The organism is Paenibacillus sp. 05T425, from assembly GCF_056396205.1.
The window spans coordinates 115,344-230,686 of record NZ_JBFTLA010000004.1 but is presented as its reverse complement, the minus strand read 5'-3'; the positions used below and the strand labels follow the sequence as shown (position 1 = coordinate 230,686).

The window sequence follows — 115,343 nt, the reverse complement described above, 5'->3', positions numbered from 1 at the left end:
ACCCGATATTTAAAATTTGAAATATAAAAATTCGGTTGCATTTGTAAGATGCAATACGGAATAAACAAAAATGATAACAATAAAAAAGGTGTATATGATATTAGGCTTAAAAGTAGTCATCTTTTCCGAAGTGTTTTTGAATCCTAATACAATAAGGAAGGCTATAACGATCAGACCTAATGCACGGAATTTGTCTTTTAATGGCGTACTTTCAAAATGAACCCCCAATATTTCAAGTGGGTATAATATCTGCGATAACTGATCAGGTAATATAAAGCCATTTAATCCAAGCATAGCTTCGATGAGCATTAAGGCTTGATCTAGTTCACTGATTTTAAAGAAGACGAGCGTGAAATTAAAATAAATAAAAGTAAGCCCCCAAGCTAAAATGAGGGGAAGCTTTATGCTTAATGCTTTCCACAATCGATATACACAAATGCCTAGTCCGACCAGAAAACCCCATATCGCAAAATTCCATCCAGCTCCATGCCAAACGCCACTGAGAAGAAAAAGCAGCATTACATTTATTAAGGTTTTAGCACGCGTCCCTATTTTAATATTTAGAAAAAAACGTTTGGTTAACCAACGGTTCATAGGATTATAAACGTATTCATATAAGAAACGGGTTAGTGTAATATGCCACCGTGAAGCCAATTCCTGAAAATTAGTAGCTTTATATGGAGAGTTAAAGTTAATTGGCAACTTAATGTTAAATAATAACGCCAATCCTATAGCCATATCAGAATATCCGCTAAAATCGAAATACAATTGAAAAGCGTAGGAAAGAATGACTGTCCAAGCATCAAAAAATGTAATCGAATTCAAATAATTCATACCGTCAATGACGGTAGTCGATAAATGATCGGCAAGGATTACTTTTTTAAATAAGCCTATGGAAAAAATGAATATTCCCAGTGCGATATGCTGAAAGTTGATTTTTAAATTCTGAGCACTTTGAAATTGAGGCATCATTACTTTGTGGTGAACAATAGGGCCTGCAATCAGATGAGGGAAAAAAGTAATGAATAATGTGTAATTAATAAAATTGTAGTTGGAGACCTTTCCCTTTTGGCAATCCACCAAATATGATATTTGTTGAAACGTAAAGAAACTAATAGCTAAAGGAAACACGAAATGAAATAACGGTATGTCCTTTGATAATATAAGGTTCAAATTAGATATAAAGAAGTCAGTGTATTTAAAGTATCCTAGTAAAATTAAATTAAACATAATACCTGCACTTAAGAGTAATTTGCTCTTATGAAGGATAAGATACCGACCTAACAAAAAATTGATTGTGATAGATATAAGGACAAGAAGTAAATAACTTGGATTCCAAAAACCATAGAAAAAAAGAGAACTTGCTGCGAGCCATGTTCTTGAAACATAAGCGGGGGCAGTTGAAGTGAGGAAGAAGTAACCCGCAAATACAATAGGCAAGAAAATAAAAATAAATAAATGCGAATTGAACAGCATAAATACACGTCCTATATAAAAAAATATTAATTTGATTGTATTTAGATTCAATGAATATAATGTAATCTTATCACAATGAACTACATTAATTGATTATTATTTTTCAAATAAAAAAACTTCCGATTAATTCTTTCGAAATTTCGTTATTCATAGGCCCACCTGTCGTAGAAAAAAAGGGACTGCCGCCAAAAAAGCTTTATCAGCTTCTTTGGCGCAGTCCCTTTGTCAATACGATTTATTTGCCGCCTGAACGAGCGAGCTCTTTCTTATTCGCTTCGAATGCAGCAAGCAATGCCGCTTCACCCTGCAAGCCCGTATCTTCGGCCTTGCGGATCTGTTCCAACATACGTTTGTAGTCCTTCGGAATGACCTTCACGAACTTAGCAAGCGATCCGTCCCAGTCGCCTAGAACGCGTGCACCGATAGCACTATCCGTGTACTGGACATGCTTCTCGATCATGCCGCGAAGCTCAGCAATGTCAACTTCCTCTTCTACGCGCTCGAGCAGCACCATCTCGATGTTGCAGTGCTTGTAGAAGTCGCCGGTTGCATCATATACATAAGCGACGCCGCCCGACATGCCTGCCGCGAAGTTACGGCCCGTTGCGCCTAGAATGACAACACGTCCGCCTGTCATATACTCACAGCCGTGGTCGCCAACGCCTTCAACGACGACGCTGACACCGGAGTTACGAACCGCGAAGCGTTCGCCCGCGATACCGCGGATATACGCCTGACCGTCCGTACCGCCGTACAATGCCGTGTTGCCGATAATAACGTTCTCTTCGGCAACGAAGGACGCCTTCGGCGATGGAGCGACGATGACCTTGCCGCCGGAAAGACCTTTGCCGACGTAGTCATTGGAGTCGCCTTCGATCGATAGCGTAATGCCCTTCGGCAAGAATGCGCCGAAGCTTTGGCCGGCTGTTCCTACGAAGTGGTACGAGATCGTATCTTCAGGCAAGCCTTTCGCGCCGTAGCGGCGAGTTACCTCGCTGCCCAGAATCGTTCCGACTACGCGATTCGTGTTCAGAATCGGGAACGTTCCGCTTACGCGTTCGCCGCTCTCCAGAGCCGCTTGTGCGCCAGGCACCAGCTTCTGCATATCAAGCGACAGCTCAAGTCCGTGGTTCTGCTCTTGTACACAGTGGCGAGCAGCATCTTTCGAAACTTCGGACTGATACAACAAGCCGGAGAGATCGATGCCTTTCGCTTTGTAGTGCTCAAGCAATTGTTTGGTTTCCAATAGCTCAACGCGTCCAACCATCTCTTGGATGGTGCGGAAGCCAAGCTCAGCCATAATCTCGCGAAGCTCTTCCGCGATGAAGCGCAAGTAGTTAACCACATGGCTAGGATCGCCCATGAACTTCTTGCGAAGCTCAGGATTTTGCGTCGCTACGCCGACTGGGCAAGTATCAAGCTGACATACGCGCATCATGACGCATCCGAGAACGATAAGCGGAGCCGTCGAGAAGCCGTATTCTTCAGCGCCGAGCAATACAGCGATTGCTACGTCGCGGCCCGTCATCATTTTGCCGTCTGTCTCAACCGTTACGCGGTCGCGCAAGTTGTTGAGCATAAGCGTCTGATGCGTCTCCGCAAGACCAAGCTCCCAAGGCAGACCCGCGTGGCGGATCGAACCCATTGGCGATGCGCCTGTACCGCCGTCATAGCCGCTGACCATAATAACGTCTGCGCGGCCTTTGGCAACGCCGGCTGCGATTGTGCCTACGCCAACCTCGGATACGAGCTTCACGTTAATGCGAGCGCGCGGGTTAGCGTTCTTCAGATCGTGGATCAGCTCAGCCAAATCCTCGATCGAATAAATATCGTGATGCGGAGGAGGCGAGATCAGACCTACGCCCGGCGTAGAGCCGCGAACCTCGGCAACCCATGGATATACTTTAAGGCCTGGCAATTGTCCGCCTTCACCCGGCTTAGCGCCTTGGGCCATCTTGATTTGAATCTCATCGGCATTGACCAAGTAGTTGCTCGTCACGCCGAAACGTCCCGATGCGACTTGCTTGATCGCGCTGCGGCGGGAATCGCCGTTCGCGTCCGGAATGAAGCGCGCCGGATCTTCGCCGCCCTCGCCCGTATTCGACTTGCCGCCGAGACGGTTCATCGCGATTGCGAGGCTTTCATGCGCTTCCTTGCTGATCGAGCCGAACGACATCGCGCCCGTCTTGAAACGTTTCACGATCGATTCAACCGATTCAACCTCATCCAGCGCAACCGCTTGGCGGCCGCCCTTGAATTGAAGCAGCGAACGAAGCGTCAGATGTTTCTTGTCTTCGCCTTGAATAAGCGCGGAGAACTTCTTGTACAGCTTGTAGTCGTTCGCACGCGATGCCATCTGCAGCGTGTGGATCGTCTGCGGGCTGAACAAGTGGTCTTCTCCATCCTTACGCCATTGATAGTCGCCGCCGGAATCAAGCTCTCTCTCAGCGCCTTCTTGTTCGGCGTAAGCACGGTTATGATGCTTCAGCGTCTCTTCGGCAATGACATCGAGACCGATGCCGCCGATACGGGACGGAGTCGTCGTGAAGTATTCGTTGATGACTTCTTCCTTCAAGCCGAGCGCTTCGAAGATTTGAGCGCCGCGGTACGATTGAATCGTCGAAATACCCATTTTGGACAATATTTTTACAACGCCCTTAGTCGCTGCTTTAATGAAGTTCTTAACGGCTTTCTCATGCGATACGCCGCGCAGCATGCCTTGGCGGATCATATCGTCAAGCGTTTCGAATGCCAGGTACGGGTTAACTGCGCTTACGCCGTAGCCAAGCAGCAAGGCGAAGTGATGAACTTCGCGCGGCTCGCCGGATTCAAGCAATAGAGCAACCTTCGTACGTGTACCTTGGCGGATCAAGTGGTGATGCAGCGCCGATACGGCAAGCAGTGCCGGAATAGCTGCATTTTCTTTATCTACGCCGCGGTCGGATAGAATAAGCATATTATGACCTTTGTCGATAACGCGGTCAGCCGCTTCGCACATTTGTTTAAGCGCTGCGCGCAGGCCAGCTTCGCCTTCGCTTGCAGGGAAGAAGATCGGAAGCGTGATCGACTTGAAGCCAGGGCGGCGCACATGGCGGAGCTTCGCGAACTGTTCATTGGACAGAATCGGCGTATCCAGCTTAATGTGACGGCAGCTCTCAGGCTCTGGGTTAAGCAAGTTGCGCTCAGGTCCGATTGTCGTACCTGTTGCCGTAATGATCTCTTCGCGAATCGCGTCGATCGGCGGGTTCGTTACTTGCGCGAACAATTGCTTAAAGTAGTTGTACAGACGCTGCGGACGTTCCGACAACACCGCTAGCGGAGCGTCGTAGCCCATCGAGGCGATTGGCTCCATGCCGCTTCCTGCCATCGGCTCAAGCACTTTGCGCACGTCCTCGAATGTGTAACCGAACGCTTGCTGGCGCGTTTGCACCGTTGCGTGATCCGGCTCCGGCAATTCCGGTGCCTCTGGCAGATCTTCCAAATCAACGAGATGCTCGTCGAGCCAGTCGCGGTATGGATGCTCGGCAGCGATCTGAGCCTTCACTTCCTCATCGGAAATGATGCGGCCTTCCTTCGTGTCGACAAGCAGCATGCGTCCTGGACGCAGACGGTCTTTGTATAAAATATCCTCAGCCGGAATTTCAACCGTTCCCGCCTCGGAACCTAGAATAATATGATCATCTTTCGTTACATAGTAACGAGCTGGACGAAGACCGTTACGGTCTAGCACAGCGCCGATTTGGACGCCGTCCGTGAAGCCCATAGCTGCAGGTCCGTCCCACGGCTCCATAAGGGTGCTGTGGTATTCATAGAACGCTTTGCGATCGTCGCTCATGCTTTCATGGTTGGACCAAGGCTCTGGAACCATCATCATCGCAACGTGCGGAAGCGAGCGGCCCGACAGATGCAGGAATTCAAGCGTGTTATCGAACATCGCTGTATCGGAGCCGTCCGGGTTAATGATCGGCTTGATCTTCTCGAGATCGTCACCGAACAATTCGGTAGCGAACAGCGTCTGGCGCGCATGCATCCAGTTGACGTTGCCGCGCAGCGTGTTGATCTCGCCGTTATGAATTAAATAATGGAATGGATGCGCACGCTCCCAGCTTGGGAACGTGTTCGTGCTGAAACGGGAGTGAACAAGTGCCATTGCCGTAACAACCGACTCATCGCCCAGCTCCGTATAGAACGAACGAACCTGCTCCGTCGTAAGCATTCCTTTGTATACGATTTTTCTGGAGGAAAGGCTGGAGAAGTAGAACATATTCCCGCCTTCTTTGCCGGCAAAACGAATAGCAAGCTCCGCGCGTTTGCGGATGACATAAAGCTTGCGTTCGAATGCAAGAACTTCCTTACCTTGAAGCTCCTCGCTCTTGCCGATGAAGATTTGGCGAACGTAAGGCTTAACAGCCAGTGCCGATACGCCAAGCTTCGAGTCGTTCGTAGGAACGGTACGCCATCCGATAAGCGGTTGGCCTTCCTCCGCTACGATCGATTCCAGCTCGCGCTCAATCGCATTGCGCGCAGCTTCGTTCTGAGGCATGAAGATCATGCCTACCGCGTATTGTCCTTCTTCAGGCAGTTCAATCTCTTGCTTCTTCATCTCATTCGAGAAGAAAGCATGCGGGATTTGAAGCAGAATACCTGCTCCGTCACCTGTGTTAGGCTCGCTGCCTTGTCCGCCGCGATGCTCCATGTTCTCGAGCAGCGTCAGCGCTTGGCGAATGATTTTATGCGATTTTTTCCCCTTGATGTTGGCCACAAAGCCCATGCCGCAGGCGTCTTTCTCAAATTGCGGATCATAAAGACCCTGCTTAGGCGGCAATCCCAAAATACGTTCTTTCATTGTGCGCAACCTCTCTATCAGAAGATTTTTGGGTAAGCATGTTCGTTTTTCACTGAGGAAGACAAGCGTAAACGGCTTCACTGTCCTTTGGTGGCGCAAGCAAACGTTTCGCGGATGAAATATAAGCAAAGTATAAAATTATTTATACTTTCTTATATTTTGAAAAAAAAGCTCGAATGAAGACGCGGTTGGCTTCATTTTTGGCTTGTTTTATCATAGAATGGTAGTCAGCGAAGCGCATCGGCTTGCTCCTTGCCATCCTTGTTAAACGGCTTTGCGACTCTCATCCTGGCGCCTCCGTTTAATGTTGACCATATCCCGGGCCGTATACCGCCATTACGCGATTATTATATTATTTTAACATCAGGCCAAAACGGAATCAATTTAATATTTTTATGATTGTGATAAGAGTTGTTTACCACCAGGGGGAGTTGCCTGCTTTCGCGGACAAGCTTCTCCATATCATATTAGCAAAAGGACGTGGATTTTTTGTATAGCAAATTAAGGAATCATTCGCGCAATATGAAGCTGGCTCTGCTCGCAGCAGTGATGTTGGCCGTCATTATTGCTGCTTCTTTACCGGGAACGGCAGTACCCGCACAAGCGGCGGAAGGCAGCTCGTCCTCCTCGGTTAACGAGTATAAAATCGTTGCGGTAGGAGACTCATTAACGGCGGGATATGAGCTCGGATTCACAGAAAAGTCAGTCCCGTACGGATTTGTCGAGCACGTATACGAGCAAGCATTATTTCATGGCTTACGCAGTGAAGTCGCCAATTACGGCGTCATCGGACTCAAAACTAACGGACTCAAGAAATGGCTTGAAGCTGCTGCCGGCGGAGAAGTCAGCGTCAAGGCAAACGACATGCAAGAAGGCTTGCCCGATCCAAGAGCAGACCAGCTCTTCGCAGGTACGAAGCAGCTTCGCGATTCGCTGACGCAGGCCGACCTTGTCATTATGACGATCGGTGGCAACGACTTTCTGACCGTCGTTCGGAAAGAAGGGAAAGACGCGGTATCTGCCGAGCTGAAGATCGTACTGGACAACTATAAAGCCGATCTGCTTGCAACGCTCCGACTCGTCCACAAGCTAAATCCGAATGCGCAAATCGTAATATCCGATCAATACTTGCCTGTACCGACACCGTACAAGATCGGCAATACAACAATCTATTCATTCGATGAAGATATACGTCAGGTTCTTCTAGAAGGCGTTAAGCAAATTAAGGACATATTGGCCGGCACGGCCGAGCTTCTAGCCAAGGAAGGCATGCAAATCAAGATCGCAGGCATAGCGGACGGCTTTGCAGGCAATGAGCTCGGACTTACCGCAATTGCCAAAGGCGACATTCACCCGAACCGTCTTGGCTACTCCGTTATCGGCAAAGCATTCACCAGCACGATCTGGGGCGATTATCGAACAGTGAAGCCTAGAGCAGCCGGTGTACCGCTATCGATCATTGTCAAAGGCACGGAGCTCTCGACATCGAATCCGCCTCTGCTCATTAAAGGACGCACCTACGTTGCCCTGCGAGATATTATCGACGGCTTCGGCGCTAAGCTCGACTGGAACGCCAAGGGGCAGATCGCGACGATCAAGCTTGCGGATCGAACGGTCGACATTCAGATCGGCGCAACGTCGATCAAGGTGAACGGCAAGTCGATTAAGCTTAACGCCGATCCCGCATTTATCTACAAGAATAACGGCACCGGCAAAACTTATGTACCGCTAGCCGCATTGACTGAAGGACTTGGCTTCCAAGTTGTCTATCGCGATTTACTTAAAACAATCTTTATAAATATGTAGCTGTTTTTTACGATATACTGTAGAACGACGTAATGATGCTATCATTCCTACTTCTCATAATCCTGCTTCAATTGTAGCAATTGCTCCAAGCCTTTGGCGGCCCAGCGCTGCAAACGGTCAAGACCCGCGATCTCGGCTTCAGCCGCAGCAAGCAATGATTGCTTGTAATCGGGGACTTGGCCGTTATATTTATTCAGGTCTCGAAGCAATACATTGGTTTTCTCTGTATAACTAAGCGCGCGGCGCTCGTGAAACATCGGCACGTCGGGATTGTACGGGTTATGCAGATCTCCCTGCTCCGGATGCTTCAATACCGCCAGCACCTTCACAAGCGCGCGCGGACCGTTCAGCTCCATCAACTCGCAGGCATATTGACCCGTGCGTACTTCTGCGCGTACAACATCTCCAATCTTGAAGCCTGGCTCATTACGATTTATCGATTCCATCATTATACTCCTCCTTAAGTGTTTGCGGAGCAAACACACTTCGTAAGCATTCGCCTATTAGGCCGATTAGTCAGCTTGACCTTGCTTGCGTATGCCATTAAGGATAGTTTATTGTCCATAATATTAGCAAGCCTGACCGGATAAAACTTGTGTTAACAGCGCTTGCATCGTAATATGGAAATAGAAAAGAAGGTGACATGTATGCGTAAGAAAAGAGTGCTGCTGCTCTCAGAAGGCTTCGGCTCCGGCCATACGCAAGCAGCATACGCGCTTGCAACCGGGTTAAAGCAGCTCAGCCCGGATGTTCAGACACGCGTCATTGAGCTTGGCAAATTTTTGAATCCAGTGATTGGCCCTTTGATTGTCTCCGCCTATCGGAAAACCGTCAGCAAGCAGCCTAAGATGGTCGGCCTTATGTATCGCAGCGGTTATAAGAAGTCACTGAATCGATTAACGCAGCTCGCTCTTCATCGTGTGTTTTATACCCAGACTTCCCAAGTCATATCCCAGCTTAAGCCAGACGTTATCGTATGTACCCATCCCGTTCCCAACTCGGTAGTCGCTCGCCTCAAGCGGCTCGGACTCGACATAAAGCTGCTTACGGTCATTACCGATTACGACGCGCACGGCTCTTGGGTTAATCAGGAAGTAAACAAATACCTTGTATCTACACAGCAAGTAAAGCAGCTGTTGGTTGATAAAGGCATATCCATAGACCAAGTAGAAGTTACGGGCATTCCCGTTCACCCTAACTTTTGGCATACATATGAGAAGGCGGAAGTTCGAAAGCAATTCGACTTGAAGGCGATGCCTACCGTGCTCATTATGGGCGGCGGCTGGGGCATTATGTACGAGGATAACGCGCTTGAATATATGACCAAATGGCGTGAAACGACCCAGCTTATTTTTTGCGTCGGATCTAATGAGAAGATGAAGGAAAAAATGCAGGCGGACCCGCTGTTCCAGCATCCGAACGTCCGCATCATGGGATTCACCCGCGAGGTGAACAAGCTTATGGACGCCTCCGATCTGCTCGTGACGAAGCCGGGCGGGATGACCTGTACGGAAGGCATGAGCAAAGGCATTCCGATGCTGTTCTACGAACCGATTCCAGGCCAGGAAGAAGAGAATTGCGAATACTTTATAAGCAATGGCTTCGGCGAAATGCTTGATTCCAACGATACGGTAGACCGCTGGTTCAAGCTGATCCATGAGCCATACGCGTCAGGACAATTCCGTGACAGCCTGCTAACGAAGCGCAATCAACAATACGATCCGAAGAGCTGTCCGAGAGCCGTACTGCAATTAATGCAGTAACGGCTTTTTTTTATTTCGGCGCGACTTGGTTAGCATAAATACTATTTGGTTAATTGCATAGTATAACTGAAGAAGGGAGCTGTTGCAGGATGAAGTCACAGATGGCAGACGGCAAGACGATTATTTTAAGACTCGAGATTGATACCAATGCGGCTCAATTCGGCCGTGCGGCTACAGCCATAGAACAAGCGAGAGGCGATATTATCGCCATTGACGTCATACATACAGACAAAAATAAGAGCATTCGCGATCTTACGGTGAAGATTGCCGAGCACGGCGCAGCGGAGCGCCTAACAGAAGCGCTGGGATCACTTCCCGGTATAAAGCTTGTTCATATTTCCGACCGGACATTTCTGCTACATCTAGGCGGCAAAATAGCTATTCAACCGAAAACCCCCATTCAGAATCGCGACGACTTGTCGCGCGTTTATACTCCGGAGGTCGCCAGAGTATGCCAAGCGATTTATGAAGAACCTTCCAAAGCTTATACGCTGACCATTAAACGCAACACCGTAGCAGTCGTCTCCGACGGCAGCGCCGTGCTTGGCCTCGGGAATATCGGGCCCTATGCGGCAATGCCGGTCATGGAAGGCAAGGCGATGCTATTCAAGCAATTCGCGGATGTTGACGCCTTTCCGATCTGCTTGGACACGCAGGATACGGAGCAGATTATTGCGGCGGTCAAGCATCTCGCGCCGGGCTTTGGCGGCATTAACCTCGAGGACATATCCGCGCCGCGCTGCTTCGAGATCGAGCGGCGTCTGCGCGAGGAGCTCGACATTCCGGTATTTCATGACGATCAGCACGGCACGGCCGTCGTGCTCTATGCCGGCCTGCTGAACGCTCTAAAGCTTACGGAGCGAACCCTTAGCGAAGCACGGATCGTCATTTGCGGCATCGGCGCTGCGGGCACAGCCTGCACGAAAATGCTGCTCGCCGGCGGAGCGAACCACATCGTAGGCGTGGACCGCGAAGGCATCCTGACGGCCGATCGCAGCTACGACAATCCGATGTGGCAATGGTATGCGGACAACACGAATCAAGAGCGCCGCAGCGGCGGATTGGCGGAGGCGCTCGCAGGCGCCGACGTATTCATTGGCGTATCGGCAGGCGGCATTCTTACGCGAGAGCATATCGAGACGATGGCGCCGCAGCCGATCGTATTCGCCATGGCTAACCCGGAGCCCGAGATTCGTCCTGAGCTTGCGGAAGATATCGTAGCTGTATTCGCTACGGGCCGCTCGGATTATCCGAACCAGATCAACAACGTATTGTGCTTCCCCGGCATCTTCCGCGGCGCGCTCGATAGCCGCGCTACCGTCATTAATGAGGCGATGAAGGTTGCGGCGGCTGAAGCGATTGCTTCTGTCATAAGCGACGATGAGCTTAATAAAATGTACATCGTGCCAAGCGTATTCAACGGCCGCGTCGTAGAGGAGGTTCGCCGCCGCGTCATCCAAGCGGCGCAGCAGAGCGGCGTATCACGCAGGCAGACGAGAGAATAGCGGTAAGTAGCGAATATAACTTTAGGAGCTGAGACCACATGGTCCAGCTCCTATTTTTATGAAACCTGAAGCTCTCTAAGCCGTATTGCTATGACCACCGGCCTCGAATGGCGGGTATTGAACAGCTGTTTACTTTATACCTAGGTTTGTGTGCTATAATGAAACTGTATGCATGACTTATGGCTTATGCCGTTCCTTTTAACTGGCGGAATCGGAAGCTCCGATACAATAAAGTATATGCTGGATATTTACAGTAACTTCCCCTCGAAAACCTTCTAACAGGTGGTTCAAGTCCGAAGTTAATGCATTTATCCAATATAGAATACTATTCGGCCTCTTACTTGTGTTCTATCCTGCAAAAATCCAACATAGCAGTTTCATCAAATACGAAATGTATAATTAATATCAAGCAATGGAATATCCAAGCCAACTCATACTATGATTAAGCATATAAAGTCCTTATTTCAGTCTTAGCCATTTCATTGTTAAGCTAGCTTTATGTGCAGGTCCGCTAACGGTAAAGGAGCCTGTTAATGTTTCAGAACATTGTCGATTTTTTGGCCGACTTCGGTCCTTGGGGATTAGCCGTTCATGCTTTCCTCGATGCAGTCATCTTTCCGATACCCGCTTTTTTCTTGCAAGTAACCCTTAGTCTTATGAATCCCGCCACCGCGCTTTGGCTTGCCACGGTCGGTTATATCGCCTGCCTTATCGGTACGCCTGTCGGATATTATCTGGGCAAAGTAATGGGTAAATCCGTCCTCTATAAATTTCTCAAAAAAGAATGGATCGACGCGGCAACCGACCGTTTTCAAAAAAACGGCGAGGCTGCTATTCTGATCGGTTCGTTCACGCCAATTCCTTTCAAAGTGTTCACCATCCTGTCCGGATGCTTGAACTTCCCGTTATGGAGGCTGATCGGCTATGCTGCAATCGGCCGCGGTCTTAAGTTTTATATTGTCGGCTGTTTGTTCTATTTCTACGGCCGTGCCGCGGAGCATATGGTCAAGGACGTCTCGCTTTATATTTTCCTCGTCGGCGTACCGCTTATCATTATCTTCCTGCTTATTCGCAGACATCGCAGTAAGAAGCGCGCAGCAACCGACAATCAGGAGTCAATCAGCAGCGGCAGCTAATAATAAGAACATATAACAAAATAGAAACGGGATGGCCAGATGCTATATCTGCTCCATCCCGTTTCTATTTTGTTCGACTTTGTCATGCTCAACCCTTTACGCTGCCGAGAACGAGGCCGGTCGTAAAATACTTTTGCAGAAAAGGATAAATCGCCAATATCGGCAGTGCCCCCAGAAACATTTGAGCAGCGCGACCGGTGCGGACGTTCATCATCGCAAGCAGTTGGGTATAGTCGGTGCTGGCTCTCAGCATAATTTGCTCAAAGCTGAGCAGCAGCGTCTGCAAATAGCTTTGCAGCGGATAGTTCGCCGTATCGTTCATATATATAATGCCGTCAAACCACGAATTCCAGTGGCCGACGATGCTGAATAGTCCGACTGTGGCCAGCGCAGGCTTCAAAAGCGGCAACAGGATCATCACCAAAATTTGAACGGGCCCTGCCCCGTCAATCGTTGCCGATTCCTCTATTTCTTCCGGCAGCCCTCTGAGGAAGTTCATTAGAATAATCATGCTGAATACGGGGATCGCGCCCGGTAAAATGAGAGACCAGATAGAATCGATCAACCCGGTTTTAACGACAATCAAATAGGTTGGAATCAGTCCCCCGTTGAAAAGCATCGTGAAGACGAAAAAGCCCATATAATAGCCGCGTCCCATTACTTTCTCCTTCGTCTTCGAAAGAGGATATGCCGCGAGTACCATTAATATAAGGTTAACCAGCGTTCCTAATACGACGCGTTGAACGGAAATTCCCATAGACCGAAAAAATTCATCGCCAGTTAGCGCGAACTCATAGGCTTTTGTATTGAATCCGTTAGGCCAAAATACGACATCGCCTGCAGATACCGCGGCGCTGCTGCTGAAAGAGACGGCCAGCAGGTTAACGAACGGCAGCACGCAGATCAGCGAAACCAAAATCAAAATCGTATAGTTGACGACATGGAACAGCTTTCGCCCCAGGCTTTTATCTTGAACCACGTTCATCCCTCCTTAAATGTTTGCGTATGCAAACATACTTCGAAAGCGTAAACTTAATGTTTGCGTAAGCAAACATACTTCGTAAGCATAGGCTTAATGTTTGCGTAAGCAAACCATCATTTCTCTAGAAGATACGGTATCCTGCGACGCGATAAGCCAGAATGTAGGATAAGATTACTAAAATACAGGAAACGATCGACTTGAAAAACCCGACTGCGGCGGCTACCGAATATTGCGCCTGTTGTATGCCAAGCCGATACACATAGGTATCGATAATATCGCCTGTCTCATAAACAACGGGTGAATAAAGGTTAAATATTTGGTCGAAGCCCGCATTCAAAATATTGCCGAGCGACAGAACGGTCATCAATATGATCGTCGGCATGAGCAGCGGCAGCGTAATGTAAATCGTTTGCTTCCATCGTTTGGCGCCGTCGATCAACGCCGCCTCGTAAAGCCCAGGGTCAATACTGGTCAACGCAGCCAAATAGACGACCGTACCGAAGCCAAAGCCTTTCCAGACATCGGTTACAATCATCGTCCAAGGAAAGATTGATGGGCTGCCGAGAAAGGAAATAGGCTCCGCTCCCAATAGCTTAATGAACGAATTGACGATGCCGTCCGAGCCCAAAATATCGATCATAATGCCCGCCATAATGACCCACGACAGGAAATTCGGAATATAGACGAGCGTCTGGAACGACCTTTTCATCGCCGAGCGCGCTACCTCGTTCAGCAATAAAGCGAACACAACCGGCACGACAATGCCTCCGATCAACTTGAAGAACGACATATACAACGTGTTCCAGATCGTCCGCACAAAATTCGGCTGTCTGAACACATGCTCGAAGTTATCCATCCCGACCCAAGGCGAGCCAAAGCCTAGACCCGGATTATAGTCCTGAAACGCAATAATCATTCCATAAAGCGGAAGGTAGCTAAATATAATAACGAGAATAACGCTCGGAATGAGCATAAGGTGGAATGCCCGTTGCTGCTTTAGCTTAGTTAACATGATCTGCTCCTCCGTTCTCAGGTATAGCGTGAATAGAAAGGAGGCGAGCGTATCTTCGCCTCCCCTTTTTCTGCTTACTGCTGTCCGCCGTACATTGCATTTACGGCTGTGGTCGCTTCTTCTCCGCCGGCAGCATGCCAATTTTTGACGAGCGTATCAAAATAATCGATGCTTTCCGAGCCCATAATGATCTTCGTGAAGCCTTCCGTCAAAATGTCATCGAGCGTTGAGCCGTATTTGGCAAGCTCTTTCGGCGGCGCTCCCCACATTGCGGTCTTAATATATTGATTATTGTCGAGAATGGATTTGGCAAGACCGTAAGCAGGCTTCGGCGAGCCTTGCTGCAAATAGTCGCCCGTTGCCGCCGGAGTGCCGTTCGTCAGAAATTCAACGCTGTTATTGTATTTTTGCCACATGCCGCTTGTCGTGAATTTGCTCGTATCCTTCGATTTCAGCGCTTCGCTCACTTGCGTGAACTGTTCATAATCGGTCATCGGGTTAATGATCTTGAAGGCGCCCGTAACGTGAGCGATGTCTTTGTCCAGCATGGCGGACAGCGTCTCCGGCGTTTCATTGCCTGTGCCTTCGTCGAGAACATAGGCATAGAAGTTAAGAAGCTTAATGGCCGCTTCCGGATGCTTCGACTTCTTGTTCACGACCGTGTAAGCGCCGTTGGCGAAAAATACGGATTGCGTCGCCACTTGACCGTCGACGGTTGGAATCAGATACGGATAGAACACCGCGTCTTTGCCCTGATTCGTTACCGTATCGACGCCAGGGTTATAGCCCCACCATTGGTAGTACGGCTGCAACCCGGACTTGCCGGATACAACGCCGGAGTTCATCGCGCTGAAATCTTTAATCGGGAATTCTGGATCAATAAGACCAAGCTTGAACCATTCGGCCCATGCCGCGAGAGCATCCTTCATTTCCGGCTGCACCGAGCCGTACACCAGCTTCCCGTCTGCGCCCGGAATCCACATGTCCGGATGCGCTCCCCAGCCGATTGCGAGCAGATTCAAGTAATCCAACGTCTGGTCGACCGCAATGCCATATCCGCCCTTCGCTTCCTTGAATTTGAGGGCAATGTTCTTGATATCGTCCATCGTTTTCGGATCCGGAAGGCCTAGCTCTTCTTTCCAGTCGTTGCGAATCCAAATGTAATCGGGCTGGTCGATGAACCCCCAGTGCATTTGCGGAATGCCGTAAAACTTACCGTCCTTCTTGCCCGATTCGTAGCTGGCGCTGTCGGCCTCCATATAGCTCTTCAAGCGGTCGGACGCGTACTTGTCGAACACTTCCGTCAAATCCAAGATCATATCCGCTTCGATAAGCTGCTGCAGCTGCGTAGCGTTGACGTGGAACACGTCGGGCAATTGATTGGACGAAATGGCAAGATTAAGCTTCGTATCGTATTCGTCGGTTACCCAATCCGTCACGACGTCGATATTGAACCGTTCCTTGTAGGCGCGAGTCCAAATATTGCTGGCCATATTGTCGCCTTCCGGGAATTGCGCAGAAGAATATTCAGCCCTTACGGTATGAATTGTAACCGGCTCTTCATAAGCTCCAAAAGCGTAATCGACTTCGCCTGCTTCGTTCACCGACTGCTCGGGAGCTGGCGAATCCTTCGAATCATTTTCCTTATTCGCGGAATTTCCGCTGCATGCCGCCAGAAAGACGAGCGTCAGCACCGTTACGATAGACAATAGCTTTTTACTCATGTTAGCCCCCCATTTGTCATTTGTAGGATACGAGTTAATTGTAAAAAAAACGGACAATCGGATATAGCAACGCAAATGACAAGTTGCTGTTCTTTTCTTTACTCGTTGGAACGAGGGCTCCGCATTCATGGCCCAAAAGTAAAAATAATGGTTGTGCATCCAAAAAAAGTGCAAGACGCAGTAAAGTGAACATCCTTCAATCGAAGTACGACAAAACAAACAATCCTTCTCTAGCGAGAAGGATTGAGGTCAATTGCAAATGCCGATTAAGTTGTCGGTTTCGTTACGCGATCGCCAGCCCGGTCAATTGCAAGCTGAATTTTTGCCAATTCGCCTTCCAGATCGGCCCCTCTCAGATACTCATTCAAACTGTCGATCACCGACACCTGCAGCGACTCCGTCGAAACCGTGTGCGGCCAATATATCAACGCTTCTCTGCCTGTCATGAGATCGGATATGCGTCTTACAACGGGGTCATGGAGCGAAACGCCGCTGACGGAAGGAACGGCCATCACTTTATTCGCCAGCTTTTCTTGAATTTCTATTCCGTTCATATAGGCCAGAAATCGCTTGGCTTCTTCCGGATGCTCGCTGCTCGCGCTAACGACTTTATAGGATCCGATATTCAGGTTCGGTACCGTGCGATCTCCTCCGGGCACCATCATAAAGTCAATTTCCTGTCCGTTTCCGCTAGCATTCAGCTCCGAAAGATCCCATGTGCCGGTAATGATCATGGCAGCCTTGCCGCTTGTAATCATGTCTCTTGACTGTTCATACTTGAGCTGTTCCCAGTCCTTCGGCACAAAGCCGCGATCGATGATTGCCTTTGTCATCTTCATGGCGTTAACGAGTATCGGATTGTCCGCTTTTACGAGGCCCTGTTCCATCTCAGCGGTCCAGGTCTCGTCCGCGCCCGCATTGGACATAAGCGAACCGAAAAAAAATTGCGGAACCCACCATTCGGAATTAAGCGCGATCGGAACGATTCCTTGAGCCTTCAGCTTCTCGCACAGCCGAATTAACTCATCCCACGTTTCAGGAACGGAAAGCCCAAGCTTTTGAAACATCGTCTTGTTATAGAGCAGTCCGTCCGTATGCATCATACCGGGAACGCCGTACACGCGGCCGTCTAAGGTGACCGGCTTCAAAGTCGCAGGCAGAAAATCGTTCAAAAAATCCTCATCGCTTAAATCCAAATAGACGTTGTCATCCAGCCGCCTGAGTTCCTCGAACAGACTGGGCGACCACACGTCGAACACGTCCATTTGCTCGCCCCCAAGCAATCTTGTCTTTAAGCCGGCCATATAATTAATGTTCTGAATATGGTCAACCTCAATGCGTATACTCGGATTCAAAGCTTCAAATTCGGCAATCGCGTCAAAATAATAGCTTGCCGTCTGCGAAGAATCCAGCATGAAGCTTGTATATCTAAGCACGACAGGTTTAGGCGGCGTTTCCGTATCGGAGCGTGATGCCGAATCGTTCGCCGAACAGCCTGCCAACAGAACGGCAGCCGCTGCGCCTATCCACAACAAATGCCTAACACCTCTTGCCACCGAACCGTCCTCCTCGTTTATGCGCCGCGATGCTCCTTTTCGAGCGAGTACTCTTCCACAGGCAAACAAATGCGGAACGTCGTGCCGGCTCCCTGAGCGCTGTCGCAATCGATTCCGTATCTATTCCCGTAATGAAGCTGTATCCGGCGCTGCACGTTATGCAAGCCGATACTCTCCCCATTGTCGGCCTCTCCTGCAAGGGAAGCTTTAATGAGCCGAAACGTTTCCTCGTCCATCCCTTCACCGTTATCGTGAACGTCGATCGCAAAACAATTGTCGCCGCGCGCAATGCGGATTGTTACGACGCCATCCTCTTCCTTTTCCGCAAGTCCATGAAAAATCGCGTTTTCGACAATCGGCTGAAGAATCAGCTTCGGCATTCGCTGATCGAGCAGCGTATCGTCCGCAAACACATCCATGCGAATCCGGTTATAATATCGAACCTGCTGGATGGTCATATAGTTGCGCAAATTATCCAGCTCTTCGCGTACGGACACCATCGCTCCCTCGGCGCGGGCGGCATACCGCAGCATGGCAATTAACGCTTCGGTCATGACCACAATGGTGTCGGCCTGCTGCATAGAGGCGATCCACTTCACCGAACCGAGCGTATTGTACAAGAAATGCGGGTTGATCTGGGATTGCAGCGCGCGAATTTCGGCGGCGGCCTTCTTCATTTCTTCCTGCTGAATTTGAGAGACAAGCCCTTTCAGCTCGCGGGACATCCGGTTGAACCTTGTCGCCAACAATCCGATTTCGTCGCGTGAATGTATGTCTTCGACATGCTCGAACTGCCCTTTTTCCACTAACAAAATGTTGCTCATCAGCTTCTTGATCGGCCTCGTAATGACGCTTGACAAGTAGATTGAAATAATCGCGAGAAACAGGAGCATCAGAACCGCCAGAAGATAAATGTTTTGCCGCAAAAGGTCGCCTTCCGCCGTCAACTCGCTCTTCGGCATATAGAGATAGGTCGTCCATCGCTGCCGATCGAACGGGCTGGCCACGATAATATGGTCGCGCTTATCCGGCTGAATCGTTTCCGTAAACTTTTGTCCGATAAGACCTGTATTGGCATTGAAAATAATGTTGTCCGCCTCGTCCACGATCGTGAACCGCGAACGCAGCGCCTGCTGCAGCCTGCTGTTCACGACCTCGATGACGCTCAGATCGATTCGCACAACCATGATGCCAAGCAATGTGCCGCTGTCCATATCCAATATTTTTCTGGCATGGGAGATGGCAAGCTTCTTGCTTTTTGTCTGGTGGTCCACATGCGTATCCAGCGTCATCATCTTGCTGTTCGACACCTGAAAAAACTTAAACCATTCTTCTTCCTTCGCATTGTAGCTGTAATCGTAGGGGAGATCGGTGCCGACGAACAAGTCTTGTCCCCCGTTTAAGTTATAAATGTAAAAAGAAATTTCCCGATCCTTCATCATAATGTAGTTCATCAGCATGCCGTAAGCCGTATTCTCGTTTTCCTCGTTGTCGTCGCGCAAATATTCCTGTAGCGGATAATTGTCTTCGGCTGCCGCCTTTACGCTGCTGTTCATGCCGAAGCTGGCGACCAGAGATATTTTTTCCACTTCCTTTAGATAATCGTCGATGCTGACGTTCGTCTGATTGGCAATATCCATCAGCAGCTCCGTATACTTTTGCTCAAGCAGCCGCTGGGATGAAGCGTAAGAAATAACCGTCATGACGAAAATCGGCACGATAATGACAGTCAAGCATATAATCAGCATTTTCGATTTGATGCTAATGAATGGAAATCGTTTTCGCATACATCGTCTCGCATTCCAAGGCCGGGACGGACCGGATTATCCGCGATAATCTTCCGGATTGACTCCGACGACCTTCTTGAATATTTTGCTAAAGTACGTGTAATTATGATAGCCGACTTTGTCAGCCACTTCGTACACTTTAAATTTACGGCTTTCCAGAAACGACTTCGCCCGGTCAATCCGGATGCGAGTCAAGCAAGAAATGAAGTTTTCCCCCTTCTCTTGCTTGAAGATTCGGCTTAAGTATGAGGGATTGACGTTAATTTGACCGGCAACGCTCTGAAGAGAGATATCCTCGGCATAATAACGGTGCATCATCTCGACCGCCATATCCGCATAGCTTCTTTGCTCTGTCGAGCTGCTGTCCGCAGCCAAGCAAAGTGTTGCATAATCAAGCACGATGCGGTGAACGTCATCCCAGGTCTCTGCGGAAAGGACCGCTTCATAAGGAAGTTTGTCCGCAACTTGAAGTCGGGGCCTCGTCAAATAGCTCATATGCGCTCCGACCATTTCGGCCAGTCCCACGTACGCCTCGCGGATCATGCGCTCATTCGCCCGTTTGGCCGCTAATTCGCCTCGGAAATCGATCAGAAACTCTGTCAGCTTTGCCTCATTATTGCTATCGAGAACGCGGCGCAACGCAAGATCTTTGGACTCGTTCGCTTCGCTTGGCGCAGGCGCTGTCATCTCCTCGTTCGGACAATCCACCTTGTCTTCAAAGAACAAAATAAGTCCGCACCCTGCAAAAAAACTGCGTAGGAGCGCGTTATCAGCTTCCCGATATGCTGCTTTCATATACCGAAATCCCGGAACGACGGAGCTTACGCCTATTGTGATAGACATATTCATAAAATCCTTCATCGTCCGTTGAATGGCTCCGCAAAGCTTGGCGATGTCCAAGCGCGCATCCCCCAGTGTATTGGCAATCAGCAAATATTCAGAGGAGCTTTCGACCACCAGCTCCTTGCGCCATTTGCCCGGAATAATCTCCTCCAATATATTGAGAATGGAGAATCTTAACAGCTTCTCATCCTTCTCCACGTACTTTTGACGTATACTCGCGAATCTGTCAATGCGAAGTTTGACGACCGTCAAATCCTCCGAACGCAAGCGCGACTGCAATTGCTCTGCCTTCTCGGCCGCTTCCCTCTCATCGAGCAAGCCGCTGATCAGGTCTTTAAACAAGCTTTCCTTCAGATGGGATAAGCTTTGCGAAATGTGTGAAGTCAGCAGCATATTCGGTTTCGTGCTTCCCCCGAGCTCCCACTTCCGCCTGATACCGGCAAGCAATTCGGCCAGAGCCTCCGCTGTTATCTCGCTTTTGATCAAGTAATCAATTGCGCCAAGCTGCAACGCTTCCTTCACATACCGGAATTCATCAAAGTTGCTCAATATTACGTATTTGCAGTCGGCAACCGTTTTTGATGTTTCCCGGATCAGCTGCAAGCCGTCCATGACGGGCATTTTGATATCCGTAATGATCAGATCAGGTCTCACGGTTTGGGCTATTTCGAGCGCTTCCTTGCCGTTCTCTGCCTCGGCGGCGATTCGGAATCCGTGCGCTTCCCAATCGATCATGGAACGGATGCCGATACGCATTAACAATTCATCATCCACTATCATTAGCTTTAACATCGGGATCCCTCATTGTGATAATATGATTTACGCGAATTCCGAACCATAGAAACCGCTTACATAAAAATGGTTTGCGTATCGATTAATGGTAACTTCACTATACACTCTGTTACTCATTCCGTAAATTACGATGCTTAAATTTGCAGCATCGCCCCATAACAAAAAGGATGGAACAGATATAGCATCTGAACCATCCCTATTCTCTTCTATTACTGTCCAAGCGGACTTACCGTATCCTCGAACGGCTCGACATGGACATGAACGCTCATAATATTATGCTTTTTGCCCATCCTCTTCTCGATCTCGTCGCTAATGCGATGGCTTTCGATCAACGATAATCCGGGATCAACCTGTATGATCACGTCTATCAGCACATTGCTCCCGTGTACGCGAGCCTTTATATCCTTGATCGACTTGACCCCTTTCGTCCCGGCAATCATCGAACGAAGCGTAATCAGCTCCTTCGCATCGAAGCCGTCAGTAAGCGCATGCGTCGAGCTGTAGAAAATTTCCCAAGCCGTCTTGCAGATGATGATGCCTACCGCGATTGCCGCTACAGTATCAAGCCATGGCAGACCGAACTGCGCTCCAATAATGCCTATCGCAGCGCCGATACTGACAAGCGCGTCGGATAAATTATCTTTAGCTGCTGCCAGCAACGCCTGATTGTTGATACGCAGCGCGAGTCTGCGATTGTACATGTACACACCGCCCATGCAGGCTGCCGCGAATAACGCCACCCATGCTGTGATCAAGTTCGGAATATGCTTCTCCGCTCCAAACAATGATTTCACCGCATCGATCAGCACCTGTAAGCCTACCGTAGCCATAATGAAGGACGCGATGAGCGCTGCAATCGTCTCCGCTCGAAAATGGCCGTACGGATGATCCTTATCCGGAGGCTTCTGAGAAATCCGAAGTCCGATCAATACGGCTACCGATGCCACAATATCGGTCAAGTTATTGTAACCGTCGGCTACAAGCGCGCCCGATGCGAACCAATAACCTGCTCCGAGCTTGAGCGCGGATAGAACCAGATAAGCACCGATACTGACCCAAGCGCCCTTCTCGCCCTGCTTAATATCATCGTACCCCGTCAAAGCATGCCCTCCCACTGTTTCATCAGCCGTTACCGCCGCCACCAGATCGCACCCTATATTAACATACTGGTATCATACCCGAGCAATTCGATTTGGGTCTAGAGAAACAGTGTTTACCAGGTGCATACATTTATGCATGCCGCCAAGTTTTTTGACCTTATCCAAGCGCAAATGTCATCTAATCCCAACGATTAATCTCTATATTTCTTCAGCAAAATAACAGCGTTATGTCCGCCGAAGCCGAATGAATTGGACATCCCGATGTGTAAATCGGCGTGACGTGCATCGTTCGGCACGAAATCCAAGTCGCATTCCGGATCGGGCTGCTCCTGATTAATCGTCGGCGGTATAATGCCGGTTCGAAGGCTCATCGCCAAGGAGATCGCTTCGGCACCGCCCGCGGCACCCAGCATATGACCGGTCATCGATTTGCCTGCCGTAATCGGCACTTGCTTGGCGTACTCGCCGAACAGCCTCTTAATCGCAACCGTTTCCGACTTATCGCCAATCTCGGTGCTTGTTGCATGGGCATTGATAACATCTACTTCCTCCGGTTTAATACCTGCATCCTGAAGCGCCGCTTTCATGGCAAGATAAGCGCCTCTGCCTTCAGGATGAGTCGCGACCATATGATAAGCGTCGGAGCTTGCGCCATAACCAATGACTTCCGCTACAATAGGTGCATTTCTCCTTAGAGCATGCGATAGAGACTCGAGTACAAGGATGCCTGCGCCCTCTGCCATGACAAAGCCGTCTCTGCCGGCATCGAAAGGTCGGCTTGCTCGTTGCGGTTCCTCGTTCCTCGTCGATAGCGAAGTGGCATTGCCGAAGCTCGCTAGCGATATTTCCGATATAGCCGCCTCTGCGCCTCCAGCGAACATCACGTCTGCATATCCTCCCTTGATGAGCCGAAACGCTTCTCCGATGGCCGTATTGCCTATCGAACATGCCGTTACCGGTGACATCGTCGGACCGAGCGCGCCATACTTAATGCTGATCATTGCGGCAGCCATATTCGAAATCATCATTGGCACAAGCGTCGGACTTACCCGCTCCGGCCCGCGTTCGCGAAGGACGCCGTCCTGCTCAATCAGCGTCTGGATTCCGCCAATACCTGATCCCACATAGACACCCATTCGTTCGAGATCAATCCCTTCCAGCTGAATTCCGGCGTTATGAAGCGCTTGATCTGCCGCAGCAAGGGCATATTGCGTAAACCGGTCCATGCGGCGCGCTTCCTTGCGCCCGAATAGGCTATCCGGATCGAAGTCTCTCACTACTCCTGCTATTCTGGACTTGAACCTTGCCGTATCGAATTGATCGATATGCGTAATACCGGAAGCACCTTTGATCAATTTGCTCCAGTAGCTGTCAACGTCATTGCCAAGCGGCGATACGATACCCATCCCCGTCACTACAACTCTCTCCATCCTAGTTCCTCCTCGAATAACGATTATGGAGGTTATCATGTCATAGAAGTTATCCTATTACAAGTTGTCATTTATTATAGTATAATCAGTACCACGATAATGATAATGAAGGATGACGCCAGCCGTGAATCATTCCGCAAGACTGCAAGTACTGTCCCAATTTCTCAAAACACAGCGGGCGAAGCTGCAGCTGTGGCCTGCCCGCCGGTACTCGACGCAGAACGCCTGGTCTTCGCAGGGAAGAGGTCGCTCAGCTGGCAGGCGTCAGCTCTACCTGGTATACATGGCTGGAACAAGGGCGTGATATCAAAGTATCAAGCTCGGTCTTAGACGCCATTGCAGCTGCTCTGCAGCTAACGGTCGATGAGCGCAAATATTTGTACGCGCTGGCGCTTGATGCTGGACCTGGCGCGACCTCCTTCAAGCAGGACGAACTGCCTCAGCCGGAGCTTAGTGCTCCCTTACAATACATGCTGCGTGAGCTTCGTTATTGTCCTACGATTATTTCGGACAGGCATTGCCAGATCGTCGGCTGGAACGAAGCGGCCTCGCATGTCTTCTTGCACTTCGATCAGATCCCGCCCGATCAGCGCAATATGATACGACTGCTGTTCACCCGCAAGGAGTTCCAGCGGCTGGCGGTCAATTGGGAACAATTCGTTAGCGGCTACCTCGCTATCTTCCGTGCGTACTACGGGCAATATTTTGAGGATGAGTGGTATGAGCAATTCCTTGAAGAGATGAGTGCAATTCATCCGAATTTCAATGCGCTATGGGAGCAAAGCCGAGTTAGCTCCGCACCGGAAGTGCTGCTTCAATTCCGCCATGCCAAAGCCGGCAAGATGCTGTTCCATCTCACCTCGCTCCAAGTGCACGGCAGCGCCGACCTGCGCTGCAGCGTCTACACTCCCGCTCCCGAATCCACGACGGAGAGCAAGCTGAAGCAGCTTATGGACTAAACAATCAAAAAAACAGCCGAAGCTTTGATAGCCCGGCTGTTTCTACGTACTTTTGCATTTATTTCGCAATTTCGTAAATATCGTATAGCTCATCCAGCATCAGGTTAGCTGCAATTACGCCGCCAGCCGTATTCCAGATCGCATCGTTCACTTGAATCGCTTTATTGTTTTTCACAACGTTAAGGCTTTGCCAGAGCGGATCCTTCAACATCTCTTCTTCCATTTGCGTTCCTTTGCCGTCGCCCGTCTCATACGTGAAGTAGAATAGCATATCCGCATCTACCTCTGGAATGCGTTCCTTCGTAATTTCCTCTACGAACGTATCCTTATAGCCCATTTGGCTGTCGGGACGGGTTATGCCGAGCTTGCTGAACGCAAGTCCTGTAAACGTATCTCCCAAATAAATACGGGTTTTGCCTGCCATGAATCGAACAACGGATACTTTTTGATTCAGCTTGTCGCCGGCTTTTCCTTTGAAATCTGCCGTACGAGCGTCGTATTCAGCGATAATTTTGTTGCCTTCCTCCGCCTTGCCAACCGCCTCTGCATAAAGCTTGAAGTTCTCCTGCCAAGCGCCGCGAAGCGTCTCGGAAAATACGGTCGGTGCAATTGCCTTCAGTTGATCATATACTTCCTCTTGACGCAATTTGTTGCCGATAATAAGATCCGGCTTCAGACCTGCAATCAATTCCAGGTTAGGCTGACTCTCTTCGCCGACAACCGTTACGCCTTCCATATCCGCTTTGATATGATCATACCACGGCTCGCCCGTCCATGATTTTACTGCCCCAACCGGCTTAATGCCAAGCGAAAGAAGAGCTTCCGTACCCTCATTCGTAAGGACGACAATACGAAGTGGATTTCCTTTGATTTCCGTTTCACCCATTGCGTGAGTAACTTTCCGTACATCAGCCGACTGGCTCTCACCGGATTGCTCCGAACCTGCTCCGTTTGCATTATTGTTAGCGGACTGACCGCAGCCTGATACGATAACTGCCAATGCTAGTAATGCCGTAACGGCAGTCCATGTAAATTTCCCCTTCAATAACCGTAACATAAAATTCCAACTCCCTTTCGTTTTTGAAAATCATTCTCAAGTTGCACTTCACGAACTATACCAAGGTCGTCCAAGGATGTCAACGATTAATTGATAATGATTTTCAGATTCATTGACAGAGCTATATCGATCCCCTAAAATGACCTAGTATCCTAATTCGCATTGTAAACATCAAGGAAAGAGGAAATTATGGACACGCTATTAACAACACGAACAGGCAAGTTTGCCGGCCTACTGCTGGGCCTTCTCATCTTCGCGGCTTGCTTCATCTGCAGCATCGCTTTCGGAGTGGTAAATATTAGACCCCAAACGATTATTGATTCGTACATATCGTATGATGCAGCGTCGCAGCAGCACCTCATCATACAAACGGCCAGAATGCCGCGAGCGCTAATCGCCGCGACAGTCGGAGCAAGCTTAGCCGTAGCCGGCGCTTTAATGCAAGGCATTACGCGCAACCCGCTTGCTTCGCCGAGCATCTTCGGCATTAATGCAGGAGCAGCCTTCTTCATCGTAACCGGCTCCGCTTTTTTTGGCGTAAGCGGCTTCTCAACATTTGCTTCGCTTGCGTTCATTGGTGCAGCGGTTACTGCCGCGCTCGTATACATTCTAGGCTCGATCGGCAACGACGGTCTGACTCCGCTTAAGATTACGCTCGCGGGCTCGGCTATCACCGCTTTCTTCTCTTCCTTGTCCATGGGCGTATTGCTTACGGGTGGTCAAACATTCGACCAAGTGCTTTATTGGTTCGTCGGCTCGGTTGCGGACCGAAGCATCTCTATCTATCAAGCAGCAGCACCATTCATGGTGCTTGCGCTAATCGGTGCTTTTATTTTAGCCAGACATATGAATGTTCTCGCGCTTGGCGACGATGTGGCCGTCGGACTTGGCCAGAAAACCATTTACATCAAATTAATTGCGGGCATTCTTGTCGTATTGCTGGCAGGCGGTTCCGTCTCAATGGCTGGGCCGATTGCCTTTATCGGAATTATCATCCCGCATTTGGTTCGTTACATGGTCGGCATCGACTATAAATGGATGATCCCCTATAGCGCGGTTTATGGCGGCATTCTGCTGCTGGCAGCCGACATCGGCTCTCGTTATATCGCTTTTCCGAAGGAAGTTCCCGTCGGCGTTATGACCGCCATACTCGGTATCCCTTTCTTTGTGTACATCGCTAGAAGAGGGGGGCGCTCTTAATATGAATCCGTGGTTAACCATTAGGAACCGTGTCATGTCTTACCAAATCAACCGCCGAACAGTCTTCGTCATCGGCATGCTCATCATCGCCAATCTAGCAGCTATCGTCATCTGCACCGGGCTGGGAAGCCTCTTTATCAGTCCGCTGGAAGTCGTGCGGACGATACTTGGTATCGGAGATGATACGAATTCAATGATCATATTATCGCTGCGATTGCCGCGGGTTATTATTGCCGTATTGGTCGGATCTGCGCTCGCGGTAGCCGGAGCTCTGCTTCAGGGCATTGTGCGCAATCCGCTAACCTCGCCGGATGTTATCGGTATTTCCGGAGGCGCATCGCTAGGCACCGTCGTCTTCATCTTATATTTCTCGCATGTGAGCATTCGGTTTATGCCGCTAAGCGCGATGGCAGGCGCGTTCGCGACCGCCTTTCTCATCTATTTATTTGCCTATCGCAAAGGCATTACGCCAATGAGGCTCGTTCTGATCGGCATCGGTATGGCTACCGCGCTTTCGGCGCTTACGTACATGCTTATCCTTACAGCATCATTCACGCCGACCGCGGTTGCCGTTAAGGCGTTCACTTTCATGACTGGCAGCATTTACGGCGTATCTTGGGAGAGAGATGTCATGACGCTTCTTCCTTGGCTCGTCGTTCTGTTCCCTATAGCACTGCTGTATGCAAGGCATCTCAACGTGCAGGAGCTTGGCGATGATGTCGCATCAAGCGTAGGCAGTCGGGTTAATGTCAAACGAACTATATTGCTTATTATTAGTGTTGCGCTTGCCGCTGCGGCAGTAGCTATCGGAGGCGCCATCAACTTCATCGGACTTATGGCGCCCCATATTGCGCGCAAGCTCGTAGGGCCTGCGTATGGCGGAGTCATCCCTGTCTCTGGTCTCATCGGATCACTCGTGTTGCTGTTATCGGACCTTGTCGCACGAACGGCTTTCATTCCGCTCGATATTCCGGCTGGCGTATTCACGGCTGCCGTAGGCGCGCCGTTCTTCATATACTTATTGTACCGACATCGCAACAGAGCTTAATCGACGTTCACATCAAGAAAGGGAAGTGAGTCTTATGACCGCCATACAAGCCAAAAACCTGACGTTAGCCTACGGCCAAAAACCAATATTCAGCGAGCTTGATCTCGTTATTCCTAAGGGCAAAATCACCGTTTTTATCGGCAGCAATGGCTGCGGCAAATCAACGCTGCTCCGTTCGCTCGCAAGGCTGCTCAAACCGCAAGGAGGTGCCATATTGCTGGACGGCAGCGAAATCGCCAAGCTACCCGGCAAGGAGGTTGCCCGCCGACTAGCCATCCTGCCCCAAGGACCGATCGCCCCTGAGGGGCTTACGGTCCATCAGCTTGTGAAGCAAGGCCGTTATCCTTATCAGAGCTGGCTGCAGCAATGGTCCCATGAGGATGAAAAGCTGGTTAAGCAAGCGCTTGATGCAACGCATATGGAAGAGTTCTCATCACGCTCCGTCGACTCGCTCTCTGGCGGCCAGCGGCAGCGAGCATGGATTGCGATGACGCTCGCGCAGAACACGCAAACGCTATTGCTGGACGAGCCGACGACTTACCTCGACATGACGCATCAAATCGAAATATTGGATCTATTGTTTGACCTAAACGAACGGGAACAACGGACGATCGTCATGGTGCTGCACGACATTAACCTCGCCTGTCGCTACGCACATCATATCGTTGCCGTCAAGGACGGCGGCATTCTTGCACAAGGAGAGCCGGAGGCGATTATGAACGAGCAGCTCATTCAAGACGTCTTCGAGCTGAAATGCCAGGTAGCTGCCGATCCGATATTCGGTACGCCGATGTGTATCCCCTATGGCAAAGGACGCCAGCTTGCGTTGAAATAGCAAAAAAAATAGCGCCGCTCGAAGAGGTGAACCTCTCTGAGCGGCGCTTCTTGTTATTTATTGTACCGCGTACATGCGCTCGCGGATCGCTTTGATCTCTGGATTCTCAAGGTATTCGTCGTAAGTCGTCATACGATCGATCACGCCATTAGGCGTAAACTCGATAATACGGTTCGCAATCGTCTGTACGAACTGATGGTCATGCGAGGTAAACAGAACGGTGCAATCCGTATCTGTTAGACCGTTGTTGAGCGCTGTAATGGACTCGAGGTCCAAGTGGTTCGTCGGCTCATCCATAATGAACACGTTGGCGCCTTCCAGCATCATCTTCGACAGCATGCAGCGCACTTTCTCGCCGCCGGACAATACGCTTGCTTTCTTCATCGCGTCATCGCCGGAGAAGAGCATACGGCCAAGGAAGCCGCGGAGGAACGTCTCATCCGGATCCTTGGAATATTGGCGAAGCCATTCCACAAGATTCATGTCTACGCCGTCGAAGTAAGCCGAGTTGTCCTTAGGGAAGTAAGCGCGAGTCGTCGTAACGCCCCACGAGTAGCTGCCCGCATCGGGCTCAAGCTCGCCAGTTAGCAATTGGAAGAAGACCGTTTTCGGCAAGCCGTTCGGACCGACGAATGCAACCTTGTCGCCTTTGTTGATCGCAATCGTCAGATTGTCGATCAGCTTCTCGCCGTCAATCGTCTTCGTCAAGCCGTCAACGAGCAATAGTTGCTTGCCCGCTTCACGTTCGCCTTTGAACAGGATGAACGGATATTTACGGTTCGATGGACGAATGTCGTCGAGCGTAATTTTTTCAAGCAGCTTCTGACGCGACGTCGCTTGCTTCGCCTTCGACTTGTTCGCGCTGAAACGTTGAATAAACGCTTGCAGTTCCTTGATCTTGTCTTCCTTCTTCTTGTTCTCGCCGCGCTGCAATTGAAGCGCCAATTGGCTGGACTCGTACCAGAAGTCGTAGTTGCCGACGTACATCTGGATTTTGCCGAAGTCGATGTCCGCGATATGCGTACATACCGTATTCAGGAAATGCCGGTCATGGCTGACTACGATGACAGTGCCTTTGTAATCGCCCAAGAAGTCTTCCAGCCAACGGATCGATTCGATGTCCAAATGGTTGGTAGGCTCATCGAGGAGCAGAATGTTCGGAGTTCCGAACAACGCTTGGGCCAGCAATACGCGAACCTTCTCGTTGCCGTCAAGCTCGCTCATCATCTTGCTGTGCATATCCGGCGTAATGCCAAGGCCGTTCAACATCTCTGCCGCTTCGGACTCGGCTTCCCAGCCGTTCATGTCAGCGAATTCCGCTTCCAGCTCGCCTGCTCGCATGCCGTCTTCATCCGTGAAATCGGCTTTTGCATACAGAGCGTCTTTCTCTTTCATAACCTCATACAGCTTTTTGTAGCCCATGATAACCGTCTCAAGCACAGCGAACCCATCGTATTCGTAATGGTTCTGCTTCAATACGGCGAGTCTCTCGCCTGGTGTTATATGAACTTCTCCGCTTGACTGCTCAACTTCGCCGGACAATATTTTGAGAAACGTCGATTTACCTGCGCCGTTAGCGCCGATCAAGCCGTAACAGTTGCCTGGCGTGAATTTGATGCTTACATCTTCAAAAAGCGGACGCTTCCCGTAACGAAGCGTAATGCCACTTGTGCTAATCATTTCTTTAATCCCGTCCTTCACTACATGATCACTTTATCTCGAACTATTATAGCACAGTATGGCGCGAAACGAACGCCCAATTGGGCATTGGTGCAAAAAGTCAGTCAAAGCGGCTGCCTTTCGCCTACTCCGGCATCGACAGTCCGCTCTCGCTCCTCTTTGGCTTCGCCGACATGCGATTGCGGCTCCTACCGCTTGCCCGCCATACGACCCAAGCGCTTACCCCATACAGCAGCGCGCTCATATAGAACAAAGCGTTGATCGTCAGCCAGTCAATCAGCAATCCGCCGAGAATAACGGCAAAGCCGGAGGCAACCGACGTCCAGAAGTGATAAGAGCCAATCGTAATTCCTCTTGAACCGGATTCTGTACCCTCGGCGAGCAGCAGCCGCTCGCTCATCCGCTGCATCGCATTGCATGTGCCCATAATAAGCTGCAGCAGCAGTACGAGCACATAAGAGCTTGTCCATGGGAATGCCAGCATGGAAACCATCATACCGAGCGAGCTGGCGACAAGAATGCGCGTGCCATGCTTGTCTAGCCTCGGCCCCAGCCAAGTGGATACGGCAGCCGAGCTGATCGTGAATACGGCGAAAGCTAAGCCATATTTCGAATAGCTGTTACCTAAGTTTTTGAGAAACAACAAATAATAGGGATAGATCATGCCCGCGGCTAACGTAACGACGCTTTGCGACCTAATGAGCCATTTGACGTTCATGTTCAAGGTGCGGCCTCCTCTCTTAACGTTTCAGACCCATAATTTTCGTAAAAATAGTTCATAAACAGCCCGTCCTCGTCATACTTCCGTTTCTGCTCGAAAAAGGTTTTGTAGTTCGGATAGACGCTCTGGAACTGCTCGACCGTCGGGTAAGCAATATAAGGCAAATAATAAGACCCGTCATGCGCAATCACTTCATCGACAATCCGCTGAACGCTCTCTTTCATCTTCCGCTGCCCCTTCTCCGATAACGGAGCGTTGAACAGACAGACGAGTGCGAGCATGTCGTCCTTCGCATAGGAGAGAGAGGCCTCCACATCCTTGCTGACGTATCGAATCGTTACGTTGAGCAAGTTAAGCTTGTCTTCCTTCACAATCTCGCTTAGCCGCTGGGCGAAGCTGTCGAATTGGTTGAGCGGAACAAAATATTCCTGCAGCTGATCGTTAGCGCCAGGCTGACTGTAGTCCATGAATTCATAGGCGGCGCGCATGGCGTTATTGCGGCTCATCATTTTATCCGATTGCTCTACGAAGAAGTACGTTTGCAAGTTCCACTGCAGCTTCTTGCCCCATTCCGTCGATCGGTTCAAGTTAAACAGCAGCTTGCCCGGAGCGACCCACTTCTCATTGCTTTCCAGCTTGTTATACTTGCTAAGCGATAGCGATCGGTCTACTGTATAGTTCTTGGCTAGCGCCTCGGTAAAGTAGCTGTCCTCAGCAACCGAAATACGCCCAATATGCAGCTTGATATCCGGATTCGGAAGCACCTCGTCACGGAAATAGCCGACGTATTCGCTTAAGTCCATCAGCACGGTTGACTCGCGGTAAACCTCGTCCTCCGTCAGATTAAGCGTTACGTCCAGGATGATGCCGAACAGGCCGTAGCCACCAAGCGCTAACGGGAACAGCTCTGCATTTTCCGTGCGGCTCACATTCTTAATTGCAGCGTCCGCGGTCAGGAGCCGGAAGGAATCAACGCTGCTTATAAGCGAGCCGTTGCGGATGTCTCTGCCGTGCGCGTTAATGCTGATCGAGCCGCCAATCGTGAACGGATTGAGCGACTGCATCGTTCGGACGGATAGACCGTATCGATTGATCGCCTTCTGCACATCCTCCCACGTCGCACCGGCTTGCACGGTGATCTGCTTGGCAGCTTGATCCACGTTAATAATCTTGTTATAGCTCGTCATATCGACGACGATGCCGTCCTTGTAATAGGTATGGCCCCCTTGGCTATGGCGCTGGCCGGCAATGGACAGGGTCAGACCTTTGCGCTTCGCTTCCTTAACAAGCGAGATGAGCTGCTCCTCTTCCTTGCCCTCTACCACTCGCTCTACCTTAACGGGATGCAATCTGCTGTAATCGGTCACTGTATAGGGGTCTTGATCGGACGTGCTTGTTCTTATGTACTGAAATACGCATAAGCCTATGAGCAATAGAAGTACGATTGTTTTCTTCATATACGCTCCTTTGCAACAAATAAAGCCGCCTCAAAATAATAACGGAGGTCATTACCTAGAGGCGGCTTGGTGCTATTGATATGCGGTTAGCTGATTACGGCTGCAACAATGGCGCTGACCGATAGTTAATCCCAGTTCAGCTTCACTTCATTGCCCGTACGCGATGATTCATAGATGGCGTCAAGAATGCGGTTAGTCGTGTAGCCGGACAAGCCCGATGTAATCGGCTGCTTGCCTTCGCGAATACATGAAACGAAGTGGCTGCCCATAAGGATTCGGTCTTCTTCACCTTCAAGAGGTGTAATGTCGCTAAGCACAACTTCGCCTTCCTTGTGAGTCACGTAAGTGCCGCTATTGCCGACAACCGACACGCCGCCTTCCGTACCCATGAGATGAATGAACGGATCCTCGGACAAGCCGGCTGCATGAGCCGCCCAGCTCACATCAAGCGACAGCGTCGCTCCGTTGTCGAGCTTAATGAGAGCGGATGCCAGATCCTCGACATCATAGTAGCCTTCCCAATTCGGAGTGCCCCAGTTGCCGATGCCCTCGCGCTTCGGACCGAACTCCGAATACGTCGTTCCGAATACGGATACCGGCTTCGGATTGCCCATCAAATACAGCGACAGGTCGATCATATGAACGCCGATATCGATCAGCGGTCCGCCGCCGGATTGATCCTTGCGCGTGAACCAGGAACCCCAGCCTGGAATGCCCTTTTTGCGAAGCCAACCTGTCTTCGCGTTATAGATGCGGCCTACATCGCCGCTGTCGATGCGCGCTTTTACTGCACGGCTAAGGCCTGTCCAGCGCATTTGATGCGACATCATCAGCACCTTGCCGGATTGCTCTGCAGCTTCTACGATCGTACGCGCGATCTCGGAATTGATCGCCATCGGCTTCTCAAGCAGCACATGTTTGCCTTGCTTGAATGCTTCGATCGCCAGATCAGCGTGGAACTTGTTCGGCACGCCGATAATGACGGCGTCGATCGAGCTGTCTTCCAGCAGGCTCTGCGGCGATTCATGCACGGTCGTTATATTATGCTCCTGAGCGCGCTGCTCGGCGAGCGGCAAATAAACGTCGGTAATAGCCGCTACTTCGGCCCCCTCGACCTTGGCGAAAGTTTGTGCATGAACAGCGCCGATTGCTCCTGCGCCAATAATGCCAATACGAATAACAGACTGACTCATTAGTTGCTAATCTCCTTCAGTATCGTTTTGTTACCTTCAAGTATATACGTTGCAGCATATATCGTCACTGCTCGTATTTGGCGCTATATTATTCTCGTTTGCTATGGATGTTATTTACTTGCCGGCCAGTCGCCATGATTCTCCATGCGGAAGTACGACGAGGCGCGACGAGTCGATGCCTTTCGATTGACGAGCCGATTCTAGGCGGCATAACGCCTCGCTAGGCGTATCGTCTGCCAGCTTGAATGCGCCGTAATGCATCGGAACGAACCACTTCGCGCCTGTATCCTCGAACGCCTGCAACGCCTGCTCCGGCGTTACATGCTGCGGGCCCATGAACCATTCCGGCTCGTATGCGCCTATCGGCATTAAGGCGACATCAATCGGGAAGCGGCTGCCGATTTCCTTGAAGCCTTGAAAGTAGCCGCTGTCGCCGGCGAAATAAATCGTCGGTGAGTCCGAGACGACAGGACGATCCGAAACATCCGATGCGAACGCGTCCTCTGCTCGGAAGCTTGAATGCCTGCTATGATCATGAACGGCTGCAGCTTTGGATATATGAGCTTTGGCTTCATCTCTTCTAGATGTAGGGACATCGCCGCTTTGATAACCCTCTGAAGCTGCCGCTCCCTCATCAGCTGCCCTTCCGTGCGAAGGCTGCAACAGCTGCCTCGTCTTGCCGCCGTCATAACCGACAAGCCGACCGCTTCGCGAGCCAACCGGCTCGATGACCCAGCCTCCCCAATGCGAGCTGTTCGTGTCCCACGGATTGCGGCGCGTCCAATGCTGCGACGGCACGAACGTGAATTTGATGCCATGAACATGGAGCGATTCCCACCAGTGCAGCTCCGTGACGCGCATGAAGCCCTTAAGCTTCAGCTTCTGGCTAAGGCCGGCAGGCACGATAAGCTGCTTCGGTCCGCCTAGCCTGCGCAACGAATTAATGTTCAAGTGGTCGTAATGGGAATGCGAGATGAGAACGATGTCGATAGGCGGCACGTCCTCAATTTGAATGCCGGGCGGCGTCAATCTTTTTTGAAAAGCCATCTGCCCAGCCCAGACCGGGTCCGTAATAATATTGAGCCCTCCGATTTGAATCAGGAAGGTCGAATGTCCAATCCATGTAATAGTAGGCTGCTTTCTATTCGCCTGAAGGAAAGCGATGTCAGGTTGGGCGTTCGGAACGGCAAACGAATAATCTTTCATCTTCAGCTTGCGAATGCGCTCTTGCCGCCACCTCTTGAACTGCTTCAATGAATTATGCTGCTCTACATGATCTAAGTTGGCAAATCGTTTTAACCGCAACCGCTCATCCCTCCTCGCTGTCGTATTCGTCTCCTTAAAGATACCAAGCCCGCAATATGAAATGCAAATGCCATTCTCGCATCCGCGTTCGAAATCAGGTACACTTAAAAATACGATAAAGAGCTCCAATGGGTGAATATTTTTTTCGAGGAGGCTAATGAATGAAACTCATTTCTATAGAACCAACGCCAAGTCCCAATTCCATGAAGCTGAACGTGGACGAGTCGCTACCGCGCGGTCAGCGGTTGACCTATAAGTCGAAGGAAGCCGAAGACGCACCGGAGCAGCTCCGGCAATTGCTCCGCATCGAGGGCGTCAAGAGCGTGTTCCGCACGGCCGACTTCATTGCGCTGGACCGTCTGCCAGGCGCGGATTGGGCGCGTATCCTAGCCGAAGCCGGCCAACTGCTGCAAGCCGGGGACGGCGACAACCGTGCAGGCGGCGGACCAGAGTCCTCCGCCAGCTTCGGCGAAGCGCAGGTGTTCGTTCAAATGTACCGCGGCATCCCGATGCAAGTGCGCGTTCGAATGGCTGGCGGAGAGGTGCGCTCGGCGCTCCCGCCCGCATTCGGCGAAGCCGTTCAGCAAGCGGCTGGCTCGGCAATGATCCGCGAGCGCAAGCTGGAGGAGTTCGGCGTCCGTTATGGCGAACCCGAAGAGATTGCCGCCGAGATCGTCCGCGAGCTTGAGGCGTCTTATACGCAGGAGAGACTAGATACGCTCATCGCCCACGCGAAGGAGCAGGGTAACGACGCTGCGGCAGGCGATGCCGCGGCAGCGCCAGTCAGACCCGCTCCGTTAACAGCGGAGCAGGTGCTCACGCAATTCAAGGAAAGCGACTGGAAGCTGCGTTACGCCGCTTTCGAGCGGTTCACCGCTTCGGTCGAGACGATCGAAGTGCTGTCGGCGGCGCTTCAAGACGACAATGCATCGATCCGTCGCCTAGCCGTCGTCTACTTAGGCGATCTGCGATCGCCAGAAGCGATGCCGCTGCTGTTCGCCGCCTTGCGGGATGCTTCGTCGTCCGTCCGCAGAACGGCCGGCGACACGTTATCCGATCTCGGCGATCCGGCCGCGATCGCTCCAATGATCGAAGCGTTGCGCGACAAGAACAAGCTTGTTCGCTGGCGCGCGGCGCGCTATCTGTACGAGCTCGGAGACGAGACGGCAATCGAAGCGTTGCGCGAAGCGGCTAACGATGCCGAGTTCGAGATCAAGCTGCAAGCGCAGATGGCGCTTGAGCGCATCGAGCGGGGCGAAGAAGCTGCCGGCTCTGTCTGGCAGCAGATGACCGCAGCCCGAAATCGCGAGCAATAAGTACCCGTCCGCTAACAACGAAGAAGGCTGTCCCTCCGAAGCGAGCATATAGAGCTCGTCGCTTCGGCCGGACAGCCTTCTTTTCGTTTATTCATACTCCAGCTTTAAGCGAACGAGCTTCGATCCGTCATTTCGATACGATTCATAGCTTGCCTTATAGCCAACCGCTGTATTTAAGCCTTCGAAAGCTGCCTTCAGCGCTTCAGGAAACGTCTCTCCTTCTACATACCTGAACTCCAAGCTTCCGCTTCGCGAGCTGACGGCCGAATGAATGACGGTGCGCAGCTGATCTGCGCTTGACACTGTATTTTCCGAGTCGAGCCAATGCAATCCAAGCTCAATCTTCAGCTTGTTCGCTTTGGCCGCTTCGGACTGGCTGCCGGATTTTTCAGCTAGCTGCAGGGCCCCGAGGTAGCTGCTGCTTGCAGCGGGGTACGTCTTCGTCCAACGGTGATCCTCTCGAAGCTCCTCATCGGTCTTCAAGTAATAGTTATAACGGATCACGTTGTCTGATGTAGAATCGTCGCCTGCATCTCCGCTCATTACAGGGTCATCCCATGTCAGGTCCAGATGATACCAAATACCGTCAAGCTGAACCATATTCCAAGCATGCTCGCCCGTATCGACCGAGCCGTCGGCAATAAGCACCGGAATTCCCGCTTGCTTCAGCATTTTGTAGCCGAGCAGCGAATATCCCTGACAGACAGCATTGCCGAGTGCAATTGCGTTATAGGCTGTATAGTGTTTCAGCGACTGGTCGTATTCTACATGCGTGACGATCCAGTCGTGTATCGCCTTCGTCTTCTCGTGATCGTTCATGTCAGGCGCTATAATATCGTGCAGCGCTCTTGTCACTGCCGCATCCACAATCGCCGTCTCTTCCACCGACTCCCGATACCTTGCTTCCATCGAGATCGTAGAACGCCCGCCCCAGCTTCGAATGGTGTACACGTAGGAATCAAGTATATAGGCGATATAATCGTCCTGCTTAAGCGCTTCGCGAATCAGATCAGGCAAGCGATCGGACATCTCCTGCTTGTCACCTTCGAAAGTAACAGTGAAGTGCTCGGCACGGCTTTGGAATCGTTCGGCAAGCTGCGCACGAAGCTCGCCCAGCGCATCCCTCTCCGCCGCCGCTGCAGGCTCGCTAGATTCCGAGGAAGGCGGAAATAAATCAAGCTTCAATTCAAGACTGTATGCAGCTGCTATAATTACGACGAGCATCAATAGTTTGCTAGTTGCTTTGCGCATGCATACCTCCCCTGTTTACTCGTTTTATATAATGTCTCAAGATTATCCCATTATATTATAAAGGATACACCACTATAACTGATTCCTAAACATATTGTGCGCAATATATGTAAAGAAGCAGCCGAGAACAAGACATATGAGGATCAATCAGCCGGAAAAAAGAGCCTGAAATCACAAAGTGATTTCAAGCTCTTTGCACCTATATAAAGGAACTCCTGTTATGGTGTTGTGGACAGCATAGAGCTAAAGATTAGCTCTATTCCACACGCCTAAGCGTATTTTGACGAAATAGAGCTAGAAACTAGTTCTATACTCATTGAGTAACACCAAGACTCTCATGGAGTTCTTCGCCCAGCCATGCCTCCTGCTTAATAAGCAGCCGCTGCAGCTCGTCAATCGCTACTTCCCTTGTGGTAAGTCCGCTCAATCCGGCTAAATAGGCTGCCGTTCCCGCAGCTTGGCCCATGGCGAAGCAATTCGGCATGACTCGCAGCGAGCCTTGAACAACCCGATCCGATGAAGCTGCGCGTCCCGCTACCCAAAGATTGTTAATGCCGACCGGCAGCAAGCAACGGTATGGGACGCCATGCGATCGACCCGGCGGCAAGTGATGGATCGCCATCTTATCTCTGCTAGTCGCCATATGAATATCGATAAAATACGCATTCCTCGCGATATCGTCCGGGAAGCTGCGCATCTCCATGAAGTCCTCCTGTGTCAGTACATAATCGCCGACGATTCTTCTCGTCTCCCGAATGCCGATCTGCTCGCCTGTGGAGATCAGATGCGCATTTTCGAAGCCTGGTACGTAAGTCTGCAGAAACCGCAGCTGCTCTTTCACTTTCCTGCGGCCCTCAATCGCTCCGCGAGTCAGATCCTCTGCCTTCGTACCGTCGATAAGGAAGATATGGCCGAAGTTAACGCCTACCAAATAATCGGATATCCATGCGAAGCCGGATACCTCTTTGCGCCCCTCCGGCAGATCGCCATTCGCTTGCGCCTTCTGAACAGCGATTGGAATTTGGCCCGTGTCCCCGCTCTCCGCGAGATACTGATTAAAGCGATCACGATCAACGTTTGTTAACAGGTAACACATCGTTCCCGGCTGCAGCTCCCCCTGTTCTCCGCCTTTGTGAAACGGAACGCCTGCCATGGCCGCGATGTCCGCATCGCCTGTCGCATCGATTACGTAGGAGCATTTCACGAATGATCTGCCCGACTTATTCACGATAACGATACCTTCAATTGCAGTGCCGGATGGGTCCCTGCAGATTTGGCCGACGAAGGTGTGGTAGAGCAGCTCAGCGCCGCTTTCTAGAACGGCGTCGTCATAGACTCGTTTCAATACCTCGGCGTCGATCGGCACCCAATCCAGCAACTCTTCATATAGCTCGCGGTACTCTTCCTTGCAATTCTGTTTCATTCGCTCCATCAATTCCAGACCAATTCCCCGAATGACAGGCTTCACTTTATCTGTAAACGGGCAAAAGGCCGGCACGAGGGCGACCGTTCCCATTCCCCCGAGAAATCCGCGCTGCTCGATCAGCAGCGTTCGCGCTCCATTCCTTGCCGAGGCTATAGCTGCAGCTATGCCTGTCGCCCCTCCTCCAACGATAACGACATCTATTTCCTTGCTGACCGGAATGGCTTCCTCTTGCAGTCGATACGTATTCATAGCCTAACCCGCTCCCCATATTCAATATTGTTTAGTTCCATGTATAATCAGTATAAGCTTCGATTTTACTTAGTTTTAGTTTCATTTTAGTTTCATTTATAAACCCGCCAATAAGGAGCATAATGGATGGCCATTCGCAAAAAAGTGACTTTACAGCACATTGCCGACAAGCTTCATTTAACCGTCCATACGGTATCGAAGGCGCTTAGAGGCTTGCCCGGCATGTCGGAGGAAACCCGGCATGCCGTCAGGCTAGCCGCAAATGAGTTAGGCTACCGTACCAAAGAACAGGAGCGGAGTATGTCACTCGACGGCATTCCGCTTTTCCCATCAAAGTCACGCCGATTTATTATGCTGCTTGCCACCGGACAAGACATTGCATTAACGATCCATCAGCCCTTGCTGGAAGGCATTCAGAGCAGACTTGCCGAGGCTGGCCACAAGATCGAGCTTTGTTTTGTACCCGATGGCCTAAGCAGCGATGAACGCTTCTCGTCGTGGTTATTGCAAAATGAAATCATGTATGCAGACGGAATCTTTATTTCTCCGCTGATCCCAGCAGCGATTGAGCGCCAACTCATAACACTTGCGCTGCCTCGGATTCTGTTGAATTTCCCGCCGTTCGGCGCGAAGATTGACAGCGTAATTTGGGATGTATTCAACGCTATGCAGCAATCTGTCGATTACTTAGTTAAACGAGGACATAACAAAATCATGTACATAGGGGATGTGAAGAGCAGGCGAGGATATAAGCTTAGATGGATGGCGTTTCGGGACAGCATGGACGATCTCGGAATCGAGGTCAACCCGGATGAGCATATGCTTCGCTCTGACGTTTCGTTAGAAAGTTGGACGGAAAGCTGGCTTAATCATGTAAAACGATACGAGCCTACAGCGTTCATCTGCGCAACCGAACTAGCCTTAACTTGGACTTATCTGGCGTGTCACGCGGCTGGCAAGCGGATTCCCAACGAGTACTCGATCGTATGCCTAGAACCTAACGTGCAGGGTGGACTGCCGGATATTGCTAGGCCTGACCTTCCGATCCGTGAAACCGGCTGCCGTGCAGGCGATCGGATGATTTGGCGAATCGCCAATCCATCGCTCCCCTACGAGCATATTCGTCTGCAAGGCGACTTCAATCCAGGCAGCAGCATTCGGGTTTTAAACAAATAAGGAGGAAAACATGACTACCGTTAAAACCTTTATCCATTCATCGCTTTTTATGCTGGTGAAAATGTCGCTCGTTGTAACGGCTATCGACGTCCTGTTGATGATAGGGGATGACGAATTTGAATTTAATGAACTATTGCTTTCGCTATTAGTGAATTGTGTTGGCGTTTTTGTTATTTACGGCATTGCCTTAGTCATACCGCCAATGACGAAAACAAATCCTTTTACCGCCCAAGATGATATCGTATCTTCTATTTATTCCGAAGCCGTCCAAGACCTTTTTCTAGACGAAGAACATAGAGGCGTGTTCCACGCAAAGTCTGGCAGCGAAGAAGGCACTTACAAGGAGTACCTGCCTATCCTAGACGCTGAGGAACTTTTTGTTACATTGAATACTTATCAAAAAGTACTTGTCGGCATACGCACGAATCAATCCAAGACCGTATACGAGAAACTAGACAGCTATAAATCGGAAGCAAAATTCATGATAGACAACCCGGATCACGCGAAAGGTTTTGTCAAAGCCTGAATCATTATGCAGCACAAAAAAAACCATCCCGGCTGTCTGAGGCAGTCATCGGAATGGCTTTTTTTCGCGTCACTATTGAATAGAAAAGCTCATCACCATTCGGCGATGCTGCCGTCTTTGTGGCGCCATACGGGGTTTCTCCAATTATGCCCCACGGCTGCCATTTGCCTAACATGTTCCTCGTTGATCTCGATACCCAAACCCGGTCCCTGAGGAATTTTCACATAACCGTCCTTATAGTCGAACACGGAGGCGTCTGTAATATAGTCGAGAAGATCGCCGGTTTCATTGTAATGGATGCCGAGGCTCTGCTCCTGAATGAACGCATTATGGGCCGTCGCATCCACCTGCAGACAAGCCGCGAGCGCGATCGGGCCAAGCGGACAATGCGGCGCCAATGCGACGTCGTAGGCTTCCGCCATCGCGGCAATTTTTTTGCATTCGGTAATTCCGCCTGCATGAGACAAATCCGGTTGAATAATATCGACAACGCCGTCGGCAAGAAGCGTCTTGAAATCCCAGCGAGAGAACATCCGCTCTCCGGTAGCGATCGGAATGGAAGTGTGCTTAGCCAGTTCCTTCAGCGCCTCGTTATTTTCGGAAAGGACCGGCTCTTCAATGAACATCGGGCGGAACGGCTCCAGTTCCTTCGCCAAAATTTTGGCCATCGGCTTATGCACGCGGCCATGGAAGTCGATGCCGATGCCAATGGAAGTGCCGCAGGCTTCCCGTACCGCTGCAATCCGGGCGACCGCTTCGTCGATTTTGTCATAGGAATCGATATATTGCAGCTCTTCCGTTCCGTTCATCTTAACAGCCGTAAATCCGGCGGATACGACCTTCTTCGCTTCCTCCGCAACCTCGGACGGCCGATCCCCGCCAATCCAGGAGTAAACGCGGATCGAATCCCGGCAAGCGCCTCCCAGCAGCTGATAGACGGGAGCATTATAAAACTTCCCTTTAATATCCCAAAGCGCTTGGTCAATCCCTGCAATAGCGCTCATGAGGATCGGGCCGCCACGGTAAAAGCCGGAGCGATACAGCATCGACCAATGATCTTCGATTCGCATCGGATCTTTGCCGATCATATATTCCATTAGTTCGTGGACGCAGGCTTTCACCGTGTCGGCACGTCCTTCCACGACCGGCTCGCCCCAGCCTGCTATCCCTTCGTCCGTTACTATTTTTAGAAAAAGCCAACGCGGGGGTACTTGGAACAATTCATAGCTTTGTATTTTCATAATGTCCTCCCAGAACGAATTGTATAATTGCAAACGCTTACTCCCATTATAGCAATAGGCAACTTATAAAAAAACCGACCTTTCTTCTCGAAAGGTCGGTTTCCAATTCAATACATTATTTAACGATTTGAGCGAGGCCTTCGCTGATAGGAGTAAGCGGACGGCCGAGCAGCTTCTCGAAATCATCGCTTTCAATCTCGAGCGTGCCTTCACGAATGCCTTGCTGGATGCCTACGAGAATAGGGAGGACGAAGTCGGGAATGCCCGCGCCTTTCATGATTTCCGCATATTTGGCGTCGTCGACCTGCAACACAGGTACGTCCTTACCAAGTACCGTACCTAGCACGGACACGAACTCTTCCTGCGTCAGCAACGGACCCGATAGCTCATAGACGGAATTGTCGTGTCCAGTTCCCGCCAATACGGCTGCGGCTGCTTCCGCGTAATCCTGCTGCAATGCCCAACCCGCCTTGCCATTACCCGCGGATGTGACCCATGGCGCGCCGGCGATTACGCCTTGAATGCTGCCTATTTCATTCTCTAAATACCAGTTGTTTCGCAAGAAAGAATACGGAATGCCCGTTTGGATGATAGCTTCTTCCGTGAAACGGTGTACTTCGGCAAGGAACAGCTTGCTTTCCTTCGCATTTGTTGCGCTCGTATAGGCAATAAACCCGACTTTTGCACGCTCTGCTGCAGCAACTGCATTCGTATGCTGGCGAATTCGAGTTTCGGTATCCCCGTCTGCGGATATAATGAGCAAACGATCGATTCCCGCGAATGCCGTGTCCAACGATTCCGGCTTGTCGAAGTCGCCGTATCGAACGTCTACGCCTTTCACCTTCAAGCCTTCCGCTTTCTCAGGATTGCGGACGCTGACCGCCAGCTCGTTTGCCGGTAAGGTTTTCAACAGCGTATCTACGATTTTTGCTCCCAATTTCCCTGTAGCGCCAGTCACTAATAGTTTCATCTCATATTCCCTCCAAAAATGTATTGTTGTAATTACACTTGTTATAACAAAACTAGTTACAACAAATTCAAAAACAAAAGCTCTTAAAGAGCTTCCATCTAAATAAACCTTGCGATAAGATCGTTCAAGCTCGTTTGAGCGAGCCTTTGTTCCAAAGCAGTCTGTGCTTCAACCAATTCCGATTGGAGCACCGCCTCAATATTCCGTCCAACCTGGCAGCGTATATTCGCATCATTATGAATCCGGAATAATTGATTTTCTTCGGTTACATGAACAGCGTGATAAACATCTAGAAGCGTGATGTCTTCGGGTGCTCTTCGCAATGAAGCTCCTCCAACGCCCGGACGAACGTCGACTAACCCCGCTTTTTTTAGCATGCCCATAATTCTTCGAATCACGACCGGGTTCGTATTTACGCTGCCTGCTATGAAATCCCCCGTCAATTCGCCCGGGCTAACCGCAATCAGGGAAAGACTATGAACAGCCATCGAAAAGCGCGTGCTAATCTGCTTCATGTTTACCACCACCGTTGTAATCATTATAGTTACAACTTTTCGTTTTGTCAAACGGGATGGAACAGATCTGATCTCTGCTCCATCCCGTTGCCTTTTCTTAAAGATTTAGAAGCTTGTAAATGACGGCTGCCGCTTGCGCGCGCGTCGCCGAAGCTTTCGGCTGGAAGCTGCCGTCCTCAAATCCTTGAATGATGCCCGTTGCGAACAATCGATCTACCGCCTCTTGCGCATAAGATGCAATCTTCTCCTCGTCGGAGAAGGTTTGCCCAGAGGAATGGCTCGTATCGATTGCTAACCCGGCATACTGGAATGCGCGGGATAGCATAACCGCCATATCTTCGCGGGAAATCTCTTCTTTCGCTCCGAAGCTTCCATCCGACTTTCCGCTCACGATGCCAAGCCTGGAAGCAGTCGTTACGGCGTCAAAGTACCAATCGTCCTGATCCACATCGGCAAAGCCGCTATCTGCCGAAGCGTTCTCTTTCAACTGCAGCGCATTGAGGAGCAGCTCCACGAATTCGGCTCTCGTGACGGTACGCGATGGCGCGAAGCGATCTTGGCCGACGCCTTGCAGTACTTCCCTTGCCGCTAGCGATTCAATCATCGTGCGAGCCCACGCCGCTTGGTCCAGATCGGTGAACGATACGTCTACATAAGCTGCCGCATAACGTCCGCCCGATTCCGGCTGGAACTTCAAAACGCCTTGCTCGTATTTGATGTTTTTCACAATTTCCAGTTCCCCGTTATCCATGATGCGGTATACGATCAATTGATGCGTTTTCTCCCCTTGCAGCGGAGTATAGTCAATTTCCACCGTAACCGGATGGCTCGGACCGAACGTTTGAACGTCCCTTCCATCTACTTTCATGTCGATATCGAATACGATATCCCCTTTGATTCGTTGCTTGGCCGAGTGCGCTATTTCCGTCTCATTGACAGAATGAATGGCAACTTCAACCGTTTGTGAGTCAGCCCCTATAACGCCTTCGTTAGCATTGGCGGGGAATCGTACCTTTACTCTGCCCCACTTGACAGCCAGCTCCCTATTGCCGGTATTGGCAGCCAACTCTTTCACCGGGATCACGATCGTTGTTCCTTCTGCATCCGTTCCCGACTCCGATTTCACTTCAATCGTAATCGTACCGGATTTCGCCGACTTTATTGCTTCCGCGATTTCCTCGGGGGAAAGGCTCACGACGAGCGTTCCATCCTCATTTGCCTTGCCGGTAGCTGTGATGGCTCCGTCCTTCACTTCGACAGGAGCCTTATCCGGTTCAGGCTCGGGGGTCGTATCGCCCCCGACGCTGCCGTTGCCGCTGTTGCTGGCAATCTGTACGCTAGCTTGAACATTCAGTGTATAGGTTGCCCATTGGTCGCCGGTTTGACCGATCTTTATTTGATCCAGCGTAAAGGCGGCCGTACCTTTTGCCTTGGAGGTAAATTTAACTTTGCCTAATACGAGATCTCCATTGTCGCTTGCAGCATTGCCAAGCTTTGTATATACTGCCCGCAGATGTCCGCCGCTTAACAATTCGGGATTCACTATCTTACTGAAACCGCTCAAATTCGTTGTGAACGAGCTGCCGACCGGCGTCACCAACGCTGGATCGAAGCTGAGATTAAGCTCGTAGGCAACCATGGCCTGAACGTTGCGGGCCCGAATCTCCACCTCGATTTGGTTCCCGACAGTTACTTTCGATTTAGAAACGGCGATATAAAAATCGGGTCCCTGCGCTGCGAAGGATGCTGTCGGCCATAAGGTGCATAGCAATAGCATAACTAGTCCGATTGTCGATATTCTTTTTTTCAATCCACTGCACTTCCCTTCTAATTGCGTTTATCCCAAAATCAATGCTGCCAATGCACGCAAATCTTCAATGTCGATGGCGTTGTCATTGTTCAAGTCCGCTTTCTTGTACGAGTCCCAATCGGCATCGGAATTGTTTTTTCCATAGTAGGACGCTGCCAATAGGGCCAAATCCCCAACCGCAATTACACCGTCGCCGTTCAAATCGCCTGCCAGTTGGGAAATAACGAGTGCTTCAAAGGTTTCAACCGCTTCATTCAATTCAACTAGCGCTTGATCCACTTCGGTTTGTGTCGCCGCGTTATTGTTTTGCACCTCAATCGCATTATCGATTGCCGTCTCCAGAACTGCCCTTGAGCCTGCCGGATATTGCCCTGCCTCGTTCCCCTCAACAGCGGAATCATGCAGGATTTGCGCATTCGCGATTGCTGTTTCCAAAGCTGTTTTCGAAACTGCTTCGATCTCAAAATCGTAAATGATGTCATCCGTTACCGCAGTTTCAAGTCCTGCTCCGTCCGCTAAAATAACATTCGATAGGAACACGCTGCCGGTCGCGGCTTGATCCAGTTGCTTCGCCTTAAACCTCACCTTCAAAATATCGATAGGACTGCTCTGTTCTTGTTCCTCCAATAGATCAACCGCGGTAAATCTGATTTCTCCCGGCGTATCCGTATCCGCATCCAGGATGGAGAAACCTGCTTTCAACGGTTCGTAAGAAACAAACTCGATCTGCTCCGGATCATAATTAAAAGTGAAATCTTGCGCATATACGCTTTCGGTTACCGTATTTTGTCTCAGTGCAACGTCGAACTCTTGATTGAAAACAACGTTTCGCGGTCCTGATAAAAATACGGGAGTTGTCGCCGGAAGACTAAGCTCCAAAGCGTCCACCGCTGCTTGCAAAGCGTCCAAAGCTTCGCTAACCTGCTGCTCCGTCGCTGCTGTGTTATCACGAACAATAATGGCTAGAATCAACGCTTGCTCGAGATCGCTCCAACTAGCGGCCGTATAATCTTCCTCGTAAAGCTCTTCAGCCGTCTCGATAGCCGGCCAAGGCTGTTCGCTCCACCGTAATGCTATACGCTTTCTCCAGCACTTCGCTGCTTTCGCCGTCTACGACGGCAATTGCCTTAAGCGTTACTTCCCCGATAGGCAATGCAATCGATTCCGTATAAAGCGTACTGGAAGAGTCAGGCGTGCTTCCGTCCAATGTATAATAGATCTCCGCAGCTTCGATCTCGTGAGTGAGCGTCACTTGCTGCGGATAGAGATACGCGCCCGATTCCAAATCAGCGCTTGGCAAGGTCACATCTAACGGCTCGGCCGACTTGGCGTAGATTTCCACCTCGACGAGCCCGCTTCCCCAGCTGTTGCTAATGGCATTGTTGTTGACGCGTCTTACCTCGTTCACTTTGAGCTTCACGTACCGATAACTGCCGCTTAGCTTATCGGAATTGAATCCTGCCCATGTATTGGCATTGTTGTCGACGAGCTCCGTCCAGTTCGTATGATCGGTGGAGCCGTAGATCTGATACTTATGGTACATTTCCGAACCGTTGTATAGCCTGTAAGCTACGTCGATTCGAGATAAGTCGTAGATATCTCCCAGATCTACCGTGTATTCGTAAGGACCGACTAACCCGCCGAAGAAATGGGTCGAATCGCCGGAAGTCCTTAAATTGTAGGCAATGCCGTCATTGGCGTTTTCGATCCCGCCCACCGAGTCATTGTTCGTGATTGTCGCGCTCTTGCCTTGCGATACGAGCTGTACCTGCGGGAACTGCACGCTTCCGGTCGTCGCATTCAGTTTCCAGCCCGTCGTGTACGTAATCGAAGCTGTTTGCTCCGACTCGTCGAACGAAATCGGCAGCCACACGTAACGCGAGTCGGACAGCTGTCCCGAGCGCCATCTGTCTCCCATGTAGACGTACGAATTTTCACCAGATTCATTGACTAATTTCATTATGTTGGTCGGCTGGCTGTAATACGTGCTGTTGTTGCCGAACGTGTATTTCTCAAGAATCAAACCGTTTTCTTTGACGGGAGTCCAGCCATTCGGATCTTTAAGATCCGCCGTATAGCTGATCGTTCCTTGGTTAGGCAGCCATCCCGATTGACCCGAGGCAGCCATATAGTATCCGTCATCGCCGCGCACGACCGCAGGCGCTTCCCGTCCTACATCGTTGTAGAAGCTGTACGATTCGAATTCGACTGATTTCGTTGCAGGGTCGCTGAAGTCGTAGGTCGTAAAGTCGACGTCCGTATACTCATCGTTGAGTCGGTGAACCCTCATGGAATGTCCTTCCGCCGATACGAGATAAGCCGTGCCGTCATCATCGGCGAATACCGTGAAGTCGCGCGATAAATAACCCATTTGAGTCTCATCGTTCTGCACGCTTGTCGGAACCGATACCTTCACGCCGCTCGTCTTGTAATATTCCGAATCGGAGAAGATGCCGCCGTCGCTGCGCCAGTTGCGCAAAGTGCCTCCCGGACGCCAATGCCCCAGGAACGTGTACGGTCCTGCCGGAGAATCCGCGGTCGCTACCGCGATTTGACTGCTCGCGTAGCTGTTCGCCGTTTCCCAATGGCCATAAAGAACGTATTTACTCGTTTTTTCGTTGTAAAGCAGCTTCGGGCGCTCCCATTTGTTATCCAACAGACCGAATTCCGCGCCTTCTACCGTTTCGTTGAAGGAATCGATAATGTCGCCTTCATAAGTCCAGTTGACCAAGTCGCGCGATGAATATAATGCCACGGCGTGGAAGACGGCGCTGTTATGAATCTTGTTTTCTCCCACCCAGTAATAGATCGGCTTGCCGTCGCCGGCAGTCTGCTGCAGGAAACCGCCGCCATGGGCTTGGATCGGATTTCCTTCGGTATCGTACCACGTTTCCCCTACCGGCACGCCAGCGGAGGAATAATCAACCACATTGCCCGGCTGAACGGTCAGAGCCCATTTGAAAGCTTCTTCGATCTGCAGCACTGCGCGGTCTACGGTCCACTGCGTCGCGGAATTATCCGCCAATACCGCCTCCGCGTTTTCAAGCGCACGCGTAATCTTTTTCCAAGTTGCGTTCACATAATCGGCTTGCACCGTATCTTTTTTGTCGTCGTATTTTGCCTGTAGCGCCGATTTATCGATATGCGGGGTTCCATACACCGACAGTTCGATAATACCGTCGGCCCAAGTCGCGACTTGTCCGTTATGCACGTTAATAATGTTGCTTACGGTTAAGCGGACATACCGGTAATAGCCAGCGTCGGTTATCGGATTCGTAACGAAGCCGACGACATTGTTGGCCGATCCGTCAATGAGCTGCGTCCAGTTCGACTTGTCGGCGCTGCCTTCCAGCTTGTAGCGATAGACGGCGTCCGAACCGAGCACCACGCGGGTCGTCAGATTAATTTCGGACAACAAGGCATTTTGCTCCAAATCAATGACGATATTGTAGCCAAGAGCGCTATGCTGAACGCGCGGCGCTGTCGCCAAGTCAGATCCGTCCGTCACTGCTTTCGCATCAAGTCCTTGCGAATCGGTCGCATTTTTCCCTAGGGAGAGATATTGTCCCGCCTGAACCGGAATCATCCCGTGGACAGGATCCAGATCCAGCTGCTTGAACCAGTCGGCTGTCGCAATCCCGTTATGGAACACCATAGGGGCCAACCTCGCATATGTGCCCATCGGATCCTTATAATTGGTTGCATACTGCGCTCCCCAGTGGAATCCGTTCTGAGCGTAGGCGACTTGTCCGCTCGTCCCCGTCCACTTCCCTACTCCATTGGCTTGGGTAGCGAAGGATGAACCATTCCCGATCGGGCGCAGCGGCGTCCACTCCCCGTCTAAAGAAACAGCTGAAGCGTATTCGCCCTGGCTCGGATACCAGCCGTTGGCCGTAGAGCCGAAGAAATAATAACGTCCTTCGTGCTTAACGACAGTAGGCGATTCTTTATGCTTATCAATGAAAACCGTATTTACGATTTCAACGGGCTGCTCCCAATCCGAGTCCAATTTGAGAATCGCGATATCGCTGTTATTGCGCGTGGCGAACAAAATATACGCCGTTTGGTCATCGTCCACGAAAATCGACATGTCCCTCGAATCGTTGTCAAACGGACGGCCTCTGTAAGTAGAAGCAAAGTCGCCGCCGCCCGGAGTGACCGAACCGATGAAAATGTGCGCCCTCGTATAGCCGCTGCTTGCTTCCTCGTGGGCGGTCAAAATCACTTTGCCCGTATTCGGATTCCATGTATACCCGGCGCCTTCGACCCGCATATCCTCGAAAGAACCAAGCAGGCGATCGTTTCCGTACGTTCGTCCATCGATTCCCGTCATCTCGTAGATGCCGGTCGTTACAATGCCCGTTTCTTGGTTGGTCGATGCTCTATACGCATAGTTGTACCACGTATCGCCGACTTTCACCCCGTAGGTATCGCCTGCGCCCAGACTGTCCGCTCCGGTATAGTTGTTCTTCTTCTTCGTGATTGCCGAAGGATCGTACGAGAACGTATGCACCGTATTGGTATCGGCAAGTCCCACTTGGGCGCCGCCGCTGATCGCCTTGACGGTATAGACGTAATCTTGATCTGCTTCGAGACCATAATCGTCCATCGTATCGCCCGTCGTCCGATTGATCCATTTATTGCCCCGATACACTTCGTAATAGCTTGCTCCCGCAATCTCCGGCCAAGAAACTTTGACGTTATTTACCGTTGTCTGGCCGTCCAATCTGAACGCGTTCGCCGTAGCCGACCACTGGCTGCCGTAATAGTTAACGGTCACGGTTTCGCTGCTGTTTCCGTTCGGAGCTATGGCGGCCGCTTTAACCGTCGCGCCGCTTACCACTTCAAACGGGCCCGTATACGGTGTGCTCTCCAAAGTAGGATCCGTTCCGTCGGTCGTATAATAAATAAACTTGTTGCCTGCCGGATGAGAAATCGTAACGGGACCATAGATTTGTCCCGAAGCAGGCGATATTCGAGGTAAAATATTCGTCACTCTGTACTCGATAAGATCTTCCTGCGTGAGAGCTTTGTTGAAAATTTGGTAGTTATCGATCAAGCCCGCGTAATATTCGCCCGACCCCCAATTGCCTTTCCCGATCTGGAGAATGCCGCCAGTCGCCGTCAAAATATTCGTCAAGCCGTAGCTGCTTGCCACCGTTGATTTAAGCTCGCCATCGATGTAAATTTTACTGTCGGTCGCCGTGAGCACCACATCCACATGCTTCCACTCCGTGCCGCTGCTTCCTTGCGCGCTCGCCGGACGCGTGCCGCTATTAGAGTAACGTTCCACGGTTAAGGAAGACGTCCCGTCAATAATGGCAACGTAACGCTCGTTCTGGTACGTCTGCGCCGTCGTGTTCGGGGCGGCGAAGAACGTCCAGCCGCTGCCTCCGGCCGTCTTGCTGTCATAAGAAATCGTCAGCTCGCTAAGTCCGGCAAGGAGCGGCGATCCATCGGTTTTGGTTGCATTCAGCCAGAAGCCGCTGCTTATATTGGCCGCCTTGCCGTTGCCTTCAAACGAATCGGCATAACTTGCCGTGCCTTGAGCAGTCGCTTTCGCTCCTCCCCCCACAATCCCGTTAGTTGCGTCGTCGAAATTAAAATTGGCAATGATCATATCGCCGGCATCATATGGCGGTACCGTTACGTTGTAGGACTGGCTGTAATCAAACCAATTCATCGTCAACGTTACATCCTTTGGAGTCGTGCCCTTTGCAGGGCGCGTCACCGTGCCTGTGCTTGCGTCGATCACAGCGTTGTCGCTTGAGGTCCAGGTCAGATTGTCATCGCGAACGAGCGATAGATTGCCGCGAACGACCTGACCATCTGTCAGTTGCTTCAAAGCGAGCAAGTCGTTCCATGCGAAGCTCCGAATTTCACTCGCCAAAACAAGCGCGTCATCCCCATCCAGAACATCGTTGAACACGCGAACATCGCGGTAGTGCGAGTCCAGATTGGAGAAGGTACTGATCGTGCGGTTGAGACGGAATTGCCCGTTGCCGATCTCGTCGGCCCCGATTCCGTTCGATGCTACCTCCGCTGCCTTTACCCCGTCAACCCAGACAATCAGCTTGCCTGTGCCGACCGTACCATCCAGTGAAATGGCATAGTTGTGCCACATATCGACTGCCGGCGCCGGGAATGACGCCACTACGGAATCCGTCCCGTTCCGCTTCAGGACGACGGCGGCCGTGCCGGCGCCATAGTAAGGCCGGAGCGTGATATTGGTATCATTGCTAGCGCCATAGGAAAAAAGCGTGTTTTGCGCAGTAGTTGTACGCGTCTGCGTCTTGTTCAGCTTAATGTCCAGCGAAAAAGACAGTTTTCTTCCCGTTACGGGTGTTCCCGGATTGGTCCCCGCTATATGTCCATTATTCGCATTCCCCGGATTCACTAAGGAAACATAATCCGTGCGCCAGACTACTTCGCTTCCGCTCAAGCTCTGGCTCGCATTAAGCTTGTTCGTATATTGATATGTACTATTGAGCGGGTAATGTGCCACCATGCCCGCCAGCTCGTCCGCTTCGGCCGCGCCGACTTCATGCAGCGGCGGCAATGTGCTTAAGAATATGCTCAATATGAACAGCATAAGCATTTGCCTTCTAAGCTTTTTCCCAGCATTTTTCCATCGTCCAGATTTCATAATCATTCTCCTCGTTTTGTTTTTTCCCCGCGAAGGCCGGGATTTTGATTACTGAAGCTTACCTCCAACACTCAACTGAAAGCGCTTGCAAATATAATGCTAGCAAATATGCCATTCGCAAATATAGTGAATATATAGAAATTGAATATACAAATCTTACTTTTCGCGAATGAACAAATGAGGCACGAGTGAACAATGCCGTTGAACTTTTTGTTGACTAATGCTGATTATATAGGATGAAGAGTTGTCATTCGTTAAAATGTTGGTAATAGTCAAACCGGGTCATATGAAAGGATGGATTTGGTGACAGAAAATAAAGATGTTAACGAAGGTCTAGTAAAATCAAGGGTTTTCGGGACATCAAAATCGGCGTCAATTAGATTATAGTTGTTTAATCGAGACGACTTTAAGTTGTGCCGCGGTAGATATCTCGAAAATAAAGTTGTTTAATCAGAGGCATGCAAAATGCCCGAAATGAAAATAAAGTTGTTTAATGAAATTGGCAGTTGGTTCATCATACCGCCCAAAAAGAACAAAATGAAAAAGTCCCAACCTTGCAATGAGAAAAGTTGGGTACTTTCAATTTTATATATTTTAGAACCAAGTACAATATATGCTTAGTTTTTTATAAGATCTACTACTACTGACTCACATGAAGCTTTATCTTATAGATTTTTTCAAAAAAGACGTTGTTGACCACATCGGCTTTAAGCCACAGTCACAATCCTTCGACAGGGTTAAGATTAGGGCTTTACGGTGTCAGAAAGGCCAACTGCAGGCGCAGGTTTTTCCTTGAAAAAGATTAAAGCGCACTAGCATAATGAATACGGCTGTTGTCCAAAATCATAGCTATTTTTCCGCTCGGATAAGCAGAGAGAAGATCCTCTAGAAACCGAAAGAAGGCGACCACACCAGCTTTTTCTTCTTCCCGATGATGTACCTGTCCAGTTTCATAGTTAATGGCTCCGAACAACTTCTCTAGTGTTTACCGTACGTTGGCACTTTGCACCCCGGACAACCACCTAAACTTACAGACGAGCAGCGTAGTCAACTCGCGGCGATGTTTTTGGTTCTCCATCGATTGTTGCCTTCTTCAGCCGATTGTGGGCAAGGAGCTGCTGCCCATCCGTTATGCGTTAAACGATCCCAATCCAAGTCCCCTCAGAAACAATGTCCTCAAAGACCAAGAGTCAACCTAAACCACTTAACGGTTGTCAAACAATTTATCCGCGGTGAGCTGGATGTGCGTTCTAAAGAGCTTGACCGCAAGATCGCTGTTGCGGCTAATAACAGCATCAGCTAATGCCTTATGTTCAGCACGCCCATCGCGAACTTGCTGTTGCAGGGGCGAACAATGCCGATAAAATTCACTCAAATCCCACAAGCGCCTGCAGATATCTAACAGAATCGGATTGGGACATGCGGCGATAAGCTCGTAATGAAATTGACGGTGGATCTCGGACCACTCTTCACTAATGACAAGCTTGTCATTTGCTTCCTTGTACTCGGCTGTCTGCGATAATTTGTGGTGAACGGCAATTACATTGGATTCCCATGTAAGATCGCCACAGGCGATGGATAGGCGTAAGGCTTCGGATTCATTAATCGAACGCGCCCGTACGATGTTATTCAGTTCTTCTTCCGACGCCCTCTTCACTGAGAATCCGTGGTTAGGGTTTTGCAGGACGAGGCCTTGAGTCGCCAACCGGGTCAGTGCTTCTCGAACGACAGCAACCGAGACCTCGAAACCTTTGGCTAATTCCGAAACGGTTAATGGAGAACCTGGTTCATATTGTCCGGCCAGAATATCGGACTGCAATTTCTTCGTGACATTCTCGCTTAAAGTAGACGAACCGTTTCTTTTGGCCATGCAGCCAGCACCATCCTTCATGCACATTAGGATTACACACATTTTATCTAGTTTACACCTAAATTCACAAAAAACAAAGGGAAAATTCAATAATCTAACAACTAAACGATTCGTGTTTACAGAATCGATTATTGTGTATATAATCGAATTTGCATCGACAAAAAGGAGGAATTTTACAATGAATAACAATCCATTAGCCAAATTACCGGAAGTCGCAGCCTTTCAGGTGGTAAGTAACGACATTATCGAGGGCCTTCCCCTACCGCCACAGCAGTACTCAGGTATGTCAGGTGTGGAAGGCGCCAAAGATCTTTCACCCCATTTGAAATGGTCGGGTGCACCCGATGGGTCAAAGAGTTTCGCCGTAACCGCATATGACCCGGACGCCCCAACCGGTTCGGGATTATGGCACTGGGCCGTCATTAACATCCCTGCCAGCGTCACCGAACTTTCGACCGGTGCAGGTGACGAGTACGGCAGCGGCTTACCGAAAGGCGCCCTGCAGCTGCCGAACGATTTGAGGCTCCAACGGTTTATCGGTGCGGCGCCCCCAGCGGGACACGGTCCTCATCGGTATTATTTTGTCGTTCATGCGCTGGATGTCGAGAATATCGGCGTCGACCCTAACGCCACGCCGGCGCTCTTAGGATTCACCATGCTGAGCCATACGCTGGGGAGAGCCGTACTCGTGGTAACAGGAGAGACCAAATAATCCAAGTCATTTGAGGTCATAGGAGACGATGACATGAAAAAAAGTGAGCTTCGACATGTGACACAGAACGACCCGCCCCCTCAAAGCGTATGCCCCATGTGCCAGAAGCCCATGAAAATTTTGAAGCATACGATCATTTGCGGCTGTGGGAGCAAAATCAACAAAATGGGCGTTGAGCACCGTCCTAAAGGAATGAGGCGTACCTATGCAAACCCATACAAGCATTCAAAAGAATAACGGGGAGTTATTACTTGTTTTACTTGTCTTTACACTCATTATCTCTGTCATGAATGCAACTATGTTTAATGTTGTACTTCCAACGATCAGCGATCAGTTTCAACTCTCACCATCGAAAGTGAGCTGGATCATCACGGGATATATGATCGTATATGCAATTGGCTCGGTCACTTACGGAAAATTGACAGACAGATACAGTTTGAAGAATTTGTTGACCTTTGGTCTGATCCTTTTTGCCATTGGATCCGTTGTCGGTTTGGTGGCTGCCCAATATTGGATGGTCATTGCGGGGCGGATTGTACAGGCGGCTGGCGCATCGGTCATCCCGGCGACTGCTATGATCGTGCCAGTTCGTTACTTTTCACCCGAAAGGCGCGGTCGTGCGCTCGGTACCGTCGCAATCGGGTTTGCACTCGGTTCGGCACTCGGTCCGATCATTGCTGGGATGGTGAGCAGTACGTGGAACTGGCGGGTACTATTTGTGATATCGCTATTATCGTTGCTTACGCTGCCCATGTATCGAAAATATTTGGAGGATGAAAAGGGAGCCGCCGGCAAAATGGATTTCATAGGCGGATTGCTTTTGGCGGGCACAGTAGCCATTCTTCTACTGGCTTTAACAAACGTTAATATTTGGTTCGCCTTGGCGGGTGCTATTTCTTTCGCTCTTTTCTTATTACGTATACGCTATGCCGCAGCTCCGTTCATCAACCCGGCTATATTTCGAAACAAACCGTTTTCATTCAGTCTAATGATGACTTTCGTTATGATCGGGATCAGCTTTGCTATTCCATTCATTACACCTCAGCTGCTTTCTTCTGCCAATCATTTATCACCGGTGCTCATCGGGATGGTTATGCTGCCGTCAGCCCTAATGGCTGCACTATTGGGTCGTCGAGGCGGCAAATTAGCGGATGAAAAGGGAATTCCGTTCCTGGTGTATACAGCGTCAGCGCTTCTTATTATCGGCTTCATCTGTTTGTCTTCAGTCGTTGGCATGTCGCCAGTCTTTATTGCGGTCTTTCTTATTTTCGGCGTCCTGGGTCAATCGTTCATGCAAATTGCGATGTCAAATACCGTTTCACGAACGCTATCACAAGAGCATCTGGGAGTAGGAATGGGATTGTTCACCATGATTACTTTTATTTCTTCGGCTGCATCAACAGCTGCGATCGGCAAGATCCTGGATTTCGGCACATCGACCTTTCACATAAATCCAATTCCTCACAATAGCTCCACTTTCGTATACAGCAACATTTTCCTTGCACTTGCCTTTCTGGTCGTTGTGATGGCCACATTGTATTATGTACAATTTAGGTGTGCAGCCAAAATAGCTAAGGACGAAAAACCAGATCGCACATCAGTTACTTCGTGACCTGAACGCCAGGATTAAATACATGTCCATTCTTGCCGAAAAGCTTAACAATATTGTAAGGGAGCATTCTCAAAAGGGTCAATCTCGTAGACGGCTATCTTTTCTGGAACCTCTGCTTTAGCCAAAAACGACCAAGCAGGCTTATGACTGCTTGGTCGCTTTAGTTTTCCATCTCATCTTTACTCTCATAGCGAAACACGAGCTTTTGATCCGCAGTGCACGTCCAAGTATCTGCCTCCGCGTCGTTGTTGGACCAGTTTTTTGGCGTGGCGTTAATGCCATCTTTATTCGCATACATAGTAATCTGACCATCATTCACTTTGATATTATTCGTTTCGATGCCTCCTTCAATAGGAGCAATCAGTTAAAGCCCGCTGATTGTTTCAAATGCTTTAAATAACGGGCACGGATCAGTAGAAAGTACAGGAATTGCGCGGCAATTTGGGTTTTGCTGTGTTTTTTGATCATCGTATACTGAGAACTCACGTCGTCATACCATTAAACAACTTTATTTTCTGCAACCCCTATATCAAGCGACTCAGATTAAACAACTCTATTTTCCGTTAAACAATTTTATTTCGAGTTAAACATCTTTATTTTCGCTCACCAGATACACCTGAACTTGACTGAAAACATTTCGTTTGTAATCAAACTGTAATATTTCTCTCAGGTAGGTTTCATCTTGCGCCTATATACTAATCCCATGACCCCCCTTATTATATATTATCTCTTGTAGCCTGCGGCTTCGTGCCGCAGGCGTCTTTTTTTAATCCGCCTCGTTATCATAGGAATAGGATGTAAAAAACCGCCTAACGTAACCTGTGAAAAGTTACGAAGACGGTTTTTGGTCAGATCTATTTTTACGAATCACTTTGTGTTGGCTTCTAAGAAAGGCAACACAGCGTTCCAGAAATTGGGATCCTGCTCGGATGAGCTATGACCTTTTGACTGCACGAACAATGTCTCGATGGTACCCGTCGGCAGTTCGCGCTGTAGTTGCTTCAAGTCCTCCGAACGGATGAAATCATCGCCCTCCGAATGAATCATCAGTACCGGGGTTTTCGTTTTCATGCCTTTCGTTGTGCCTGCCTTCGCTGAACTGTCCCTCGCATGTTTCTCTAATACGGTTTTAATATCAGCTTCCTTGAACTGCTGCCTCGTAATGCCTGCGCGAATAAGCCATATCGAAGGTATCGCATAAGCGAGCGGGAAGATCGGCATCTTCTTTCTTCTGAGCTCGGCCTTCAGCATCGTATCGAAGCGAACGGGCATTGAATCGGTCACGACGGCGGATACATCCGCGCCATGATCCAATGCGAGCAGCGCGCCGAAACCGCCAAGCGAATGGCCGAGAACAGCTACGCGCCCGGCATCGAGACCGGTCGTTCCCTTCGCTGCGGCGATAGCCGCCAGCATGTCGTCGCGGAACATAAGCGCCGACGGCGCTTTGATCGATTCGCTGTTCCCGTGGCTGCGCGCATCGTACATGAATATAACGAAGCCCGCTTCATATAGCGGTCTCGTATAACGTAGCACGCGCGTCCGGTTCGATCCCCAGCCATGCGCCACAATAACGACCGGCAATCCTGCTTCGCCTGACTTGCTTAGCGTAGTCGGCTGCAGCAGCCAGCCTTCGATGCGTGAGCCGCCGCTTACGAACGATAGCGGCTGCCATTTTGTCGCCACATCAGGCGACTCAACATTCGCCAGCTTGCGCGGCTGCTGGCTCTTCGCGCCAATGCTCCAAATGACGTATGCCGCCGACGCCATAACAATAACGACAACCATGACAATCCATACTTCGGCTCCCATACGTATGGCCTCCGTCTATTGATCCAACTGACGAACGGCTTCCGCGAACAGCTTCGCCCGTTCCGTCACTTGATCGAACTTGCCTTCTCGAACCCATTCCAGGTTAATAAGCTTGCCGCCCATCCCAACCGCATTCGCTCCGGCTTTGAAGTAATCGGCAATGTTGTGCAGATCCACTCCGCCTGTCGCCATGATCGGAACTGAATCCAAAGGACCGCGGATTTCCTTCAAATAGCCGACTCCGAGCGTCCCCATCGGGAACAGCTTGACCGCCTCTGCGCCGGCCTTAACCGCCTTCACGATTTCCGTCGGCGTCATGACGCCGGGCCAGACAGAGATGCCGCGCTCGCGTCCGAACGCGATGACTTCCTCGTCCAGGTTGGGAGAAATGATGAATTGCGCGCCAGCGTCAACGGCTTGCTTCGCAAGCTCCACGTCAAGCACCGTTCCAGCGCCTACAGCCGCCTTGCCATCGAACTTGTTCCGCCACCGCTCGATCATCGCTGCCGCGCCGTCCGTATTCATCGTAATTTCCATCATATGAATGCCGCCGTCGATCAAAGCTTGAGCCGCATTATCCGCGTGTTTATTTTCAATCCCTCTTAATATAGCCACAATTTTGTGCTTAAGCAGCAAATCAAGCATTTCGCTCATCGTTCTTCCTCCGCTCTCTATTCAACTATTCCCAGAATTCACGTAAAATCCGCAAAAACAAGTTCGGAAACGGAAGGGTATCCATATCCTCCGGCCCAATCCATGCATATTCCTTAGGCAGCTCTTGCTCGGCTACAGCAAGTACTGTATTAGCGTAGGCTTGAGAGTCTTCAGAGGTTATACTGCTTCCCGTACCGGCAGCACTATTACCGAACGCTGAAGGCTGGCCCTCTTGATCCATATACCCGCTTGCCGCTTCGGCAGCAATGCCGTAAGCTTCCGCCGTATCGGCCGTTAGGCCTTCCCCGCCCAAGTCAGTCAAGTAAACGCGCATCTTCCAATGTATATGGCTGAATACGTGATCGGCATCCATGAACCAGCGGCGCGGGCGAATGAGCAGCCCGGTCTCATCCAGCAGCATTCCGCCAAGCTCGGCGGCCAGCGCCTCCTGCTCCTTCGGCATATCCTCGTTCAGCAATCCAGACTTGTCCTTGGATAGCAGCAGATGCGGAAGCTCCCACATTTGCGCCAGTAGTCCAGTATCCGGCCGTCTTCTTACGAGCACCTTGCCCGCATTCGACCCGCTTCCGAGCACGATTGCGGCAACGCGCTGCTCTGGCCGCGGAGGCTTGGCCTTCGTCTTAATCGGCAATTCGCCCTCCCGACCTTCCAGCCTGCCCTTGCAATGCTCCATCACCGGACAGGTCAAGCAGCCCGGCGACTTCGGCGTGCAGACGAGCGCGCCTAGCTCCATTAACGCCTGATTAAAGTCGCCGGCAGCTCCTTCGGGAATCAGCGACACCGCCAGCTTCTCAATAGAAACGCGAGTGGCTGGTTTCGCAATGTCATCCTCCAAGCAGAAGTAGCGCGACAGCACCCTCATAACGTTGCCGTCTACCGCCGGCTCGGGGCGGTTGAACGCGATGCTCATGATCGCCCCGCTCGTATACGGACCGACACCTTTCAGTCCGGCTACCGCTGTTTTGTCATCAGGCACAACGCCTCCGTACTTTTGAACGACCTCTCTAGCTCCTGCCTGCAGATTTCGCGCACGCGAATAGTAGCCAAGACCTTCCCAGCACTTCAGCACCTCTTCCTCAGGTGCTGAAGCCAGCGCTTCAGCGGTCGGGAACTTGTCCATGAACCGATTGTAATAGGGAATAACCGTATCCACCCGCGTCTGCTGCAGCATAATTTCGGACACCCATATCCGGTAAGGATTGCGGTTCTGACGCCACGGCAGATCGCGCTTCTGACGACGATACCAGACGAGCAGCTCGCGGCTGAAATATGAACTTGCTTGCTCCATCTCTGTCACTAGCTTAAATCCCCCTTTTCATGATGTGTTGTGCGCTCCTGCTCCGCAGTGGACTTGCCAGATGCGCTTGACTTTGCAATACGGCGATATTGAATAGGCGAAATGCCTGTGTACCGTTTAAAGAGTCGGGACAAATAATGATTTTGCATCCCTACATGACGGGCAACCTCGGCGATCGGCTCTGCCGTCTCCGCAAGCAGCTGCTTCGCAAGCGCCAACCGGCGATTCGTCACATATTGGATCGGCGAGCAGCCCATCATATTTTTGAACGAGGTAATAAAATAGTTTGGATGCAGGAAAGCAACCTTAGCCAGCTCTTCAATCTGAATGTTGCGGTCCAAATGCTCCTCAATGTAAGCCACGACTTCATTCCATTTGATATCGGGGCTCTCGATGCTCTGCTGCTCCTTCTGGCTGTAGCTCTCCTCGAAATATAAGGCGAGAAGCTCCAGCAACACCGCCTTCATCCTAAGCTCGCGAGTCACGCCTTGCGTCGTTTGGAGCTGGATGAGCTTCATGAACAATTGCTGCACATACTCGTCATCCTTAATCTCTATAAAAGCCGGCAATTGCTGCAATTCAATGAACTGCATATCCGCCGGATCCAGACGATAATGGCACCAATAACGTCCGAACGACTCGTCGCCCTTCGTCCCGAACGATTGCACCTTGCCGGCCGGCATCAAAAACAGCTTACCGCGCGTTGCGCTATAGCTGATCGAATCCATCTTTAGCCAACCCTCGCCCTTATCTACATAGCAGAAGCGGTAGAAGTCAGGCTCTCTGTTATTCTCACACCATCCTACGTTGCTCGTTGAATAAGCCGTCATAAGCACGTCGGCATGAATGCGATTTAATTGATTTTGCATAATGGTTGCGATTGTCGGGTTCATTGTTTCTCCTGTTGTCTATACCGCAAATAACCCGGATAGGAAAGAACGGGCAAATGATTTTGGCAGTAAAGTATGTATAAGATGTTTATACTTTGGTATATTTTTAGATATAGCTGAAAGACTACCTATCTATTATACGGATTTACGCAATAAATGCATATGAATGTTAACGAATTGGCAATTGGAAAGTATAGAGAGGGGATATACAGCATGAGTAAACAACTTCAAAGGATCGCTATCCTATGTAAAATAGCTGTTGCAGTGGCCTTGCCGCTTGCACTGGCGGCTTGCGGAGGCGGGGATGATAAAGGAGCCGGCCTTCGAGATGCGCCGCCTAAGGTTGCGGCTGTCTACAAAGCGAACTGCGTCAGCTGCCACGGTACCGAGCTGCAAGGACGCATGGGGCCGGTGACGAACCTGCAGGAGGTTGGCGCTCGAATGGAAGCAGCCGATATTGTAAGCCAAATCGAAGAAGGCGAAGGCTCAATGCCGCCGTTCAAGGAGCGACTAACCGCGGAGGAAATTAACGGGTTGGCCGAGTGGCTGGCGGGGAAGAAATAGTTGATAAGGCTGAATATCAAAAAAAGAGGCTTGGCACTCGTGCCAAGCCTCTTCTTGCCTGTATTTCATACAATCTAATCGGGCCTAATAGCCTGTTAAGCGACTTTTGCATGGAAAGCATACAGTCAAATCCGGCATTCTTGCCCTCAGTAGCCTTTCCCCGTCCATCTGACTGTATAATTTCCAATCAAACTCTGATATCGTCTCGTTACTAGCCTTTTGACTGCACAAAATCCACTCAAAAAGCTAGTATCCGATGTGATGTCCGTTCAGCTTCGGCGATTTGCCGCCATAGTCGAGTACTGACGGACCTGTGTAGGTCCAGCTCGTATCGCCCATCTGCGGGTGCGAAGGAAACAGCTCGCCCTGCATCAACACAAGATCGCCGCCCCAATCGTCGGAATAAAGCCCATCATATTGAACCCATTGTCCGGTCTTGAATCTGCGCTTTGTTTTCTGCTGCCGATCTTCTCTCATCGCCGTCAACTCCCTCTCACCGCATAAGCTTGGTATATTACATTCCAAGTATGGGCAAAAGGTTACACCTATATGCGTTCCACCACCGCGAAAGCCGAAGCAAGCGTCCGCTCATGCGTGATTGTCACGTGAATGCGAATATTTGCTGCCGACAAACCGAGGCGTCTACAAGCCTGTTCCGATAACACGCATACAGGCTTGCCGCAACCGTCTCTACCAATCGTCATATCTGTAAAACCTACCGCCCGGCCTATTCCGCAGCCTAGCGCCTTCACCACCGCTTCTTTGGCCGCGAATCTGCCAGCCGTGAACTGCTCCAGCCGTTCCCCCGAGTAACCCGCCGACAGCTCCCGTTCTTCCTCCGTGAGTACACGCTCTACGAATTTCGCACCGGTTCGTCCGTTCATTATTTGCTTAACTCGACCTATATCCGTTAGATCATGCCCGATGCCAATGATCATCCTCACACCTGCCTTTATATGATGGTGAGATTAGCAGATGCAGGTAGGGAAGTCAAGAACTTGTCTCTCGCTCAAAATGAATAGAATGGCCTAACCCGTCAATTACATCCACCGTAATCACGTTGCTGACCGAAACATCGATTAAAGCTCCGGTTGCCTTATACGTATATTTCACAAAGCCGGGATACGAATCGGCATCCGAATCAGCGGGTTGCGGTTCGAACGGAATGGTTTGAAGCGTTTGTGAATTCGATTCTCCATCCGACTGCGGCGCTGTCGATACGTCAATCTTACTTGGAGGCCCGCTGTCTTCAGGCAGCCATAAATATAGGATCGCCTTCTGACTACTCGAGCTGGAGTCGCTGTCCTCGTCGATTCGCAGCGTCATATGAGCTTGCTCCCCCATCACATGCCAATACAAAGGGATGCCTGCTGATTGCTCTAACGCTGCGGATGGCGGGGAAGTTGTCGAGAGCATTCCTGCCAGCAGGAACAAAACAACCGCTAGCAAAATTTCGATTCGGATGCCGATCAACAGCCCTCTCATAGAAGCCGCCGCTTTGCCGCCCCCCGTTTCCTCCGTCTGCGCAAGCCTCGGCATGAATACGAGGCGGTGCAGCGCTGCAAGAACTAGCACAAGCAGCAGTAAGCCCGATTTGATTAGGATAAGGTTGCCGTAATCTTCAGTAATAAGCTGCTTCCAAGAGTCAAGCTGCTTAACGGACAGCCATACACCGCTCACAATGATAAGCATCATGCTTGGCAAAGCCCAGGCCGCGAATCGCTCTGCAGCAAGCTTCAAGGCGGCCGCCGCCTGCCTCCGATAAGTTAGCGCAGCAAGACCGGCGAGACCGCCAAGCCAGATAGCGGCCGATCCCATATGAACCGCATGCGCAAGGATAGCCGAGCCGGCGTCCGTCAGTTCCGCATAAGCATGGCCCGTCAGCGGGAACGTGACGATGATCGCCGCCGCCGCCGCTGCTTTCACGATATTCGCGAAGCGCTGCTCGCGAACGGGAGCGAATGCAAGCAGCAGCAAGAGCACTGCCGCTAAGGGACGGAGAACAGCAATCTTGCCAACCATCGTTCCGTTAGCAATCTGTCCGATCGGGATGCCGCCGAGATCGTTTGAAAGCATCGTCAGCCTCCACATCCCCGTAGCCAGCCACACGGCAACGGCAATTGCCATCACGATTCGTTCTGCTCGCAGAGTGAAACCGGGAGGAGCATCCTCGGTGTAATTTCTCCATATGCAATAGCGGAAGAAGAGCAGCGCTGCTAGTATAGCGGACATAAGCACATCCGCAATCCGAAGCGTTGACATTAGCTTCTGACCGCCCGCATGGTTATGCTCGCTAATCTCCGTGTCCGTTCCCAGCATCTCTTGCTCGATTTCCGAAGCGTCGGCTTCCGTGGAGTTCGTTGAAGTTAAGGGCGCCGTCGGTTCGCTGCTTGGCGGCAGCGAACTAGTTGGTTCACTGATCGTATCAACACTTGCCTGCGGTTCCTCAGTCGCCAGTGCTGAATCTGTCTCCTGACTGTACACCTCCGCAGAGCTAACGCTCGTATTGTCGTTTTGTTTTGGCGGAGACGTTGCAGAGGGCTTAGCCGAAACGCCCACGTCCTTGTCTATCGTGTCGCTAGGCGTAGGCTTTGGCTTCACAGACGGCAACGGCTTGCTGCTGACTGAAGGCTTCTCTCCGCCGCTCTGCTCATCCTGCCCCGACCCAGCTTGCCCGCCGCCATCAAGCGAAACCGTCTCATCCGGCTTCGTCTGCGTCAGCTTGCCGCCGATCGCGAAACGGAACGACCCGTCCGTAATATGCGTATCGAGCGACAACACTTGCCACACTACCTTATACTCGCCGCTTTCCAGCTTCGGTATCGCATAGACAAGCGTCATTTCTCCGTCCGCGCTCAGCTTTCCTGCTATGCTGCTGCCATCGCTTGCTTTCGTAAGCGTGACGCTGCTAAGCTTCGAATCAATTTTCTCCGTGAACGTAAGCTTAATCGCCTCAGGCGAAGCTTGCAGCTCCGCATCCTGCAGCGGCGTCGAATGCGAAAGATAGGCATGCGCCGAGACGAAGCTCGGCAAGCATGCCCACATGAACCAAATCGTTATCGTTATAAGGCTAAGTCGTTTAATCATCGCTTTTCGAACCATTACTTCGTATAGATCGCAATGGCTGCCCGATTATCGCCGACTGCCGGGAAATATTCAACGATCGCTCCAGCTCCTTCAACCGAGCCGCGCAGCGTAACAAGTCCATTGCCTTTGAATGAAGCGTTCACGTATTGGCGGATGAACGATGCATCGACCATTGTTGTGCCTTTCTTCACCGTTACGGAGGCTGCTGTCCCATCCGTCACTGCATTGCCATTCACATAAAGATGCGGCGCGGCGGACGCCGCTGTTCCTGGCAGCTTCGGTGAACGATTCTGAACAGTGAACGTCATCGTCGCTTCATAGTTCGTGCTCGTATACTCGCCTTCCTTGCCTTCTGTTGTAACAGGCTTAGCGCGAAGCAAGTAATAATCCGCCGCTCCCGTCGTGAACGTCACAATCCCCTTAGCGTCGGTCGTCAATTCCAGCGATTCCGAGTTGCTGCGCCGAATGAGATCAACGGCCGTATCCGCCAGCGGCTTGCCTTTCAGCAGCAATTGCACGGACACCTGCTCCGAAGGGGCAACGGCGGCCGGATTAAATTGCGGAACAAGCTCCGCGCGATCCGGACTAACCTGCTTCGAGAACCCTGTCAACGACTTCACCCGCTCGGCGACCGGAATATCGCCAACCGCTACGAACGACTTGGCGCTTCGCAGCGTACGGCTGGCTACGCCGCCATGGGCGAATACCGTATCACCCTCTGCAGAAACAACATAGGCTCCCGGCACATTCGATTTAAATGAAGTAACAAAATAATTGTTCACTGCCGGCTCTGTCTCCGTTGCCGCTTCCCCTGCATAGAAGCGCGTACCTGTAATATCCGACTTAACGCCAGCTGGTGTCGTTACGAACACCTTTGTCGTATCCGGACTCCACTGGCCGGCAATACGGTAGCTTTTATGATCGTTCGAGTGATTGCCAAGCATAAGCTCGACATAGGATACTTGTCCCGGTGCGACGATTGGCGTGTTCGTCTGCGACCAACCGTCATGCGCGAAGACGGGAACGGCCGCTCCGAGCGTTAATACGGCAACGAGAGCCGCGCCTGCAAGTTTTTTTCTGAATCGCAATGTTTTCTTCATAAAATGAAACAACCTCCGTCGATTTGGATTTGATGTCCAAATTGTATCAACGAAGGTCGATAAGCACATGACTCGATCGGGCTATAAGCTTGTGAACGATGTATGAACAAGAACAAATCTCTAGCTTGCTATGTGCGGGAGTACAGGAAGGACTCAATCTGCTCGGCCGGCAACGGCTGGCTAATATAGAAGCCTTGCATGTAGTGGCATCCTAGCTCCTGGAGCAGCTTATATTGTTCAGCCTGCTCGACTCCTTCAGCGACAATTCGCAGATCAAGGCTATTCGAGATCGAGATGATTGCTTTTACAATATCGATATCTTGCCGCTCGCAGGACAACTCTTGAATAAAAGATTTGTCGATCTTCAAGCTGTTAAGCGGCAGCTTCCTAAGCATTGATAACGATGAATAACCCGTCCCGAAATCGTCCATCGCAATCTGAATGCCGATTCTCTCCAGATCTCTTAACAAAGAGATCGTGTAATCAAGATCGTCGATGACGGTGCTTTCCGTTATTTCGAAGCATAAATAGTTCGGATCCATCCTCGTCTCTTTGACAATGGACTTCACGGACTCGATGAAATCAGCCTGCTTAAGCTGGCGTCCGGATATATTGACCGACAACTTGAGCGGCCGATGCCCGGCTGCCAGCCATCTGGCGTTCTGTGAGCAGGCTTCTCGCAGCACCCACTCGCCAATCGGAACGATAAGACCCGTCTCCTCGGCTAGCGGAATGAACGTCATGGGCGAGATGCATCCAAGCGTCGGCGAGTTCCAACGCAGCAGCGCCTCGAATCCATAAAGCTGACCTGTCGCCATATCGATCTGCGGCTGATAATGCAGCACGAACTCATCGCCAAGCACCGCTTGCTTCAGCTCGCGTTCCAGATTAAGCCTCCACATCCTTTGCTCAATCATCTGCTCCGAGAAAATTTTGAAATGATTTTTGCCCGTTTGCTTCACATGGTACATCGCAATATCCGCTTTCTTGAACAGCGAATCCGCATCCGTCCCGTCGCGAGGGAACAAGCTAATGCCTGCGCTTGCCGAAATGGTCAGATTAACGCCTTCATCGAAGATGAGCGCAGACAAATAGGTCGCAAATGCGCAATTGAACGACTCGATCTCTTCTATATGCCGGAAGCGGTAGAGGACGACGAACTCATCGCCGCCGAATCTAGCAATATAATCCCCCTCCCGCACAAGCTCCTTCAGTCCAGCAGCGACAAGCTGCAGCAGACGGTCACCCATATGATGCCCGAAGCTGTCGTTCATTTTTTTGAAGTGATCCAAATCAAGAACGATAAGCGCGAACGGCTGATCGGGATGCGCCGTTGCTGACGACACTTCCTCGAAGAAACGGCGTCGATTCATCAGTCCCGTCAACGTGTCGTGATAAGCCAAGAAACGCATTTTTTCCTCTGACTGCTTTCGCTCCGTAATATCTCTTACCGAACCTACCATTCGAATCGCAGTGCCACTCGAGTCATGCAAGGCTTCACCCGATATCGCCGTCCATACATATTCTCCTGAATGCTTGCGGAGCCGCACGTCAACGGAGAAGGGAACATGCTCGTTAATATGGGCGCTTAGCGCCCGCTTGTAATATGCCTCGTCATCGCAATGTACAAAATAATCCAGTGTCTGAGCATCAGCGCACTGCAGCAAGTCATAGAAACGCTGGTTCCATGCTACTTCTCCCGTTACCAGATCCAATCCCAAATGCCGTCGTTAGTCGTTCTCGAAACGATCTCAAGCTGCTCGGCAATTTGACGATATTGCATGCCCTGCTCTCTGACCTCGTCAAGCAGAGCCTGCTTGTCGAGCGTATTTCCAATAAGGTCCAGATAATGCACGACTGACATATAATCGTCCATATTCTCTACTGTATCCGAGAGCCGTGTGCCTGCTGCAAGCACACTCCAGTTGTCCGGCTCAGTCCGATAAGGGATGATATAGATCATCTCGCTGTCTTCTTCCTTCTGAATGCTTTCGATAAGCTGAAGCGGCGGGAAGCTCTCAACGGGCATGCTGCCTGCATGCAGCCGCTGCTCATCGCGCTGGAAATGATAGAGCTCGGTTAACGATACATTTCCCCCGGGAGAAGCATCAAAGTTCCATGTCCCCAGACAACCCCATTGGAAATGCGGTGCAAGAGCCCAAGACAAGTTCTTCAACTGCTTAATGTTGTAATTAAGAATAAATTTATTGAATTCATAGTGAACGCCTAGCTGCGTAACTCTTTTTTTATCATCGCGGTGATCTTCAAGAATCTGCTTCGTCGTCGTTTCCCTCTCAAGATGCGTTGAACAGCCGCATGTTCCGCGTGCAATAAGCGTGCACTCAATCCGATGGATGGATGACGGAATGGAATCCGCTGGATTGTTAATTTGGCTCAGCAGCAATTCAACCGCAAGCTGGCCTTTACGCACAATATTCTGATCTATACTGGAAAGTCCGCTTCGCTGCGATCTAGCTGCAATCGTGTTATCGAAGCCGATTATCGCCATATCCTCGGGAATACGAACGCCAAGCTCCTCGAACCGCTTAATCATGCCAATCGCCATCATATCCGTGCAGACAACTACGGCGCGGAAGGGAAATCCCGCTTGGGCAATCCGCTCCGCTGCCCGCCTGCCTCCGTCTACGCTCAAATCGTCCGGATCGATCACGAAATGCGGATCAAAGCGCAGCCCGCATGCTTCAAGCCCCTTCTTATAACCATTCAATCGATACTTCATATCGTCAAGCGCCAGATGGCCTACGAATCCGATGGATCGGTGACCGTGCTCATACAAATGCCGCACTGCGGCCATAATCCCGCCTTCATTGTCGCAGATTACCGTTTGTGCTTTCACATCCAGCGCATCAAGATCCTTCGCTACGCCTACAATCGGTTTGTTCCATTCATTCGACAATTGCTGTATATAGGAGTCTGTAGCGGCATTGTTCAAAATAATCCAGCCATCCACGTAGTCAAGCGCAATCGGACAATCGAATTTTTTTCCCGCTGTTCGAATAGCAACTAATCTTGCGTCATTTTGCAAAGCTGCCCTTTGGATCGAATTCATCATTTCACCAAGGTAATTGCCGCCTAGGAAGGACGTCAATAATCCGATTGTTGGTTTACGTTGCATCGATAACAGCTCCCTTAATGTCGAATAATGTATGTAACCGAATCATATCATTTCGACTATGAAAGCGCTACCCGTAATTTGGGAATGTATGGGTTATAACTGTAATAGTGACATACCTTTCGAAAAATGATAGTTTGAGTTAGCAGCAGTTATTTTGACTCTAGGAGTTGAACAGCGTGACCAGTACTTATACATCCGTTACCGCCTTGTCGTCTGCAGCCAACTTTATGTACAGACCGACCGGCGAGACAACGATTACTTTCCGAACCTATGTGAAGCCGCGCGAGTATGGCGCGCTTCGCTTGAAATTATGGCATAGCAACGCCGTTGATTCCACTTGGTCAGACGGCACTGAATCCAAGGCTTCCGATAAAGGCGGCGCTTGGCGAATCGAGAGCTGTACGATCGGCGATGGCGGCCTGCACTCTGATGGTGCAGCTCAGGCTGGCAGCCTGCACACGATCACCTTCAATGGCGACGCTTCGAAGCAGGTGCTGCCAGGCGAGCGCTTCTGGAGCGATCCGGTAGACTTATTCATTCCCGAGGGGCATTCGCTTGTATTTACATGGGCGATTGCGGCGTACGGTCCGGAGGACGGTATTCCTTACAATACAGAGACACTGCTAGCCTCTGCTTATGAAGCTGCCGGCAATCTTGCGGCGCAACATAGCGCGGAAGGATTCTTGCCCGCCGGCAATCGGCAGGTGTTGCCATCCATGATCGCTTACGAACGGTCCATTGATAAACATCTTGTGTTTCTCGGCGATTCCATTACGCAAGGCGTGCGTACGGAAAAGGATGGCTACTCGTTCTGGTCGGCTCGAATCGCGGAGGGTTTGGCGCCATCCATCGGCGTGTGGAATATCGGCAGCGGTTGGGCCCGCGCCTATGATCTTACCCCGGAAAGCCCATGGCTATATAAAGCAAAGCAAGGTAATGAGGTCGCGATATGTCTTGGCGTCAACGACATTGGAACAGGCAACCGCAGCGCAGAGCAATTGATTGGTGACCTAACCTCGATTATCGAGCAATTGAAGGCAGCTAATCACGAAACCAGCCTTATTCTTTTCACCCTGCCGGCCTTCAACTTCGAAGGCGCTCATGAAGAGGTGTGGCGGACCGTTAACGAATGGATCAGACAGCAAGCGCCGTCGCGCGTGGATCGCGTGTTCGATATCGCGAAGGCGCTCGGGCAGGCTGCGCCTCATGAGAACAAGCTCAAGGACGAATATATGAGTCCGGGCAATGACCCCCATCCGAACGGCAGAGCGGGAGCGGATGTCGCTGAAGCTTTTCTAGCTTGGTATCATAAATAAAGAGAAGGCAGCATGAAACGCTAGAATAGCGTTTTCTGCTGCCTCTCTCTATGTGCTGCAACCAAGTTAGATGCCTGGAATCGGCGATCGTTTGTGCTCGGTTTTCAAATATTGCTTCTCAAGCTTCTCGCGCGCCTCTTCGCTAATTTCTTTGCCTTCGAGGTAGGCGCTATTCTCATCGTACTTAATGCCAAGTTCGTCTTCGTCGGTCTGACCGTCCCATAGTCCCGCGGTCGGCGCCTTGTCAAGGACGCTTTGCGGTACGCCGAGGTGCGATGCCAGCAAACGAACCTGGCGCTTGTTCAGCGAGCTAAGCGGCGTAACGTCTACAGCTCCATCGCCCCACTTCGTATAAAAGCCGGTAATGGCCTCCGAAGCATGGTCGGTGCCAACGACAAGCAAATTTATATCGAAGGCAAGCGCGTATTGCATGACCATACGCGTTCTTGCTTTCACATTGCCTTTGCCGCCGCGGCTAAGATGACGGTGAATGCCCAGCGACTTAAACCCATGTTCGACTTCGAGCGCGATCTCGTCAACCGCTTCGCCGATATTCGTCTCCACTTTATGCGTAAGCCCGAAAGCTTCAGCGACGGCGTAGCTGTCGTGAATATCCGCTTGGTCACTATACGGCTGGAAGACGCCGAGCGTAATGTATTCTTGGCCCGACTCCTCGCTGAGCTCGTCGGTAGCGCGTTTGCACAGTCCTGCCGCTACCGCGCTGTCAATGCCGCCACTGATCGCGATCAGCAAACCCGTTGTTCCCGATTGCTTGACGTATTGCTTCAGGAAGTCGACCCGTTTACGGATTTCCGCTTCCGGCTCAATTTCCGGCTTTACGCCAAGACGTTCAATGATTTCGCGCTGCAAGCTCATAAGTATCGTCTCCGTTTCTTATTTGCAGAACCGGTCGAATGCATCGGTCAAATCTGCTGCGATGTCTGCTGCCGAGCGGTTCTCGATTTGGTGGCGTTCAATGAAATGAACAAGCTCTCCGTCCTTCATCAGGGCGATCGAAGGGGAAGATGGCGGGTACGGCGCGAAATATTCGCGTGCTTTCGCCGTTGCTTCTTTGTCTTGACCTGCGAACACCGTGTACAGGTGGTCAGGCGTTACTTCGTTCTGAAGCGCTTCTGCTACGCCTGGACGGCATTGGCCTGCTGCGCAGCCGCATACGGAGTTGACTACGATAAGCGCTGTTCCTTTGGCGTTCGGAACGGCTGCCTCCACTTCCTCCGGTGTACGAAGCTCTTGAATGCCGATACGGGTAAGATCGTCGCGCATCGGTTGAACCATATCTAACATATATCTTTCGAAGGACATAGACATTGTAGAACACTCCCTTAAATTACATGATTTTAGCTACTATTATACCGTCCCTTACGAAAATAAAGCAACCGGAGCTCATCACTCCGGTTGCTCATTTATCGCCATATCCGCCGATTTATCCGGCTCTCCCGCACCGTAAGCCGCATTTTTGTCAAGATGCATAAAAATGCCTGCCTGCGGAGCGATTTTCCGTTCGAAATAATCTCGGTTCTCTGCCGTTTGGAAGCCGATGTCCTTGAATGGATGCACCCACTGATCTCCCGCCATGATAGCCGGATCCGTCTCCACGCTCCATTGCGACAGCGGAGAATGGTCGGATTCGTAATTGTGATCGCCGATCACGACACCATGTTCATTGACGAAAGGGGCGCGTTCGCCTCTTCCTTCACGGAATTCCGGCAGAAACTCGATCTCATACGGATCTAGCGCGGGATCATCCTTCATCGCGCTCTGTTCGGGATGACGTTGCTGCTCTTCATCAGCCATTCGCAAGCGCCTCCTTGCTAGATCGAAGGCCGATTCGGGCCGTTCAACTTCTTATCGTAGCCTGCTTCTTCAGCAGCCTTGCCGGATTTCGCCGTATTGTTGGCTGCTTGCTGCCGCTGCTCGCGTGAGCTGCCTTTGTCGCCCCTATTGTTTTGCGCCATGCTTGCTCTCCTCCTTCCAGCTTCCGGCTCGAAATCATTCAAGCCAGTCCTGTTGGTTTCGAAGCTAGTATGCGCATTGACCGCTTACCTTATGTCGCTATTCCGACCTCTTGCGTATGTATATTAAAGCTTACAACGAATGTCGTACCTTTGCCTTCTGTGGAATAAGCATCGATTCGGCCGTTATGCCGTTCTGCAATACTAAGGCATAGCGGCAGCCCGAGTCCCGTTCCTCGCGTCTTTGTTGTAAAGAAAGGCTCGAACAGCTTATTCATCTTCTCCTGCGGGATCCCTACGCCAACATCGACGATACGAAGCTCGATAACGTTGTCCTTATATTCCGTAGTAATCGTGAGAATGCCCTTCTCGTCCATGGCCTCCATACCGTTTCGTGCAAGATTAAGCAGCAATTGCTTAATTTCACGATCGTTCACCATAATCGATGGCATATCCTCGCCTAATTCAACCAGCAGCGACTGCCCGCGCAAGTTCGCATCGGCTTCCAGCAACGGCTTCATATCCCTAATGATGTCATTAAGCGAACTCATCTCCATAGCTAGTGCTCTATTCTGCGCAAGCGATAAGAAGTCGCTTATAATGCTGTTGACGCGATCCAACTCCTCCATCACAATACGGAAATAATCATGATGGGTCTGTCCGCTGCGCTCCTGGATGAGTTGAACAAAGCCGCGAATGACAGCCATCGGATTCCGAATTTCATGCGTTATGCTTGCGGCCATCTGGCCGACAAGGCTCAGGCGCTCCATGCGGCCAACCTCGTCGCGCAATTGATTAATTTCGGTAACGTCATGCGCAAGCAGCGCTGCCCCAGCGACCTGTTCGTTAACCGTAGATCGGATCGAGAACGCGGATTTGAGCAATATTTTATCGCCTTCGATGTAGGGCTGGAGCGTTTCTCTATCGCCGTTCAATGCTTTCTGCAACAGCTCCTCGTACGCCGCTGCTAACTCAGGTACGAATATATCGCGGTATGATTCCCCAAGCAATAGCTTCACGTTATTGAACTCCGGCTTCAACCTAAGAAGCTTGATCGCTAGTTCATTAATATGGGTAACAATACCTTCCCTATCGAGCAGCACAACCGCAAACGACGTCTCGTCAATGAATTGCTGAAGCTTCTCCACCTCGTTGCGATAATTGGCCGACACGCGGGTAACTTCATCATACAGAAGCTTCTTCTCCCTGACGCTTTCGATCATATAGATAGACAACCACATTGCAAGCAAAGTTCCAACAATGCTTATTAATAATGAACTTATGATCTCTGCGTTAAATTGAATTTGCTGAACAGAAAAATATAAGATGAAGGTTAAAGAGTAATAGAGGCATATCAAAGACATGATAAATAGCCCGATCCGTTTCTTGCGAAGCGAAGATACGCGATGAAAATGACGTAATGTCGCCGACATCCCCATCATGAAAATAATGATGAATACGCTGAAAATTACGAATTCGGACAAGTTGTCAAGCATCGGTATGCGGAATACTGCATATACGATGGTCAATACGACTAAGGTCGGCAGTCCGCCGTATAGAGAAGCAACCGTATAAGGAATGAGACGAAAATCAAGCTCATAACCGTGCACGCTCTGCGAAGTAATCATGCATAGAGCCATTGCGCCTCCGCCCAGCAGCGACATAATAAGCGATGTGTCTTTGCTGCCGCGATCTTTGTCATACCATAGCTGATAAGCAAACACCGGCAATAAGGATAAGATGAATTGTAGCAGCAGCTCCTTCAACACAGACAATCAGATCCCCCTAGCGTCTAAACTGCTATTCAAATGTCTCAAGCATGTCATTTCCTTCGGACGCAACGTAACATAATCTATCTTACTATCATTCCCAAAAAACATAAACTACCTGTTTTGACATCTGCGATCAATCCAGTCTATCATTTGCACAATTGTATGTTCCCCATCGATATCATTGTGCAGTTCATGATACCCGCCTTCGACCGGAAGCCAATCGCATCGGTCCCCGAGCCTAGCCGCTAGCTCCTTGCTCGCTTGAAAGGACGTTATTCGATCCGCCGTACCGTGGATAATCAGCACAGGAACGTCAAGCTCATCGATATGCTCGATCGCCCATTCCCCGGCCCGCTGTATTTCCAAAAAAGTTCGAACTGTAATTTTCTTATGATACAGCTCGTCATTGACGATGGAGGCTGCATGCGGATTGCCGCTTCGATACAAGTCCTCCGTCTTCAAGCCCGTTGACTGCTGCAGCGCCGGGACAATCGACGCCAGCCTGCGAGCGAGCCACAACTTCACTTCCGGTGGTTGAAACGCCAGTCGCAGCCATGGGCTGGACAGAATAAGTCCTGTAAGCATCGGATGAAGGCGAAGGGCGCAATTCAGCGCAATATTGCCGCCCATGCTATGCCCATATAAGAACAGAGGCAGCCCTGGATGCCGTGAGCTTGCGTCGGCGATCATAAGCCCTGCCTCGCTGACGGTCGCTTCAATCGACAGCATATGGCCCCGCTTGCCTGATGAATGTCCGTGGCCGAACTGATCCATGGCTACAACAGCGAAGCCATGGGACGTCAGCCTCTCGGCAACATGCGAGAAGCGCTCGCCGTGCTCCCCCATGCCGTGCAGCACGCAGACGACACCCTTGACCTCAGTGTCATCGGCTGCATCCGGCAACCACTCCCTCACGTACAATTGTGCTTCCCCTACACCTTTCAGACGCCTTTCCAATCGCAGCATCCGCATCGCCGCCCTTCTTAACTTTTCATTTGGCTTCATTATAACGCATACCTATGCGGTAAAGAATGATACAATGAAGGTGAAACGGCAAAAGCCGTCCTTTGGAGGCGTGGCTCGTTTCATTCCGGAGAAATATAAGCATAAAGATAAGAGTGAAACTGATACTTTCCTATATTTGAAGAAATGATACGATCCGAGGGATCAGACAGAAAGGCAGCGTGCAACATGTACGACATTATTATTATTGGCGGCGGCCCTTCCGGCCTAATGGCAGCAGCAGCAGCAGGCAGCGGGGGAGCAGACGTACTGCTCATCGACAAAGGAGACAAGCTGGGCAGGAAGCTCGGCATATCCGGCGGCGGCAGATGCAACGTGACAAATGCGAAGGAGCTTGACGAGCTCGTTAGACATATACCCGGCAATGGCCGTTTTCTATTCAGCGCCCTGAATACCTTCAGCAACCGCGACATCGTCGCGTTCTTCGAAGATATGGGAATCGCGCTTAAGGAAGAGGATAACGGAAGAATGTTTCCCGTTTCGGACAAGGCGAAGACCGTCGTTGATGCGCTCATACGCAAGGTGAAGGAGCAGCGCGTTACGGTAAGAACGCTATCCCCCGTCAATGAGGTGCTTTATGAGGATGGCGCCGTAAGCGGTGTTAGACTTGCAAGCGGTGAAGCCATTAAAGCGAAGGCGGTCATTATTGCTACTGGAGGCAAATCCGTACCACACACCGGCTCAACAGGCGACGGTTATCCTTGGGCGAAGATGGCTGGGCATACGATTACGGAGCTATATCCCACTGAAGTGCCGCTTACTTCCTCCGAACCTTGGATTCGATCCAAGGAACTGCAAGGGCTGTCGCTTCGCGGCGTCATCCTTACCGTTTGGAGCCATAAAGGAAAACGTCTCGTCTCGCATGAAGGGGATATGATCTTTACTCACTTCGGGTTATCGGGTCCGGCCGCGCTTAGATGCAGTCAGTTCGTCGTGAAGGAATTGAAGCAGACGAAGGCGGCCGACCCGAGCAATGCTGCACGAGCAACCGTTTCCTTAACTATCGACCTTCTTCCGGGGAGCACCGAATCCGAGGTGTATGAGGAAACCCTTCGTATGGCGAAGCTAGAGCCCCGCAAAGCGATCCGCAACGTCCTGCGCGGCTACCTGCAAGAAAGGCTGCTCGAGTTTCTATTGGATCGCTGCGGTATTTCCGGCGACATTACGTACGACAACATACCGAAGGAGCCTTGGCTTGCGCTCGCAGCGCAAATCAAAAGCTTCCCCATAGCGATAAACGGTACGTTATCGCTAGAGGAAGCTTTCGTCACAGGCGGCGGCGTCCATTTGAAGGAGATCGATCCGCGCACAATGGAATCCAAGCTCATGCCTGGATTGTATTTTTGCGGTGAAGTACTCGATATACACGGTTATACAGGGGGCTATAATATTACAGCTGCCTTTACGACCGGCTACAATGCGGGCACGAACGCCGCGCTTAGCGTTGGAACGGCCGACTTAGGCTAGCTAGATCCGCACATCGCCGGAGAAATGATCGTACGTTCCCGCATCCGGCAGAAACTCATCGTCATAATCAGCATCATCGTCACGGTTGCGGAGGAGATCAGCCTCCTCCTGCCCTCCGGCGGCATAGGAATCCACCCAATCCTCGTTAACGACATGCGCTGGAATGGTAACCGCATCAAGCGCGTAAGCGCTGCTGGTTACGGCCCACTCCGCAATATGCGACTGCTCCACCAGCTTCCCTCCATTCGCTTGCGCAATCTCCAAAGCCGAAGTTAAATCACTGCCTTCAATGTGAATATGTATACGATTATTATCATGTAATACGGGTGCATAACCTAGCTCCTCTAACGTATCAGAGGCAAGCGCCGCGCTGCGCGCATCGCTGAATTCGAACAAAATAGCGGATTGATCGATCAAATTCATCTTCCTTTCCTGCGTTTCCATTAGTATGCCTATTTGTACGGCTAATCATGTTTCCATTGTTGTTTTTTGCTAAGGACATCAATATTTCAAATTTAACTATGTCTTTATGTTAGCTTTTGTGACATAATTAGTTATGATTATGTTTGAAACATGTGAACTGATGGGAGGACGTTATCGATGAATCATTTATTTTATTTACTTTCGGATCCGATGCTTATCATTGAAATAAAGGAATCCCGCCTGTATATTCGCGATGTTAATCAAGCATTTACCGAATTCTCGGGCTTTAAGAAATCCGATCTGCTCCATTTGGATCCTTCTTCGGCCATTTCGACCGCCGATACAGGCAACTCCTTCTACGATGTTATTCATAGCCTCTCCGAGGATGAATGGTCATCGCCTTCGATAGAATGCGCTTTGGTTACCAAATCATCTACGCCAGCCCCGATTCGCTTATCCAGCCGCAAGCTTCAAAGCGACGGTCTCACCTTCTACGTGCTTATTTGCAAAGATCTTAGAGAAACGAAGTGGATTGACGATTATATCGTTCAGAACAAAATTATGATATCCACCATCGTCGATGACAAATATAACATCAAGACTTTGAAGCATTATTATGCTCCCGTTCAAGAACCAGCCTCGTCGTATATCGGAACTTCCATCTACGATATGGTTCTAGAGCATGACCGCAGCAAAGCAAAGCGCGTATTCGAATACGCCAAAAACAATCGCACGGCAGAGAAAATCGACTTCCAGCTCAAACTAGGCGACCGCAGCTACTCCACGAGCGCTCTCATTCAGCCTTTCTATAACGGCAACCGAAGCTTCAAGAACTTCGTCGTTATACTTATGAATATGCAGCTTAGCTCGCAAGAGGAGGATCCTTCCTACAAGCTGCGCATGCTGATGCTGAGCAAGAACGTATCCGTCACCTCGCTGGCGCAGTCCACGCTTATCTCGCTGACGACGATTTCCAAAATTCGCAACGGAAAAATCAAAAAGCCCCAGCGGCTCACCGCCGAGCTGATCGCCGGCGAGCTTGGGGTTAGACCTGAGATGATATGGAGCAACTTCAAACGGTAACTACAGCTTGAATTGCTGAACGACCTGCTGCATTTGAACCGAAATATCGGCTAGATCTTGCGCCGCAGAGGATATATCCTCTGCGGATTTGTATTGCTCCTCTGCCGATTCCGCAACGGTACCGGCAATATCCGATGTCCTTCTCGCAATATCAGTCATGTGCATGATCGAGGAGGTAACCTCCTCCGAGCTTGCCGCAAGCTGCTGGGATGCGGCAGCAACCTCTTGAATTTTGCTAAGCACATTCATCGAAGCGTTCGAGATCTGCTCGAACGACTCTCCCGCTTCCTTTATGCTCGCAAGCCCCTCCTTCGTCTCATGCTCGCTCGCCCGCATCGCTTGAACCGTCACGGTTGTATCCTCCATGACCTTGCCAAGAAGCTCCGTTATACGTGTGACCGATTCCGCAGATTGCGTCGACAGCTTGCGTACCTCCTCGGCTACAACCGCAAAGCCTTTCCCATGCTCGCCTGCCCTTGCGGCTTCAATCGCTGCATTCAAAGCGAGCAGATTCGTCTGCTTCGAGATGCTGCCGATCAGATCAGAGACGACTCCGATGCTGCGCGTATGAGACTCGAGCCGATGGACCTGCTCCGCCGCTTGACGAACCGTCTCGTCGATCGACGTCATTTTGAAGACGACATTTCGAACCGTTCGACTGCCTTCCTTCGCTTGTTCCGTGGCAGCTGCCGACATCTCCGATACGTATGAGCTTGATTCCGCAATCCGCGACACGCCGACGGCCATCTCTTCGCTTGCCCGGCTAATTTCCTCGAACCGATGCATCTGCTGCTCTGAGCCTGCGGCAACTTCCTTAAAGCTGTCTGCGGCTGCTTTGGACGAGGAACGGTTACTGCCCGATACGGTCATTAGAGCATCCGATGCGCCTGTAATGTTCAGTGAAGCGTGCTGGACCGCATTCATCGAAGCGCGCAATGCACTCAGCATCGTATCCGCAGCTTGTACCATCTGTCCAACTTCATCACGATTACGAACCGTGGGGACTTTCACTTGCAGATTGCCTTTTGCCACTTCTGCCAGCACCAAGGCCGTCTTTTGAATAGGAGAAGAAATTGCCCTTCTTATGTAGAGAATGAACATGACTATAACGACGCCTGCAATTACAAGACCAATCAAGATCGACATGTTGCTGCTGTCGTACGTCTCTTTGCTAATCTGCTTTGCCGCTTCCGCGCCTTCATTATTTGTGCGAATCAACGTATTCGTATACGTCATCATCGTATTAAACGATTGATCCGATTCGGCCAGCGCCGCTTCAATCTTCACCTCGTTGTCCCACTTGGCTGCTTCAAGCATTACTTTACGGTAAATCGCGATATACGACTTCCATTCGCCGTCGAGCGATCGGAACATGCTCTCGTCCTCGCCCTCCGACTTGTTCGCGCTGTAATCCTTCATCAGCTTATCGATCTCCACTATCGCGGCATCGCCTTCAGCCAGAAGCATTTCTTTCTTAATCGCTATACTAGTCCGCGCCACCTGCATCTGCAGCGTATAAATATGCTCCATCATATAATTGATTTGATGGATCGTGTCGATATTGGCAAGCCAAGTATCGGTGATTTGCGCCGTTTGGCTATTCATCTCCTTCGTCATTTTGAATACAAGGACACCGTTAGCCATCAATATGATAAAAATAGTCAGGAATGAAATCGTCAGCTTCCGGCTCACCGTCATACTTAGATTGAACTTGAAGCTCTTCATATTCATTTTCTTTTTCATATTCAGCACCCCCAAGATGAATGTCGCACCAATTCCACTAACCTTTATGTCAGTATATCTCACATGATGATGAGACCAAAGACGTATACAGGTTATGAAATGGGGACTAGAGGCATAGTTTCCTTGACCTTATAACGATTTCTCAATCCTTATGGATAAAAGTTTAAAACTTTAAACCAAATGACTCTTTCTCAGCATTTGTCGAAAAATAGCACAAAAAGAAGCAGCAGCCGAGACGATCTCGACTGCTGCCCTATCTTCTACCTATTTTGTTATTTCGTACGGTAAGGCGCCAATGCCTCGTTCAAGCTTCGTGTCTGAGCATACACCTGTTGGTACACCTTGAAGATGCCTTCATAGGTTTGGACCGCTTCAGCCTGCGGCTCGTAACGATCCGCGTGCTTCACGAACTTGTCTGCGCATGCCTCCAAGCTTTCGAACCAGCCTGATCCGTATGCAGCGAGCATAGCCGCTCCAAGGCCCGGACCTTGCTCGTTCTCTAGCGCTACGACTGTTGCTCCGAATATATCGGCTTGCATTTGCAGCCATACCGGATTTTGCGCGCCGCCGCCGATCGAGACGATCGTATCCACCGTCTTGCCGGCTTTACGGAACATGTCGACAGACTCGTTAAGCGAGAACGTAATGCCTTCCATAACCGCGCGGGCAAAATGCTTCCGCTCATGCGCGCCGTCAACGCCAACGAAGCTGGCGCGAATGACGGAGTCCGCATGAGGCGTCCGCTCGCCGACGAGGTACGGCGTGAAGAGCAGGCCGCCAGCTCCAGGCTGAACGTCGCCTACGCCTTCAAGGAACTGATCGAACGATTCGTTCGGCGCGAATGTTTTCTTGAACCAGCTCAGGCTGTATCCTGCTGCCAGCGTAACGCCCATTGCGTAGAAGGCGTCTTGCTTGCCGTGGTTGAAGAAATGCACCTTGCCCGCGAAGTCTTTCGATTTGTCGTTTTCATAGGAAAGAATAACGCCGGACGTACCGATACTGCAAAGCGTAAGCCCTTCGGAAAGGATGCCTGATCCGATTGCGCCGCAAGCATTGTCTGCGCCGCCTGCGAATACTTTCGTCGCCTCTGTAAGAGCCGTTGCAGCTGCAACCTGCGGTAGAAGCGTACCTACGAGACCATGCGACTCAATAAGCGCTGGGCAGAAGCTTGCAGGCAGATTGAATGCGTCCAGAACATCAAGACTCCATTCCTTGCCGGCAACATCAAGCAGAAGCGTACCCGCCGCATCGGAATAATCCATATGAAGCTCGCCGGTCAACCGATAGCGCACATAATCCTTCGGCAGCAAGAACAGCTTCGCTTGCTCGAAGGCTTGCGGCTCGTATTGACGAACCCATAGAATCTTCGGCAGCGTGAAGCCTTCAAGCGCCGGGTTGCGCGTAATGCTGAGCAGCTTGTCGCCAAGCGTGCGCTCAATCTCACGGCATTGCTCCGTCGTGCGCGTATCGTTCCACAATATCGCGTTGCGAACCGGATTGCCTTCGCCGTCCAGCAGCACGAGGCCGTGCATTTGTCCGGAGAAGCTGATGCCTTCGATCTGTGTTTCGTCGATGCTGGAGGAGGAGGCGAGCTCGCGCAGCGCCTCGATCGTAGCATCAACCCAGTCATCCGGCTTTTGTTCGCTCCAGCCGGAATGTTCATGGAACAGCGGGTAGCTGCGGGATGCTTCCGCCGCTACCGTCCCGTTCTTATCGACGAGCAGCGCTTTAACTGCGCTCGTCCCTAGATCTATACCGATAACGTAGCTCATTCGTAAGAGAACCTCCCCAGCTTATACGCTGAAAATAACTTCGCTAAGCATGAGGCGGATGCGCTCTTGGCGTCCGGACTCGTTTTTGATCGGGTTGTTTTGAAGCGCGTATTGCTCAAGCGATGCAAGCGTCGCTTTGCCGGATACGATCTCCGCGCCGATACCTTCTTTGAAGCTGCGGTAACGGTTGTCTACGATGTTGTCGAGAATTTTCTCGTCGATTAGTTTCGCAGCAGCCTTCAAGCCCCAAGCGAAGCTGTCCATACCTGCGATGTGCGCCAAGAACAGATCTTCAGCTTCGAACGAACCGCGGCGTACTTTCGCGTCGAAGTTAACGCCGCCACGGCCGATGCCGCCAGCTTTAAGCACTTCGAACATGGTAAGCGTCGTGGAGTACAGGTCTGTCGGGAACTCATCCGTATCCCAGCCAAGCAGCAAGTCGCCTTGGTTCGCGTCAAGCGATCCAAGCATGCCGTTGATTGCAGCTGTGCGGATTTCGTGCTCGAACGTGTGACCTGCAAGCGTTGCATGGTTAGCTTCAAGGTTCAGCTTGAAGTGATCTTTCAAGCCGTATTTTTGCAAGAATGCAATTGTTGTAGCCGCGTCGAAGTCGTATTGGTGCTTCGTTGGCTCTTTTGGTTTAGGCTCGATCAGGAATTGCGCGTCGAAGCCGATTTCTTTCGCATAAGCGATAGCCATGTGGTACAAGCGAGCAAGGTTGTCAAGCTCGAAGCCCATGTCCGTGTTAAGAAGCGTCTCGTAACCTTCGCGACCGCCCCAGAATACATAGTTTTCAGCGCCAAGCTCTTTACCGACTTCAAGACCTTTTTTCAATTGAGCGCCAGCATATGCATATACGTCAGCGTTGCAAGTTGTGCCTGCGCCGTGTACGAAACGCGGGTTCGAGAACATGTTAACCGTGTTCCAAAGCAGTTTTTTGCCGGAAGCTTTCATGCTGTCCTTCAGCAAAGCTACAATTACATCTAGGTTTTTGTTCGTTTCTTGCAGTGTAGCGCCCTCAGGAGCGATGTCTACGTCGTGGAACGCGTAGAAAGGAATGTTCAATTTGTTCATGAATTCGAAGTTAGCTTCTACGCGAGCTTTGGAACGGTCAAGACCGTCGTATTGATCCCAGCCGCGAACCATTGTTGCGTTACCGAATGGATCAGTGCCGTTAGCGTTGAATGTATGCCAGTAAGCAACCGCGAAGCGCAGGTGCTCTTCCATTGTTTTGCCGAGAATGACTTGCTTTGGATCGTAGTGTTTAAATGCTAGCGGATTGTCCGAACCTTTACCTTCAAACTGGATTGTGTCGATGCCTTTGAAATAAGTCATTGAGAACAAAATCCTCCTTCACGAAATTCGATATTTTTTTGAAAACGTTCTATTCACAGAATAACACGCCTTAACTTAGTTTGTCTATTAAACAAACTAAGTTTTTGTGTTAAACTGAATAAAACTTTTCTTACTCTCATTTTCACCCTATTCAGTATGCGATTCGGGCAAGCTGTATATTCGATTTTTGATCACACATGGTACAATAGAAGTTATTGTCAGGCGGACGGAGGCATACTTGATTGAAACAGAAACCAACCGGAGATTTAGCGTTAATCAAAAAAATGAATACATCAATCGTGCTCGAAGCCGTAATCAAGCACGCACCGCTGTCTCGGGCTCAAATATCGGAGCTGACTGGACTTAACAAAGCAACCGTGTCGAGTCTTGTTCAAGACTTGATTGACAGCAATCTGGTGCTCGAGATCGGTCCAGGCGAATCAAGCGGCGGACGCAAGCCGGTCATGCTGCTGTTCAACGGCACAGCCGGCTATGCGGTCGGCATCGACCTTGGCGTCAACTATATTCGAGGCGTTCTCTCCGACTTGGAAGGCAAAGTCGTCTCGGAGCTGCAACGGCGCATGAAGCGCCAAGATCCTGACTTTGCTTTGGAACAGCTCGCGAGCTGTATCGAGGAACTCATGGGGAAAGCGCCGGAGAGCGCCTATGGCATTGTTGGCATCGGCGTAGGCGTACCGGGCATTGTCGACGATCACGGCAGCATTCTGTTTGCGCCGAACTTGAAATGGCGACACGTCGAGCTGCAGCGCTTGCTCGAGGAGCGCTTCGAACTGCCTGTCACGATAGACAATGAAGCGAATGCCGGCGCGCAGGGCGAGCAGAAATACGGTGCGGGTCGGGGTATCCGCAATCAGATTTATGTCAGCGTGGGCATCGGTATCGGTACGGGCATTATTTTGAACAAGGAGCTTTATAAAGGAGCTTCAGGTTTCTCGGGAGAGCTCGGCCACCTATCGATTGAATACAACGGCAAGCCATGCAGCTGCGGCAATCAAGGCTGCTGGGAGCTGTACGCATCGGAGAATGCATTATTGGAACGTGCTGCTTCGCTCGGCTTCGACAACTTAGAGGATCTACTTACCTCCGCGGAGGAAGGGAACGAGCAGGTGCGCGAGCTTATTAGCTCGATCGGAGATTATTTAGGGGCAGGGATTGCGAACATCGTCAATGTCTTTAACCCCGACGTCGTCATTATCGGCAATCGGATGAGCCGTGCGAAGACTTGGCTGGAGCAATCCGTACAAGCTGCCGTAGACCGCAGAACGCTCTCCTACCACCGAGAACGGCTGCTTATTTTGTTCGCGGAGCTGCAGGACCAATCGGCGGTTCGGGGAGCTGCTTATTACGCGATCAGCAAGTTTTTCACGAAAATTAAGAGTTAAATGGCATGCAGATGCTAAGCGACAGAACAGAACAGGACTTGATAGCACAGCAGTCCTATCTCTGGCCTCTTCGATCGTATTCACGTACACCTTTTGTCGTTTGGGTGGAATTTATCCAGTCAAAACAGCGTCTTTAGGGGTCTAAGCTGCTTTTGACTGGAAGACCTCCATCTAATTCCCCACTGTAGACCTTTTTCGCCACTTTCACTACTTTAGGCTGTATGAAATCCAATCAAACAGCTTACTTCGGGTAAATTAGCTTTTTTGGCCGTATGAAATCCATTCAAATTTCTCGCAAACGAGCAATAAGGCCCGCTACGTTGCCGCAGTCAGCCTTATCTCTTACAAATGCTTTTACTGAACTCGATGAACGCCTACAATTTCGATCGTATCTCCTTCAATAATCACAGTAACCGTGACTGATTTGGTAATGCCATTATTATAGAAAGCGGTAAATGTAAAGGTCAGCGGTCCATCGTCAAGATTCGCAAGCTCCTCCTCCCATAGCTCGCCTCCCCAGCTAGTCCCGATTCCATTCAATTTGGACAAAGACACTCTATATGCGCCCATCTTCACTTCAACACGATCCGCTGTCGTAGCCGTTCCGGTCACCGTGGTAGCTGACTCCAGCAGGAACTTCTCATCCGCCCAGAATACGTTATATCCGCGAGGCGACTCTGGATCGCCGCTCTTCTTCTCATTAAACCTGCGGCGATGCTCGTTCCACAGATCCGTATGCTTCACTAAGCCATTTACCGTTAACGAAAGCACGTTTACGGTTTTGACTGTCACGACCGGCGGCGCTTTACCGTCGCTGACTGTCATCGTCACCGTCCACGAACCTGCATCGACCATTCGGATTAATGGCGCAGTTGCGGGATATGGAGAGGTTAACGTATAACTGTAATTTGTTTTCGTCCCTCTAGGACTAACTAACTCGTACGATACTGCCAACGAATCACCGTCTGCATCTGCGACGATCGACTTGAATTGTACCGTATCGCCTTCGTAGACAGGCTTCGGAAGCCAATCGAAATCCGCAGTCGGCGGTCGGTTATTGACGACCTGAACCGTCTTTAAGACCGTCTCTACATTGCCGTTCGGAGTTGTGGAGCGCCATTCGAACGTATACGTACCGCTTGGCATCGTGCCGACTGTAAGGCTTCCCGACCAGCTTTTCTGCCCATATCCAAGAGTGCTCGCAGTGACAGGTGTAAGTGTAATGGTTTTCTGATAGGAAGATCCTTTGAACGCTGTTACCGTTGTAGCTATCGGGTATTTGGTCGTTGTCGCGATAAGCTGATACGAATCCTTAACGACAAGCGTACGGACATCATTCGCAGCTGGTTCACCAGTAGCAGCATCTATGCGCCCGGTTAATTCTATCGGTGTTAACACTCTGACGTTGTACGTATGAGTTGCAGTTGAACCTGCTACAGAACCGTTGGCGCGAATTACGAATGAATAATTACCATCCGGCGTCGTTGCAGGTATCGTGAAGCTTTCATTGGCCCAGCTAATATCATTAACCGACTTCGTACCCGTGTAATAAGCAACATTACGGGAGAGCTGCGTCCCCATCGACATGGCAAGCGATATGGAGTACGGATAACGCGTCCATAGATCATAAGCAACAAGGCCTTCGCTGGCGGGAATGCTCGTTAGCGAGAAGCCGCTGTAAGCGGTTTTCAGCTTGCTTTTGAATTGGACGGGAACCGTGCTTGGCAGCACGAATGTCCTCTGAATCGGATCACTCCATACGTCTTCGATGTCTTGCGCTGCATAATCCAATACATAGGTGCCTGGCTGCAACTCATTAGGTATCTTCGTAAATACTTCTCCTGTTTCTTGATTCGTGAACTTAATAGTGCGATCTTGAATGCCTCGGTCGGAAGCCGCTCTCGTCACGTTATGATCCAGATCATAGCTCATATCGACCCATGTGGTACGATACGTATTCGATGCCGAGAGATAATCGAAGTCCAGCGTCACTTCGGCAATCGGCTTACGGTGGACGTATACCTCGATTGCGCTTTCGTTCGAATGGTAAGCATAACCGGAAAAGTTCGGGTCGGTTGTCGGCAAATCTTTGATTTTACGATAGAAAACGTACTTCCCAGGTTTATGGAACGTCATTTGCGATTGATATAATCTCCAATTGCTCCCAAGCTTCGCCGATATGAGCGGCTGCCCCGCGAATGAATCGTATCCCATCGCATTATCGTAATAATTCGGATCTTGTGTAATTTGCAACAGATCGGTATCGGCAGGCGTCGGATCGTCTTCGTAATCAAATGTCGCCGTCACCGTCTCGATCGGCTCTCCAAGCAGCTTGAGCACCTTCGGTATTTGCGGATTACTCTCGGCAATATACGCAACAACCGCCTCAATAACTTGATCGATCGGCTTGTTATTGAAAATATGCTTATCATGCTGTAATTGAGTCGCTATATCACTGCTCCCAACCAGGATTAACTTCGCATTATGCCTGCTCATGAGATATTGCAGATCCGATAATTCAGACACTTTACCATCCGATATATAGATTACATATTTGATAGGCACGGCCCTCATGAACGAAGCGTCATACGGCTGACGAATATCTTTGTAAACCGTACCTGAGTAAAAACCGGTATAACTATTTTTTGACACCATATTAGGTACCCAAACATTATGTGTCCAATACACCGTACCCGCATAACTTGCTGTCCAAGTGTTGGAGCATGATCCGTTCGGCGTACCTCCAGTGGATGGACAAGAACCGCTAGGCGACTGACCTGTTCGACTTAATGTTCCAGAATATTTACCATCGCTGTAAGACAGGGTCGAAGGGCATGTTGACCTTGATGTTTGGCTAGACATTTTGCCGTCTTCATCATAATAGGTTACTACATCATTACTGCAAGAACCCGTACCCGTCTTATGGTCTGTTACAGATACATATTCACCCTCATCAACGCTATACGGAGAATTGGATACGCTTGTTCGAGTCAGAGTCCCGGAATATCCCCCGCTTGTCGTATAGTTAATCGTTGTTGACGGATAAGCCGCACCTGTCGCTTTTGACGTACTGGCTGGTTGATCGTAGGTATAGGTCTTCATATCCCATATTCCGATATTGCTCATCATATTGCTGAGCGTGAAGGAGTTCGTGATCGCTACCTTTTGGTTTTTTACGTAGTCCGTTGACGCTTGGGTCAAATTCTTATCGAGTAGGAAAAATACGTCCATATCGGGCTTCTCGGTCGGAACATCGATATACAAGTCCGATGCCGGGGCATAATTATCGATGAAAAAGTGTGACCTTGACGTATTGGCTTTATCGTCCGCAGCTGTTATAAACTCCATTAGCCGTTCCTCGTTCGTGCCTTCCTTCGCTTCTACAACGATCTCGTATTGTCCAAGCTTATCGAGCGTAGGAAGCTCTGTAACATCTCCCGTACTTTCAAACACCTTCGTATCAAAAACTCCTTGGTTCTTGGAGTCGAAGAACACCTGCAGCTTTTTCTCTGCGATGTAGTCGCCATCAGTGCTCTCGACTTGATAATTGAGCTGCAATTGCTCCAGTCGACTGATTTGATCGCCATAAGCATGTGCAATAATGGCTGGTTTATGATCTTCGAGTATTTCGTAATCGACGATATATGGATCACTGTAGCGCGTATAGGTTTTGCCATTATGGACAATGACGCGCTTGGCCGCTATGCTGAGCTGGTAATTACCGCTCGATTTGTACATGTACATCTTTTCGCTAAGATTGTTCTCGCAATAACCTGTCCGGCATTTCAGATTAGGGTCTGAGGCTTCTACGTAGCTGAAGGATGTTATGGCAAGCGGCGCTTGCTTCTCCGTCCATTGGTCGTTGCTCTCCTTCGATCGGTCAAAAGCTTTCATCGTTCTGTTTTCTTTGAATAATCCCTCAAGCGCTATGGAAACACGCGGCTTCGTCTCATGCACTACTACATGGCGGCGAAAGATGGATTCCGTTCCATCGGGTGCTGTGAACGTTATGTCCACCTTCACTAGACCAATCTGCTCCTCGCCAAACACATATTCACCTCGAAAAAAAGCTTTAGAATCCACCTCTGCACCCGCGACAAATACCCGTTTGGTGAAGTCGGCATACTTTGCAGCTTCATCGCACGGTTTATGAGGGATATAATCAGGATCTTTCTCTGTTACAGGCATCGGCACAACATCGTACCAGTCAAAGGCAAATTCTACATTCGGCATAATGTACTGAGGCGGATCGGGACCGGTATTGGTCTCAGGCGTCATTGCAAGACATCCAATTATTATTGGGTTTGAGGTAGGCAATTGACTAACATTAATATTTTTCACTGCAAAAGAGCTGTTGTTAACTGCTTGGTCCTTATCGATAATCGTCTGTGTGATTTGAAACGATTGATAGACTGGAGCTTCTTCAACTTGTTCATTCGGAAACTTAGCAGCAATGAAATCGTACAAAAACTTCGTCACGGCAGCTTGATCCAAATAACCCGCATTCGGCGACTTCACTTCCGGTATGGCAGGATTGAATGTCCTTGTCACTTTCGTGCCGTCTTCAATATTCTTAATCTCAAACGTATAGTAATCTACATCCTTACCATAAGACATATCCTTATACATAATTTGAGATTGTAGGAAAGCAGATTTATTAACGAACTGTATTTGCGGATTAACACTAAAATCTGAAAGCATCGGTCCGGTCGTTGGTTTGAACTTCAGATTGAAATGACAACCTTTCTCCGCACTAGACGGATTCGCTGATGTATGATTATTGTAGTAGACCGTAGCTTTGGCGTTAAGATCATTATTGTTATTTGTGCCGTATATCCACTCATCCGGATTTGTCTTAATAAGCTTGTCCGTATCGATGGTCATCGTTACGATCCCGCTGGCCGTGTTATCCTTCGTTACGACTCCGCTATTTTTATTTGAAGAAGCGAGTTTAAGCTCTTGTCCATTCTGATCCATTACGGATAAATGCCAAAATGCGATGTCTTTCCGCGTATAATATATCGTCTCGTATTGGAGATCCCCGATTTTCGTCGAGTCATCAAGCGTCCCGGTGATTTTCACCTGCACCTTGACCGTTCGCTCTTTCCCAAGCGGGATGGGCTCGCCGTTTAGTGACTCTACTTTGCAGGCTGCTGCTGAAGGCAATTTTTCTAGCGGGTCAAGCTTTTCCATCGGAAACGATTGATACCAAACGGAGTCCGTATCCCAGCTAAAGTGAAACAACCTGCCGACCCCCGCCTCTCTAGTTGTTGGGTTTTGTTCGATGGCGAAGTAGTTGCGTGGGTCGTTGTTACTTTCATTCCTAGGCAAGACTTCATATCGATTAGAGTAAGACACACCTTTATTAATCTTGAAGTCGATTGAACGATTTATATTATTTCGGACGCTGTCAAATTTCGCTAGCATGACATTTTCATGAAAACCGGCGTCGTTTTGATATACATAGCCAGGACTTAAAGGTTTATACTTGTAACTTGACGGCAAGTTAGCCCAAGGTTGATAGATCCAATGTTTATCCGCTAGTTTTGTACTCGTTGTATCGTCACGTATGAGCCAATTATTCGAGTAAAGAGATCCATCTTGTGTATATCCTAAGAAGCGGTATTCCCCCCAAGCCATATCCCCTGTATCTGCATCTTCACCGTAAAAATGGCCTTCATTTTTTCTTACGGTGCTGAAACCTCCAGGCTGCCACCCCTTCGTAAAGGACTGTACATTATCTCTTACTATCTTTGGATTCCCGTATACAATAAATTTCATTTGCCCGTTATTACTTATGGGCGTATTGCTACTCGCTGAACTATATACGGCCCATTGTTGATGATAAAACTTTGAATTAAACTTGAAATTATCTTTATTACAAGGTTTAATTTCATCCGGAATAGGTCCATCTACGCTCGGATCGGGATTATATTTACAAGTGTTTTTTTGACCGTTTATATACTCTGGTGCAAAAGTAGTTGAAGATGCCTCAATTCGATTGCGATCGATTATTATTGTACTAGCTATCATACACACAATTAAAATGAAAGAAATTATCCTCTTTCGTTTTTTCAAAAGGACACCTACTCTCAAAAATTAGTATTTCAAATTAAGTAAGTAATAATTATTTTCAGAATAGATTTCAAACTTTCTATTATTAAACGTAAACTCGACTGCTTCAGACCCCAATATTTTTTCAACAGCAGACACCTTTGTGTTAAACTCTTTGCCTTTACCGGACCCAGCAAACAAATCCAACAGAGATTCAAAGTACGTAGCTCCGTATGGCATTTTTTTGTTAACAGGATAAGCAATTCCCATTTCCCTAGTTGTACCCATAGCAACCCCTACAGACAAATCCTTTGGTGCTAACTTATTGAATTCACCCATCCGAATTAGAAAGTCATTTTTATCCGCAGTTTCTTTACTATCGTAAACACCGAACCCTGGTCCACTTTGGTCAACATACCCATTCGTAACGTGCTTCTTAGCAAGTGCAGCCATACTGTTATACATATCGTATTTGAATTTGTCGCTTATGAGGTAGATGTTCCCTTTAACCTCTGCATAATATTGTCCAGTAAGATCTGGTTTGTATGGCGTACGAAGCGTTTCATCACGCAGTCGTTGTACCATCGTAAGCGCTTCTGCGCGAGTAACGTATCTTTGAGGATAGAAGTTACCATTCGGATAACCAGCCATGAGCCCAGCTAACAGTACATGAGCCCGATAGTTTTTGACCGATGTATTCGTAAACGTGTTAAAGTCTTTTAGTCCGCTGTGTGTAGTAACAAAATCTGCGTAATACGGATCGAGCGTATTATCGTATTGTGTATACCATTCACCAAGAAGGTAGGATGCTTGTTCTCGTTTTATTTGTTTTTTATACACCTCGTAGTTTTTCGGGAAAACCTCATCGAAAGTTGGCAAGTAATCTACCTCGTAGAGCAAGTCAATAAACGGCTTCGCCCAATAGCCTGATTTTGCTGGTTTGAAGTCAAAACCATTTCGGACAAGTGAACCAAGTTTCATTGCAATATCCGGTCGCTTGTCAGCCAGCTCCATTATCCACTCCTCATCAAACTCCGATTTCCCATCTGTCGTTTTGGAAAACGCCTTAAGCATCATGACCACAAACTGATCTGTTTTCACCACATCATTCGGTCGGAACGTACCGTCAGGGAAACCGTCGATCAAACCGCTATTATACGCGCTTATAATATTATCCTTGGCCCAATGCTTCTCAATGTCAGAAAAGGGAAGCTTCGCTTCAGCCGCTTCGGCTTTCGGAGCAGAGTCAGTTCCAACGAAGCCTACTCCAACGATTAACGTCAATGCAATAACCCAATTAACAATCTTTCTGACCATATCTATTCCTCCTCGGTTACTTCAAAAATTCGATCAGTCGCGTTAAGATCGCGACTGCCTCTGCTCTGGTTACCGGATTTTCCGGCTTAAACGTTCTATCGGGGTAGCCATTAAAAATACTGTAATTGCTCACAAGTCCGATTGCATTCTGATAATCGACGGAGAGCTGTTTCAAATCCGTAAAGCTTGAAGTCCCTTCTTCCGCTTTGACCATTCTAATCACATTCGCTGCGAGCAGCGCTGCATCTTTCCGCTTAAATGGCAACGCTAAGTCTTGATGTGTCCGATTCGTTATAACGCCAAGAACGTTCGCTGCCATTTTGTATGGATCGGACCAATGCTCCGCTTCGCCGACAGAAGCAAAATTGAATTCCATGAAACTTAACTCCTTGCTAACCTCTTGATCCACAACTCGCCAGCGGAATGTCTTCAGCCATTGGCGTTTGCCGTTCGGCATTTCTTCCGTGAGCGACAGCACCAGCATTTTAACCATTGCTTCGCCCGTTACCGCGTCATTCGGACCAAATCTTCCGTTGCCATAACCCGACGCAATTCCTTTCTCGACGAAAGCATCAATCGCTGCCCGAGCCCAATGGTTCGGAGTATCCGAGAAAAGCGGCAAGTCGATCAAAAGATTGTAATACGACCGCTTCGGCGCATGAATCGTAAATACATAGCTGCCCTTTAAAGCCGACTTTACGGTGTAGGCATTCGTCCAATAAACAGTACCTGTAGAATCCAACTTCTTCGTACTCTTGGCACTGTTTATTACTTTTCCGTTCGGCATCGCCATCGACGAGCTGAAGCTTCCATCGTAACCTTCCAGCTCAAATGAAATATAAGCCGCATTCTCAAGCAGCTCATAGGTTTTCGTAATGACAACCTTTTCCTCCGCAGCAGACAGAACGCCTCTGCTTGGGTGCAGCAATGCCACCGCAATAATAAGACATAAACCCAATCTAGATAAAGGAACTTTATACCATTTCTTCCTCATGCCAACTAACTCCTTCCTTCGCTCTCGCAAAAATCAACATCAAACACAAAAAAGCACGCCTCTCCCTCATGACGAGGGAATAAGCGTGCTTCGCTATTCTTCGTTTAATCGTACTGCTTTATCTAATCCGATATTACTTTAATTGGAATTGTCTGTCAATACATGCAGCGGCTTATGCTTAAATAAAGGAATGAGCAGCAGCATCCCTAGGAACATGAGAGTGCCTGCAACCGAATAGATGCCTATGAGCGGGAGAATCTCCTTCAGCTTGCCGGCTACCAGCGTCATAAGAACCATCATCCCCATGAACATCGGGCTGAGAACGCCGTTAACCCGGCCTACATAAGATTCTTCGGACCACTGCAAGATCATCGTACTGATGCCGATCTGAATGCAAGGGAATCCCAGACCGTTAATGAATTGCAGCGCGAGCGAAAGCGGGACGCTTGTCGATATGCCCATGCCGATCATGCAAACGGAGCTAAGCAGGATGCCGAGCGCCAGGAGCTTCTGCGGCGATATCTTTTTCGCTAATACCATGACGGCGCCGCCGCCGATCAGCATCGCGACTCCGTTCACCATGAGCATGAACTGCAGAAAATCTTTTGGTTGGCCTAATCGCTCGATAACGACGAACAACCCTAACGTCTGCGAAATGCCGACTGCGATGCCTGCCAGCGCGAACGTACCGCCAAGCGATTTCAGAACCGGACTGTTCCACACGTATTTCATGCCGGCCTTCATATCGTTCCACAGCTTGCCGCGAGCCTCGTTCTCCGTCCTTACAATGTCTTGGTCCCGAGGAATGCGGTATAGAACAAGCGCCGACAAGAGGAAGGCGACGCCCATGACGCCGATCGAAACTTCAATGCCGAAGTTTTGGTACGTAACGACGCCGAGAGACGGTCCCAGCACCATGAATATGGCAATCAGCGTCTGGAACATGGCCATTGCTTGCTGCAGCTGCTCGGGCGCGATATGCTGCTTGAAAAGCTTCATCGCCGATGGCTGCGAGAATTGCGACAATATGGCCGATACGAACGTTGCGAAATATACCATATGCCAAGAACCGTAAAACAGCGTAATGAGGACAACAAATACCGATACCGCGGACAAAAAGTCGCACCATATCATCGTAAGCCGAGGCTTCCATTTATCCGCGAAGGTTCCCCCGATAAACGAAAAGACGAAGATCGGCAAAAACTCGACGAACCCCATTAATCCAACCGCGAACGGATCGTTATCCGTCTGGTCCGTCACGTAAAACAAAATCGCAAAATTCCGCACCCAAATGCCGATTTGAAGCAATACGTTGGATAATAAAATCGTTTGGTAAAACTTGTTGCGCAGAAGCCCTCCCGCGGGCGCCGCAACAGCATTAGCTGACATTCTGAACACACTCTCCCCTATATCCCCGGCTATCCACCGTCAATTTTCTTATGATATCCCCGTTCACCGTATGGCTGAAGCTCCCCTATCCACTTCTCCTTTAACTTGTCGATTTCTCGTTTGTAACTGCGGACAACATTGCCTGCATCCGCTCCCTCGGCCAAGAATACGTCTTTATAATCGTAACGAACCTCATGATCGAATTTGATGGTCTCAAGAATAAGGAAAGAGAACTTCTCTGCACCGAACTGCTTCCACTCGCGCTGGAGCTCCTTATTCATATGCGATCCAAGATCGAGGATAAACGTTTCCTTATTCCATAGACCTTCCAAATTCGTCGTTCCTCCGATGAAGAGCTTTCCGTTAACCTCGTTTTTGATCTGGTATATACCCATCTTGCGCTCCCGCTCCTGGTACTCCGATACCAGCTGCTTGCGCTTTTCTTTATTTCGTTCCATGCTTTTTCTTCCCCTTCCTATTTGCGCCTATTCCTTCACCCAATATTCACTGCAATCGTCTTCCCGGTCTAAAAACCCATATTCAATCATATAACGGCGCAGCGTTACATAATCATCCTCCCAGAATACGCGAAGCTGATTATTGATCTCCTTCTCTTTGTACCTGACGCCGCTCTTAAAGAATGAGGCAATGTGCCGCAAAATAACGATTTTCCGCTTCTCCTTACGGGGGAACGAGGCCAACGGTCCGGTTGGTCCATTCGGAAAATATTGCTTCATCCAGCTCGCGTTCTCCGCTTCGGTAATCGCGTATCGTTCATCGACTTGGGTCGCCGTCCGATGAATCGGCACGAACTTTGGCGCATCTACCGCTCCGCTATCCATTAGTTCCATGATGGCAAGCAGCAGCTTCGCTTGCTTCGCCTTCTCCTTCAATACGAAGCGGTGATTGCGAATCGTCGAGGCGCTTCCCGCCCCCGTTTTCTTCACAATCTCGTTATCCGACAGCCCTTCGGCAAAATCGCGCACGAGCTCTTTCTGGAGATCAGTCAGTCCGGTCGCCTTCTTGTCTAGGCCGAGCAAATAGGTCAGCATCGTGCCATGCACCGTCTGAACGTGATGCCCAGCGAACTTGCGCGCCTCAAACCATCGATTCGAATGAGGCACGGCGAACACTTCGCCATCTTCGAAGCTTTCTCCACATACAAGGCAAATATAAGCAGCCGCAGCCTCATCGTATACATAACCTCGCTTCATATCGCTAAGCGTAGCGGACCAGAATCGTTCGTTAAGCTCCATCACCAAACACCCCACAGGTTTATCTAGTTATTTTATAGACATTATATAATTATGTTTGTTATAAATCAAGACACATTCGCCAAACGTCTAGATTTTTTCAGTGCCTCGCATAAATAAAAGGATCATCCTCAGCCAACACGCCAGCCGAAGATGATCCTCACATTTACTCGCTTAATTATCCATCAATAACTTATATCGATTTACGATCCTTCGGTAACATAATTGCAAGCAGACCTAGCATAAGCAGCACGCTGCTTGCCACAATAACATCCTCAAGCGAGTACGCCTCTGCAAAATGTCCCAGTACGACCGAACCGAGCGCCCCCATACCGAAGGCGAGTCCCGTAATGAGACCGGAAGCCGTACCCACTTTGTTCGGCATAAGATCTTGCGCATACACAACGCTGACCGAGAAGCCGGATTGCAGCACGAGCCCAAGCACAGCAATAACAGGATACACCCAGCCAAGCGGCAGATGAGGCAGAATAAGAGCAATCGGAGCCGCGCCTAGCAACGAGATCAGCATCATTTTTTTGCGGCCAATCCGGTCAGCGACCATCCCTCCGAAAAACGTGCCTACGACGCCGGCCGCCATGAACAGGAAGAGAGGCACCTGCGCGCCCTGCGTCGACAGTCCGTATTGCTCTTTCGCATAGAACTGATAAAACGTACCGATGCCCGCTGCATACCATGAACGAGCGAATACAACAATGAACAGAATCGTCAGCGCGAACGCTACCGTTCGCTGACTGATTGGAGCCAAGCTTGCCCCGCTTGCAGCCGCATGGCCTTTCTTCTTAGGCAATTGATTCGCATGCGCGGCAAGCTGGGCCGAATACCAAGGCACAACCTTGAACAGCACGGCGATTGCAGCAGCCGCAAGCAGCATGCCCCACGCGGCGCCGCGTTGCCCTAGCGGCACGAAGATGAAGATCGTCATGAGCGGCGCCAGCGTACTGCCGAAGTTGCCGCCCACCTGATAAATCGATTGCGCGAACGCGCGGCGATTGCCCGCACCAAGATGTACGACTCGCGAGCCTTCCGGATGGAATACCGCCGAGCCTAGACCGACGAACACGACCGACAGCAGCAGCAGCCAGAAATTAGGAGCGAAGGCAAGACCCGCCATCCCGATCATGCTGCATACCATCCCGAGCGGAAGCATCCACGGCATCGGCTTCTTGTCGGAGACGAGTCCGACTACTGGCTGCATGACGGATGAAGTCATATTAAGCGTAAAGGCGATCCAGCCGATCTGCCCGTAGTTCAAATTCAAAGAATCCTCGAATATCGGAAATAAAGCCGAGACGACCGCTTGCATCGAATCATTTAACATGTGTACCGAACTTATAGCGAATAAAATGGAATATACGGTGGCCGATCTAACGGCATCAGACTTAACCCCCGTTTGCGATTGCTGCCCAGACATGATGATAGGACCTGCCTTTCATAGTTACGTACTTCGAGCTACAGCGACTTCCCGAAGCGGATGCATACGGGGCTTGGCACTTCCAGCACCGTTCCGAGAGCAGTCAATTCACCGCTTGCCTCGTCGACGCTGAACGCTGCAATGTTGCCGCTCTTCTGGTTCGCCGCAAGCAAATAAGCACCATCCGGCGTTAACCCGAAGTTTCGCGGAGCTCCCCCGCCGCTTCCGATATGTTGAACGAGAGTCAATTCGCCATAGCTCTGATCAATGGCAAATACCGCAATACTGTCATGCCCGCGGTTCGAACTGTACAAGAACCGGCCGGAAGGCGCGATATGAATATCCGCCGCATCGTTATAGGCGTCAAACCCTTGCGGAAGTGCCGATACAAATTTGATTTCTGTCAGTGTACCTTGCTCTGCATCCACCTTCAGCGTTGTGATCGTCGAATCCAGCTCGTTCATGACATAAGCAAAAGGAAGCTCCTCATGGAATACGAGATGGCGAGGCCCTGCTCCGCGATGAATGGAACAGCTGCTATGCTTCGTTAGTGAGCCGCTCTTTGGATCAACTAAATATACGATGACCTCATCAATGCCTAGATCCGCCACGCTTACGTATGCCGTGCCAGGAATCGGCACGATCGAGTGAGCATGAGGCGCATCCTGCCTAGCCGCGTTCGGTCCAAGCTGCCCATTGTCCTCCGCGACGGCCGCAGTCCCGGTTAACTCGCCTTCAGCATTAAGCGAAAGCAAAGCGACATTGCCTCCCGTATAGTTAGCAACGAAAGCAGATTGTCCCGCTGGATCAACGCTTATGTAACAAGGATGTGCGCCATGGGTCAACGCTCTGCTCGTCTGTCCCAGCAGCCCTCCTGTAACAGGATCCACTTCATAGGCAATGACTGCACCGCCAACTGCGCCGTTTGTCGATTCCGTCTCACTAACCGCATAAAGCTTGTTTCCTTGCGGGTGAAGCGCCAAGTAAGACGCATTCTCGGCGTTCGCGAATGCCTCCGTTACTTGCAAGCTCCCATCGACACCGTTGAAGCGGCAGACTCGCACCGTCGATTCATCGGCACTCCCATACGATCCGATATATACCATTCCTGAAAAAAGCTCTGTTTGCCGTTTGCTCATTACGTTCACTTCCCTTTCATCAGCTTGCCAATAATTTGAACATAGCACAAGGTTTACGTTCAAACAATGACTTTTAGAATATACTTCCCAAACCCATCCAATGTGTGTTACAATGTAAGCGCTAACAATTCAGGTGTTCACATTTCTGAAGGGGGACGATGGAATGATGAATTTAGCACTGAGCGAAAGAAATGTTTATGAGGATTTTGATTTGGAGTCGGATGTGCTTTATTTCAGAATCGGAATGCAAGGACTCGTCAGCTTCCACGGCAGAAACTACAATATAAAGAAGAGAATGACTGCCGAGCTCATCACTCAGCTAATTGGCAAGAGCAGCTTCTATCAGATCAGCTCCAACTGCTACATTAACCTTGGCAAAATCAAATCGATCTCCGGCGGCACCATTTATTTCGGAACGGACTGTTCCGAATCGAAACAGCTAACCGTCAATCGCCGCAAACAATACGTCATTCAGGAATTGTTCAGACAGCGTTCGGCTGACAGCCAATTACGCCAGACGCCATGATGTCTACACAACCGCCTTATTTCCGCGAATAGCGGAATAAGGCGGTTGTTTGTTGTGCCGTGTCCTGCTATTCTTAGGTTGAATATGACGTATCGCTACATAACTCTCACTATTATTCTAGGAGGAACTTATGTCTACTCAAGGACAAGCATTCGAGCAATTATTTCACCAAGAGCCGGCCGTTTGGCTGAAATGGGGCGCTTATGAAGCGGCAGTATTGCCGAAGGTTGGCGCTAACCTGATCGCATTCCGCGATACAACGAATAATTATACCTTCCTGCGCGAGCCCGCGGCAGACGAAATGGAAGGCTTCAAAGCAAACCCTGGCATTCACGGTATTCCGGTCTTATTTCCTCCGAACCGATACGAGGACGGCACCTTCACTTGGAACGGCAGAACGTATCAATTCCCGGTCAACGAAGCGAAGACCGGCAACCATTTGCACGGCTTCTTCCATACGGCTGAATGGTCTGTCGAGGATTTCGGCGTAACGAAGACGGAGAGCTACGTTGCTCTTAACATTTCAATTGATGAGAACCACCCTATCTATACCTACTTGCCGCACAAGTTCTCCATTAAACTTCGCTATTCGCTTAGCGATCTCGGCTTGCAGCAGAATGTGCTTGTTCATAACGAAGGAACAGATGCTATGCCTTGTATGATAGCATTCCATACGGCGATTAATGCGCCTTTCGCACCGAACAGCACAGTGGACGACTGCCGCTTCACGCTGACGACAGGCAAGCGCTGGGAGCTTAACCAGCGCATGCTGCCGACTGGCAACTTCCAACCGCTATCCGCAGAAGAGGAAGCAATGAAGACGACAGGCTTGTCCCCGATCTGGGAGTCGATGGACAATCACTACACAAGCGAGCCGCAGAACGGCCGCAATGCAATGGAGCTTACCGATTCACGAGCAGGCGTTACGCTTGTCTACGATGTCGGTACAGCTTACAAGCAATGGATGATTTGGAACAATGGCGCGACGCCGGGCTTCTTCTGTCCTGAGCCGCAGCTTAACTTAGTTAATGCACCGAACGTCAATCTGCCAGCCGATCAGATCGGTCTCGTATCGCTTGAACCGGGCGGCATCTGGGAAGAGACAAGCCGTCTGTATGTAAGATCCTAATCCGAGTGCAATGAATAGGCTGCTTGAGGCGTCCGCTGCGACGCTTTAAGCAGCCTGTTTTGTCGTTAGACCAAACTTTTGTGGAATATAAATATAACCTCGCTCGCGCTTCGATATTGATCCCTCAGTTGCTGCTGCAACGCCTTGCCGCTCGCATAATCGTCGACAGCTACGCGTGTTATCTCTTCATAATCCGCATCCTTGGCAACCAGCTCGTACGGCACATAACCGTTTTTCAAATAAAACCGCTCCACCTTCAGATCGTCAGCCGAGCCAAGGTCAATTCGAGCATAACCACTGCTCCGGGCACTCTGTTCGAAGGCCGCATTAAGCCTAGACCCAATTCCCGTCCTCGCGTAATTGTTGCTTGTATCTAAGTTCACCGCAATGCCCTGCAACGCCATCGTATTGGCATCTCTGGACGACTGGCAACCGTAGCATACGCCAACCACTTCGTCGCCGTCGAACGCCGCCAAATAATGCCCCGTCGCCTCAGCTAGCTTTCTGTCGAACGCTTCGAGACTCTCCTGATCCAAGTATTCGCACTGAAACGCATGGACACGCGGATATTCCGCTGAATCCGGTCTCCTAATTACGATCTCCGCCATCCGATTCTGCCCTCCCATGTTCCGCCAGCTTTTTTTCGAGCAGCGCCTTAACGCCCTCGTCGCCATACCAATCCTCATCAATGATGCTGTAGACCACATAATCGAGCCCATTATATTTTTTGCGCAAAATACCTTCCCGCACTCCGCCTAATCTCTCGATTGCCCGCTGCGAACGGGAATGACTCGTTGTCGTAATGAGTTCGACGCGCACAGCCCGCCAAACCTCAAAAGCTTGCGACAGGAGCAAATATTTACACTCCGTGTTCACTGAGGTTCTCCATACGTCCGGTGAGTACCACGTCCAACCGATATTCAAATTGCGGTTCGGGCGCGATATTCTCAAATATCGGGTCATGCCAACGAAGCGGCCGAGCAGCTTGTCATAAATCGCATAAGGAAATTGCTCACCACGCTCCCTCTCGTCAATTGCCGTCTGTACGAAGCTCCTCATCTCATCTAAATTCCCAATCTTTACAGGAAGATGCTCCCATATTTCAGGAGAGCGCGAACATTCGAATAACGCTTCCGTATGCTCAGCCTCAAGCGGTATTAACGTAACTCTTTCACCCTCAATACGAGTAAAGTGCATTCTGGCCCCTCCCTGAACCTTCCAAAGTAACTCTTCAATGCTTTCGTTACCGACAGTCGCAATCCCTCTCTGCCCGTTATTCGAATGGCTAGAACTTGAAAGGTGACTACTGTCGAAAAAGACTGTAAAATGGAAACAGCAGCAATCTATTGTCGATCATTCGCGAAAGGAGATCTTATCATGAAACGACTTTATTATACGTCCTCCCTTCTAATCGCACTTACTATTCTACTAACCTTATCGTTGCCGCAGCCTGTCGCCCATGCCGGCATGTTCGACCGTATAAAGGATATATACAACACGCCGGAGAAGCTCGACGAGCTGCAGCAGCAGTACTCCGATGCGCAAGATTTGCTCGAGAGTCAAGCCGAGAAGCTGGAGCAATCTCTGATCGTAACCGAGCAGCTAACGCAGAAGCAAGCTGAATTGACCGAACAGAACGAGCAATATCGCCAGCAAAACGAGGAGCTGCTCGCGCAGAACAGCAGCCTTCAAGCCGAAATGGAGCAGATGAAGCAGCAGCGTCAATCGCTCGTCAGCAAGCTCATCACGGCTGCTGTCGTCGTTGTATCCCTTATCGTGCTTTATTTGGCCTCGGTTCGCATCTGGCGCTTCGCCGTTTGGCGCAAGCAGAGAAGCGCAGCGGCACGCGGAATTAGCGGATGAAAACGACCGTCCCCGCTCCATACGGCCATGTACATGTAACGCTCGAATCGGCGGACAAGCTTCATGTGCTGCATCCGAAAGCGATTATCGCTTATCAAGGACTGCCTCATCTGCGTGAGGACCGGTTCATGGACCTGGCCGGTATGTACCGCAAGCGGAAGTGGATACGCTCGCTTCTCAGTGGACCGTCCGAATTCGTGCTTGGCTTGCCGCCAGGCTGCTCGCTGGAGTCGGTCCAGATTGAGAAGGATAGCGATCTATTATTCGATTTGCGGCATATTATTTTTTTCTCGGACGGCATGCAGCTGAAGCCCAGAATTCAGAAAATGAAAAACGCCTGGATTACGCGCGAATTCGTACGCATGCGATTCACGGGCCCCGGAACGCTTGGCGTCATCACAGCTGGCGACGTGAAGGCGATTCAGCTCCAGAAGGATCGACCGCTTTATGTCGAAGCAGGAGCACTCATCGCTTATCCCGAGCATGCGTCCATTAAGCTGTCCGTATATGGCAACCAATTAGCCAGCCAGCATATGCAGGTGCAGTGGGAAATAATCGGAAGCGGACCGGTACTCATTCAGACGGGTTCCCACGATGCCGAACTCATGCAGCAGTTGCAGAGCAACGGTGGAATTATTAAGCGCGTGCTGCGCGAACTGCTTCCATTCGGAGGCGTTTATATTAAATGACAAAGGCTTGCCGTCCCATATGGATAACGGCAAGCCTTTTGTGTTAAATGCCTCGGAACGAGAAGCGATGCGAGTACGTCCGATTAGCGAACAACGTATACTCCTGCTCCGCCTTCTGTCCCCAGCTGTCATTCCCGCCGACGCCCATTTGCTTGTAGTTGACGCGTACGACTGTTTTGTCGCTTGCAGGCAGCTTATAGAAATGATCATAAGACTCCAGCTCGGAAGGCGTGTAAGGAAGGACATTCAGTTCAAAATGCGGCTGTCCAGTCAACTCGAGGCCTTCGCCCCGCGCATTCGTTATAGCAGCGCTGCGCACATCCGTTTTGTTGCCGCATTCCTGCGGACGGATGTAGGGAACAAGCTGATCCTTCACCGTACCTGAATAACGGCCGAGCTTGCCGCCCGTCTGACGATCCCAATACGTCTCATCAGGCCCGTTGCCGTACCAGCTTAATTGATCGAACTCCGCCGGCAACGAGAACATGATGCCGACCTCCGGAATTTCAGGCAAGCCGTCTCCCGGCGTCAGCTCCTCATACACGTCTACTGCACCGTCTCCACTTACCGTATACACGATGCTTAGATCCGACTCACTTGTCGTCGGTAAGCTAAACTTCGCCCGAACGATAGCAATGCTGCCCGTCGCTTCCCACTCCAGCGCTATCAATGAGCGTTCGGTTCCCGCTTCGCGCCATGTCGCACAGCGTTCATGATGCTTATTACCGCGGTCATTATCCGTGTAAGCGCGCCAGAAGCTCGGCGTCAGCGCCGTCCGCAGACGTTCCTTGCCTCTCCAAGCATAAGCGGCCAAACTGCCTGTCGCTTTGTTGAAGCTTGCCGCGAAAGACTCGCCTGTAATCGTCAACAGCTCGGCTGTCTCCTTTAACGTGACGTTTGGTTTCTCAGCGGCAGGACCGACGCGAACGATTGCTTGCGCCGGCAGCACGAACTGTTCGAACGCGATCTCATGGCCTTCCGTTGCCCAAACCGTATCTTCCTTAAGCAGCAACTGAACGGTCAGTACCGCTTGCTCGGATGCGTTAGCAAGAATGGGCAACTGGTAGCCGATCGTGACCGTCTCTTGCGATTCGGGAGCGACCGCAGCAGACACTGTTCCCTCTTCCACCTTGCGTCCATTGACCGATACGCTCCACACAAACGCATACTGATCAAGCGAGTTAAACAGATGACGGTTCGTTACTTTAATCGTACCCGCAGCCAAGTCGACTGCTTCGAACTTCACATTCTGATACACCTTTTTCACTTCCTGCAGCTTAGGCGAGACCGTCCGATCCGCGAAAATAAGGCCGTTGCCGCAGAAGTTGCCGTCATGCGGCGATTCGCCGAAGTCGCCGCCGTACTGCATCTTTACCGTGCCGTCCGCATCTACAATTCGGATCGACTGATCGATCCAATCCCAGATGAAGCCCCCTTGAAGCACTGGATATCGTTCGAACACTTCCCAATACACATGCAGACCGCCGCAAGAGTTGCCCATCGCGTGGCTGTATTCGCATAGAATGAACGGCTTCTTCGGATTGCTCTGCGCATATCGCTCTACACCTTGAGGCGACGTATACATGTGGCTCTCGATATCTGAAGCGGCGTCAGACGCCCGGTAATGGAAGGCCCCTTCGTAATGAACGATTCGCGTAGGATCAACCTCGCGTAAGAAATCGTGCATCTTAATGAAGTTGTCGCCTCCGAATGACTCGTTGCCCAGTGACCAGATGACGATAGACGGATGGTTCTTATCGCGCTGGAACATCGTGTTGCATCGGTCAAGCACCGCCGCCGTCCATTCGGGGCGGCTGCCCGGTACGGTCTCGAGCAGCTCCTGCTGCCCGTAATACCAAGAGCCATGCGTCTCCAAATTCGTCTCGTCGATCACATACAGTCCGTATTCGTCGCACAGCTTATACCAGAGCGAGTCGTTCGGATAGTGCGATGTACGGACGGCATTAATGTTATGAAGCTTCATTAATTCAATGTCCTTGCGCATATCCGCTTCCGTAATGGAGCGTCCCGTATCGCAGTTGAACTCATGGCGATTAACGCCCTTGAACATAATCCGTTTGCCGTTTATTTGCATAAGGCCGTCCTTAAGCTCGAAGCTCCGGAAGCCAACCTTGCAGCTGACTGCCTCAAGCAGCTCGCCGCTCTTGTTTTTCAAGCTCAGCACAAGCGTATATAAGTTCGGCTGCTCGGCGCTCCATTTGAGCGGATTGGATAGGCTTGCTCCGAGCTGAATTTCCTTAAGCTGCTCACCAATGGTCGAGATACTAACGGTTAACGGCTCTGCCAGAACAGGCTGGCCAGCAACGTCATATAGAACGGCCTCGACGGTCACGTTAGCCGCATCGCGTGCATAATAATCGAGCAGCTTCGCATCAATAACAAGCTCGGCATCGCGATACTGCTCATCGAGCTGTGTCCTTACGAAGAAGTCGTAGATATGTACATCCGGCGTCGTGTACAAATACACATCGCGGAATATCCCGCTCATGCGCCAGAAGTCTTGGTCCTCCAGCCAGCTCGCATCGCTCCAGCGGTATACTTCAACCGCGAGCTTGTTGTCGCCCTCGATCAAATAAGGCGTCAGATCGAACTCCGACGGCGTGAACGTATCTTGGCTGAAGCCGACCAGTTCACCGTTCAACCATACGTAGAACGCTGACTCAACGCCTTGGAAGCTAATGAAGACGGGTTTGCCTTGCCAATTGTCCGGAACGTTGAAAGAGCGTACGTACGAGCCGACAGGATTATAAGCAGTCGGGGCGAACGGCGCCTTCACATCCTCGTTGCCATGCCATGGGTAGGTCACATTCGTATATTGCGGGTAATCGTAGCCCTGCAACTGCCAATGACCGGGTACGGCAATCTCATCCCAATTGCTATGATCGTAATCAGACTCGTAAAAGTTAGCGATACGCGCCTCTGCGTTCTTTGCGAAAGCGAACTTCCATTTACTGTTCAGCAACAAACGATTCGCGGATGACGCATGATCCCCTTCCAGCGCTTCCTCTACCGTGTCGAACGGCATTAACGAAGCATGAGCATCCATTCGATTTAACTGGAAAATATCCGGATTGTTATTCCATTCGGGATAACCGTTCGCCGGAGGGGAATAAATGAATTTTTTACGCATTTATGTCGACTCCTCACTTCGTAGTAGTAGAACTATATTCACATTATAAAACAATTGGTTTTCAGTATTCCTTGTACAATATTCATATATCATATCAAAATTTGAACATTTGCAAACCTGCAATAAAACCTGTACCTTCGCTGCAGCCCAATATTTACCGCTAAATATAAAGCGCTTTCTCTACTAATATGGAATAGAAGATCATTCCACATAAGAGAGGTTGAGACAGCATGAAAGGTAGAATGAAAAGGTTAGCCTGCAGCGCCGCGCTTCTCGCTTTACTAACCGCAGCCCCGGGAATCGGCTCCGCCGCCTCGTACACCGTACAGCCGAATGATTCGCTTTGGCTAATCGGGACGAAATACGGCGTTACCGTGGAGCAATTAAAGGCGTTAAACAGCCTGACAACCGATGAGCTAACGATTGGCCAAACGCTCCAAGTGCCGAACCCGCCGGAATATGCCTCGGTTAAGGTTCAGCAGAACGATACGATGTGGAAGATAGCGCAGCGTTACAATGTCCCGCTCGCTAAACTCATAAATGCAAATCCGCAAATATCGAATCCAAATAACATATGGATGGGACTAGAGATTCGCATACCTAAGAAGCCAGACAACTACTTAACAGGCGTATTTCCGCTTGCAAAAGGAAGCTATACGCCGTTCACCAATACTTATGCGGACTCACGTACATGGTCGCCTGATGTAGCGGCTGCTCGTTCGCACGAAGGCGTCGATATATTCGCGGACAAAGGCACTCCCGTATATAGCGCGCTTGGCGGCACGATCGTCAAAGCCGCATGGAACGAATACGGCGGCTGGCGCGTCACGGTGCGCGTCGATGAATCGACTGAGTTTTATTATGCGCATCTATCCAAGTATGCGACCGGCATCAAGGAAGGCGTTACCGTAACCGCAGGGCAGCTAATCGGCTATGTCGGCAGCACGGGGTACGGTCCCGAAGGAACAGAAGGAAAGTTTCTGCCTCATCTGCACTTTGCCATTTACAAGCGTACGCCAGTATATGCCGCCATCGATCCGTTCCTGTACTTGAAGTGGTGGGAGTAGTGAAGCTGCTCACTCATTAGTGAGGCTAACCTCACAAATTTAAGTGTAATAAACGCCCTACCAACAAATAATGAGGCAAACCTCACTCGCCATGAACCCAGGTTCACGCGCAGTGAGGTTTGCCTCATTCTAATTCCATATATTCCGAAATACACCGTAATAAAGTGAGCTTTGGTTCATTAATTAGTGAGCCTCTTCATAACTTAACTCTCGACGCATATCCCCTACAGCGACAGCTGCCTTAAGCTATAGAACTCGCCTTTGCCTGCCATCAACTCGTCGAATGTGCCGATCTCGGCTACACGCCCGTTCTTCATGACGACGATCCTGTCCGCATCGCGAATCGTGGACAGACGGTGCGCAACAATGAACGTCGTCCGATCTTTAATGAGCTCCTGCATCGCCTTCTGCACATGGAACTCCGACTCGTTGTCGAGAGCCGATGTCGCTTCGTCGAGCACGATTACCTTCGGATCGCGAATTAACGCGCGCGCTATCGCAATCCGCTGACGTTGGCCGCCAGACAGCTTGCCGCCGTGCTCGCCGACCATCGTATCGAGCCCTTTGGGCAGCTTCTGGATGAACTCGGACAAGTTCGCCATCTCTACGACGCGGGCAATGTCCGACTCGTTAATCTCTTTTAATCCATATGTTATATTATCGCGTATCGTACCAGAGAATAGGATATTCGTCTGCGGCACGACGGCCAGATGCTTGCGGTAGCTGCGCAGGTCGATATCGTTCATATCGATGCCGTCGACGCGCACCTTGCCTCCGGTCGCCTGCAGGAAACCAATGACGAGATTAAGCACCGTCGATTTGCCTGCACCGGACGCACCGACGAACGCGATACATTCGCCCGCCTTCACCTCCAACGTGACGTCCTCGAGCACATGATGCTCGCTGCCCGGGTAGGAGAGCTCTACGTTCTCAAAGGAAAATGCGCCTCTCACATCCGCCATTTTCTGCTTGCCGCGATTGTTCTCGATGTCCGTGGACACTAATATTTCTTTGATCGAGCGAATCGACTCGAGACCCTTGGCGATCTGCGGATAAATATTAATTAGACCGGTTACCGAGCCCAATATCATCGAGAAGAAGCCTTGATACATGACGACGTCACCGACCTGGATCTCGCCTTTGTAAGCGAGATAAGCAGTGAACATTAAGCAAAGCACCTGGAAGATTTGGAACGTTACCCAGTTCGATGCGCCGAAATACGCTTCAACGAGGTCAAGGCGATAGCCTTTGCCTTGAATATTGCGCAGCGTCGAATCGATGCGCGCAATCTCCACTTTCTCGAGGCCATGCGCCCGCGTGACCGGAATCATCTCGACCATCTCCGATACACGCGACGACATTTGCTCGATCTCCTTGCGGAACTCGCTGTTCGATCGGCGGATCTTCCTGCGGAACGCCGTTACGATAGAGATTGACATCGGAATCGTAAGAACGAAGAACAGGGATACGACCCAACTGCTCTGAACCGTAATGATGAACGAGACAACGATGTTGACGACTGCCGGAGCGAGAGCGATCATGAACTGCTTCGACATCGCCTCGACCGCTTCGACATCGCGAAGCACCTTCGACTGCAGCTTGCCGGCCGGAAGCTCGCGATGCGAGTTGATCGACAGCTGCTGCAGCTTGCGTACCATTGCGCTGCGAAGTCCCGCCTCTACATGCCGGACAGCACGGCTGAGGAACGATATGTACGCCGCATGAGTCGGTATATTTTGCAAAATGACGATGACCACAACGATAAAATTGATCCACATGCCGCGCATGGAATGTGCCGAAGGATTCGTGGCGATATTGATGATATTCGCCGTAACGATCGGCAGCACATAGATCGGCGCGCTTTTCACAATCAAAAAAACAAACGAAATAAACAAATTGCCAAAGTTCCCTTTGTATAACGATAACAAAAACTTAAACGGGGTCGTTTCTTCTGCAAGCGCCGCGTTCTCGAACGTGCTGCCTAACCCTCTCCGTGCCTTAAGCTCTGCGGCACTCTCCAACATGATAGTCTCCATCCTTCTGCAGCTCATAATCTTTAGGTATCATCATTTCGTGCTGACGCCACTCATCTTAACTCCTAACGGGATGTTATGTAAATGTGTGAATTTGCAAAAAAATATTGATTTTTGCTTCTATCCGCTCAGCGGTGCTTATCCTTATAATCCTTCGGCGTTACGCCGACCATCTTCTTGAACAGCTTGTTGAAATAGACCGGATCGCTATAGCCGACCAGCTGCGAGATTTCATAGTTTTTTAAAGAAGGATGATCGCTCATGAACTGCTTCGCCTTCTCGATCCGAATCCGAATAAGGAAGTCGGTCACCGTCTCCCCCGTCTCCTGCTTGAACAGCCTGCTCAAATAGTTGCCGCTCATGCCAACCGTCTCCGCAATGCTCTCCATCTCGAAGTTTTTGTCATACTGCTGCTCCAGTATCGCCTTCATCCGTTCAATGACGTGATGCTCCTTGTCGGCAGACAGGGATTGCGACGACGCTTCTTCGGCTAGCTGCTCCTGCTCCTTCGCCGTTTGCCTCTCGCTCTTCAGCCTAGTGAGCAGTTCGTACAGCTGCGCTTTATCGATCGGCTTCAGCAGATAGTCCCTTACCCCTTGCCTAAGCGCCTTGCGGGCGTATTCGAATTCGCTGAAACCGCTAAGCACGATCATAGCGATCGACTTGTCGCGTATATGTTCGATGAGACGGAAGCCGTCCATCATCGGCATCTTTATATCGGTAATCAGGACGTCAAGCTCGCCGGGAGCAAGCTTGGCAATATGCGTCCAAGCGTCCATCCCGTTGCTGAACGAGCCGATCACTTGTATGTCGAGGTCCATTTTCAGCAAAATCTTTTGCAAACCGAGCCTAATAAATTCTTCGTCGTCTACGATGATGATGTTCATGCCACTTCAGCTCCTCCCTCGTAGTTTGAGCCAAAATCCGCAAAACTTCAATCTTCCCTTCCTCAGCGCTTGCAAGAAAAACAAGCGGGCGGTTACTTCACCGCGCCGCTTGTCACACCTGCGAAAATATATTTTTGAAGGAACATGTAGAGGATTGCCGTAGGAATCATAATAATCAGGATTGCCGATGAAATCATCTGCCAGTCGCCGCTGTTGACGCCGAAGAAGCGCATAAGCGAGGTCGATACGACGACATGCTCGGGCCGTGGCAAGTACAAGTACGGAATGAACATATCGTTGTAGATGCTGATCGTCTTCAAGATCACGATCGTCGCTGTCGCCGGAGCAAGCAGCGGGAAGATGATCGAACGGAAGATCCTGAACAATGAAGCTCCCTCCAGCATGGCGCTCTCATCGAGCTCATAAGGGATGTTGCGAATGAATTGCAAGAAAATATATATTTGCAAAATATCGGCGCCGACATAGATCAGTACCGGCCCCATCAGATTGTTCGTCAGCTCCAGCGCTTGAATCGTCTTGTAGTTGACAACCTGCGTCGTAATGGACGGAATGATTGTCGCGAAGAGGAACAGTCCGACAAGCGCGCCTTTGAACTTAAAGTTGAATCGTCCGACCGCATAACAGAAAGCCGAGCCGATCAAAATATTAAGCACGAGCGTAACCACGATAATAATAATCGTATTGCCGAAGGCCGTCGTCATGTCCGCGGACTTGAATGCCGCGCCGAAGTTGCTGAAGTTAAGGAAGCTGTCCGGCAAGGAGATGGAAGACTTCGTTTGGAACTCTTCCTTCGTCTTGAAAGCATTGACGATAATAATATATGGCGGGAACAATATCGCAAAGGCGGCTGCGAGGAGCGATAAATATTTGACGCTATCCCAGATTCGGCTAGATCGCTGCATCCTTTATTCCCCCTTTCTATTCAGCAGGAAGCGCTGAATCGATAACACGATGACTACAAATAACAACAAGACTACACTCATTGCCGATGCTAGGCCGTAGTTGTTGAACTGGAATGCGGTCTCGATAATTTTCATAACGAAGGTTTCGCTTGCTCCGGCCGGTCCGCCCTTAGTCAATACGAAAGGTAGATCGAATACTTCCAAAGCTCCCGTAACGGTTAAGAACAAGTTCAACTCGATAATCTTATAGATGTTTGGCAGCGTAATATGCAAAAATTGCTTCCAGCCGTTCGCTCCGTCGATCGATGCGGCCTCGTATAGGTCACTAGGGATCGATTGAAGCGCTGCTAAGTAAATAACCATATTGAAGCCCATGAATCTCCATAGGCCGATAGAAGCCAGCGTATAGTTAACGAATGAACCATTGCCAAGCCAGCTCGTTTCGGACAAAGCTCCGAAGCCCAGCTGTCCCAATAAGTAATTAAGCGAGCCGTTCGTCGTATCGAATACGTATCCGAATAAGTAGGCGACGGCAACGCCGTTAAGAATATAAGGCAAGAATAGCAGCAGTCGGAAGAAGTTGCGTCCCTTCAGCTTGCTGTTAAGTACAACCGCGAAATAAATAGCCAGGATGTTCTGAACGATACCGACGACGAAGTAAGCAAGGTTATGCTTGAACACGCCGAAGATGCCCGGATTGGAGAAAACCTCCTTATAGTTGTCAAAGCCGATCCATGACCGGTCCGGACTTAAGCCGTCCCAGCTCGTGAAGCTGATGCGAAACAGCTCGAGCGCCGGGTAATAAGCAAATGTCAGAAGCAGCAGCAGCGGCACCGACACGAACAGAGTGATGATGAGCTTCTTCTGCGTATTAAAAGAAAGCCTGCTGAACATACGGTATCCCTTCCTTCCCGAAAGACTAGGACGGATGATCCCACAACCCGATCATCCGCCCGCGCCTCGTTATCTAATGAATAACAATTACAGTTACAGACCTAAGTCCTTCTTCGCTTTCGCCCAAGCCGTGTTCACCTTATCGAATACTTTCTGCGGATCCTTCGACAATACGAACTCTTGAACGACAGCTGCTTGGTCAAGCTGCGCTTTGTTCTGGATTTGCGTTGCCGCATCCACTGGTTGCGCCGGCTCGAAGTATTTCGGCGAGTACGTGTTGAATTCCGCAAGCTGTGGCAATTTTGGTTCTTTGCCTTTGAGCGTCGGGATGAAGCCCGCGAAGTCGTCGAAGCCTGATTCTTCAATCATCCATTTCACGAAGGCTTTAGCCGCTTCTACGTTGCCGTTTTTGTTAACCGCGTAGAAGAAGTCCGGGTTAAGAGGTGCTTTCGCTACGCCGCTGTTGTCGGCAGGGAATGGGAAGAAGCCTACGTCCTCGGCAGCAGCGCCGTTCTCGATAACTTGGTTGATAACCCAGTTGCCAAGCAGATACATACCGAAGTTACCCGATGCGACGTCCTTCTTCGATTGCTCCCAGTTCGTCGAGTTAACGTCTTTCTCAAGGAAGCCTTTTTCGTACAGTTCGCGCAGGATGCCCCATGATTTGCCGTATGCGTTGTCAAGCGTGTAAGGCGTATCCGTTTCAGCGCGTTTGTTCTGGTGAGCCGGGTCCTCGCCTACGATCGTAGTCACGTCATATACCCATGCATCAAGCGGCCATTTGTCCTTGAAGTTGGAAGCGAGCGGCACGATGCCTGCATCCTTCAGCTTCTGCGCAGCCGCAAGGAACTCGTCATACGTTTTTGGAATTGCCGTAATGCCGGCTTTCTCGAACGCTTTTTTGTTATAAACGATACCTACAGTAGAACCGCCGGAGGATACGCCGTACATTTTGTTTTCGAACGATTTCAAGTCTTTGAAATAGATCTCGTCGGAAAATTGAATGTCGTCAAGCGGAGCAAAGTAGTTCGACAGCTCGTTGTTCGGAATGGTTGGCGTGAATACGACGTCCGGGAAATCGCCGGAAGCGATACGGATCTTAAGCGTCTTGTCGTAGTCGAGGATCGCTTCGAACTTCAGGTCAACGCCCGGGTATTTCTCTTCGAATCGTTTCTCGTAATCAACATACTCCTTGTCAACCATGTCGGTACGGTTCGTTAGGAACACAACCTCGCCGGTAATGTTGGGAGCAGCCTCCTCGCCCCCGCCGTTGCTCGGTTTGTTCGTTGCCGTGTTCTCGCTTGCCGGTACGTTTGTCGCTTTGTTCGTTTCATTGTCCCCATTGTTTCCGCCACATGCAGCCAACGTTGTTAGCATAACAGCAGACACTAAAGCTAACGATGCAATTTTCTTCATTTCGTATTTCCCCCTGTTCATCGTTTGGTAACGCTTGCAAATTGAGTTTACCTCACTCGTAAGCGTTCGCAAATGGTTTAAAATGCGATTTATAGTCTTCAAATGACATCTTCATAAATTTCATTTCTAACTAACATTTATTTAATGTAATCGCTTTAAGTGCGATTTTAGCTTTCATATCGCATCGTTTATTGAAGAAAAAATAAAATTTACTCGTTTCGCGACTAAGGTATTGCCAAAACACCTGTTTATCATGTTTACTTGTTATATAACAAACTAATTAATTATGATAACAAATCTACCTAACAGCAAAGCGAGGCGATTCTATGTCAACTTTATCCACTTTACCCTCCTACATCGGAGGAATGACCTGGGGTTGGACCGGCGTTCGCGGAACTTGGACTGGCGAGCAAGCCGATAAATCGATGGAGCTTATGGCCAGCCGCCTTAACGTGAACTGGACGGCCATCACGCTCGGGGCATTGCAAGATCATCCTCAAGCAACTGAAATCAAATATAAGGAAGCGCCGACTGTAACCGATGACGAGGTGCGCTCTGCCATTCGCAAGGCGAAGGAGCTTGGGCTTCAAGTTGTAATGAAGCCTGTCGTGAACTGTGCCAACGGCACTTGGCGCGCCCATATTAACTTCTTCGATGTCGACGTGCCCTGTGAACCGAAGTGGTCGGAATGGTTCGCCTCCTATACCGCATTTATCGTTCATTATGCAAGGATCGCCGAGGAGACGGGCTGCGAGATGCTCTGTATCGGCTGCGAGATGGTACAGACGGATCGCCGTGAGCAAGAATGGCGTAAGCTTATCGCCGAGGTTCGAGGCGTTTACTCCGGCATCATTACTTACAACTGCGATAAATATCAGGAAGCCAATGTGAAATGGTGGGATGCCGTCGACGTCATCTCTTCGAGCGGATACTATCCGATTGACAATTGGGAGGAGCAGCTTGATCGCATCGAACGTGTTGTGGCTGCTCATGATAAGCCATTTTTCTTCATGGAAGCGGGCTGTCCGAGCCGCGAGGGCTCGCCTTATATCCCGAACGATTGGGGACTTGCAGGGGCACCGAGCGAAGAAGCGCAGCGCAGCTTCTACGAAGCGATGTTCTCGGCTTGCGACAAGCGTGACTGGGTAGGCGGCTTCATGTTATGGGATTGGCCAGCAAAGCTTTATGAAGAAAGCGAAGCCGGTGCCAACGACGATTACTGCATGTACGGCAAGCAAGCGGAGAGCACGGTTCGTTCCTATTACACAGTCAAAACAAAGCAACCGGCGAAAGGGGCGGCAACTAAATGAGCGACTGGAAACAGCAATGGCTGCCTGCCATTGAGACGGAGCTGAAAGATAATATTCTCGGCTTCTGGATGAAGCATTCCATTGACGAAGAGAAAGGCGGCTTCTACGGCTACATCAGCCGCGAGCTTGAAGCGGATGCCTCGGCAGACAAAAGCTCGGTGCTCAATACTCGCATTTTATGGACATTCGCTTCCGCCTATCGTATTTACAAAGACGAGCAATATTTGCGAATAGCCGAGCGTGCATATGCCTATGTAACCGAGCATTTCATCGATCGCGAATACGGCGGCTTGTACTGGATGGTGGATGCGGAAGGTAGCCCGTCCCAGTCTAAGAAGCAGATTTACGGTCAAGCGTTCGCTATCTATGCGCTGTCCGAATATTATCGCGCCACCGGGCACGAGCCGGCGCTCGCACAAGCCATCGAGCTCTTCTCGGTACTGGAGAAGCACGGCTACGACACTATCCATAAAGGTTATGTCGAAGCGTTGTCCCGCGAATGGGAGCAAACCGATGATCTTTCCTTAAGCAACAAAGATTTGAACGAAAAGAAATCAATGAATACGCATCTGCATGTGCTGGAGGCGTACACGAATCTGTACCGCGTTTGGAAGTCGGATGAGCTTAGCGCGAAGCTGAAGGAGCTAATCGAAGTCACGATCAAGCATATTATCGATGACGACAGCGCGCACTTCCTGCTATTCTTCGACGAGGAATGGAACAGCAAGTCCGAGCACGTCTCTTACGGGCATGACATCGAGGGCAGTTGGCTGCTCGTTGAAGCAGCCGAGGTGCTTGGCAACGAAGCTCTGCTGGCCGAGTCGAAGGCCATCGCGCTGCGCATGGCGGAAGCGACGCTGAATGAAGGCGTCGATAAAGACGGCGGGTTATGGAATGAAGCGGACGCTCACGGACTCATCGACGCAGACAAGGACTGGTGGCCGCAAGCCGAAGCCGTCGTCGGCTTCTATAATGCTTATCAGATGAGCGGGGACGAGAAGTACCGCGACGCTGCGCAGCGCTCTTGGCAATTCATCGAGAATTACATCGTCGACAAACAGTTCGGCGAGTGGCATTGGAGCGTAACCGAAGATGGCAAGCCGAGCGGCAATGTGCAGAAGGTAAGCGCCTGGAAGTGCCCTTACCACAATGGCAGAGCTTGCTTCGAGATGCTCGAGCGACTGCAGCACTAGACGGGTAGCCTTGGTTTCGTGATGAAGGTGAAATAACAGGATTTACTACCGTTAATTTCCTCTCATCGCTCGATCTAATCGAATTAACGGGATTTCCTCCCGTTAATTTCCTCTCATCGCTCGATCTAATCGAATTAACGGGATTTCCTCCCGTTAATTTCCTAATAGGAGCTTCAATTCGGCAAGTAGGCTCGAATTAGCGGGAGTTTTTCCAGTTATTCTTTAAATAGAGTAATATCGTTCGAAAATAGCTCCAGTTTTTCCCGTTAATCAGTACATC

Annotated in this window: 87 protein-coding genes and 1 pseudogene; 25 read left to right on the top strand and 63 right to left on the bottom strand. The window is 50.3% G+C overall.

Translation table 11 applies throughout. The features are described from left to right. Window positions 1-9: 9 nt before the first annotated feature. The gene (locus tag AC1DF0_RS10005; RefSeq protein ID WP_477573843.1) at window positions 10-1,476 is read right to left on the bottom strand and encodes an MBOAT family O-acyltransferase; all 1,467 of its coding nucleotides are present in this window, start codon (window positions 1,474-1,476) and stop codon (window positions 10-12) included. 235 nt (window positions 1,477-1,711) lie between these two features. Next, window positions 1,712-6,322, bottom strand: a complete 4,611-nt coding sequence (gene gltB, locus AC1DF0_RS10000) for a glutamate synthase large subunit (RefSeq protein WP_477573842.1) — start codon at window positions 6,320-6,322, stop codon at window positions 1,712-1,714. Window positions 6,323-6,811: 489 nt separating this feature from the next. Between gltB and AC1DF0_RS09995 the strand changes: the two genes are divergently transcribed. Next, window positions 6,812-8,128: a stalk domain-containing protein gene (locus tag AC1DF0_RS09995; protein WP_477573841.1), complete on the top strand. Its 1,317-nt coding sequence runs from the start codon at window positions 6,812-6,814 to the stop codon at window positions 8,126-8,128. 47 nt (window positions 8,129-8,175) lie between these two features. Here AC1DF0_RS09995 and kapB read toward each other — a convergent pair whose 3' ends face one another. Continuing rightward, entirely contained in the window at window positions 8,176-8,577 is a 402-nt protein-coding gene (gene kapB / locus AC1DF0_RS09990; protein WP_477573840.1) for a sporulation phosphorelay system protein KapB, read from the bottom strand. A 198-nt stretch (window positions 8,578-8,775) separates the two neighbouring features. Between kapB and AC1DF0_RS09985 the strand changes: the two genes are divergently transcribed. The 3 genes from AC1DF0_RS09985 to AC1DF0_RS09975 all read left to right on the top strand — a co-directional run bounded on the left by AC1DF0_RS09985 (window position 8,776) and on the right by AC1DF0_RS09975 (window position 12,532). Further along, on the top strand, window positions 8,776-9,891 hold the full coding sequence (locus tag AC1DF0_RS09985; RefSeq protein WP_442051280.1) for an MGDG synthase family glycosyltransferase: 1,116 nt from the start codon (window positions 8,776-8,778) through the stop codon (window positions 9,889-9,891). A gap of 89 nt (window positions 9,892-9,980) precedes the next feature. Beyond that, a complete protein-coding gene (locus AC1DF0_RS09980) occupies window positions 9,981-11,396 on the top strand; it encodes an NAD-dependent malic enzyme (protein ID WP_477573839.1) in 1,416 nt (471 codons plus the stop codon). Window positions 11,397-11,929: 533 nt separating this feature from the next. After that, window positions 11,930-12,532 carry a YqaA family protein gene (locus AC1DF0_RS09975; protein WP_477573838.1) on the top strand — a complete coding sequence of 201 codons (603 nt, stop codon included), beginning with the start codon at window positions 11,930-11,932 and terminating at the stop codon, window positions 12,530-12,532. Between the two features lie 88 nt (window positions 12,533-12,620). On the opposite strand, the gene AC1DF0_RS09970 is transcribed toward AC1DF0_RS09975, so the two are convergent. The 8 genes from AC1DF0_RS09970 to fabF form a co-directional block, all read right to left on the bottom strand. Then, window positions 12,621-13,511: a carbohydrate ABC transporter permease gene (locus tag AC1DF0_RS09970; protein ID WP_477573837.1), complete on the bottom strand. Its 891-nt coding sequence runs from the start codon at window positions 13,509-13,511 to the stop codon at window positions 12,621-12,623. Between the two features lie 124 nt (window positions 13,512-13,635). After that, complete coding sequence (locus tag AC1DF0_RS09965) at window positions 13,636-14,526, bottom strand: ABC transporter permease (RefSeq protein WP_442051276.1); 891 nt, start codon at window positions 14,524-14,526, stop codon at window positions 13,636-13,638. 74 nt (window positions 14,527-14,600) lie between these two features. Next, complete coding sequence (locus AC1DF0_RS09960) at window positions 14,601-16,250, bottom strand: extracellular solute-binding protein (protein WP_477573836.1); 1,650 nt, start codon at window positions 16,248-16,250, stop codon at window positions 14,601-14,603. Between the two features lie 266 nt (window positions 16,251-16,516). Then, complete coding sequence (locus tag AC1DF0_RS09955; protein ID WP_477573835.1) at window positions 16,517-17,806, bottom strand: ABC transporter substrate-binding protein; 1,290 nt, start codon at window positions 17,804-17,806, stop codon at window positions 16,517-16,519. A 17-nt stretch (window positions 17,807-17,823) separates the two neighbouring features. Then, entirely contained in the window at window positions 17,824-19,593 is a 1,770-nt protein-coding gene (locus AC1DF0_RS09950; RefSeq protein WP_477573834.1) for a cache domain-containing sensor histidine kinase, read from the bottom strand. Window positions 19,594-19,629: 36 nt separating this feature from the next. Further along, complete coding sequence (locus AC1DF0_RS09945; protein ID WP_477573833.1) at window positions 19,630-21,228, bottom strand: response regulator; 1,599 nt, start codon at window positions 21,226-21,228, stop codon at window positions 19,630-19,632. 209 nt (window positions 21,229-21,437) lie between these two features. Next, complete coding sequence (locus AC1DF0_RS09940) at window positions 21,438-22,328, bottom strand: cation diffusion facilitator family transporter (protein WP_477573832.1); 891 nt, start codon at window positions 22,326-22,328, stop codon at window positions 21,438-21,440. A gap of 191 nt (window positions 22,329-22,519) precedes the next feature. After that, complete coding sequence (fabF, locus tag AC1DF0_RS09935; protein WP_477573831.1) at window positions 22,520-23,758, bottom strand: beta-ketoacyl-ACP synthase II; 1,239 nt, start codon at window positions 23,756-23,758, stop codon at window positions 22,520-22,522. Between the two features lie 124 nt (window positions 23,759-23,882). Between fabF and AC1DF0_RS09930 the strand changes: the two are divergent. Continuing rightward, window positions 23,883-24,717, top strand: a pseudogene (locus AC1DF0_RS09930) (helix-turn-helix transcriptional regulator). A gap of 58 nt (window positions 24,718-24,775) precedes the next feature. On the opposite strand, the gene AC1DF0_RS09925 reads toward AC1DF0_RS09930, so the two are convergent. Then, a complete protein-coding gene (locus tag AC1DF0_RS09925; RefSeq protein WP_477573830.1) occupies window positions 24,776-25,774 on the bottom strand; it encodes an ABC transporter substrate-binding protein in 999 nt (332 codons plus the stop codon). Between the two features lie 189 nt (window positions 25,775-25,963). On the opposite strand from AC1DF0_RS09925, the gene AC1DF0_RS09920 reads away from it, so the two are divergent. The 3 genes from AC1DF0_RS09920 to AC1DF0_RS09910 are packed head-to-tail and all read left to right on the top strand — an operon-like array spanning window position 25,964 to window position 28,857. After that, window positions 25,964-26,974, top strand: a complete 1,011-nt coding sequence (locus AC1DF0_RS09920) for a FecCD family ABC transporter permease (RefSeq protein WP_477573829.1) — start codon at window positions 25,964-25,966, stop codon at window positions 26,972-26,974. Window position 26,975: 1 nt separating this feature from the next. Then, a complete protein-coding gene (locus AC1DF0_RS09915; RefSeq protein WP_477573828.1) occupies window positions 26,976-28,022 on the top strand; it encodes a FecCD family ABC transporter permease in 1,047 nt (348 codons plus the stop codon). Between the two features lie 34 nt (window positions 28,023-28,056). Then, window positions 28,057-28,857 (top strand): ABC transporter ATP-binding protein, encoded by an 801-nt coding sequence (locus tag AC1DF0_RS09910; protein WP_477573827.1) that lies wholly within the window; start codon window positions 28,057-28,059, stop codon window positions 28,855-28,857. A gap of 57 nt (window positions 28,858-28,914) precedes the next feature. Here AC1DF0_RS09910 and AC1DF0_RS09905 read toward each other — a convergent pair whose 3' ends face one another. The 5 genes from AC1DF0_RS09905 to AC1DF0_RS09885 form a co-directional block, all read right to left on the bottom strand. Further along, window positions 28,915-30,537 carry an ABC-F family ATP-binding cassette domain-containing protein gene (locus tag AC1DF0_RS09905; protein WP_477573826.1) on the bottom strand — a complete coding sequence of 541 codons (1,623 nt, stop codon included), beginning with the start codon at window positions 30,535-30,537 and terminating at the stop codon, window positions 28,915-28,917. 124 nt (window positions 30,538-30,661) lie between these two features. Beyond that, a complete protein-coding gene (locus tag AC1DF0_RS09900; RefSeq protein WP_477573984.1) occupies window positions 30,662-31,255 on the bottom strand; it encodes an MFS transporter in 594 nt (197 codons plus the stop codon). 2 nt (window positions 31,256-31,257) lie between these two features. Continuing rightward, window positions 31,258-32,715: an FAD-binding oxidoreductase gene (locus AC1DF0_RS09895; protein WP_477573825.1), complete on the bottom strand. Its 1,458-nt coding sequence runs from the start codon at window positions 32,713-32,715 to the stop codon at window positions 31,258-31,260. A gap of 125 nt (window positions 32,716-32,840) precedes the next feature. Further along, entirely contained in the window at window positions 32,841-33,908 is a 1,068-nt protein-coding gene (locus AC1DF0_RS09890; RefSeq protein ID WP_477573824.1) for a Gfo/Idh/MocA family protein, read from the bottom strand. Between the two features lie 114 nt (window positions 33,909-34,022). Further along, window positions 34,023-35,213 carry an MBL fold metallo-hydrolase gene (locus AC1DF0_RS09885; RefSeq protein WP_477573823.1) on the bottom strand — a complete coding sequence of 397 codons (1,191 nt, stop codon included), beginning with the start codon at window positions 35,211-35,213 and terminating at the stop codon, window positions 34,023-34,025. A 161-nt stretch (window positions 35,214-35,374) separates the two neighbouring features. Between AC1DF0_RS09885 and AC1DF0_RS09880 the strand changes: the two genes are divergently transcribed. After that, window positions 35,375-36,529 (top strand): conserved virulence factor C family protein, encoded by a 1,155-nt coding sequence (locus tag AC1DF0_RS09880; RefSeq protein WP_477573822.1) that lies wholly within the window; start codon window positions 35,375-35,377, stop codon window positions 36,527-36,529. 87 nt (window positions 36,530-36,616) lie between these two features. Here the strand turns inward: AC1DF0_RS09880 and AC1DF0_RS09875 are convergent, their stop codons facing one another. Both AC1DF0_RS09875 and AC1DF0_RS09870 read right to left on the bottom strand, forming a co-directional pair. Further along, on the bottom strand, window positions 36,617-37,780 hold the full coding sequence (locus AC1DF0_RS09875) for a transglutaminase domain-containing protein (RefSeq protein WP_477573821.1): 1,164 nt from the start codon (window positions 37,778-37,780) through the stop codon (window positions 36,617-36,619). 313 nt (window positions 37,781-38,093) lie between these two features. Further along, window positions 38,094-39,455 carry an FAD-dependent oxidoreductase gene (locus AC1DF0_RS09870; RefSeq protein WP_477573820.1) on the bottom strand — a complete coding sequence of 454 codons (1,362 nt, stop codon included), beginning with the start codon at window positions 39,453-39,455 and terminating at the stop codon, window positions 38,094-38,096. Window positions 39,456-39,581: 126 nt separating this feature from the next. Here AC1DF0_RS09870 and AC1DF0_RS09865 point away from each other — a divergent pair, with 126 nt between their 5' ends. Together AC1DF0_RS09865 and AC1DF0_RS09860 are read left to right on the top strand one after the other, a co-directional pair. After that, window positions 39,582-40,631: a LacI family DNA-binding transcriptional regulator gene (locus AC1DF0_RS09865; RefSeq protein WP_477573819.1), complete on the top strand. Its 1,050-nt coding sequence runs from the start codon at window positions 39,582-39,584 to the stop codon at window positions 40,629-40,631. 10 nt (window positions 40,632-40,641) lie between these two features. Further along, window positions 40,642-41,157, top strand: a complete 516-nt coding sequence (locus tag AC1DF0_RS09860) for a hypothetical protein (protein WP_477573818.1) — start codon at window positions 40,642-40,644, stop codon at window positions 41,155-41,157. A gap of 92 nt (window positions 41,158-41,249) precedes the next feature. Here the strand turns inward: AC1DF0_RS09860 and dgoD are convergent, their stop codons facing one another. The 8 genes from dgoD to AC1DF0_RS09820 all read right to left on the bottom strand — a co-directional run bounded on the left by dgoD (window position 41,250) and on the right by AC1DF0_RS09820 (window position 54,209). Then, a complete protein-coding gene (gene dgoD / locus AC1DF0_RS09855) occupies window positions 41,250-42,398 on the bottom strand; it encodes a galactonate dehydratase (protein ID WP_477573817.1) in 1,149 nt (382 codons plus the stop codon). A 115-nt stretch (window positions 42,399-42,513) separates the two neighbouring features. Beyond that, window positions 42,514-43,368, bottom strand: coding sequence for an SDR family oxidoreductase (locus AC1DF0_RS09850; protein WP_477573816.1), 855 nt, complete (start codon window positions 43,366-43,368; stop codon window positions 42,514-42,516). 98 nt (window positions 43,369-43,466) lie between these two features. After that, window positions 43,467-43,883, bottom strand: a complete 417-nt coding sequence (locus AC1DF0_RS09845) for an Rrf2 family transcriptional regulator (RefSeq protein WP_477573815.1) — start codon at window positions 43,881-43,883, stop codon at window positions 43,467-43,469. A gap of 97 nt (window positions 43,884-43,980) precedes the next feature. Continuing rightward, window positions 43,981-45,693 (bottom strand): S-layer homology domain-containing protein, encoded by a 1,713-nt coding sequence (locus tag AC1DF0_RS09840; RefSeq protein WP_477573814.1) that lies wholly within the window; start codon window positions 45,691-45,693, stop codon window positions 43,981-43,983. A gap of 27 nt (window positions 45,694-45,720) precedes the next feature. Further along, window positions 45,721-46,665 carry a cohesin domain-containing protein gene (locus AC1DF0_RS09835; protein WP_477573813.1) on the bottom strand — a complete coding sequence of 315 codons (945 nt, stop codon included), beginning with the start codon at window positions 46,663-46,665 and terminating at the stop codon, window positions 45,721-45,723. A gap of 55 nt (window positions 46,666-46,720) precedes the next feature. Further along, window positions 46,721-52,339, bottom strand: a complete 5,619-nt coding sequence (locus AC1DF0_RS09830; RefSeq protein ID WP_477573812.1) for a chitobiase/beta-hexosaminidase C-terminal domain-containing protein — start codon at window positions 52,337-52,339, stop codon at window positions 46,721-46,723. Window positions 52,340-53,141: 802 nt separating this feature from the next. Next, entirely contained in the window at window positions 53,142-53,312 is a 171-nt protein-coding gene (locus tag AC1DF0_RS09825) for a transposase (RefSeq protein WP_477573811.1), read from the bottom strand. A 231-nt stretch (window positions 53,313-53,543) separates the two neighbouring features. Then, on the bottom strand, window positions 53,544-54,209 hold the full coding sequence (locus tag AC1DF0_RS09820) for a GntR family transcriptional regulator (RefSeq protein WP_477573810.1): 666 nt from the start codon (window positions 54,207-54,209) through the stop codon (window positions 53,544-53,546). Window positions 54,210-54,387: 178 nt separating this feature from the next. Here AC1DF0_RS09820 and AC1DF0_RS09815 point away from each other — a divergent pair, with 178 nt between their 5' ends. Together AC1DF0_RS09815 and AC1DF0_RS09810 are read left to right on the top strand one after the other, a co-directional pair. Next, window positions 54,388-54,921 (top strand): YbhB/YbcL family Raf kinase inhibitor-like protein, encoded by a 534-nt coding sequence (locus tag AC1DF0_RS09815; protein ID WP_477573809.1) that lies wholly within the window; start codon window positions 54,388-54,390, stop codon window positions 54,919-54,921. 205 nt (window positions 54,922-55,126) lie between these two features. Continuing rightward, window positions 55,127-56,533, top strand: coding sequence for an MFS transporter (locus AC1DF0_RS09810; protein WP_477573808.1), 1,407 nt, complete (start codon window positions 55,127-55,129; stop codon window positions 56,531-56,533). Between the two features lie 867 nt (window positions 56,534-57,400). On the opposite strand, the gene AC1DF0_RS09805 is transcribed toward AC1DF0_RS09810, so the two are convergent. Genes AC1DF0_RS09805 through AC1DF0_RS09790 form a run of 4 tightly spaced genes read right to left on the bottom strand, consistent with a single transcriptional unit; the run spans window position 57,401 to window position 61,210 of the window. Next, window positions 57,401-58,345: an alpha/beta hydrolase gene (locus AC1DF0_RS09805; RefSeq protein ID WP_477573807.1), complete on the bottom strand. Its 945-nt coding sequence runs from the start codon at window positions 58,343-58,345 to the stop codon at window positions 57,401-57,403. A 15-nt stretch (window positions 58,346-58,360) separates the two neighbouring features. Next, window positions 58,361-58,999: a bifunctional 4-hydroxy-2-oxoglutarate aldolase/2-dehydro-3-deoxy-phosphogluconate aldolase gene (locus AC1DF0_RS09800; RefSeq protein WP_477573806.1), complete on the bottom strand. Its 639-nt coding sequence runs from the start codon at window positions 58,997-58,999 to the stop codon at window positions 58,361-58,363. Window positions 59,000-59,024: 25 nt separating this feature from the next. After that, on the bottom strand, window positions 59,025-60,308 hold the full coding sequence (mutY, locus tag AC1DF0_RS09795; protein WP_477573983.1) for an A/G-specific adenine glycosylase: 1,284 nt from the start codon (window positions 60,306-60,308) through the stop codon (window positions 59,025-59,027). An 8-nt stretch (window positions 60,309-60,316) separates the two neighbouring features. Beyond that, on the bottom strand, window positions 60,317-61,210 hold the full coding sequence (locus tag AC1DF0_RS09790) for an AraC family transcriptional regulator (protein ID WP_477573805.1): 894 nt from the start codon (window positions 61,208-61,210) through the stop codon (window positions 60,317-60,319). Window positions 61,211-61,420: 210 nt separating this feature from the next. Here AC1DF0_RS09790 and AC1DF0_RS09785 point away from each other — a divergent pair, with 210 nt between their 5' ends. Beyond that, window positions 61,421-61,771 carry a c-type cytochrome gene (locus AC1DF0_RS09785; RefSeq protein WP_477573804.1) on the top strand — a complete coding sequence of 117 codons (351 nt, stop codon included), beginning with the start codon at window positions 61,421-61,423 and terminating at the stop codon, window positions 61,769-61,771. A 246-nt stretch (window positions 61,772-62,017) separates the two neighbouring features. Here AC1DF0_RS09785 and AC1DF0_RS09780 read toward each other — a convergent pair whose 3' ends face one another. The 6 genes from AC1DF0_RS09780 to AC1DF0_RS09755 form a co-directional block, all read right to left on the bottom strand. Then, a complete protein-coding gene (locus AC1DF0_RS09780) occupies window positions 62,018-62,248 on the bottom strand; it encodes a hypothetical protein (RefSeq protein ID WP_442048257.1) in 231 nt (76 codons plus the stop codon). Window positions 62,249-62,316: 68 nt separating this feature from the next. Beyond that, window positions 62,317-62,709 carry a holo-ACP synthase gene (gene acpS / locus AC1DF0_RS09775; RefSeq protein WP_477573803.1) on the bottom strand — a complete coding sequence of 131 codons (393 nt, stop codon included), beginning with the start codon at window positions 62,707-62,709 and terminating at the stop codon, window positions 62,317-62,319. A 52-nt stretch (window positions 62,710-62,761) separates the two neighbouring features. Further along, window positions 62,762-64,858, bottom strand: a complete 2,097-nt coding sequence (locus AC1DF0_RS09770; RefSeq protein WP_477573802.1) for a copper resistance CopC/CopD family protein — start codon at window positions 64,856-64,858, stop codon at window positions 62,762-62,764. 14 nt (window positions 64,859-64,872) lie between these two features. After that, window positions 64,873-65,958 (bottom strand): DUF4198 domain-containing protein, encoded by a 1,086-nt coding sequence (locus tag AC1DF0_RS09765; RefSeq protein ID WP_477573801.1) that lies wholly within the window; start codon window positions 65,956-65,958, stop codon window positions 64,873-64,875. Window positions 65,959-66,086: 128 nt separating this feature from the next. Next, window positions 66,087-67,673, bottom strand: coding sequence for a bifunctional diguanylate cyclase/phosphodiesterase (locus tag AC1DF0_RS09760; protein ID WP_477573800.1), 1,587 nt, complete (start codon window positions 67,671-67,673; stop codon window positions 66,087-66,089). Next, window positions 67,661-69,094 (bottom strand): LacI family DNA-binding transcriptional regulator, encoded by a 1,434-nt coding sequence (locus tag AC1DF0_RS09755; protein WP_477573799.1) that lies wholly within the window; start codon window positions 69,092-69,094, stop codon window positions 67,661-67,663. The genes AC1DF0_RS09760 and AC1DF0_RS09755 overlap by 13 nt, the downstream gene beginning before the upstream one ends. 176 nt (window positions 69,095-69,270) lie before the next feature. Here AC1DF0_RS09755 and AC1DF0_RS09750 point away from each other — a divergent pair, with 176 nt between their 5' ends. Then, window positions 69,271-70,410: an SGNH/GDSL hydrolase family protein gene (locus AC1DF0_RS09750; protein ID WP_442048262.1), complete on the top strand. Its 1,140-nt coding sequence runs from the start codon at window positions 69,271-69,273 to the stop codon at window positions 70,408-70,410. A 66-nt stretch (window positions 70,411-70,476) separates the two neighbouring features. On the opposite strand, the gene nadE is transcribed toward AC1DF0_RS09750, so the two are convergent. From nadE to AC1DF0_RS09720, 6 genes are all read right to left on the bottom strand, one after another. After that, a complete protein-coding gene (nadE, locus tag AC1DF0_RS09745; protein ID WP_477573798.1) occupies window positions 70,477-71,286 on the bottom strand; it encodes an ammonia-dependent NAD(+) synthetase in 810 nt (269 codons plus the stop codon). 18 nt (window positions 71,287-71,304) lie between these two features. After that, window positions 71,305-71,739, bottom strand: a complete 435-nt coding sequence (locus tag AC1DF0_RS09740; RefSeq protein WP_337098286.1) for a BrxA/BrxB family bacilliredoxin — start codon at window positions 71,737-71,739, stop codon at window positions 71,305-71,307. A gap of 78 nt (window positions 71,740-71,817) precedes the next feature. Then, window positions 71,818-72,225: a DUF3905 domain-containing protein gene (locus AC1DF0_RS09735; RefSeq protein ID WP_477573797.1), complete on the bottom strand. Its 408-nt coding sequence runs from the start codon at window positions 72,223-72,225 to the stop codon at window positions 71,818-71,820. A gap of 17 nt (window positions 72,226-72,242) precedes the next feature. Further along, window positions 72,243-72,386: a hypothetical protein gene (locus AC1DF0_RS09730; protein WP_442048266.1), complete on the bottom strand. Its 144-nt coding sequence runs from the start codon at window positions 72,384-72,386 to the stop codon at window positions 72,243-72,245. Between the two features lie 89 nt (window positions 72,387-72,475). After that, on the bottom strand, window positions 72,476-74,152 hold the full coding sequence (locus tag AC1DF0_RS09725; RefSeq protein ID WP_477573982.1) for an ATP-binding protein: 1,677 nt from the start codon (window positions 74,150-74,152) through the stop codon (window positions 72,476-72,478). Window positions 74,153-74,266: 114 nt separating this feature from the next. Next, the gene (locus AC1DF0_RS09720; protein ID WP_477573796.1) at window positions 74,267-75,121 is read right to left on the bottom strand and encodes a lysophospholipase; all 855 of its coding nucleotides are present in this window, start codon (window positions 75,119-75,121) and stop codon (window positions 74,267-74,269) included. 225 nt (window positions 75,122-75,346) lie between these two features. Between AC1DF0_RS09720 and AC1DF0_RS09715 the strand changes: the two genes are divergently transcribed. Beyond that, entirely contained in the window at window positions 75,347-76,645 is a 1,299-nt protein-coding gene (locus AC1DF0_RS09715; protein ID WP_477573795.1) for a BaiN/RdsA family NAD(P)/FAD-dependent oxidoreductase, read from the top strand. Here the strand turns inward: AC1DF0_RS09715 and AC1DF0_RS09710 are convergent, their stop codons facing one another. After that, window positions 76,646-77,068, bottom strand: a complete 423-nt coding sequence (locus tag AC1DF0_RS09710; protein ID WP_477573794.1) for a hypothetical protein — start codon at window positions 77,066-77,068, stop codon at window positions 76,646-76,648. 177 nt (window positions 77,069-77,245) lie between these two features. Here AC1DF0_RS09710 and AC1DF0_RS09705 point away from each other — a divergent pair, with 177 nt between their 5' ends. Beyond that, entirely contained in the window at window positions 77,246-78,151 is a 906-nt protein-coding gene (locus AC1DF0_RS09705; RefSeq protein ID WP_442048270.1) for a helix-turn-helix domain-containing protein, read from the top strand. Here AC1DF0_RS09705 and AC1DF0_RS09700 read toward each other — a convergent pair whose 3' ends face one another. The 3 genes from AC1DF0_RS09700 to xylA all read right to left on the bottom strand — a co-directional run bounded on the left by AC1DF0_RS09700 (window position 78,152) and on the right by xylA (window position 83,001). Continuing rightward, window positions 78,152-79,894, bottom strand: coding sequence for a methyl-accepting chemotaxis protein (locus AC1DF0_RS09700; protein WP_477573793.1), 1,743 nt, complete (start codon window positions 79,892-79,894; stop codon window positions 78,152-78,154). It abuts the gene before it with no gap. 272 nt (window positions 79,895-80,166) lie between these two features. Then, window positions 80,167-81,666, bottom strand: coding sequence for a xylulokinase (gene xylB / locus AC1DF0_RS09695; RefSeq protein WP_477573792.1), 1,500 nt, complete (start codon window positions 81,664-81,666; stop codon window positions 80,167-80,169). Window positions 81,667-81,687: 21 nt separating this feature from the next. After that, window positions 81,688-83,001, bottom strand: a complete 1,314-nt coding sequence (gene xylA, locus AC1DF0_RS09690) for a xylose isomerase (RefSeq protein WP_442048273.1) — start codon at window positions 82,999-83,001, stop codon at window positions 81,688-81,690. Between the two features lie 284 nt (window positions 83,002-83,285). Here xylA and AC1DF0_RS09685 point away from each other — a divergent pair, with 284 nt between their 5' ends. After that, window positions 83,286-84,404, top strand: coding sequence for an ROK family transcriptional regulator (locus tag AC1DF0_RS09685; protein ID WP_477573981.1), 1,119 nt, complete (start codon window positions 83,286-83,288; stop codon window positions 84,402-84,404). A 354-nt stretch (window positions 84,405-84,758) separates the two neighbouring features. Here AC1DF0_RS09685 and AC1DF0_RS09680 read toward each other — a convergent pair whose 3' ends face one another. The 8 genes from AC1DF0_RS09680 to AC1DF0_RS09645 form a co-directional block, all read right to left on the bottom strand. Next, window positions 84,759-90,185, bottom strand: coding sequence for an Athe_2463 domain-containing protein (locus tag AC1DF0_RS09680; protein WP_477573791.1), 5,427 nt, complete (start codon window positions 90,183-90,185; stop codon window positions 84,759-84,761). 318 nt (window positions 90,186-90,503) lie between these two features. Then, window positions 90,504-91,775: an S-layer homology domain-containing protein gene (locus AC1DF0_RS09675; protein ID WP_477573790.1), complete on the bottom strand. Its 1,272-nt coding sequence runs from the start codon at window positions 91,773-91,775 to the stop codon at window positions 90,504-90,506. Window positions 91,776-91,791: 16 nt separating this feature from the next. After that, a complete protein-coding gene (locus AC1DF0_RS09670) occupies window positions 91,792-92,769 on the bottom strand; it encodes an S-layer homology domain-containing protein (protein ID WP_477573789.1) in 978 nt (325 codons plus the stop codon). A 138-nt stretch (window positions 92,770-92,907) separates the two neighbouring features. After that, on the bottom strand, window positions 92,908-94,158 hold the full coding sequence (locus AC1DF0_RS09665; RefSeq protein ID WP_477573788.1) for an MFS transporter: 1,251 nt from the start codon (window positions 94,156-94,158) through the stop codon (window positions 92,908-92,910). 29 nt (window positions 94,159-94,187) lie between these two features. After that, complete coding sequence (locus tag AC1DF0_RS09660) at window positions 94,188-94,616, bottom strand: GIY-YIG nuclease family protein (protein ID WP_477573787.1); 429 nt, start codon at window positions 94,614-94,616, stop codon at window positions 94,188-94,190. A 27-nt stretch (window positions 94,617-94,643) separates the two neighbouring features. Next, window positions 94,644-95,414: a DUF2087 domain-containing protein gene (locus AC1DF0_RS09655; protein WP_477573786.1), complete on the bottom strand. Its 771-nt coding sequence runs from the start codon at window positions 95,412-95,414 to the stop codon at window positions 94,644-94,646. Window positions 95,415-95,604: 190 nt separating this feature from the next. Further along, window positions 95,605-96,843 carry an MFS transporter gene (locus tag AC1DF0_RS09650; protein ID WP_477573785.1) on the bottom strand — a complete coding sequence of 413 codons (1,239 nt, stop codon included), beginning with the start codon at window positions 96,841-96,843 and terminating at the stop codon, window positions 95,605-95,607. 38 nt (window positions 96,844-96,881) lie between these two features. Beyond that, window positions 96,882-97,982, bottom strand: coding sequence for a lactonase family protein (locus tag AC1DF0_RS09645; RefSeq protein ID WP_477573784.1), 1,101 nt, complete (start codon window positions 97,980-97,982; stop codon window positions 96,882-96,884). A gap of 163 nt (window positions 97,983-98,145) precedes the next feature. On the opposite strand from AC1DF0_RS09645, the gene AC1DF0_RS09640 reads away from it, so the two are divergent. Together AC1DF0_RS09640 and AC1DF0_RS09635 are read left to right on the top strand one after the other, a co-directional pair. Further along, window positions 98,146-98,508, top strand: a complete 363-nt coding sequence (locus AC1DF0_RS09640) for a LytTR family transcriptional regulator DNA-binding domain-containing protein (RefSeq protein ID WP_442048282.1) — start codon at window positions 98,146-98,148, stop codon at window positions 98,506-98,508. 130 nt (window positions 98,509-98,638) lie between these two features. After that, the gene (locus AC1DF0_RS09635; protein WP_477573783.1) at window positions 98,639-99,637 is read left to right on the top strand and encodes an aldose epimerase family protein; all 999 of its coding nucleotides are present in this window, start codon (window positions 98,639-98,641) and stop codon (window positions 99,635-99,637) included. A 65-nt stretch (window positions 99,638-99,702) separates the two neighbouring features. On the opposite strand, the gene AC1DF0_RS09630 is transcribed toward AC1DF0_RS09635, so the two are convergent. Together AC1DF0_RS09630 and AC1DF0_RS09625 are read right to left on the bottom strand one after the other, a co-directional pair. Further along, entirely contained in the window at window positions 99,703-100,245 is a 543-nt protein-coding gene (locus tag AC1DF0_RS09630) for a GNAT family N-acetyltransferase (RefSeq protein WP_477573782.1), read from the bottom strand. Beyond that, on the bottom strand, window positions 100,226-100,834 hold the full coding sequence (locus tag AC1DF0_RS09625) for a GNAT family N-acetyltransferase (RefSeq protein ID WP_477573781.1): 609 nt from the start codon (window positions 100,832-100,834) through the stop codon (window positions 100,226-100,228). The genes AC1DF0_RS09630 and AC1DF0_RS09625 overlap by 20 nt, the downstream gene beginning before the upstream one ends. Window positions 100,835-101,014: 180 nt before the next feature. Here AC1DF0_RS09625 and AC1DF0_RS09620 point away from each other — a divergent pair, with 180 nt between their 5' ends. Both AC1DF0_RS09620 and AC1DF0_RS09615 read left to right on the top strand, forming a co-directional pair. Continuing rightward, complete coding sequence (locus AC1DF0_RS09620) at window positions 101,015-101,500, top strand: hypothetical protein (protein ID WP_477573780.1); 486 nt, start codon at window positions 101,015-101,017, stop codon at window positions 101,498-101,500. Then, window positions 101,497-102,189 (top strand): AIM24 family protein, encoded by a 693-nt coding sequence (locus AC1DF0_RS09615; protein ID WP_477573779.1) that lies wholly within the window; start codon window positions 101,497-101,499, stop codon window positions 102,187-102,189. The genes AC1DF0_RS09620 and AC1DF0_RS09615 overlap by 4 nt, the downstream gene beginning before the upstream one ends. Window positions 102,190-102,232: 43 nt before the next feature. Here AC1DF0_RS09615 and lacZ read toward each other — a convergent pair whose 3' ends face one another. Continuing rightward, entirely contained in the window at window positions 102,233-105,340 is a 3,108-nt protein-coding gene (gene lacZ, locus AC1DF0_RS09610) for a beta-galactosidase, LacZ type (protein WP_477573778.1), read from the bottom strand. Between the two features lie 230 nt (window positions 105,341-105,570). Here lacZ and AC1DF0_RS09605 point away from each other — a divergent pair, with 230 nt between their 5' ends. Beyond that, window positions 105,571-106,407, top strand: a complete 837-nt coding sequence (locus AC1DF0_RS09605; protein ID WP_477573777.1) for a LysM peptidoglycan-binding domain-containing protein — start codon at window positions 105,571-105,573, stop codon at window positions 106,405-106,407. Between the two features lie 224 nt (window positions 106,408-106,631). Here the strand turns inward: AC1DF0_RS09605 and AC1DF0_RS09600 are convergent, their stop codons facing one another. The 5 genes from AC1DF0_RS09600 to AC1DF0_RS09580 form a co-directional block, all read right to left on the bottom strand. Further along, window positions 106,632-108,431: an ABC transporter ATP-binding protein gene (locus AC1DF0_RS09600; RefSeq protein ID WP_477573776.1), complete on the bottom strand. Its 1,800-nt coding sequence runs from the start codon at window positions 108,429-108,431 to the stop codon at window positions 106,632-106,634. Between the two features lie 137 nt (window positions 108,432-108,568). Next, window positions 108,569-109,327: a response regulator gene (locus AC1DF0_RS09595; protein ID WP_442048291.1), complete on the bottom strand. Its 759-nt coding sequence runs from the start codon at window positions 109,325-109,327 to the stop codon at window positions 108,569-108,571. 92 nt (window positions 109,328-109,419) lie between these two features. After that, window positions 109,420-110,250: a carbohydrate ABC transporter permease gene (locus AC1DF0_RS09590; RefSeq protein WP_442048292.1), complete on the bottom strand. Its 831-nt coding sequence runs from the start codon at window positions 110,248-110,250 to the stop codon at window positions 109,420-109,422. 3 nt (window positions 110,251-110,253) lie between these two features. Further along, complete coding sequence (locus AC1DF0_RS09585; RefSeq protein ID WP_337098313.1) at window positions 110,254-111,144, bottom strand: carbohydrate ABC transporter permease; 891 nt, start codon at window positions 111,142-111,144, stop codon at window positions 110,254-110,256. Window positions 111,145-111,237: 93 nt separating this feature from the next. Continuing rightward, complete coding sequence (locus tag AC1DF0_RS09580) at window positions 111,238-112,560, bottom strand: ABC transporter substrate-binding protein (RefSeq protein ID WP_477573775.1); 1,323 nt, start codon at window positions 112,558-112,560, stop codon at window positions 111,238-111,240. Window positions 112,561-112,886: 326 nt separating this feature from the next. Here AC1DF0_RS09580 and AC1DF0_RS09575 point away from each other — a divergent pair, with 326 nt between their 5' ends. Beyond that, the gene (locus AC1DF0_RS09575; RefSeq protein ID WP_442048295.1) at window positions 112,887-113,870 is read left to right on the top strand and encodes a glycoside hydrolase family 113; all 984 of its coding nucleotides are present in this window, start codon (window positions 112,887-112,889) and stop codon (window positions 113,868-113,870) included. Continuing rightward, window positions 113,867-115,063, top strand: a complete 1,197-nt coding sequence (locus AC1DF0_RS09570; protein WP_477573774.1) for an AGE family epimerase/isomerase — start codon at window positions 113,867-113,869, stop codon at window positions 115,061-115,063. Before AC1DF0_RS09575 ends, AC1DF0_RS09570 begins: the two co-directional genes overlap by 4 nt. The last annotated feature ends 280 nt before the right edge of the window (window positions 115,064-115,343 follow it).

Coding starts and splice junctions, on each gene's coding strand:
- fabF (WP_477573831.1), bottom strand. CDS start 23,758: ATGGAGAGAGTTGTAGTGACGGGGATGGGTATCGTATCGCCGCTTGGC.
- AC1DF0_RS09830 (WP_477573812.1), bottom strand. CDS start 52,339: ATGAAATCTGGACGATGGAAAAATGCTGGGAAAAAGCTTAGAAGGCAA.
- AC1DF0_RS09635 (WP_477573783.1), top strand. CDS start 98,639: ATGTCTACTCAAGGACAAGCATTCGAGCAATTATTTCACCAAGAGCCG.
- AC1DF0_RS09735 (WP_477573797.1), bottom strand. CDS start 72,225: ATGGCTGATGAAGAGCAGCAACGTCATCCCGAACAGAGCGCGATGAAG.
- AC1DF0_RS09685 (WP_477573981.1), top strand. CDS start 83,286: ATGAATACATCAATCGTGCTCGAAGCCGTAATCAAGCACGCACCGCTG.
- AC1DF0_RS09800 (WP_477573806.1), bottom strand. CDS start 58,999: ATGAGCGAAATGCTTGATTTGCTGCTTAAGCACAAAATTGTGGCTATA.
- AC1DF0_RS09925 (WP_477573830.1), bottom strand. CDS start 25,774: ATGTTACGGTTATTGAAGGGGAAATTTACATGGACTGCCGTTACGGCA.
- AC1DF0_RS09710 (WP_477573794.1), bottom strand. CDS start 77,068: ATGAATTTGATCGATCAATCCGCTATTTTGTTCGAATTCAGCGATGCG.
- AC1DF0_RS09975 (WP_477573838.1), top strand. CDS start 11,930: ATGTTTCAGAACATTGTCGATTTTTTGGCCGACTTCGGTCCTTGGGGA.
- AC1DF0_RS09720 (WP_477573796.1), bottom strand. CDS start 75,121: ATGCTGCGATTGGAAAGGCGTCTGAAAGGTGTAGGGGAAGCACAATTG.
- AC1DF0_RS09570 (WP_477573774.1), top strand. CDS start 113,867: ATGAGCGACTGGAAACAGCAATGGCTGCCTGCCATTGAGACGGAGCTG.
- AC1DF0_RS09770 (WP_477573802.1), bottom strand. CDS start 64,858: ATGATTAAACGACTTAGCCTTATAACGATAACGATTTGGTTCATGTGG.
- AC1DF0_RS09755 (WP_477573799.1), bottom strand. CDS start 69,094: ATGCAACGTAAACCAACAATCGGATTATTGACGTCCTTCCTAGGCGGC.
- AC1DF0_RS09730 (WP_442048266.1), bottom strand. CDS start 72,386: ATGGCGCAAAACAATAGGGGCGACAAAGGCAGCTCACGCGAGCAGCGG.
- AC1DF0_RS09620 (WP_477573780.1), top strand. CDS start 101,015: ATGAAACGACTTTATTATACGTCCTCCCTTCTAATCGCACTTACTATT.
- AC1DF0_RS10005 (WP_477573843.1), bottom strand. CDS start 1,476: ATGCTGTTCAATTCGCATTTATTTATTTTTATTTTCTTGCCTATTGTA.
- AC1DF0_RS09790 (WP_477573805.1), bottom strand. CDS start 61,210: ATGAACCCGACAATCGCAACCATTATGCAAAATCAATTAAATCGCATT.
- AC1DF0_RS09580 (WP_477573775.1), bottom strand. CDS start 112,560: ATGAAGAAAATTGCATCGTTAGCTTTAGTGTCTGCTGTTATGCTAACA.
- AC1DF0_RS09715 (WP_477573795.1), top strand. CDS start 75,347: ATGTACGACATTATTATTATTGGCGGCGGCCCTTCCGGCCTAATGGCA.
- AC1DF0_RS09655 (WP_477573786.1), bottom strand. CDS start 95,414: ATGGAGCTTAACGAACGATTCTGGTCCGCTACGCTTAGCGATATGAAG.
- AC1DF0_RS09785 (WP_477573804.1), top strand. CDS start 61,421: ATGAGTAAACAACTTCAAAGGATCGCTATCCTATGTAAAATAGCTGTT.
- AC1DF0_RS09700 (WP_477573793.1), bottom strand. CDS start 79,894: ATGAAAAAGAAAATGAATATGAAGAGCTTCAAGTTCAATCTAAGTATG.
- AC1DF0_RS09865 (WP_477573819.1), top strand. CDS start 39,582: ATGGCCATTCGCAAAAAAGTGACTTTACAGCACATTGCCGACAAGCTT.
- AC1DF0_RS09665 (WP_477573788.1), bottom strand. CDS start 94,158: ATGTCAGCTAATGCTGTTGCGGCGCCCGCGGGAGGGCTTCTGCGCAAC.
- AC1DF0_RS09960 (WP_477573836.1), bottom strand. CDS start 16,250: ATGAGTAAAAAGCTATTGTCTATCGTAACGGTGCTGACGCTCGTCTTT.
- AC1DF0_RS09810 (WP_477573808.1), top strand. CDS start 55,127: ATGCAAACCCATACAAGCATTCAAAAGAATAACGGGGAGTTATTACTT.
- AC1DF0_RS09650 (WP_477573785.1), bottom strand. CDS start 96,843: ATGTCTGGGCAGCAATCGCAAACGGGGGTTAAGTCTGATGCCGTTAGA.
- AC1DF0_RS09765 (WP_477573801.1), bottom strand. CDS start 65,958: ATGAAGAAAACATTGCGATTCAGAAAAAAACTTGCAGGCGCGGCTCTC.
- AC1DF0_RS09575 (WP_442048295.1), top strand. CDS start 112,887: ATGTCAACTTTATCCACTTTACCCTCCTACATCGGAGGAATGACCTGG.
- AC1DF0_RS09815 (WP_477573809.1), top strand. CDS start 54,388: ATGAATAACAATCCATTAGCCAAATTACCGGAAGTCGCAGCCTTTCAG.
- AC1DF0_RS09615 (WP_477573779.1), top strand. CDS start 101,497: ATGAAAACGACCGTCCCCGCTCCATACGGCCATGTACATGTAACGCTC.
- AC1DF0_RS09630 (WP_477573782.1), bottom strand. CDS start 100,245: ATGGCGGAGATCGTAATTAGGAGACCGGATTCAGCGGAATATCCGCGT.
- AC1DF0_RS09660 (WP_477573787.1), bottom strand. CDS start 94,616: ATGGAACGAAATAAAGAAAAGCGCAAGCAGCTGGTATCGGAGTACCAG.
- acpS (WP_477573803.1), bottom strand. CDS start 62,709: ATGATCATTGGCATCGGGCATGATCTAACGGATATAGGTCGAGTTAAG.
- AC1DF0_RS09780 (WP_442048257.1), bottom strand. CDS start 62,248: ATGAGAGAAGATCGGCAGCAGAAAACAAAGCGCAGATTCAAGACCGGA.
- AC1DF0_RS09920 (WP_477573829.1), top strand. CDS start 25,964: ATGGACACGCTATTAACAACACGAACAGGCAAGTTTGCCGGCCTACTG.
- AC1DF0_RS09605 (WP_477573777.1), top strand. CDS start 105,571: ATGAAAGGTAGAATGAAAAGGTTAGCCTGCAGCGCCGCGCTTCTCGCT.
- AC1DF0_RS09905 (WP_477573826.1), bottom strand. CDS start 30,537: ATGATTAGCACAAGTGGCATTACGCTTCGTTACGGGAAGCGTCCGCTT.
- nadE (WP_477573798.1), bottom strand. CDS start 71,286: ATGAGCTTGCAGCGCGAAATCATTGAACGTCTTGGCGTAAAGCCGGAA.
- AC1DF0_RS09645 (WP_477573784.1), bottom strand. CDS start 97,982: ATGAGCAAACGGCAAACAGAGCTTTTTTCAGGAATGGTATATATCGGA.
- AC1DF0_RS09965 (WP_442051276.1), bottom strand. CDS start 14,526: ATGTTAACTAAGCTAAAGCAGCAACGGGCATTCCACCTTATGCTCATT.
- AC1DF0_RS09900 (WP_477573984.1), bottom strand. CDS start 31,255: ATGAACGTCAAATGGCTCATTAGGTCGCAAAGCGTCGTTACGTTAGCC.
- kapB (WP_477573840.1), bottom strand. CDS start 8,577: ATGATGGAATCGATAAATCGTAATGAGCCAGGCTTCAAGATTGGAGAT.
- AC1DF0_RS09670 (WP_477573789.1), bottom strand. CDS start 92,769: ATGAGGAAGAAATGGTATAAAGTTCCTTTATCTAGATTGGGTTTATGT.
- AC1DF0_RS09680 (WP_477573791.1), bottom strand. CDS start 90,185: ATGAAATTTATTGTATACGGGAATCCAAAGATAGTAAGAGATAATGTA.
- AC1DF0_RS09850 (WP_477573816.1), bottom strand. CDS start 43,368: ATGAAACTATTAGTGACTGGCGCTACAGGGAAATTGGGAGCAAAAATC.
- AC1DF0_RS09705 (WP_442048270.1), top strand. CDS start 77,246: ATGAATCATTTATTTTATTTACTTTCGGATCCGATGCTTATCATTGAA.
- gltB (WP_477573842.1), bottom strand. CDS start 6,322: ATGAAAGAACGTATTTTGGGATTGCCGCCTAAGCAGGGTCTTTATGAT.
- AC1DF0_RS09845 (WP_477573815.1), bottom strand. CDS start 43,883: ATGAAGCAGATTAGCACGCGCTTTTCGATGGCTGTTCATAGTCTTTCC.
- xylB (WP_477573792.1), bottom strand. CDS start 81,666: ATGAGCTACGTTATCGGTATAGATCTAGGGACGAGCGCAGTTAAAGCG.
- AC1DF0_RS09950 (WP_477573834.1), bottom strand. CDS start 19,593: ATGCGAAAACGATTTCCATTCATTAGCATCAAATCGAAAATGCTGATT.
- AC1DF0_RS09875 (WP_477573821.1), bottom strand. CDS start 37,780: ATGCGCAAAGCAACTAGCAAACTATTGATGCTCGTCGTAATTATAGCA.
- AC1DF0_RS09625 (WP_477573781.1), bottom strand. CDS start 100,834: ATGCACTTTACTCGTATTGAGGGTGAAAGAGTTACGTTAATACCGCTT.
- AC1DF0_RS09640 (WP_442048282.1), top strand. CDS start 98,146: ATGATGAATTTAGCACTGAGCGAAAGAAATGTTTATGAGGATTTTGAT.
- lacZ (WP_477573778.1), bottom strand. CDS start 105,340: ATGCGTAAAAAATTCATTTATTCCCCTCCGGCGAACGGTTATCCCGAA.
- AC1DF0_RS09820 (WP_477573810.1), bottom strand. CDS start 54,209: ATGGCCAAAAGAAACGGTTCGTCTACTTTAAGCGAGAATGTCACGAAG.
- AC1DF0_RS09600 (WP_477573776.1), bottom strand. CDS start 108,431: ATGTTGGAGAGTGCCGCAGAGCTTAAGGCACGGAGAGGGTTAGGCAGC.
- AC1DF0_RS09880 (WP_477573822.1), top strand. CDS start 35,375: ATGAAACTCATTTCTATAGAACCAACGCCAAGTCCCAATTCCATGAAG.
- AC1DF0_RS09595 (WP_442048291.1), bottom strand. CDS start 109,327: ATGAACATCATCATCGTAGACGACGAAGAATTTATTAGGCTCGGTTTG.
- AC1DF0_RS09890 (WP_477573824.1), bottom strand. CDS start 33,908: ATGAGTCAGTCTGTTATTCGTATTGGCATTATTGGCGCAGGAGCAATC.
- AC1DF0_RS09980 (WP_477573839.1), top strand. CDS start 9,981: ATGAAGTCACAGATGGCAGACGGCAAGACGATTATTTTAAGACTCGAG.
- AC1DF0_RS09870 (WP_477573820.1), bottom strand. CDS start 39,455: ATGAATACGTATCGACTGCAAGAGGAAGCCATTCCGGTCAGCAAGGAA.
- AC1DF0_RS09945 (WP_477573833.1), bottom strand. CDS start 21,228: ATGTTAAAGCTAATGATAGTGGATGATGAATTGTTAATGCGTATCGGC.
- AC1DF0_RS09910 (WP_477573827.1), top strand. CDS start 28,057: ATGACCGCCATACAAGCCAAAAACCTGACGTTAGCCTACGGCCAAAAA.
- AC1DF0_RS09585 (WP_337098313.1), bottom strand. CDS start 111,144: ATGTTCAGCAGGCTTTCTTTTAATACGCAGAAGAAGCTCATCATCACT.
- AC1DF0_RS09590 (WP_442048292.1), bottom strand. CDS start 110,250: ATGCAGCGATCTAGCCGAATCTGGGATAGCGTCAAATATTTATCGCTC.
- mutY (WP_477573983.1), bottom strand. CDS start 60,308: ATGGAGCAAGCAAGTTCATATTTCAGCCGCGAGCTGCTCGTCTGGTAT.
- AC1DF0_RS09915 (WP_477573828.1), top strand. CDS start 26,976: ATGAATCCGTGGTTAACCATTAGGAACCGTGTCATGTCTTACCAAATC.
- AC1DF0_RS09740 (WP_337098286.1), bottom strand. CDS start 71,739: ATGTCTATGTCCTTCGAAAGATATATGTTAGATATGGTTCAACCGATG.
- xylA (WP_442048273.1), bottom strand. CDS start 83,001: ATGACTTATTTCAAAGGCATCGACACAATCCAGTTTGAAGGTAAAGGT.
- AC1DF0_RS09860 (WP_477573818.1), top strand. CDS start 40,642: ATGACTACCGTTAAAACCTTTATCCATTCATCGCTTTTTATGCTGGTG.
- AC1DF0_RS09675 (WP_477573790.1), bottom strand. CDS start 91,775: ATGGTCAGAAAGATTGTTAATTGGGTTATTGCATTGACGTTAATCGTT.
- AC1DF0_RS09985 (WP_442051280.1), top strand. CDS start 8,776: ATGCGTAAGAAAAGAGTGCTGCTGCTCTCAGAAGGCTTCGGCTCCGGC.
- AC1DF0_RS09805 (WP_477573807.1), bottom strand. CDS start 58,345: ATGGGAGCCGAAGTATGGATTGTCATGGTTGTCGTTATTGTTATGGCG.
- dgoD (WP_477573817.1), bottom strand. CDS start 42,398: ATGAAAATACAAAGCTATGAATTGTTCCAAGTACCCCCGCGTTGGCTT.
- AC1DF0_RS09895 (WP_477573825.1), bottom strand. CDS start 32,715: ATGAAGAAAACAATCGTACTTCTATTGCTCATAGGCTTATGCGTATTT.